The organism is Rhodococcus sp. NPDC060086 (assembly GCF_042730275.1).
Classification (GTDB): Bacteria; Actinomycetota; Actinomycetes; order Mycobacteriales; family Mycobacteriaceae; genus Rhodococcus.
In genome coordinates this window covers 56,238-156,564 of record NZ_JBHWWZ010000006.1, presented here as the reverse complement: position 1 = coordinate 156,564, position 100,327 = coordinate 56,238, and the positions used below count along the sequence as shown (strand labels likewise).

Annotated in this window: 75 protein-coding genes, 1 tRNA gene and 5 pseudogenes (1 of these 81 running past the window's edge); 44 read left to right on the top strand and 37 right to left on the bottom strand. The window is 62.5% G+C overall.

What is annotated here, in order from left to right:
• Window positions 1–319, bottom strand: a pseudogene (locus tag ACFWB0_RS06340) (transposase family protein); the annotation flags it as partial.
• A 465-nt stretch (window positions 320–784) separates the two neighbouring features.
• On the opposite strand from ACFWB0_RS06340, the gene ACFWB0_RS06335 reads away from it, so the two are divergent.
• Together ACFWB0_RS06335 and ACFWB0_RS06330 are read left to right on the top strand one after the other, a co-directional pair.
• A complete protein-coding gene (locus ACFWB0_RS06335) occupies window positions 785–2,611 on the top strand; it encodes a TerD family protein (protein WP_378489584.1) in 1,827 nt (608 codons plus the stop codon).
• Between the two features lie 229 nt (window positions 2,612–2,840).
• Entirely contained in the window at window positions 2,841–5,570 is a 2,730-nt protein-coding gene (locus ACFWB0_RS06330; protein ID WP_378489583.1) for a hypothetical protein, read from the top strand.
• A 388-nt stretch (window positions 5,571–5,958) separates the two neighbouring features.
• On the opposite strand, the gene ACFWB0_RS06325 is transcribed toward ACFWB0_RS06330, so the two are convergent.
• The 12 genes from ACFWB0_RS06325 to ACFWB0_RS06270 form a co-directional block, all read right to left on the bottom strand.
• Window positions 5,959–7,530 carry an ABC transporter substrate-binding protein gene (locus tag ACFWB0_RS06325; protein WP_378489582.1) on the bottom strand — a complete coding sequence of 524 codons (1,572 nt, stop codon included), beginning with the start codon at window positions 7,528–7,530 and terminating at the stop codon, window positions 5,959–5,961.
• Between the two features lie 62 nt (window positions 7,531–7,592).
• The gene (locus ACFWB0_RS06320) at window positions 7,593–9,041 is read right to left on the bottom strand and encodes an aldehyde dehydrogenase (RefSeq protein ID WP_378489581.1); all 1,449 of its coding nucleotides are present in this window, start codon (window positions 9,039–9,041) and stop codon (window positions 7,593–7,595) included.
• 48 nt (window positions 9,042–9,089) lie between these two features.
• Window positions 9,090–9,410, bottom strand: coding sequence for a hypothetical protein (locus ACFWB0_RS06315; RefSeq protein ID WP_378489580.1), 321 nt, complete (start codon window positions 9,408–9,410; stop codon window positions 9,090–9,092).
• A 28-nt stretch (window positions 9,411–9,438) separates the two neighbouring features.
• Entirely contained in the window at window positions 9,439–10,725 is a 1,287-nt protein-coding gene (locus ACFWB0_RS06310; RefSeq protein ID WP_378489591.1) for an amidohydrolase family protein, read from the bottom strand.
• Window positions 10,722–11,057, bottom strand: coding sequence for a hypothetical protein (locus ACFWB0_RS06305; RefSeq protein WP_378489579.1), 336 nt, complete (start codon window positions 11,055–11,057; stop codon window positions 10,722–10,724). Before ACFWB0_RS06305 ends, ACFWB0_RS06310 begins: the two co-directional genes overlap by 4 nt.
• Window positions 11,054–12,334 (bottom strand): aromatic ring-hydroxylating dioxygenase subunit alpha, encoded by a 1,281-nt coding sequence (locus tag ACFWB0_RS06300; RefSeq protein WP_378489578.1) that lies wholly within the window; start codon window positions 12,332–12,334, stop codon window positions 11,054–11,056. The genes ACFWB0_RS06305 and ACFWB0_RS06300 overlap by 4 nt, the downstream gene beginning before the upstream one ends.
• A gap of 61 nt (window positions 12,335–12,395) precedes the next feature.
• Window positions 12,396–13,238, bottom strand: coding sequence for a TauD/TfdA dioxygenase family protein (locus ACFWB0_RS06295; protein ID WP_378489577.1), 843 nt, complete (start codon window positions 13,236–13,238; stop codon window positions 12,396–12,398).
• Window positions 13,239–13,309: 71 nt separating this feature from the next.
• Window positions 13,310–13,648 carry a hypothetical protein gene (locus ACFWB0_RS06290; RefSeq protein WP_378489576.1) on the bottom strand — a complete coding sequence of 113 codons (339 nt, stop codon included), beginning with the start codon at window positions 13,646–13,648 and terminating at the stop codon, window positions 13,310–13,312.
• Window positions 13,645–14,919, bottom strand: coding sequence for an aromatic ring-hydroxylating dioxygenase subunit alpha (locus tag ACFWB0_RS06285; RefSeq protein ID WP_378489575.1), 1,275 nt, complete (start codon window positions 14,917–14,919; stop codon window positions 13,645–13,647). Before ACFWB0_RS06285 ends, ACFWB0_RS06290 begins: the two co-directional genes overlap by 4 nt.
• Window positions 14,916–15,536 (bottom strand): carboxymuconolactone decarboxylase family protein, encoded by a 621-nt coding sequence (locus ACFWB0_RS06280; RefSeq protein ID WP_378489574.1) that lies wholly within the window; start codon window positions 15,534–15,536, stop codon window positions 14,916–14,918. The genes ACFWB0_RS06285 and ACFWB0_RS06280 overlap by 4 nt, the downstream gene beginning before the upstream one ends.
• Window positions 15,533–16,336 (bottom strand): SDR family NAD(P)-dependent oxidoreductase, encoded by an 804-nt coding sequence (locus ACFWB0_RS06275; RefSeq protein ID WP_378489573.1) that lies wholly within the window; start codon window positions 16,334–16,336, stop codon window positions 15,533–15,535. Before ACFWB0_RS06275 ends, ACFWB0_RS06280 begins: the two co-directional genes overlap by 4 nt.
• A gap of 11 nt (window positions 16,337–16,347) precedes the next feature.
• Window positions 16,348–17,415, bottom strand: coding sequence for a 2Fe-2S iron-sulfur cluster-binding protein (locus ACFWB0_RS06270; protein WP_378489572.1), 1,068 nt, complete (start codon window positions 17,413–17,415; stop codon window positions 16,348–16,350).
• Between the two features lie 241 nt (window positions 17,416–17,656).
• On the opposite strand from ACFWB0_RS06270, the gene ACFWB0_RS06265 reads away from it, so the two are divergent.
• Both ACFWB0_RS06265 and ACFWB0_RS06260 read left to right on the top strand, forming a co-directional pair.
• The gene (locus tag ACFWB0_RS06265; protein WP_378489571.1) at window positions 17,657–18,319 is read left to right on the top strand and encodes a TetR/AcrR family transcriptional regulator; all 663 of its coding nucleotides are present in this window, start codon (window positions 17,657–17,659) and stop codon (window positions 18,317–18,319) included.
• A 98-nt stretch (window positions 18,320–18,417) separates the two neighbouring features.
• Window positions 18,418–18,489, top strand: a tRNA-Cys gene (locus ACFWB0_RS06260).
• 26 nt (window positions 18,490–18,515) lie between these two features.
• On the opposite strand, the gene ACFWB0_RS06255 is transcribed toward ACFWB0_RS06260, so the two are convergent.
• On the bottom strand, window positions 18,516–20,225 hold the full coding sequence (locus ACFWB0_RS06255; protein ID WP_378489570.1) for an alpha/beta hydrolase: 1,710 nt from the start codon (window positions 20,223–20,225) through the stop codon (window positions 18,516–18,518).
• A 241-nt stretch (window positions 20,226–20,466) separates the two neighbouring features.
• On the opposite strand from ACFWB0_RS06255, the gene ACFWB0_RS06250 reads away from it, so the two are divergent.
• From ACFWB0_RS06250 to ACFWB0_RS06240, 3 genes and pseudogenes are all read left to right on the top strand, one after another.
• On the top strand, window positions 20,467–25,173 hold the full coding sequence (locus ACFWB0_RS06250; protein ID WP_378489590.1) for an AAA domain-containing protein: 4,707 nt from the start codon (window positions 20,467–20,469) through the stop codon (window positions 25,171–25,173).
• Between the two features lie 776 nt (window positions 25,174–25,949).
• Window positions 25,950–27,956 (top strand): annotated as a pseudogene (locus ACFWB0_RS06245) (AAA domain-containing protein); the annotation flags it as partial.
• Window positions 27,957–28,021: 65 nt separating this feature from the next.
• Window positions 28,022–28,441 (top strand): cupin domain-containing protein, encoded by a 420-nt coding sequence (locus ACFWB0_RS06240; RefSeq protein ID WP_378489569.1) that lies wholly within the window; start codon window positions 28,022–28,024, stop codon window positions 28,439–28,441.
• Window positions 28,442–28,453: 12 nt separating this feature from the next.
• On the opposite strand, the gene ACFWB0_RS06235 is transcribed toward ACFWB0_RS06240, so the two are convergent.
• Entirely contained in the window at window positions 28,454–29,287 is an 834-nt protein-coding gene (locus tag ACFWB0_RS06235) for a helix-turn-helix domain-containing protein (RefSeq protein ID WP_378489568.1), read from the bottom strand.
• Window positions 29,288–29,337: 50 nt separating this feature from the next.
• Between ACFWB0_RS06235 and ACFWB0_RS06230 the strand changes: the two genes are divergently transcribed.
• Entirely contained in the window at window positions 29,338–30,048 is a 711-nt protein-coding gene (locus ACFWB0_RS06230; RefSeq protein WP_378489567.1) for an SGNH/GDSL hydrolase family protein, read from the top strand.
• Between the two features lie 583 nt (window positions 30,049–30,631).
• On the opposite strand, the gene ACFWB0_RS06225 is transcribed toward ACFWB0_RS06230, so the two are convergent.
• Window positions 30,632–31,579, bottom strand: coding sequence for a hypothetical protein (locus tag ACFWB0_RS06225; RefSeq protein WP_378489566.1), 948 nt, complete (start codon window positions 31,577–31,579; stop codon window positions 30,632–30,634).
• Between the two features lie 575 nt (window positions 31,580–32,154).
• On the opposite strand from ACFWB0_RS06225, the gene ACFWB0_RS06220 reads away from it, so the two are divergent.
• From ACFWB0_RS06220 to pglX, 17 genes and pseudogenes are all read left to right on the top strand, one after another.
• Window positions 32,155–37,782 carry an AAA domain-containing protein gene (locus tag ACFWB0_RS06220; protein ID WP_378489565.1) on the top strand — a complete coding sequence of 1,876 codons (5,628 nt, stop codon included), beginning with the start codon at window positions 32,155–32,157 and terminating at the stop codon, window positions 37,780–37,782.
• Window positions 37,779–39,542 carry a DEAD/DEAH box helicase family protein gene (locus tag ACFWB0_RS06215; RefSeq protein ID WP_378489564.1) on the top strand — a complete coding sequence of 588 codons (1,764 nt, stop codon included), beginning with the start codon at window positions 37,779–37,781 and terminating at the stop codon, window positions 39,540–39,542. Before ACFWB0_RS06220 ends, ACFWB0_RS06215 begins: the two co-directional genes overlap by 4 nt.
• The gene (locus tag ACFWB0_RS06210) at window positions 39,542–40,738 is read left to right on the top strand and encodes a hypothetical protein (protein ID WP_378489563.1); all 1,197 of its coding nucleotides are present in this window, start codon (window positions 39,542–39,544) and stop codon (window positions 40,736–40,738) included. Before ACFWB0_RS06215 ends, ACFWB0_RS06210 begins: the two co-directional genes overlap by 1 nt.
• A 261-nt stretch (window positions 40,739–40,999) precedes the next feature.
• Window positions 41,000–42,190, top strand: coding sequence for a hypothetical protein (locus ACFWB0_RS06205; protein WP_378489562.1), 1,191 nt, complete (start codon window positions 41,000–41,002; stop codon window positions 42,188–42,190).
• A 46-nt stretch (window positions 42,191–42,236) separates the two neighbouring features.
• Window positions 42,237–42,677, top strand: coding sequence for a hypothetical protein (locus ACFWB0_RS06200; RefSeq protein ID WP_378489561.1), 441 nt, complete (start codon window positions 42,237–42,239; stop codon window positions 42,675–42,677).
• Between the two features lie 20 nt (window positions 42,678–42,697).
• Complete coding sequence (locus tag ACFWB0_RS06195; RefSeq protein WP_378489560.1) at window positions 42,698–43,366, top strand: VWA domain-containing protein; 669 nt, start codon at window positions 42,698–42,700, stop codon at window positions 43,364–43,366.
• Between the two features lie 337 nt (window positions 43,367–43,703).
• Entirely contained in the window at window positions 43,704–44,597 is an 894-nt protein-coding gene (locus tag ACFWB0_RS06190) for a protein phosphatase 2C domain-containing protein (protein WP_378489559.1), read from the top strand.
• Window positions 44,594–45,544 carry a hypothetical protein gene (locus ACFWB0_RS06185; RefSeq protein ID WP_378489558.1) on the top strand — a complete coding sequence of 317 codons (951 nt, stop codon included), beginning with the start codon at window positions 44,594–44,596 and terminating at the stop codon, window positions 45,542–45,544. Before ACFWB0_RS06190 ends, ACFWB0_RS06185 begins: the two co-directional genes overlap by 4 nt.
• Before the next feature lie 145 nt (window positions 45,545–45,689).
• Window positions 45,690–46,820, top strand: coding sequence for a hypothetical protein (locus ACFWB0_RS06180; RefSeq protein ID WP_378489557.1), 1,131 nt, complete (start codon window positions 45,690–45,692; stop codon window positions 46,818–46,820).
• A 275-nt stretch (window positions 46,821–47,095) separates the two neighbouring features.
• Window positions 47,096–48,784, top strand: a complete 1,689-nt coding sequence (locus ACFWB0_RS06175; RefSeq protein WP_378489556.1) for a DUF262 domain-containing protein — start codon at window positions 47,096–47,098, stop codon at window positions 48,782–48,784.
• A 550-nt stretch (window positions 48,785–49,334) separates the two neighbouring features.
• Window positions 49,335–50,966, top strand: a pseudogene (locus ACFWB0_RS06170) (IS1634 family transposase).
• Between the two features lie 281 nt (window positions 50,967–51,247).
• A complete protein-coding gene (locus tag ACFWB0_RS06165) occupies window positions 51,248–51,667 on the top strand; it encodes a hypothetical protein (protein WP_378489555.1) in 420 nt (139 codons plus the stop codon).
• 101 nt (window positions 51,668–51,768) lie between these two features.
• Complete coding sequence (locus ACFWB0_RS06160) at window positions 51,769–52,173, top strand: HNH endonuclease (protein ID WP_378489554.1); 405 nt, start codon at window positions 51,769–51,771, stop codon at window positions 52,171–52,173.
• A gap of 250 nt (window positions 52,174–52,423) precedes the next feature.
• Entirely contained in the window at window positions 52,424–53,065 is a 642-nt protein-coding gene (locus tag ACFWB0_RS06155) for a DUF1819 family protein (protein WP_378489553.1), read from the top strand.
• Window positions 53,062–53,685, top strand: a complete 624-nt coding sequence (locus ACFWB0_RS06150; RefSeq protein ID WP_378489552.1) for a DUF1788 domain-containing protein — start codon at window positions 53,062–53,064, stop codon at window positions 53,683–53,685. Before ACFWB0_RS06155 ends, ACFWB0_RS06150 begins: the two co-directional genes overlap by 4 nt.
• Window positions 53,686–53,687: 2 nt before the next feature.
• Window positions 53,688–57,209 (top strand): BREX system P-loop protein BrxC, encoded by a 3,522-nt coding sequence (gene brxC / locus ACFWB0_RS06145; RefSeq protein WP_378489551.1) that lies wholly within the window; start codon window positions 53,688–53,690, stop codon window positions 57,207–57,209.
• Between the two features lie 41 nt (window positions 57,210–57,250).
• A complete protein-coding gene (gene pglX, locus ACFWB0_RS06140) occupies window positions 57,251–59,794 on the top strand; it encodes a BREX-1 system adenine-specific DNA-methyltransferase PglX (protein ID WP_378489550.1) in 2,544 nt (847 codons plus the stop codon).
• On the opposite strand, the gene ACFWB0_RS06135 is transcribed toward pglX, so the two are convergent.
• On the bottom strand, window positions 59,791–60,885 hold the full coding sequence (locus ACFWB0_RS06135; protein ID WP_378489549.1) for a hypothetical protein: 1,095 nt from the start codon (window positions 60,883–60,885) through the stop codon (window positions 59,791–59,793). The genes pglX and ACFWB0_RS06135 overlap by 4 nt on opposite strands.
• A 145-nt stretch (window positions 60,886–61,030) precedes the next feature.
• Here ACFWB0_RS06135 and ACFWB0_RS06130 point away from each other — a divergent pair, with 145 nt between their 5' ends.
• The 5 genes from ACFWB0_RS06130 to brxL all read left to right on the top strand — a co-directional run bounded on the left by ACFWB0_RS06130 (window position 61,031) and on the right by brxL (window position 69,073).
• Window positions 61,031–62,248 (top strand): tyrosine-type recombinase/integrase, encoded by a 1,218-nt coding sequence (locus tag ACFWB0_RS06130; protein WP_378489548.1) that lies wholly within the window; start codon window positions 61,031–61,033, stop codon window positions 62,246–62,248.
• A gap of 93 nt (window positions 62,249–62,341) precedes the next feature.
• A complete protein-coding gene (locus tag ACFWB0_RS06125; RefSeq protein WP_378489547.1) occupies window positions 62,342–63,304 on the top strand; it encodes a hypothetical protein in 963 nt (320 codons plus the stop codon).
• Window positions 63,305–63,384: 80 nt separating this feature from the next.
• Entirely contained in the window at window positions 63,385–64,425 is a 1,041-nt protein-coding gene (locus ACFWB0_RS06120; protein ID WP_378489546.1) for a YhcG family protein, read from the top strand.
• Window positions 64,422–66,926, top strand: a complete 2,505-nt coding sequence (gene pglZ, locus ACFWB0_RS06115; protein ID WP_378489545.1) for a BREX-1 system phosphatase PglZ type A — start codon at window positions 64,422–64,424, stop codon at window positions 66,924–66,926. The genes ACFWB0_RS06120 and pglZ overlap by 4 nt, the downstream gene beginning before the upstream one ends.
• A complete protein-coding gene (gene brxL, locus ACFWB0_RS06110) occupies window positions 66,926–69,073 on the top strand; it encodes a BREX system Lon protease-like protein BrxL (RefSeq protein ID WP_378489544.1) in 2,148 nt (715 codons plus the stop codon). Before pglZ ends, brxL begins: the two co-directional genes overlap by 1 nt.
• 92 nt (window positions 69,074–69,165) lie before the next feature.
• Here brxL and ACFWB0_RS06105 read toward each other — a convergent pair whose 3' ends face one another.
• Both ACFWB0_RS06105 and ACFWB0_RS06100 read right to left on the bottom strand, forming a co-directional pair.
• The gene (locus ACFWB0_RS06105; protein ID WP_378489543.1) at window positions 69,166–70,401 is read right to left on the bottom strand and encodes a hypothetical protein; all 1,236 of its coding nucleotides are present in this window, start codon (window positions 70,399–70,401) and stop codon (window positions 69,166–69,168) included.
• 1,382 nt (window positions 70,402–71,783) lie between these two features.
• Window positions 71,784–73,199, bottom strand: coding sequence for a hypothetical protein (locus tag ACFWB0_RS06100; RefSeq protein ID WP_378489542.1), 1,416 nt, complete (start codon window positions 73,197–73,199; stop codon window positions 71,784–71,786).
• A 119-nt stretch (window positions 73,200–73,318) separates the two neighbouring features.
• Between ACFWB0_RS06100 and ACFWB0_RS06095 the strand changes: the two are divergent.
• From ACFWB0_RS06095 to ACFWB0_RS06070, 6 genes and pseudogenes are all read left to right on the top strand, one after another.
• Window positions 73,319–73,429 (top strand): annotated as a pseudogene (locus ACFWB0_RS06095) (MarR family transcriptional regulator); the annotation flags it as partial.
• A 600-nt stretch (window positions 73,430–74,029) separates the two neighbouring features.
• On the top strand, window positions 74,030–74,341 hold the full coding sequence (locus tag ACFWB0_RS06090) for a hypothetical protein (RefSeq protein ID WP_378489541.1): 312 nt from the start codon (window positions 74,030–74,032) through the stop codon (window positions 74,339–74,341).
• Window positions 74,338–74,922, top strand: a complete 585-nt coding sequence (locus ACFWB0_RS06085) for a hypothetical protein (RefSeq protein WP_378489540.1) — start codon at window positions 74,338–74,340, stop codon at window positions 74,920–74,922. Before ACFWB0_RS06090 ends, ACFWB0_RS06085 begins: the two co-directional genes overlap by 4 nt.
• Window positions 74,919–75,353 (top strand): IS30 family transposase, encoded by a 435-nt coding sequence (locus tag ACFWB0_RS06080; protein ID WP_378489539.1) that lies wholly within the window; start codon window positions 74,919–74,921, stop codon window positions 75,351–75,353. Before ACFWB0_RS06085 ends, ACFWB0_RS06080 begins: the two co-directional genes overlap by 4 nt.
• A 380-nt stretch (window positions 75,354–75,733) precedes the next feature.
• Window positions 75,734–76,870 carry a DUF262 domain-containing protein gene (locus ACFWB0_RS06075; RefSeq protein WP_378489538.1) on the top strand — a complete coding sequence of 379 codons (1,137 nt, stop codon included), beginning with the start codon at window positions 75,734–75,736 and terminating at the stop codon, window positions 76,868–76,870.
• Window positions 76,867–77,574 (top strand): MAE_28990/MAE_18760 family HEPN-like nuclease, encoded by a 708-nt coding sequence (locus ACFWB0_RS06070; RefSeq protein WP_378489537.1) that lies wholly within the window; start codon window positions 76,867–76,869, stop codon window positions 77,572–77,574. Before ACFWB0_RS06075 ends, ACFWB0_RS06070 begins: the two co-directional genes overlap by 4 nt.
• Here the strand turns inward: ACFWB0_RS06070 and ACFWB0_RS06065 are convergent.
• Complete coding sequence (locus ACFWB0_RS06065) at window positions 77,561–78,598, bottom strand: DNA cytosine methyltransferase (RefSeq protein WP_378489536.1); 1,038 nt, start codon at window positions 78,596–78,598, stop codon at window positions 77,561–77,563. The genes ACFWB0_RS06070 and ACFWB0_RS06065 overlap by 14 nt on opposite strands.
• A gap of 490 nt (window positions 78,599–79,088) precedes the next feature.
• Here ACFWB0_RS06065 and ACFWB0_RS06060 point away from each other — a divergent pair, with 490 nt between their 5' ends.
• Complete coding sequence (locus tag ACFWB0_RS06060) at window positions 79,089–79,274, top strand: hypothetical protein (RefSeq protein ID WP_378489535.1); 186 nt, start codon at window positions 79,089–79,091, stop codon at window positions 79,272–79,274.
• A gap of 448 nt (window positions 79,275–79,722) precedes the next feature.
• Here the strand turns inward: ACFWB0_RS06060 and ACFWB0_RS06055 are convergent, their stop codons facing one another.
• From ACFWB0_RS06055 to ACFWB0_RS06025, 7 genes are all read right to left on the bottom strand, one after another.
• Entirely contained in the window at window positions 79,723–80,493 is a 771-nt protein-coding gene (locus ACFWB0_RS06055) for a helix-turn-helix domain-containing protein (protein WP_378489534.1), read from the bottom strand.
• 227 nt (window positions 80,494–80,720) lie between these two features.
• Window positions 80,721–81,128, bottom strand: a complete 408-nt coding sequence (locus tag ACFWB0_RS06050) for a YybH family protein (RefSeq protein WP_378489533.1) — start codon at window positions 81,126–81,128, stop codon at window positions 80,721–80,723.
• Window positions 81,129–81,256: 128 nt separating this feature from the next.
• A complete protein-coding gene (locus tag ACFWB0_RS06045; protein ID WP_378489532.1) occupies window positions 81,257–82,366 on the bottom strand; it encodes an ABC transporter ATP-binding protein in 1,110 nt (369 codons plus the stop codon).
• The gene (locus tag ACFWB0_RS06040; protein ID WP_378489531.1) at window positions 82,363–83,691 is read right to left on the bottom strand and encodes an ABC transporter substrate-binding protein; all 1,329 of its coding nucleotides are present in this window, start codon (window positions 83,689–83,691) and stop codon (window positions 82,363–82,365) included. The genes ACFWB0_RS06045 and ACFWB0_RS06040 overlap by 4 nt, the downstream gene beginning before the upstream one ends.
• 30 nt (window positions 83,692–83,721) lie before the next feature.
• Complete coding sequence (locus tag ACFWB0_RS06035) at window positions 83,722–84,234, bottom strand: carbohydrate ABC transporter permease (protein ID WP_378489530.1); 513 nt, start codon at window positions 84,232–84,234, stop codon at window positions 83,722–83,724.
• Between the two features lie 15 nt (window positions 84,235–84,249).
• Window positions 84,250–84,543: a hypothetical protein gene (locus tag ACFWB0_RS06030; RefSeq protein ID WP_378489529.1), complete on the bottom strand. Its 294-nt coding sequence runs from the start codon at window positions 84,541–84,543 to the stop codon at window positions 84,250–84,252.
• The gene (locus ACFWB0_RS06025) at window positions 84,540–84,671 is read right to left on the bottom strand and encodes a hypothetical protein (RefSeq protein ID WP_378489528.1); all 132 of its coding nucleotides are present in this window, start codon (window positions 84,669–84,671) and stop codon (window positions 84,540–84,542) included. The genes ACFWB0_RS06030 and ACFWB0_RS06025 overlap by 4 nt, the downstream gene beginning before the upstream one ends.
• 184 nt (window positions 84,672–84,855) lie before the next feature.
• On the opposite strand from ACFWB0_RS06025, the gene ACFWB0_RS06020 reads away from it, so the two are divergent.
• The 3 genes from ACFWB0_RS06020 to ACFWB0_RS06010 all read left to right on the top strand — a co-directional run bounded on the left by ACFWB0_RS06020 (window position 84,856) and on the right by ACFWB0_RS06010 (window position 87,108).
• Window positions 84,856–85,782, top strand: coding sequence for a hypothetical protein (locus ACFWB0_RS06020; RefSeq protein ID WP_378489527.1), 927 nt, complete (start codon window positions 84,856–84,858; stop codon window positions 85,780–85,782).
• A 262-nt stretch (window positions 85,783–86,044) separates the two neighbouring features.
• Entirely contained in the window at window positions 86,045–86,437 is a 393-nt protein-coding gene (locus ACFWB0_RS06015; RefSeq protein ID WP_378489526.1) for an ester cyclase, read from the top strand.
• A 284-nt stretch (window positions 86,438–86,721) separates the two neighbouring features.
• Window positions 86,722–87,108 (top strand): nitroreductase/quinone reductase family protein, encoded by a 387-nt coding sequence (locus ACFWB0_RS06010; RefSeq protein WP_378489525.1) that lies wholly within the window; start codon window positions 86,722–86,724, stop codon window positions 87,106–87,108.
• Window positions 87,109–87,133: 25 nt separating this feature from the next.
• Here the strand turns inward: ACFWB0_RS06010 and ACFWB0_RS06005 are convergent.
• Together ACFWB0_RS06005 and ACFWB0_RS06000 are read right to left on the bottom strand one after the other, a co-directional pair.
• Window positions 87,134–87,799 (bottom strand): annotated as a pseudogene (locus ACFWB0_RS06005) (replication protein); the annotation flags it as partial.
• On the bottom strand, window positions 87,784–88,020 hold the full coding sequence (locus tag ACFWB0_RS06000; protein WP_378489524.1) for a hypothetical protein: 237 nt from the start codon (window positions 88,018–88,020) through the stop codon (window positions 87,784–87,786). The gene ACFWB0_RS06000 and the pseudogene ACFWB0_RS06005, both read right to left, overlap by 16 nt.
• A gap of 389 nt (window positions 88,021–88,409) precedes the next feature.
• On the opposite strand from ACFWB0_RS06000, the gene ACFWB0_RS05995 reads away from it, so the two are divergent.
• Both ACFWB0_RS05995 and ACFWB0_RS05990 read left to right on the top strand, forming a co-directional pair.
• Window positions 88,410–89,816 carry a carotenoid oxygenase family protein gene (locus ACFWB0_RS05995; protein ID WP_378489523.1) on the top strand — a complete coding sequence of 469 codons (1,407 nt, stop codon included), beginning with the start codon at window positions 88,410–88,412 and terminating at the stop codon, window positions 89,814–89,816.
• A gap of 233 nt (window positions 89,817–90,049) precedes the next feature.
• Window positions 90,050–91,354 carry a lipase family protein gene (locus tag ACFWB0_RS05990; protein ID WP_378489522.1) on the top strand — a complete coding sequence of 435 codons (1,305 nt, stop codon included), beginning with the start codon at window positions 90,050–90,052 and terminating at the stop codon, window positions 91,352–91,354.
• A gap of 302 nt (window positions 91,355–91,656) precedes the next feature.
• Here ACFWB0_RS05990 and ACFWB0_RS05985 read toward each other — a convergent pair whose 3' ends face one another.
• The 6 genes from ACFWB0_RS05985 to ACFWB0_RS05960 are packed head-to-tail and all read right to left on the bottom strand — an operon-like array spanning window position 91,657 to window position 97,309.
• Window positions 91,657–92,439, bottom strand: coding sequence for a hypothetical protein (locus tag ACFWB0_RS05985; protein WP_378489521.1), 783 nt, complete (start codon window positions 92,437–92,439; stop codon window positions 91,657–91,659).
• The gene (locus ACFWB0_RS05980) at window positions 92,429–93,178 is read right to left on the bottom strand and encodes a hypothetical protein (RefSeq protein WP_378489520.1); all 750 of its coding nucleotides are present in this window, start codon (window positions 93,176–93,178) and stop codon (window positions 92,429–92,431) included. The genes ACFWB0_RS05985 and ACFWB0_RS05980 overlap by 11 nt, the downstream gene beginning before the upstream one ends.
• A 19-nt stretch (window positions 93,179–93,197) precedes the next feature.
• Window positions 93,198–93,941, bottom strand: a complete 744-nt coding sequence (locus tag ACFWB0_RS05975; protein ID WP_378489519.1) for a hypothetical protein — start codon at window positions 93,939–93,941, stop codon at window positions 93,198–93,200.
• Window positions 93,942–93,972: 31 nt separating this feature from the next.
• The gene (locus ACFWB0_RS05970; RefSeq protein WP_378489518.1) at window positions 93,973–94,719 is read right to left on the bottom strand and encodes a hypothetical protein; all 747 of its coding nucleotides are present in this window, start codon (window positions 94,717–94,719) and stop codon (window positions 93,973–93,975) included.
• Window positions 94,716–96,950: a hypothetical protein gene (locus tag ACFWB0_RS05965; RefSeq protein WP_378489517.1), complete on the bottom strand. Its 2,235-nt coding sequence runs from the start codon at window positions 96,948–96,950 to the stop codon at window positions 94,716–94,718. Before ACFWB0_RS05965 ends, ACFWB0_RS05970 begins: the two co-directional genes overlap by 4 nt.
• 53 nt (window positions 96,951–97,003) lie before the next feature.
• A complete protein-coding gene (locus tag ACFWB0_RS05960) occupies window positions 97,004–97,309 on the bottom strand; it encodes a hypothetical protein (protein ID WP_378489516.1) in 306 nt (101 codons plus the stop codon).
• Between the two features lie 151 nt (window positions 97,310–97,460).
• On the opposite strand from ACFWB0_RS05960, the gene ACFWB0_RS05955 reads away from it, so the two are divergent.
• Window positions 97,461–97,640 (top strand): hypothetical protein, encoded by a 180-nt coding sequence (locus ACFWB0_RS05955; RefSeq protein WP_378489515.1) that lies wholly within the window; start codon window positions 97,461–97,463, stop codon window positions 97,638–97,640.
• 44 nt (window positions 97,641–97,684) lie between these two features.
• On the opposite strand, the gene ACFWB0_RS05950 is transcribed toward ACFWB0_RS05955, so the two are convergent.
• Window positions 97,685–99,232, bottom strand: coding sequence for an HD domain-containing phosphohydrolase (locus ACFWB0_RS05950; protein WP_378489514.1), 1,548 nt, complete (start codon window positions 99,230–99,232; stop codon window positions 97,685–97,687).
• A 126-nt stretch (window positions 99,233–99,358) separates the two neighbouring features.
• Here ACFWB0_RS05950 and ACFWB0_RS05945 point away from each other — a divergent pair, with 126 nt between their 5' ends.
• Window positions 99,359–100,096, top strand: a complete 738-nt coding sequence (locus tag ACFWB0_RS05945) for a hypothetical protein (protein ID WP_378489513.1) — start codon at window positions 99,359–99,361, stop codon at window positions 100,094–100,096.
• An 89-nt stretch (window positions 100,097–100,185) separates the two neighbouring features.
• On the opposite strand, the gene ACFWB0_RS05940 is transcribed toward ACFWB0_RS05945, so the two are convergent.
• On the bottom strand, window positions 100,186–100,327 hold the 3' portion of the coding sequence (locus ACFWB0_RS05940) for an alpha/beta hydrolase (RefSeq protein WP_378489512.1). 1,349 nt of this gene lie beyond the right edge of the window; the window shows 142 of its 1,491 coding nt (coding positions 1,350–1,491); its start codon lies off the right edge, out of view; its stop codon occupies window positions 100,186–100,188.

Here is a 100,327-nt window from a genome sequence, read left to right as displayed (position 1 = left end):
GGTGAATGACTTTCTATCACAGGAGGTGTTGTTGCATAGCCATTTCCGTTTGCGCCACAACATCTTCGGTCGATCGGGTCCGATCTTGATGTCGCGGGGCCGGGTGGTCACCCATCCCTTCGACCGTGTCGAGACGGTGGTGCACGCCGGGCACGTACCGACCCACTGTGGGTCGGTTGTCACACCGACGGTGCGGGTGCCGTCGGCGCCGATGGACACGGTCTCGACGACGATGCCGTCGAGACCGAACAGCACTGAACTACTCTGGGTCATGCTCGCGCCTTTGTTGCTGCTGGATGCGTAGGAACACCCAGTTCACAAGGGCGCGAGCCCTCGATCAATCACCGACACGATCCGGATCGGTCACACCAGACCCCCAACAAGTCGGAAGAGCCGGAAAAGCCGGTTCCCGACACGAACTGTCACTGGGAGTTCGTGTACACGGGTATCGGAATCTGTTCCTGCTCCCTCTGCCACGGCGGGGAGTGGCATGTGCGCGACCTTCGCCGTGAACGTCGGCGTGCGGCGCGTGCGATCGGGATGATGAGCCGCCGGTGGAACGCAGGCGATGACGCTGCATTCGACGACGTTGCGGCCCCGCGTCGCAAGCAGGATCGGTAGGTGTAGCCCGAGGCAACGAAAAGCCCTGGATATCGCCGGGTCCGAGCGTGGTGTTACACAATTGATTCGGCTCCGACCTGCGTTGGAACCTGTCGGTGACGTCCGGTAAGAATGTCGGTCATGTCGGTTTTCATCCCGACGTGGAAGACATCAGGAGGTCGACGTGATCGATACGCGCGTACATGCGAACGGGCCCGTGACGCTGCCCCGCGGTCACCGCTGGGTCGTGGTCGACGTCGAGACATCCGGTTTGCGCTCGAACGCGCACCGAGTGCTCAGCGTCGCGGCCTTGGCGCTGCGTGAAGACGGTTCCGTCGAACGCGAGTTCTCCACCCTCGTCAACGCCGACTGCGACCCCGGCCCGGTGCACATCCACAACCTGACGCGCGAGCGGCTCGCCGATGCGCCCCGGTTCACGGACATCGCCGGCGAACTCGCCGACATCCTCGACGGCGGCACCCTCGTCGCACACAACGCGTCGTTCGACTACGGATTCCTCGACGCCGAGTTCCGGCGGGCGGGCAGGTCGATCCCGGCCGGCCAGCGGCTTTGCACCCTGGCGCTGTCGCGGCGCCTGGAACTCGACGTACCCAACTATCAGCTGTCGACGCTCGCCCAGCACTGGCAGGTCCAGCAGTTGCAAGCACACGACGCGTACGACGACGCGCGCGTGCTCTCCGAGGTGTTCGTGCGCAGCGCCACCATGGCCGAGAGCCTGCAGCTGCCCCTGCCCGTGGTGAACTGCCGCAGCAGGAAGTCGGTGTACCCGGATTCGGTGCAGCGGGTGCCGTGCCAGTGGAAGAACCCGGGCCGTCTCACCGAAGCGGGACTCGTGCAGGGCATGAAGGTCGTGATCAGCGGGTCCACCGACACGCCGCGGCTGACGTTGGCGGGGCGCATGACGGAAGCCGGGCTCGACGTCCTCAACAGCGCGAGTCGCCAGACCAGCGTCGTCGTCTGCAACGACGCCGGCGTGCAGACCGCCAAGGTGCGCAAGGCCATGGCCGAGGGCATTCCCGTCATCACCGAACAGCAGCTCGAAGCGCTGCTGGAAGGAGTGGCGCCGGGGGAGCCCAAGGTGGCGACGGTGATCGACATCGTCCCGCAGCAGGAAACGCCGGTGACGACGGCGACGACGCCCGCGCCGGAACCGCAGTCCTGGACGCTCCAGGGCAAGAAGCCCAAGTTGTGGGCGGGGCGTCGCGTCCTCCTGTTGGGTGGTACCCACCTCGAAGCGGTCATGATGCGCTCACGTATCGCGCAGCTCGGTGCCCGGCCGTCCCTCAATTTCACGGCCGCCGTCACCGACGCGCTTCTTCTCGAAGGTGCCGACGCCGACAAGCGGATGTCGCGGGTCAACGATCGCCGGCTGCCGTTGCTCACCTCGGACGACGTGAATGCCGCGATCGAGAACGGCGTCGTCCCGCCGCACATGCGCACCGAATCCCGTCTGACGGCGCCGGTGCTCTCACAAGGCGAAGTGATCGACCTTCCGGCGAAGACCACGCAGTGGTCGGTGAACATCGCATGGAAGGCCGAGGCGGTCGGCGACGAGTTCGACGTCGACGTTGTCACCTTCTTACTCGACAGTAATGAAAGAGTCGACACCGACGACGATTTCGTCTTCTACAACAACCCGATCTATGACGACGGCGTGGTCGAACTGACCATGGACGGCAGCAGTGAGCAGTCCATACGCGTCGACCTGGCATCGATTCCGAATGAGTGTGAGCGGATTGCGATTGCGGCGGCGATCGATGGAGATCGCACGTTCGGCGACCTCGGGGCGGTCTCCATCAGCGTCGACAGCGAAACGGGCACCGCTGCCACCGCGGTCCTCGATGCCGGAACCACCGAGCGCACCATGGTCCTCGCCGAAATCTACCGACGATCCGGGAAGTGGCGGTTGCGGGCGGTGGGTCAGGGATACGACGACGACCTCGCCGCACTCGCGGTGCGGTACGGGGTGGACGTGGAGGATAGCGACTGACCGGTCTCGCTGTGGTGGCAATCGCACTGACATAGGATCAGTGGTCATGGATCCCACCGTAACCGCACCCGAGCAGGTCGCGATCGGGCGCTACTGGAAGCACGCCCTCCCGGCATGGCCCGTGGTGTCTCAGAATCGGTGCAGGTCATGGTGTCACCGTCTGTCGTGATCCACAACCCCTTGCAGCTGTCGCTCGATCGGACTCGGATCGACGAACCGGCGGAGTGACATGACCTCTGTTGCCGACCACCCGAGGTTCGGTCAGCTCACCTACACCTCGTTCGACCGTCCCGGCTCCGCCGGCGGCGGTGGTTGGCAGATCAAACAGACCTCCGGCGACATCGATCCGGACGAAGAGGAAACCCTGCTCGCGGGCATAGTGACGCGGTTCGAATCCGTCCGGCAGGTCCCTCGGATCCCGACCACCGAGGAAGTGGAGAACCGGCCCCGCCGATTGATGTACACACCGGGCACCGGAAACACTGGTCTGTACTGGCACACCGTTCCGGCCGGGGCCGAACCGTCCGGACGGCTCGGAAATGTCTTTGCTCACGCATTTCTCGATCGTCGAACCGATGCGGCAGGCACCTTGCGGCCGATCGAACGATGGCGCTCGGCCGAGTGGCTCACGCCGTACGGGCCCACCCAGGTTGCCGGCGCAATCCTTTCGTCCCCGGAACCAAGGCCGAGCGATGACGCTTCGCGCGCATCCACCCTGGACTTTCTCCTCGAACCCGGCACATCGCGGATCGGTATCTTCAGTGTCCTCCTCGACGCGGTTGCTCAGGCATTCCGTGGTGGTTCCCCCGTGGTGCTCGGCTGCACGGATACCGATAGCGCCGCCGGGTGGATCGCTGCCGTCTCACACTTCATGTCGCCGGGAACGAGCCGATGCTTCGGATGGTCCACCTTCGACCGATTGCACACGGTCGACGACACCGTCGCGCGCGGCGCGCACCTCGTCGCGGTCCCCCTCGAAGATCTCCCTGGTGACACCCCCGGATGCGTCGTGTTCGGCGAGAACGAAACACCGGCCCTCGGCGTGCTCGACGGAGAACCACACTGCGTCGACAACGGCGACATGGTGCCGGTGACCCCGTGGTCGGGGCTGGCGCAGATCGTCCTGGTCGACGAATCGATTGCCGCCCGCACCCTTGCCCATCAGGACGAGATCGCGACGAAAGTGGGAGACGACGACCTGTCGCCGATGTGGCCGCTGGCGATGGCGGTGGTAGCGGACAGCGACCTGCACGACTCGTTGGGCGAAGCGACGACGGTCCTGCTGGAACAGAGCCCTGACACGGCGATGGAGTCGGAGTTCGTGTCGCTGATCGTCGACGTGGTGGACAGCAGTTTCGGCGACACCGCGGGGCAGGCTGCCCGAGTATTCGGCGGGTGGCACGCCGACGACCGGCTGGCTCCGGTGGTGCGTACCCTCGCCGGACGCGTTTTCGCCTACCGCGTGTTCCACGATCGTGCATGGTTCAGCAACGCCGACCCTTCGCATCGCGCCCTACTCGAGTACTGCGATCGGACTCCCGAGCTCGTGACGGAGGCCGACCGCTTTCTCGGTGCACTGCGAAACCGTCTGTACTTCGCACATGAGATCGAAGACCTGGCGGTCGCGGCACTCCAGGCGCTCGATGCGATCATCCGAGCCGATCTCATGAGCGATCGCGGCAATGAGCTGACCCTCGACATCCTCGAGCTCGTGGTGGTGCCCGTACTGTGCGACGAAACCCAGGGTCCGCAACTCGTAGCGGAGGTCGGCCCCGTCGGCCGATCCACGTGCATCGACTATCTGCAGCCTGCCGTCATCACGCACTTCGACTTCATCGGCAGGCCGCTCGGGTCTCGACTCGAACCGTCCGTGTTGGCGTTCGTTGCGAGCAGCGTGACCACGACACCCACGTTCGACGACTTCGCGGCGGATCCGAGCCTGGTGAGTACCACTCAGAGCGTCATCATCGCCGAAGGGGTCTTCGCCCTCTCAGAACGGGGGGTGGGGGCGCGGGTGCGAAGCGAACTGGCGGTTGTCGCGCTATGGCGCGCGTTCTACGAACTCAACGAAGGTTCGGGGGCGATCCCGGGGCTCGACAACGTCGTCGCCGCTCAGCAGTGGACCGCTGCCGAATGGCGCCAGATGGTCCAGACCTATCCGAGTGTGGTCGCCCCGCGCTTCCTTCAGGACGCCGTGGTGTGTGAACCGTGGAGCACAGACGTCGAATTGCTTGCCCGGCACATCCTGAACCTGCTGGACCATGCGGGTTCCGCGCCATGGCAAGAAGATCCGCATCATGACGCGCTTGCCGGGGCGTGGGCATTGATCCGTTTGAGGAACAGCTGGGACGGGATATCAGAACAGGAACTGGACCGCGACCTCGGTCGGTACGGTCTGCCGACGATCACCGACTATGCCCGGCACTACGAAGCCGACCTACCGGATGACGTGCTCGCCGGGTTGGCGGTATTCATCATCGCTGCGAAGGCCCGCTCTGCGGTGCTTCCAGTGCTCCCTCCGAGACACGTTGCTGCACTTGCCGATGCGATCGAGCTCAACGACCGGTTCGTCGTCGACTCGATCGTCGAGCTCGCGCAAGCCGGCGCCTTGGACGAGAATTGGCTGATCGCCTACGCGGTATTGAGTTCGCCCGGCTCACCTGATGTGGTGCTGGTGTCCGAAACAGTCGGTGTACTGGCACATTTCATTGTGGGGTCCGACTCCGAACGGCGCGGGATTCTCGACGAGGTTGCTGCGGAGATCCTGCCGGAGCCATGGAACCTCGGACCACGAGACCGTCGCGGGGTTCAGGCGGCAGTGAGTGCCGAACTGATGGAGTTCCGCGACCGCACCGTCGACATGGCCCGCGAAGCGTATGCCGCGTTCGTCGAGGGGTGGTACGAGCAGCGGGTGGCCGACGCGCAGCGTGCAATATCCAGACTGCGGGGGCCGTTCTGACATCCTTTCCTGCCATGCGTCGGTGAGATGCTTCCAATGTGCACGCGCCCGCCATCGCGCACTTGGTTTGCGGCAGCCGTGCGGGCGGTGCTCATCGAGGACAACAGCAACCACCTATGGCATGACTTCGGGAAGCTCCGGGACCGACCCCTCTGGTCGGTTGACGAGGGCGGCATGATCGAGGAAAACTTCTGGAGTGTCGAGGGATCCGGCTGATTCAATGGCGGCCTGGAGCGCATACAACTTGAACGCGCGTGCCGCCCGGCTCACGTGATACTGCTCGACCGGGCCACACGTTCCGCCGAGGATACGAACAGGACAACTGTTCCAAGGGTCCGAGACGACGACGGTGAGATCCCAGCCGGCCATCGTTCGGTACCCATCGGCCCTACCCGGCGATCCAGAGTTCTTCGGGCATGATCGAACCGAGCGTGTACACATCCACGCCGTGTACGGTCTCGTCCCACACCACAGACGGTGTCGCTCGTGCGTACCAGATTCCCGGGTTGAGGGCGAGCAACCGTTCCTGCACATTCGCGTACGCCGCCTTGCGGTCTTCGACGGAGGTGGCAATACGACCGGCGTCCAGGGCAGCATCGAGTTCAGGGTCGTTGACGCCGGCAACATTGCCGACCTCTGACGCGGAATGAAACGAGGTCCACAACGCGAAATCGGGGTCTTGGGCGACCGCGGACGTTACGGCCATGCCGAAGTCTCGGGTGGTGACCCGCTGCGCAGCTTGGACGAACTCCAGTGCATCCACTTTCACGTCGACATTGTCGAACGCGCTGAGCTGTGCCTGAATAGCTTCGGCGACGCCTTTGAGCTCGACTGTCGAGTAGGCGAGGATTGTGAACTCCACCGGTTTACCTTCTGCTGCAAGTTCATCGAACAGTTGCTGAGCAGTCTCCGGGTCGGGTTCCGGGAATGGGAGGTCCTCGTAGTACGGAGATTCCTCGGGGTACAGGGTCACAGGAACCAGGCCTTCGCCCTTGTAGACAGCGTTGTTGACCGCTTCGGCATCCACGGCAAGCGCCACTGCGCGACGAGCACGCTCGTCATCGAAAGGCGCTTGGCGGAAGTTCATCCCCATGAACAGTCCACCACCGGTGGGCACGATCTCGGTCGATAGCCCAGCTTCGTCCGCCTTCAGGATGTTGCCTCGATTGGTCTCCGACGAGAGATCGGCGCCTCCGGCCAGCATTGTGTTTGCGCGCTGATTGACGTCGGCGACCGTGCGCACCTCAATCGCATCCAGATACGGTTTCGGCGCGTCGTAGTAGTCGGGGTTCTTCTCGAGCTTGATCACATCACCGCGTCTCCACTCGGTGAACGTGAACGGTCCTGCCCCAACTGGATCGACGTCGAATGCCTCACGTCCCTTCTCCAGCGCAGTAGGCGAGGCGATCCAGTTCATGCTGCTTGCCATCGCTGCTTCGGGATAGTGAGGATTCGGCGCCACCATGGTGATCTCGAGGGTTGTGGGGCTCACTACCTCGCTCGTCGCAATCTGCGAGGCCTGCCGGATGGCCTCGGAGCCGACGGCCGGGTCGAGCAACCTGTCCCAGTTGTATTTCACTGCTGCGGCGTCCAGCGGGGTGCCGTCTGTGAAGGTGAGACCGGGACGGAGTTCCAGGGTGAACGTCGCACCGCCGTCCGCGGTCGAGAAATCAGCGGCCAGATCGAATGTCGTTTCCAGGGTTTCGGTGTCGTTGGTGATCAACGCCCCGTACAGCGCGTTGCCGACGAGACTCTGATGCACCCAGGTGTTGTTCAGCTTCGCAGGATCGAGAGACCGGGGTTCGGTGAGTTGGATTGCCTCGAGGGTGCCTCCCGCGACCGGCTCACCGGACACGTGTGTCGCGTTGTCGGGATCCGATGCGCCGCACGCCGCGGTGAACAGTACGACGCTGCAGGCAGCGGCAAGCGCTGCAAGATGGGGGCGTAGTTTTCGGGACATTCGTTGCCTCTCATATCGAATGCGGCACGTGCGGGCCGACGATGCGTTCGGGTCGTGGAGAGTCAGTGCGCGACGACGGAGAGCGACTGGGTTTCGAGGTACTCATCGAGACCTTCGGGCCCGAATTCGCGTCCGTGGCCACTCATTTTCACGCCCCCGAAGGGCGCGGCGGGATCCATACTGTAGGCCTCGTTCACACCGAAGGTGCCGGTACGTACGCTCCGCGCGACACCGATGCCCCGGTCGAGATCGGGTGTCCACACCGACCCGGACAACCCGTACTCGCTGTCGTCGGCTATGCGAACGGCATCGGTGTCGTCGGTGTAGGGGATGACGGTCAGCACGGGTCCGAAGATCTCTTCCCGCGCTATTCGCATCGAGTTGTCGACATCGGCGAACAGTGTCGGCCGGATGTACCAACCGCGGTCCATACCTGTCGGCATGCTGCTGCCGCCTACCACCCGCCGCGCGCCCTCCTTGTCGCCCAACTCGATGTAGTTGCGGATCCGGTGTTGTTGTCGGCGGCTCACCATCGGGCCGACTTGTGTGGCGGGGGCGAAGGGGTCGCCTACGTGCAGCGCTTGCAGCATCGTCGCGAGTGCGTCGACGTGGTCGTCGTACCGGGATTCCGGTACCAGGACGCGTGTTTGCGCGACGCATGCCTGGCCGCCGTTCATCAGACCGGCCACTGTGATGCCGGCGGCAACCCGTTCGGGATCGGCATCGTCGAGGACGATCGCGGCCGACTTACCACCCAGTTCCAGACTCACCCGTTTGAGACCGGCCGCACACGCTGTGGCCACCTGTTTGCCGGACTCCGTCGACCCGGTGAACGACACTGTGTCGATACCCGGATGGGCGACGAGGTACTCGCCGATCTCCCGTCCGCCGGGAAGGACGCTGACAACACCGCTGGGCACGCCGGCGTGCTCGAGAAGCTCGGCGAGGAAATACGCATTCAACGGGGTTTCCGGCGACGGTTTGAGCACGACGGAGCAGCCGGCCAGCAACGGCGGGATCAGTTTGATCACCGTGAGGAACATCGGCATGTTCCACGGGATGATCCCGGCTGCCACACCGACCGGGCGCTTGCGGACCACGACATCGTTCCCGAGGAATCCTCGTCGAGCTTCTTCCCACGGGTGTTTCTCGGCGAGGTCGGCGAAGCTGGACATCAACACGCCGGGAAGTCGCGCATGCGCCGACGCCGAGAATGTGATCGGCGCACCCATCTCGGAAGTGACGAGTTCCGCGAGCTCGTCGCGACGCGGTTCGTACAGCCCGAGTAGCTTCCGGACGACGCCAACCCGTTCCTCGGGGCTGGTGTGCGGCCACGGCCCTTCGTCGAATGCGTGGCGAGCGGCGCTCACGGCCCGGTCGATGTCGGCTGTCGCGGGGGCCGCCACGCGTGCGATGGTCTCTTCGCTGTGTGGTGAGACGACGTCGATCACGTCGGTGCTACTGGGGACGACCCAGTCGCCGCCGATGTAGAGGCGGGTGTGCTCGTGCATGTGATCTCCTGCGTCGGCGGGTGCGGCCGCCGTTGGTCGCATTGCCGGTCAGGGGACGTACGAGACGATCTCGCGGTAGTAGAGAGTGGTCGGTGGAGGGGACAATTGAACACCGACCGGAGGAGACATCTCTCCAGATCGGAGGCTTTCCGTCAGCCTGCTCCGTACGGCATCGAGATCGTGTGCGTCGAGCTCGTAGATGGCGATGTACGGGCCGGTGTTGTCAAGGGGTGCGTATCGGCGCGCCGCCACAACACCGTCGATAGCGGAAATTTCGCTGAGGTGACGCTCGTTGTACCACTCGTGGTACGCGGCCTCGTCCTCTGGCGACTTCGGTCGTGATTCGACGTACATGATTCCCTTGGGCATGTGCCACCTCCTCGTAACGGGTGAATGTTCAGCGCTGCGTGACAGGTTCGAGGTTGACGAGTTCGGCAACCCGAGTGTTCTTGTGGACGTGCCCGTCCTTCATCACGAACTGCACGTCCTGTAGCGCCGTGATGTCTTCGGTGGGATCACCCGGCACGGCGATGATGTCTGCGAGCAGGCCGGCCTCGAGGCGTCCGCGGTCTTCGACGCCGATGAGGTCCGCGCTGGTGAGCGTCGCGGCCCGGATCGCCTGGAGCGGGGTCATGCCGCGATCGACCAAAGCCCACAATTCCATGGCGTTCTGGCCATGCGGGATCGCGGGCGCATCCGTCCCACACGCGATCCTGACACCGGCGTGGATGGCCTTGGTGAGAGTGCGACGCGCTTGCGGGAATACCTCGGCAGCCTTCTTCTGCAGCGCGGGCGCTGCTTTCGACACGTCGAGCCCCTCGGACAGATAGCTCGTGGGGACGAGAAATGTACCGTGCTCGACCATCATGGCGATGGTGTCGTCGGATGCGAGGGAACCGTGCTCGATGCAGTCGACTCCCGCGCGGATGCACGCCCGGATTCCGGCATCACCGTGGGCATGCGCGGCGACCTTCACACCCGCCCGATGTGCCTCGTCGACGATCGCCTCGAGTTCTTCGTCGGAATACTGCTGTGCACCCGCGGCCGTGCTGTGGGACATCACGCCGCCCGACGCCGAGATCTTGATGACTTCGGCACCGTACTGGATCTGGTAACGCACGGCCCGGCGGACTTCGGGGACTCCGTTCGCCATGCCCTCGTCGGGCGAGAGCGGCATGATGTGTGGTGCGAGGCGCTGGAACATCCGCGGATCGAGATGCCCACCCGTGGGGGTGATGGCGTGGCCTGCACCCACGATGCGCGGCCCCTGCACCCAGCCTTGCTCGACGGCTCTGCCCAGGTCGACGTCCAGGAGATACCCGCCGGTCTTGACCATGAGTCCGAGGTTGCGGACCGTCGTGAAGCCGGCCGCGAGCGTGGTTCGGGCGTTCTCGGTGGCGCGTAGCGTGCGGTAGACGGGATCGTCCTGGACGCCGTGCATCGGATTGGGCAGCCCGGTGGGGGTGTCGGGCCCGCCGATGAGCAGGTTCACCTCCATGTCCATGAGCCCCGGAAGCAGGGTGACGTCGCCGAGGTCGACTACGGTGCCGGCAGCAGGTTCTTCGGTCGGGTTCACTGCGGCGATGAGGTTGCCTTCGACCACCACCGTGGCCCCGTGGTGCATTACCCCGGTGGTGACATCGAGCAGACGGGCGGCGCGGACGATCGTCGGCAGGCCGGTCATGGCGTCGGCTCGATCACGCATTCGAGCATGGCCGCGCCGGAATCGGGCACCCGGGGCTGGCTCCACACCTCCACCGGGAACGACACCATGATCATCGAATACAGCAGGTAGATGAGGTTCTGCACGTCGGAGGGTAGGTCGTCGAGCGAGAACTTGTCGCAGTACGCGATCGCGGCCTCTGCGCGCGGCGAGATCGCGTCGTAGAACGCCTGCATCTCCTCCATGGAGCCGGCGAGCCGTGCGGCATATCGTTCCGGCTCGGAGCCGAGGCACCATGTGCTCGCGTACGGCTCGAGATCGTGGAACTCGTCGGGCAGCATGGCAGTGGTCATCGGGTGAGCTCCTCTGCTTTGTCGTTCCGGTAGTCGTCCACCCACTGCGCTGCCACATGGTGTAGGTGGCGCAGCAGGATCTCCTGGTCGTTGAGGGGAAACGCGGAGACGACGCCGGATTCGAGCATCGACTGTGTCGCCTCGAGGGTGTTGCTGTCTTGGAGTGCATATTCCTTGAACGTCACTGCGGCCATCTCGTGGGCTACCCGCTCCCTCGCTGTCCGGGCGGGAACGAAGTACGCGTTGCCTTCGAAGATGTGGGTGTTGTGGGACGTCGGCCAGTACTGGTAGGTGACGTACCAGCCACTCGACCACACCAGGATGGTGAAGTTGGGCCACAACTGGAAGGAGTCGAGGCCCCACGGGTCGCACTTGGCGGGGTTGAGTCCCGGCGGCATTTCGGCGACACCCAGGTCCGGAACGTCCCACGGACCGAACAGTCCACTGCGCGTGATGTCTTCCATCGGTTTGCGCATGTCCGAATCGAGCTCCCACGTCACCACACCCGAGGTGCTCACGAGGCGATGTGGTCCGTCCAATTGGTAGTGGGGTGCTTCGAATCCCGCCTGGGCGGCCGCGGCCGAGAACTTGGCGGGAGACTGCCTGCCGTGCAGGATCGGCGCGTGATAGAACTCTTGGAAGGCGTCCATGTAGAGTTTCCAATTCGCCTTGATTTCAGCACGATACGAGAATCGTTCGGTGAGGTTGCCGAACGGGTAGCCATCAAGTGCGGTCACCATCGGACCGAGGAAATCGGTCAGTGATTGCTCCGGTTGCTTCGCGAGGTTGACGAAGATGAAGCCGGCCCACACGTCGCAGTGCACGGAAACCAGGCCGTAGGCGTCCTTGTCGAGGTCGAAGAACTCCTCCTCCTGTTGCACGAAGGACAGCGCGCCGTCCAGGCCGTAACGCCATCCGTGGTATTTGCAGGTGAACTGGCGGCACGTCCCTGAGGTTTCCTCGTTGGGGAAGTCGTTCCACACCAGCTTGTTTCCTCTGTGCCGGCAGATGTTGTGGAAGGCGCGTACCTCCCCGTCGGAGCCACGCACGATGATGATGGAGGTCTTGGCGGCGTTGATCTCCTTCGTGAAGTAGCTACCTGTGCGGGGGACCTGCTCGATGCGGCCCACGTTCAGCCACGCGCGCTTGAAGATCGCTTCGCGTTCGAGCTCGTAGAATTCGGGACTGGTGGAGTCGTCGTACGACATCGGTGCAGTGCCGAGCTGCGAATAGTGCTCGGTCCAGCTTCCTTCGGCGGGCTTCGGCCAGCGGGACATGCGGTACTCCTCTGGTGGGCGGTGGGCTGTCGAATCGAGGTGCACTAACGAATTGGGAGGGTCATTGGATCGGTTCGTCTCCGAGCACGGTGGTCCTGAGCATTTCGCGCTCGGAGTCGGGTTCGTAGGGGGCAGCCCGGTGGATTACACCGCGGTTGTCCCAGATGACGGTGTCGCCGACAGACCAGGTGTGCCGATACACCCGGTCGGGGAGGGTGCAGCGTCGGAGGAGGTCGTCGAGCAGTGCGCGACTCTCGTCGATGTCTTGTCCGACGACGTGGTCTGTGGAGGCACCGAGGACCAGTGAGCGGCGGCCCGTTCGGTGGGTCCACACCAGGGGATGCACCTTGGGTGGCCGCGCGCGCCACACCGCCAGCTGCTCGGGTGTCGGGTCGGGGGTGACCAGTCGTTGTGAGGCCTCGAGCGAATGGATGACGCGCAGGCCGAGCAGGTCCGTCTTCTCGTCGTCGCCGAGGGCATCGTATGCGTCGTAGGTGCTGGCGAACTCCGTCTCTCCGCCGCGCGCGGCGACGGCATGGGCACTGAGGATGGTTGCGTGTTGAGGGTGGATATCGCCGTCTGCTGTGCAGCCGTCGATGTGCCAGTCGAAGGTTGCGCGCAGATAACTCGCCGAGGTGTTCTTTGCGGTATCGAGGCTGACCCGGTAGATGCCTTCGACGGCATGGTGTCCTGGGGACGTGTCGATGTCGCCGAGTGTGCGGGCGAACGCGACCTGGGTCTGCGCGTCCAGATGTAGGTCACGGAAGACCAGGACGCCGTGTTCCTCGAGGAGCTCGAGGATGTGGTCGGGGAGCGTCTCGTCGTCGAGGAGCGTGTCTCGGTCGACGCCGATGATTTCTGCACCGACTCGTTTGCTGAGACGTCGGATGGTGAGTGTGTTCATGAATACCCGCTTTCGCGAAGCTCGTCATGTGCGCGTGTCGGTGTCGCGCGGTGGCAGTTGTTTCCGGAAGGTCATGGGAACGGTTCCTTCACCCGGTCGATGCGGGCGGCAGCACTGTCCACGACCTTGGGCTGATGGAAGATCTCGACCGACATCGACACGGTGACCAACGAGTACACGAGGTGCAGGAGGTTCACCGCGTCGTCGGGCATGTCGTCGAGTGGGAACTTGTCGCAGTAGGCGACGGCCTCTTCGAGTTGCGGGAAGAATGCGTTGTAGAAGGGCAGCATCTCGCTCATCGAACTGCTCATCCGCTGGGCATACCGTTCGCGTTCGGTTGCGAGGCACCAGGTCTGGGCGTAGTTCTCGAACTCCGCGAACTCGGGGGGAAGCAACCTGGGTGCGGTCATGCCGGGACCTCCGTATTCGCTTGCTGATATGCGCGCACCCAGTCGCCGACGACCTTGTGGAAATGCCGGACGAGGATTTCCTGATCGTTGACGACGAATTCGTGGACACCGGCCGAGTAGTACGCAGCTTCGAGCGCGGTCTGGGTGCCGTCGAGCATGCCGGCGTCCTGCAGCGCGAACTCCTTGAAGACCACCGACGCGACCTCGTGTTCGACGCGCTCGCGGGCCGAGGTGGCGGGTTGGAAGCAGAGCACGCCTTCGAATCGGTGGGTGTTGTGGGACGTCGGCCAGTACTGGTAGAGCAGGTACCAGCCTCGGTAGATGAGGATCTCCACGTTCGGGAAGATCTGGAAGTTGTCGATTCCCCACGGGTCGATCCCGCCCGGATTGAGCCCCGGTGGTGTGTGGCCGAGATCGGGGGATTCCCAGGGGCCGACCAGGCCGCTGCGGGTGACGCGTTCGATGGGATACATGAACTCGGGCGGCAGTGTCCAGCGTCGGGGTCCTCCGGTGCTGGTCATCCGATGCGGGCCGTCGAGCTGGAAGTGCGCGCACTCGAAGCCCTTCTTCGGGTTCCTCACCGCGGTCGGCACCTGCTGGGAATGGAGGCCGGGCACGTGGTAGTACTCCTGGAAGGCATCGGCGAAGAGCTTCCAGTTGCTGCCGTTGCGCGCGGTGAACTCGTACCGCTCGGTGATTTTTTCGAAGGGGTAGCCGTCGAGGGCTGTGATCATCGGGCCGAGGAACTCGGTCAACGACTGCTCGGGTTGTTCGGCCAGGTTGATGAAGATGAATCCGGCCCACACGTCGCAGTGCACGGGAACCAGGCCGTAGGCGTCCTTGTCGAGGTCGAAGAACTCGTCTTCTTGCTGTACGAATGCCAGCGAGCCGTCGAGGCCGTAGCGCCAACCGTGGTACTTGCAGGTGAACTGACGGCAGGTGCCGTCTACCTCGTCGTTCGGGAAGTCGTTCCATACCAGCTTGTTTCCCCGGTGACGGCATACATTGTGGAATGCACGGACGACTCCTCCACCGTCCCGGACGACGAGGATGGATGTGCCGGCAACCTCGATTTCTCTGGTGAAGTAGCTTCCGGTGCGAGGAATCTGCTCGACGCGGCCCAGGTGGAGCCAGGCGCGTTTGAATATCGCTTCCCGTTCGAGTTCATAGAACTCGGGCGACACCGAGTCCTCGAACGAGATGGGGCCGGTGCCCAGATCCGGATAGTGCTGCGTCCACGTACCTTCGGGTGGTCTCGGCCACTGGGTCATGACTGGTCCTCCAATTCCGGAAGTTCGGGTATCGCGGTGAGATCGATGCTCGGATCGAGTGGGAGCGCCACGCTGTTGAAGACCATGGCGAGGCACACATACGTGCCGGCGACGAACAGTGCTTCGAGAAGTTGCCTGGGCTCGAGCGAGTCTTCGAGCAGCGCCCAGGTGCTGTCATCGACCTGATGGTGGTCGATGAGCTGATCGATAGCGGCGAGCAGCGACGATTCCAGTGGGGTCCAGACTCCGGCGTCTGCGCCGAGTCCGATTCGGGTGATCTCGTCGTCGGTGATGCCGTGTGCTCGTGCCGCCACGACATGCTGGGCCCACTCGTAGGCCGCGCGAGTCCGCCAGGAAATGCGCAGGATCATGAGTTCGCGAAGCCGCGGATCGAGAGTGGGATTGTCGAGGAGCACCCCGTTGTAGGCCAGCCAGGCGCCGCCCAGTTCGGGGTGATGGCCCAGGAGCCCCAGAACATTGGGAAGCGGAGAGCACTCGGGTGTGTCGGACAGGTAGCGGTCCGCGGCCTTCACATGTCCGCACAAGATCTCACGGGATCCGGGGGCCCAGTGAGCCAGCGGGAGCGGCGCCAAGCGCCCGGTGGGTGTTGCCCTCATATGACGGTTCCGCCGTTCACGCCGAGGACCTGGCCGGTGATGAACCCGGCGGCGTCGCTGCACAGGAAACAGCATGCTGCGGCGATGTCCTCGCCGGTTCCCATCCGGCCGACCGGCACCGACTTGGCGAGCGTGTCGTTGTCGGCGTAATGCCCGGAGGCTTGAGAACTGCGCGACATGGGTGTGTCGATCGCCGACGGCGGAATGTTGTTGACGGTGATCCCGAACGGCGCGTACTCGCGTGCCAGCCCTTTCGTCATCGCGATGACGCCGCCCTTGGAAGCGGTGTAGTGAATCATCCGTGGGGATCCGCGTTGCGCGCTCGACGACGAGATTGTGACGATGCGACCCCAATGCTGCTCGACCATGTCAGGGACCGCCGCCTGAACACAATTGAATGTCCCTGTCAGATTCACTGCGAGGACCTTGTTCCACGAGTCTTCGGAGATGTCGGTGAAGGTGTCGAATGCGACGACCCCCGCGCTGGTCACCAGGATGTCGATCGACCCGAATGCGGCACGGACCTTGCCCAGGGCGTCATCCACCACCGGCCGGTCGGCGACGTCGACGTCGTATCCGCTCGCGGTAGCACCGTCGGCGGCCAACTCGTCGGCGACGCGGTGTGCGGCCTCGCCGTCGAGGTCGAGGACGGCGACCTTGTGTCCCGTGGCGGCGAACTGTCGGCAGATGGACAGACCCATTCCGGATGCGCCGCCGGTGACCACCGCGACGCGTCCGCGTGTATACGGTGAACGTGTGCTCGTTGGCGCGGTGTCGCCGAGTATGTGCGGGCTGGTCATGCCTTGCTCCTCTATTCGTAGACGACGTGGACGCGCGTGCTGGTTGCGACGGCCTGGCAGGTCAGCACCAGCCCCTCTGTCACCTCGTCTTCGGTCAATGCCTCGTTGTTGCGCATCGTGGCGGACCCCTCGACGACCTGGGCGATGCAGGTGCCGCAGGTGCCGGCCTCGCAGGTGGACGGTGGTCTCAGGCCCATGGCGCGTGCGGCTTGGAGGACCGTCGCATCGCCTCTGATCTCTCGGGTTTCGATGCGACGTCCGAGTTCGACGGTCATCGCCACCTGCCGAGGGCTGTCCGGCGCTGCGAAGGCGTCGTGTTCTGTTCGCGGAGTGAAGCGTTCGATGTGGATTCGGGACGCCGGGCAATCGGTGTTACGGAAGGTGTGCTCGACGAGATCCATGAACGCGGTGGGGCCGCAGATGTAGATCTCGGCGTCGTCGGCCCGGTTTCGAATGCGATGCACGTCGTGTGCGCCGATGATTCCGGATTCGTCGTCGCGGTGATGGGCCACGTTCAGCCGACTCGGGTGACGAGCAGCGAGATGGTCGAGCTCGGTGGCGAACAAAGCGGATTCGCGTGTTCGATGCGCGTCGAGGACGTGGATTCGCCGGTCTGTTGTTGCCAACGCGGTTTTGACGATCGAGATGATCGGCGTGATTCCGCTTCCACCGGCATAGGCGACGATGTCCCGACAGGAGTCGTCGAGGACGAAATCGCCGGCGGGCAGTGTCGCGTCCAGCTCGTCGCCGGGTCGTACCGTGTCGTTGATCCAGTTCGAGACCGCGCCACCGTGCACTCGCTTCACTGTGACGGTCATGCGGTGGTCGACCGCAGGTGACGACGACAGCGAGTAGGACCGGAGGTGGGTCTCGCCGTCGATTGTGAATCGGAAGGTCAGGAATTGTCCGGCACGGTAGCGGTACTGCGGCGCGATCTCACTCGATGGTTCCAGGGTGAACGATTTGGCATCGCGGGTTTCCTGCACCACATCGAGAACGCTCACGCGGTGGCCGGCGCGGGATGGGCGGCCTGCGCGCGACGCGGACACGTTCGAGGACGCGGTTGCGCGAACTGACACCGAAGTCTCCAATCTGCTTCTGGCCGTGCACCTTGAGTAAGTGACGCGGGGGAAATCTGCAGTGGAACCGTCGAGCTGAAGCTCTTAATCAGGTGATTAACTTAATCGGGTGATTAAGAGATATACCGGGGTAAGCGTGTTGCCGTCAAGGGAAGAGGGAAAGTTGTTTCAGAGCCCGAGCATCGGCGTGCCCTCACATGGCTACACTTGGCCCCGGCATTGCAGGTGAGGTGGAGGGCGAATGGTGAAGCCGGATCGTGGCGTCGGCGGGGACAACTCCACCACGCGACAGGCACTCCTTGACGCTGCGCAGCAGATCATGCTCGATGAGGGCTACGCTGCGGTCAGCACACGCCGAGTCGCCGGGATGGTCGGGGTGAACTCGGCGCTTGTCTCGTACTATTTCGGGACGATGGAAGGCCTGTTCATCGAGTTGTTCCGGCGCGGAGCCGAGCGAAGCTACGAACTGCAGGTGGAGGCCCTCGCCTCCGAGCAGCCACTGTGGGCTCTCTGGGAGGCCATCCACGACCAATCGTCGACGGCGCTGACGCTCGAATTCGTCGCGCTCGCGAACCATCGGAAGGCGATCCGCGACGAAATCTCGCGGTCGTCGCAACGGTTCCGTGAACTCCAGCTCGATGCGGTGTCGGCAACCCTCGAGAAGCACGGCGTCGACACCGACGAGTACCCACCGCTCGCGGTGATCGTCCTCATGTCCGGTGTCTCGCGATTCCTCCGAATGGAGGAGGCCTTCGACACCGACATGGGGCACGCGTCGACCATCGCGCTGGTCGAGCGATTCCTGACCAATCTCGAAGGTGAGCGACAAACCCCTGCGGCCGCGGGGGCGAAGAAGCGTGCAGCTGCTGGAAGAAAGCAGGCACGCGCGCGCCGCGGGGCGTAGGTAAACATTCGCGAGCTGACCCTCCACTAGGTCGACCCTGGATTCACGCCGATTTTAAATCGTGAACTCATCAGCTCGGCATGAAAGTTTATTCACATGCGGGTGTGGCCGAGGTGGCAAGGCAGCGGTCTGCAAAACCGTCTACGCGGGTTCGACTCCCGCCATCCGCTCTGAATGGAGGGCTACAGGATGAGCGTCACGATTCGTCGTGCAGGTTTGCGACGGCCTCGGCGACACGCTGTGTATCGGCGAACGTCCACCCCTCCGGTGCGGTGACGGCAGCCCACCCGTACGGAATGAGATCTTCGTAGTTGTGTCCGTGCCCGACCGGCGGTGATGTGCCGACCATGATGTCCGCGGCGACCTGCCAGAACGTGACGATCGGGTACCACCGCATCGAAGGTGCACGATCCTTGCCGGGCGCCTCGGCGAGCCATGCCGGTCGTTCGAACAACAGGCCTGGCCCCCACCAGACGACCGGATCGGATGCGTGCTGCAGATACAGCACCCGAGGGTCGATCCACGGACCTCGCTGCGACTCGAGGGACTGCAGATCGGAGGCGAACCGCACCTCGGTCCCGCCCTTGTAGACGGGCAGAACTTCAGGGGAGTCGGCATCACGATGGTCGACGATGCTGCGCCACAGCTGGTTCGAGTTCGGTGGGCCGACGAACAATGCGCCGTCGATGTCGTTGCGTAGGTCGGTGAGGTCGCTGAATGCGGCTTCGGCGGATTGCGAGCCGAGGCTTTCGCCGTAGACCACCAGTTTCGGTCGTTGGTCTTCGGGCAGCTGTAACCATCGTTCGTGGACGCCGTTGACCAACTCGTGCCCCGCCGCTTTCGCTGCGGACCCGTCGACGAGGAACGAGATCCAGCTCGGCAAGAACGAGTACTGAATGGCGGCGATCGCCGAGTTGCCGTTGTAAATCATTTCGATGGAATCGGCGGCGACCGGGTTGACCCACCCGGTGCCGGTGGTGCCGGACACCACGAGGATCTCGCGGTCCCATGCCTTGGTGCGGTCGAGTTCGTCGAGAACCAACTGCACCTGATCCTCAGTGGTGCCGTCCGCTTCGAGGCCGGCGTATACCCGTACGGGTTCGAGTGCGGGTGCGCCGTTGAGTTCGGTCAGCTCGTCGGCGCGCATACCGCCGTCGGTGAACGTGCGGCCTTGGCGGCCGAGACTGTCCCACGACGACGTCGACGCGGAACTGCCGGACCGCTCGGGTTCCTGAGGCTGAGTCACCCCGGGGTCGGTGCTGTTGTTGTCGTCGGAGAACACGATCCGCGCCGCGGTGGAACTGCTCGCGAGCAGAACCTCATCGACGAACACGATGGCCGCCACCACAAGGATCACCGGTGCGAGGACACCCGCTGCAGCAACCGGAACGCGCAGTCGCGTCGCCAGAAACCCCGCGAACCTGCGGCCCACCCAGTGCACACCGCGCGAGATGAACAGGATCGTGAGAAAGATCGCGACACTCACCAGACCGGTGCGCAGGTACGCGAAGCCCGTCGTCTCCTCGATACCCATGAGAGCGCGAACCTCGTTCTGCCAATCCGCTGCGACGAGCAGGCTCCCGACCAGTGTCAGCACCGCCGCAATGGCCACCAAGACCTGCGCGATGATCCGAGCAGTGTGGCGACGCCGCCACCATAAGAGATGCGGGGCGATCCACCGTCGGGCAGGGAAGGCGAGGAGGACACCGATGCCGTAGCCGATGATGCTGGTGATGCCGCTGACGAATCCTTGGAAGTACCACTCGCGTGCGATCAGCGAGGGGCTCAGGCTCCATGCGAAGAAGAACAGGGCGACGACAAGGCCGACGAAATCCAGGCCGAAGACCGCGAAGTATGGCGGGGTCGGTGTTTCTGTTGTGTCGTCGTGCGCCGTGTGGGTGCTCACGGGGGCGACACTATCCGGAGCGATACTTCGCGGAACTCAGAATCGTGCGGTTGTCACCTGACCGCTTCGAGTCGCCCGTCTCCTCGGACGCGGGCATGACCGAGTCGATGCACGATCGACGCGATTGTCGAGCTGGTTCGTCGACGTGAAGTGGGACCGGACATCGACATGTCGGTGGCGGTTCTTAGAGTGGACTTGCCCGCTCCGTCGACGGGCGGAAGAGGTGACGGCAGATGAGGGAGTGGGCGTGGAGTCGAGGGAGAACGATCCCGAGCTGAGGGATCGCGTGCAGCGTCTGCTCAGTTTCCTGTCCGAGCTGGTCAAAACCCGCAGCACGCCCGTCCGCGTCCTCGACAAACACCGTGCCGTGATGTCTCTCGCCGAGGGAAATCTCGATCTCGGCCTCAGTGCCGATGCCGCAGCCGGCGACGTCGTCCTTCGCGCACGGCGGGTTCAGCTCGAAGACCCACCGCAGCCTCCCGCCCTAGTCGCGAAGCATCTGCAGGGGTCGATCGGCGACTCCGCCGTCGAACCCACGCTCGGCCCGCAGGCCCCCGAGGGCGTCGACGGCTTCGAGACCTGGCTCGGTGAATGGCGGGCGTGGGCGGCAGCCGACCGCGAGCGACGCCCCGCAGCGCACCTCTACACGTTCCTGCAGCGCGCCATGCTCGACCTGGAGGCTCAACCGGAATCGCTCGAGTTCGTCCTCGCGTCGGGGCTGCTGCAGCTCTCCGAGGATGTGGCGGGCGAGAAGGTACGCACGCACCTGATCACACAGTCCACTCTCATCGAGCGCCACGGGGAGTCCGGCGATCTGCTGGTCCGGTTGAATCCCGACGCCGTCCCGTCGCTCGAAGATCTCCAACTCCTCACCGGGCTGGAGGTGTTCGACCCGTCCAGTACCCGCGCCCTGCACGAATCTCTCGTCACCCAGGTTGCGTCGCCCGTCGATCCCGCCGCGAGGGTGTTCCTCAAGGAGTGGGCCGATCGCGCCCTCACCGTGCGCGTCGACGTGGTCGACCACAAGGACGAAGCATCGTCACCGCACACATTCCTGACGCCGTCGCCGGCGTTGGTGCTCCGTAAACGCGGCGCCTACGCACTCGTCGAGTACTACAACCGCATGGTCGAGGCGGTCGCCGACGAGTCGAACCCGATACCGCTCGGCCTGGCGCAGCTCGTCGAAGCGATCGAACCGGCCGACCGTGTCGCGTGGCTCGACCGCACCGGTATGCCGTCGGCCCTGTTCGCCGACGATCCGCTGTTCCCGCTGCCCGCGAACGGGGAGCAGCGCGACATCATCGACCGGCTCACCGGCGACAGCGGCGTTGTGGTGGAAGGTCCGCCGGGTACCGGCAAGACCCACACCATCGCCAATCTCGTGGCCGCCCTGCTTGCGCGTGGCCAGCGCGTGCTGGTCACGAGTGAGAAGGCGCAGGCGCTGCGCGTCCTCCGCGACAAACTTCCGCCCGAACTACAGGAACTGTGCGTGTCGGTCACCGACGCGTCACGTGGAGGGTCGGAGGAACTCAATCGCAGTGTCAGCGAGATAGCCACCCGTAAAGCGCAATTCAACCACCGACGCGCAGCACAACGTATCGACGACATCGCAGCACAGCGTAGCGACGCACTGAATCGTCGAGCACTGCTGACCGAACAGATCCGGCAAGCCCGCGCGGAGGAGACGATCGTCCACTCCGAGGTCGTCGCCGGTTATGAGGGGACGGTCGCGTCGATCGTCCGCCAGGTCCGCGCACAAGAATCCCGATACGAGTGGCTGCCGGTGCCGCTCCTCACCGCCACGTCACCGCTGACCGCAGAAGAACTCGTCACCCTTCACTCGCTTCACCAGAAGACGAGTGTCGACCGCGCCCGACGCCGACACCAGACCTTCCCCGAGCTGTCTCTGCCCGCCCAGAGGGACGTGCAATACGCGTGTGATGCGATCGCGCAAGCACCGCCCGAGATGACGGGCACTGAGACTCAGGCCTTGCTGGGAATTCTCGAGGGTGCGCCACTCGAGACCCTCGCCCGCATCCGCGACCTCTGCGAACAATTGCAGGGCGCTCTGCACGACGCGGAGAGACTCGACCCGCGATTCCAACGCGTGGCCGACGACGTTCTCTCGGGGAAAGCGCACCACCTGTGGGGAAAGACTGCCGAGTTCGCCGGCCTCGTGCAGGCCGCGCAGGACGCCGACCGCGTCGTCGGTGCCAGCTCAGTCGAGACGCCGGTGACAGGGCCGACTGCGTTCGCAGCGTACGACGCACTGGCCCGCAAGCTGGACGCGGGGGAAACCTGGCGCAGTGGCTTCTCCCGGTTCCGGAGGAGCGACGAACAATCGTCGGTCGAGGCGCTCGGCGAACCCGCGACCGTCGACGGTGTCGCGGCCACCTCCGCCCACACAGTGCGCATCGTGGCCGAGCACCTCCGTGCCCTCGACGCAGTCCGGGTAGTGGGGATCGTCCTCCGCGATCTCGGCATCGACATCGCACTCGATGAATCGCGCAGCCGTGCCGTCGGCACCCTGGCTTCTATCAACAGGGACTGCGGCATCGTCGACGGTCTCATTACACGGGTGCGGGACGTCGAGGCGGCGCTGCGGGAGGTCAACCCGGGTGCACCCCGGATCGCGAACGTCGAGCAAGCGAGTGCGGTCGCAAAGTCGGCGCGGGTGATCGCCGCGACCGGCACCGCGGACGCAAGCAAGACCTGGCTCGAATCCATCGGCATGTACATACGAGGCGAGATCGCCGGGGGAGCTTCGCCCGAAGGTCGCGCGCTGGCACGGGCCTTCCACGACGCAGATTTCGACGGCATCAACGCAGCCTTGGACGCGTGGGATCGTGCGGTCGGCGAACAGCGTGACGAGCTGGAACTCGTATCCCTGCACGCACGATTGACGGAGGCTGCACCGGCGCTCGCGCTGGCCATCGCGGACTATCCGGGGAGCCCGGAATGGCCGGCCCGTCTCGCCCAGATCGAGAACGCGTGGGCGTGGCGTCGCGCAGATGAGTGGGTGCGGCGCTACCACGAGGGCCGTGAACACACACAGCTCGACCACGAGCTCGACGCCGTGGAAACCGACGTCGCGCGGCTCACCGCGCAGCTTGCTGCGGAGAAGGCGTGGAGCGCGTGTCTCGCCCGCGCGACCGCCGAGCAGGTCCAAGCCCTCCACTCCTACCGCGACCATGTCGCGAGTATCGGCAAGGGCACCGGCCGGTACGCGGAGCGTTATCGTGCTGCGGCCCGTGAGGCCATGCAGATCGCACAGGGTGCGGTGCCGGCGTGGGTGATGCCTCTGCAGCAGGTGTTGGCTTCGATTCCGCCGGAACAGAATTCGTTCGACGTCGTCATCGTCGACGAAGCAAGCCAGGCCGACATCAGCAGCCTGTTCCTGATGTGGCTGGCTCCGCGGGTGATCGTGGTGGGCGACGACAATCAGTGTGCACCGAGCGCGGTGTCTCTGGGTGCGCTGGACGGGGTCTTCAGTCGCCTCGACTCGTACCTGCCCGACATCCCGAAGTATCTGCGCGACAGCTTCACTCCGCGTTCGAGTATGTTCTCGTTGCTGCGGTCGAGGTTCGGCAGTGTCGTCCGGTTGCGGGAGCACTTCCGGTCGATGCCGGAGATCATCGAGTGGTCCAGCAGCCAGTTCTATGCTGATGCACCGCTGTTTCCGGTGCGGCAGTATGGGGCCGACAGGTTGCCGCCGCTGCGCACCACCTTCGTCGAGGGCGGTGCCGTCACGGGACAGAACTCGACGCTGACGAACCATGCCGAGGCCCATGCTCTCGTCGACACTCTCGTCGAGTGTCTCGGCGACGAGCGCTACGACGGGAAGACCTTCGGTGTGGTGGTTCTGCAGGGGCAGTCGCAGGTCGACGCCATCCAGAACGAACTCCTCGACAGGTTGACCCCGGAGCAGTGGGAAGAACGCAGGCTCCGCGTCGGCACCCCTCCGGATTTCCAGGGCGACGAACGACATGTGGTGTTTCTGTCGATGGTCGTCGCGCCCGAACAGAACATTGCGGCGATGACGAGGACCGAATACCAGCGCAGGTTCAACGTCGCAGCGTCACGAGCGCAGGACCAGCTGTGGTTGTTCCATTCGCGGACTGCCGACACGTTACGGCCGTCGGACCTGCGGCATTCCCTGCTCACATATATGCAGTCGACGTCCGTGATGCCCGCAGCACCTATGCCCGAGAGGGTGACGCGTTTCGAGCGACATGAGGCGTTCGGAAATCCCTTCGAGCAGCGCGTGTTCCTCGATATCGTTGCTCGCGGGTATCACGTGAACCCGCAGGTCGAGGTGAACGGTTACTTCATCGACCTGGTGGTGACGGGCGCGGCAGGCAAGCTGGCTGTGGCGTGCGACGGCGATCAATGGCACACCAGGCCCGAGCAACAGCGTGCAGATCTCGAACGGGAACGTGAACTGACGCGAAGCGGGTGGAAGTTCTGGCGGGTTCGCGAATCGGAGTACTACTTCGATCCGGTTGCGGCGATGGCGGGGCTGTGGGGTGAGCTGGAACGGCGTGGCATCGCACCCAGTGTTGCTGTGTCCGGTGCTGTTTCAGGGAATTATGTCGGATCTGCGATCGCCGAGCGTATTTCGGTGTTCCAGTTGCCGGTCGTCGAGAAGGCCGGGTCCGCTGAAGCGTCGGTGCCGTCGCGGCTCGCGGTTGCGATCGTGGAGGTGCTCGGAAACGAGTCGTATCCGGTGGTTGAGATCGCCGGCCGGTTAGGCATGGACTGGACGGTCGTGCTCCCTGCGCTGGAAGGGCTCGTCGCGGCAGGGATCGTCGCCGCGGTCGCTGAGGCGGGGGAGCGGACGGAGTATCGCGTCGCGGCTGTTGTGGAGCGGCCTGCCGATGATGTTGGCAGGGTGACGCCTGCGTCACGAGGTGCATCGGACGGTAGTGCAGCGGGCCACCATCGTTGAAGTCGCGATGCTGCTCGTCGGGCATGCATGTCAGTATTGGCCGTATGTACGTGACGGGCAGGCGAGCGCGGGACGCAGTGGAGCAATTGCGGCCCCGGTTCGTCCCCACTCGGGGATAGCGGGCCGGGGCGCATGAGCGAAAGGCTCTGCCTTGTCCCGTACCGATGCGCATGCTCCCCTGTGGGTTCGTCTCCACCGCGACGAGCTTGCTGTTGAACCGTGCCATGACCACCGTGGTGGCGTGTGCGATCTCCCTGACCATGCCCCGGCAGCGCCGCTTCACGCGACGAACTGTCATTGGGCGTTCCTGTACACGGGTATCGGAGTGTGCTCATGCTCCCTCTGCCACGGTGGTGAGTGGCATATCCGAAGTCTTCGTCGTGAGCGCCGGCGTGCGGCGCGCGCGGTCGAGGAGATGAGTCGCCGGTGGAATGCGGGCGATGCTGCTGCATTCGACGACCTTGCGGTCCCGCGTCGCAAGCAGGATTGGTGGGTGTAGCCGGATGGATCGCCGCAGTCTCACCTTCATGCCGGCCGCCCGGGAACAAGCCGACGCTTCGGATGGCCGACCTACGGCAGGTTCCACACCGTCGACCACACTGTCACGCGCGGCACGCATTTCGTCGCGGTTCCGATCTAGGGCCCTCCAACTGTTCGGTGTTCGGTCAATACCGAACGGCGGACACGCGGGTGACTGATTCGGATGGCGATGAGCGGACGGTTCCTCCGGTTCGTGAGACGACGTGGAACACGACGACGAGAGCAGCGACAACGCACAGCTCGATCGTGATCTCGAGGCTGCCGGGACCTCTATCGCGCGGCTGATCGCACAGCTAGCCGCCGAGAAGACGTGGAGCGCGTGTCTCGACCGCACCCGCCGAGCAGGTCCAAGCCCTCCACTCCTACCGCGACCACGTCGCGAGTATCGGCAAGGGCACCGGCCGGTACGCGGAGCGCTATCGTGCAGCGGCCCGAGGGTCATGCAGGCCGCGCAGGGTGCGGTGCCGGCGTGGGTGATGCCGCTGCAGCAGGTGTTGGCTTCGATTCCGCCGGAACAGAATTCGTTCGACGTCGTCATCGTCGACGAAGCAAGCCAGGCCGACATCAGCAGCCTGTTCCTGATGTGGCTGGCTCCGCGGGTGATCGTGGTGGGCGACGACAATCAGTGTGCACCGAGCGCGGTGTCTCTGGGTGCGCTGGACGGGGTCTTCAGTCGCCTCGACTCGTACCTGCCCGACATCCCGAAGTATCTGCGCGACAGCTTCACTCCGCGTTCGAGTATGTTCTCGTTGCTGCGGTCGAGGTTCGGCAGTGTCGTCCGGTTGCGGGAGCACTTCCGGTCGATGCCGGAGATCATCGAGTGGTCCAGCAGCCAGTTCTATGCTGATGCACCGCTGTTTCCGGTGCGGCAGTATGGGGCCGACAGGTTGCCGCCGCTGCGCACCACCTTCGTCGAGGGCGGTGCCGTCACGGGACAGAACTCGACGCTGACGAACCATGCCGAGGCCCATGCTCTCGTCGACACTCTCGTCGAGTGTCTCGGCGACGAGCGCTACGACGGGAAGACCTTCGGTGTGGTGGTTCTGCAGGGGCAGTCGCAGGTCGACGCCATCCAGAACGAACTCCTCGACAGGTTGACCCCGGAGCAGTGGGAAGAACGCAGGCTCCGCGTCGGCACCCCTCCGGATTTCCAGGGCGACGAACGACATGTGGTGTTTCTGTCGATGGTCGTCGCGCCCGAACAGAACATTGCGGCGATGACGAGGACCGAATACCAGCGGCGGTTCAACGTTGCGGCGTCGCGGGCGCAGGACCAGCTGTGGTTGTTCCATTCGCGGACGGCCGACACACTGCGGCCGTCGGACCTGCGTCATTCACTCCTCACCTACATGCAGTCGACGTCGCCGACACCTGCCGATCCGATGCCCGACGGCGCGACGCGCGACGAGCGGCACGGAGCGTTCGGCAGTCTCTTCGAACAGCAGGTGTTCCTCGATATCGTTGCTCGCGGGTATCACGTGAACCCACAGGTGGAGGTGAACGGTTACTTCATCGACCTGGTGGTGACGGGTGCGGCAGGCAAGCTGGCGGTCGCCTGCGACGGCGACCACTGGCACACCACTCCCGACCAGCAGCGAGCCGACCTCGAACGTGGGCGTGAACTGCAGCGGAGCGGGTGGAAATTCTGGCGGGTCCGCGAATCCGAGTACTACCTCGACCCGACCGCTGCGATGGCCGGGCTGTGGGGCGAGCTCGAGCGGCGGGGTATCACCCGCGACGCCGCGGATGCTGCAGTCGTGGTCGATGCGGGTTGGACGCCGGTCGAGTTGGTGGATGACGGCCCGCCGGCCGGCGACGTTGTCGACATTGCGGAGCCGCCGGTGGCGCAGCCGGTTGTTGCAGAGGTCGTTGAGGCTGTGCCCGTGGAGGTTCCGGAGCCGGACCTCGAATCTGCGATCACCGAGATGATTCCGGTGATCACGGTGCCGGTCGCAGAGCCTGCCGGGGCCGTCGATTCGTCTGCGACTGTGTCGGCGCCGGTGAGCCTCGAGGACATGATCGTGAATGCGCTCGGGAACGGGACATATCCGGTGGTGGAGCTCGCAGGCCGGCTCGACATGGACTGGAAGGATGTGCTCGCGGCGCTGGAAGAACTCGTCGTCGCGGGGGTGGTGGACGAGATCTCGGTGCTGGGGGAGCGGAGGCAGTATCGCGTGGCGGGTGTTGTCGATCCGTATGCCGATGATGTTCGAGAGCAGAGCGGAATGCCGAGGCTTCGTTAGGGACAGGTTGCGAAGGTCTCATTTCTTCAAGACCGCGCAGGGATCTTCTTGACAACCTGTTGTGCATGAACCTTCAGTTGACAGACTCCCGCGTTGCCATAGACCTGCAGTCCACCCCTTTGCACCTCGGTCTCGGATGTCGATCCCGACCGGTCGAGGGGTTCACGTTCGAACCTGCGACTCTCGATGCTTACGCGGCGGCGGTCGCCGACGACGGTAATGAAGGCCGACTCGTCGTCCTCATCGACGAGCAGGGCCGCGGGAACCACTGGGAGCGGCACCCGGCGGGTGAGGAGGTGATCGTGTGTGTCAGCGGCACGATCACCGTCATACGTGAGATCGGGGACGAGACCGAGCAGGTGATTCTCGGTCCGGGTGAGGCCACCGTCAACCCTGCCGGCGTATGGCATGCGGTCGACGCGGACGGCGACGCGCGGATCCTCACGATCACTCCAGGGCTCGGCACCGAGCACCGGGGTCGATGACCGTTGACGGCGCTAATGAACGAGCAACTCGCTGCCGCGCCAGGCGGTTGGGGTGAGGCCTGTGAAGTCGCGCCAGTCCCGGACGAGGTGGGCTTGATCGGCGAATCCGGTCGCTGCAGCGATTGTGGACCATGAGGGTGGGGTCCCTGCCGTGGCGAGGACATAGGCGTGCTCGAAACGCAGAACACGTGCAGCTTCTTTGGGTGTCAGGCCGATCTCGCCGTGGAACTTCCTGGTCAGGTGGCGTCGACTCCATCCGAGTTCGGCTGCCAACGATCCGATCTGAACTGTGCCGCGGGAGTTCAACAGCCGCCGCCATGCCTCGCGGACCTCAGGCTGAATGTCAGCACGCGCCGCCGGACTCATGTCGTGACCGCGGACGGCCGCCAGGAGGACGTCATCGAGGGCAGCGAACCGCTCACGCCACGAATGAGCTTCGCGGCTCCGCTCGCTGAGTTCACGACCGAGTCCGCCGAGGATCTGGCCGACGTCGACCACGTCGTTCGCGAGGGCGGCCGCGGGCATCCCGTAGACGGCTCGGGCTCCCATCGGAGTCAGCGACACCTTGACGCCGTGCTGACGGCCGTCGTGCCTGATCGCGACAGCTTTCGAAGTCAGGCCACCTACAACGGCATCGAACCGCCCGTCGCGAACCGTGCATCCCTCGACCGGAACGACTCGGATCGGCTCCGACAGGGAGACGATCAGCGTGAGGTGGCGCCCCGGTGCGCCCCGGTGAACGCCAGGTGGAAACCCGTGCTGCTCGAAACCGTCATACGACATGACATACCCGCGCAACGCCGGGGAGGGCTGCGCTGTCACCCGTGTCGCTGAACCCACAGTCACCCCATCAATCTACGCACGAGCGCCACGAGCGCTCACCGGAAGGACCAATCATGATCCGCCTGTCGGCAATTGGTGACAGCCTGACCCGAGCGCAGCTCAGCGCCGACTATCTCGCCCCGCTCTCCGCGCTGATGCCCGGACGTGTGAGCACGAGCCGATTGGCGGCCAACGGCGACTTCGCGTGGAATCTGCTGCAGCGGCTCGACGAGGTGGTGTCGACCCCGGCCGACCTGGTCACGGTCATGATCGGGACCAACGACGCAAGAGCGAGCCTGCCCGGATTCGCCCTCGATCGCTGGAAGAAGCGCAAGCAGCTGCCGACCGAGCCTTCGCCGGGCTGGTTCGAGGACTGTCTCGGCCGCGTGGTCGACAGGCTCCGGTCCGAGACCGATGCGGAGATCGGCCTGGCCTCCATTCCTGTACTCGGACAGGACCTGAAAGCATCGCCTGCAGAGGCGTCGGCGCGGTACAGCGCGATAATCGCCGACCTGGCCGCCAGCAACGGGGTCGTCTACCTACCCGTCCATGAGCGGCAGGTCGCGGAGCTCGCGGCCGAGCAGCCCGCCGCCGTCCCATACGAGGAGATGACCGTGCCAGGGTTCCTCGCCATGCTCGCTGAGCGTCGGATCCTAGGCCGCAGCCTCGACACGATCTCCGATCGGAGAGGACTCCTCCTCACCGTCGATCACGTCCACCAGAACAGCAAGGGCGCGGCCCTGATCGCCGAGACACTCGAAGCCGGGCTGCTGCGCAGGCATTGACCCTCAGCCGACTCCATGACGCCTCACAGTTGCCGAACACTTTCCGTGGATCTTCGTCGAGTCCGAGAGTCTCGAGCGCTTACCCAATGCCCGCGCAGCCAGGTTGCGACCCTGCCGGGATGCGGGCCTTCCACGACGCGGACTTCGACGGCATCAACGCGGCGTTGGATGCATGGGACCGTGTGCAGGCGAGCAGCTGAGGAGTTGGACCTCGTATCCCTGCACGCGCGATTGACCGATGCTGCACCGGCGCTCGTGCAGGCGATCGCAGAGGATCCGTCGAGACCGGAATGGCCGGCCCGCCTCGCCCGTATCGAGAGCGTATGGGCGTGGCGACGCGCAGATGAGTGGGTACGGCGCTACCACGAGCACCGCGACGACGGACAGTTCGAATGCGACCTCGACGCCATCGAAGTGGACCGTGGCGCGTTGTTCGTCGTTGCCGCCGATGGTGTGCATGTCGATGAGTCCGCGAGCATGGACAGTATCCCTTTTGTTTCATATGGCGGCACCCCACCACGCAGGTGTGGTGGGGTGCCGCCATATGAGGGTGTAAGCGCCGCGGTGCACGTCGCAGTTCGTACTATTTCGTGCGGACGGATGCACGCGTGGTGTGTTCGACACCGTTGGTGTCTTCCCAATTCACCACACATATCGCGGAGGGAGTAGATCCGAAGGTGACGAAGACAGGAAATCGTTCTTCGCCACGGGGAGCAAGGATCTCGATTGGATCATTCCTACCGGCCATGATGTCGAAGTCTTTGACTAGATTCCCCTCTGAATCTTGATACTCGAAACGAACGTTTCTGGCTGCGTACGGCAGGTCGCTTTGAAGTACCAGATACCAGTTCTTCTTGTTCTTCAGTCGACCCTTGGAATCAGTTTCCTGGTAGCTCTGCACCTCAATTCGAGGCCAGATGCCAGATGCCTCCGATTCCGGTAGTGGCGCTGTCAGATCACCTGCCTGACTGCCGGATTGAACGGACCTCTCAGGCTCGGGTTCAGAATCGTGCTTGTACTTCAGGGCCAGTCGCGGAAGCATGAGGGCGAGGACATCGCGCAGTCCTTCCAGTGAGTCATAGGAAGAAACGAAGGCCCTCTTGAAGATTTCCTCTTCCAGGTACTGCTCAAGACGCAGTTTCTCCTGCAGAGCTTCAGTGCCAGACAGTGCCTGACGGTTGCAGTTGTTCTTGAGCACTGCAACTTCCTTTCCTTGATCAAGTAGGCGCTTGATTTCTTCGTCGGTGCCGGACTGATGATCTGGAGTCGGAGTTCCCAATCGATCGGTGAATATGACCAGGCCGATATCTGAATCGTCGACGATCTGTTCGTTTAAAACGCTCTGGCCGTATTCTCCGAAGGCGGGAGAGCCGCCCACCTTCCAGTCTGTGGTCACAAAATTTATGCTGTACATCTTTCCGTAGGTGATGTTCCAAGCCTTGATTGACTTCTCGATTGCGGTGCGATGCTCAGGCGGGAGGTCGCTGGGACTGGAGACCAATATCTGAAGGACGAGCGCGCTGTACGACATTCAACCTCGTTGAAATCGGGGGACTGTGTCGTGCCCTACGTCGCGACGAAGGCGCTGCGCATTACAGATTGACAGCGCGTCCCTCGATGTCTCAAACCGGTTCGTGTGGCCGATCGACGCACCGACTTGATGGCACGCTGGACGATCCACACCAAGGGCGACCTCGAGCACGGCCCGCTGATCGACCACGTTGCGTCGGACCTCGAGTGCACCGCAGTGCGCACGTGGTCGGGTAGCGACGAAGTCGGGCGACTGAGTGATCATTCAGGAGTCGTGTGCTCAATGCGCACGGCAACCGTGGGTTGAGGGAGCGACGGCTGGACCGCCGGATCGCCGTGTAACGGAATCCACTGCATTCCAGGATGTACACACTGATGGTTGTTTGGGCAGGTCAGAGTCGAGGCGGGCGGTGTGGCGACTGAGCCGTCGAGGTCGTTCTGGCATGACCAGGTCCTTGTCGCAGGTAGACCTTATGGTGTGTATGTCCGTTCCGTACTCGTGGTGGAACGGATTTGTGCGGGACGAGCGGAGTAGTTGTGGATTCAAGGGAGAACGATCCTGAACTCAAGGATCGCGTGCAACGCCTGCTAACCTTCTTGTCCGAACTCGTCAAAGCCCGCAGTGCTCCAGTCCGCACCCTCGACAAACACCGTGCCGTGATGGCGCTCGACGAGGGGAACCTCGCCGTCGCGCTGAGTACCGATGCGTCTGCCGGCGACGTAGTGCTCCGCGCACGGCGTGTGCACCTCGAAGATCCGCCACGGCCGCCGGCCGACATCACCGAATGGATTCGCGGGTCGATCGGTGACTCATCGACCGAGCCCACGCTGGACGCCCAGGCTCCGCAACATGTCGACGGATTCGAGCGCTGGCTCGATCAGTGGCGAGGATGGGCGTCGGTGGACCGGGAACGTCGTCCGGTCTGGCAGCTCTACACGTTCCTCCAGCGCGCGATGCTCGATCTCGAGGCCCAACCCGAATCTCTCGAACTGGTGGTTGCGTCGGGGCTCCTGCAGGTGTCCGCCGACGTCGCGGGGGAACCGATCCGCACCCACCTCATCACTCAGTCGACGCTGGTGGAGCGGGACACTGCATCCGGTGACCTGCTAGTTCGGCTCAACCCCGAATCGGGACCTTCGCTCGACGACACCCAGCTGCTGACGGGGCTGTCGGTATTCGACTCGTCGGGCACTCGTACCCTGCACGAATCGCTCGCAGCTCGGGTGACCTCACCCGTCGATCCGGCCGCGAAAGTGTTCCTCAAGGACTGGTCCGACCGCGCGCTCACCGTACGCGTAGACATCGTCGATCGACCCGACGAAGCCCCCACAACGGATCGACTCCTCACACCGTCGCCGTCGTTGGTGCTCCGCAAACGTGGGGCGTATGCCTTGATCGAGTACTACGACCGCATGACCGAGGCGGCTGCCGATGACTCGACGCCTGTGCCGCTCGGTCTCGCGCAGCTGGTCGAGGCAATCGAGCCCGCCGACCGCGTCGCATGGCTCGACCGCACCCGTACCGCATCGTCTGCACTTCTGGCCGAAGACCCACTTTTTCCGCTGCCCGCAAACCAGGAGCAGCGCGACATCATCGATAGGCTGGCCGGCGACAGCGGCGTGGTGGTCGAGGGGCCACCCGGTACCGGCAAGACCCATACGATCGCGAATCTCGTGTCTGCGCTCCTCGCACGCGGTCAACGCGTGCTCGTGACGAGCGAGAAGGCGCAGGCGCTGCGTGTCCTTCGCGACAAGTTGCCACCTGAGCTCCAGGAGCTGTGCGTATCGGTGACCGACGCCGGGCGTGGAGGTTCGGCGGAACTTAATCGCAGTGTCAGTGAGATCGCTACCCGGAAAGCACAGTTCGATCCGCGACGGACCGCTCGGGGCATCGAGAACCTGACGACGCAGCGCAACGATGCTTTGAGTCGGCGTTCGACGTTGACGGAGAAGATCCGACAGAGTCGCGAAGCCGAAACATACGTCCACCCGGAGATTGCCCCGGGATACTCCGGAACGATCGCTTCGATCGTGCGCGCGGTCACGGCACAGGAAGCGAATCACCACTGGTTGGCAGGCCCGCTGCCAACCGCGCAGCCGCCGCTCACCGTCGAGGAGTTCCGGACCCTCGTCGCACTCACTGAGCGTTCCGGGACGGAGCGCGCCCGACGTCGAAGGCAGGCGTTCCCGGACCTTCAGCTCCCCGCACCAGGCGATCTTCAACGCGCATGCGAAGCCGTTCACGCTGGGCAGGCCCCGTCCGGCGGAGCGGCGTCGGGACTTCTCGCGATGCTCGAGGGTGCGGAACCCGAGAAGCTCGGTCGCATTCGTGAACTGTGCGAGGAACTCCAAGGTGCGCTCACAAATCTCGACCGCATGAACCCGATGTTCAGGCAGGTTGTCGACGGGGTGCTGTCGGGTCAGGTACACCACCTGTGGGGCAAGACGTCGCACATCCCCGACCTTGTGCGCACCGCGGTTGCCGCCGATCATTTTGTCGGCACCAGCGTGGTGCAGTCGCCTGCGGGTCGCGCCTCGTTCGAGGCGTACGACGCCCTCGCGCGGGCCATGGAGTCCGGTGAGACGTGGCGGAGCGGAATCAGCCGATTCCGCCGAAGCTCCGAGCAGTCTGCGGTGGAGGCGCTCGGTGAGCTCGCTACCGTCGATGGGGTCGCAGCGACGACCGCGCCCGCGGTGCGGAAGGTCGCCGAGCACCTCCGAGCGCTCGACGCCGTCTACTCCGTCGGGTTCATACTTCGGGATCTCGGCATCGAGATCCCCACCGACGGCCCGCGTAGCTACCTCGTCGGAACGCTCACGCAGGTCGACTCCGACCGTGGAGCTGTCGACAGTCTCGCTGCCCGTGCCCGCGACGTGGAGTTCGCGCTGCAGGAGATCAGTCCGGGTGCGCCGCGTATCGCGAGCGTCGAGCAGGCCCGCTCGGTCGCCTCGTCAGCACAGGCAATCGCTGCGGCGAGCTTCGCGGAGGCGAACAAGAGCTGGCTCGAAACGGTGGCTGCTCACGTCGACCAGTCGACGGCTTCGGGTTCATCCCCTGAGGCGCAGGCGCTGGCACAAGCCATCCGCATCGCAGATTTCGAGGGGGTGCGCTCGAGCCTCGATGCATGGGATGGCGCAGTCCGCGAACACCATGAAGAACTTCACCTCGAGTCTCTGCAGATTCGTCTCTCTGAGGCGGCGCCTGCACTCGGGCAGGCGATCGCGAAGAATCCATCCGATCCCGAGTGGTCGGCCCGCCTCGCCTACATCGACCAGGCCTGGGCATGGCGGCGTGCCCACAGCTGGGTGCAGGAATACCACGAGCGCAGTGACGATCGGCAGCTCGAACGCGATCTCGACGCCGCTGAGAAGGACATCGCGGGTCTGACTGCGCAGCTGGCGGCGGAACGGGCGTGGAGTGCATGCCTCGATCGCACCACCGCCACGCAGGTTCAGGCATTGCAGACGTACCGCGATCATGTGGCCAGCATCGGCAAAGGCACCGGCAAATACGCAGAGCGCTACCGTGCCGGAGCCCGCGACGCGATGCAGGTGGCTCAGGGTGCCGTGCCGGCATGGGTCATGCCGCTGCAACAGGTGTTGGCATCCATTCCCGCTGAACAGAACTCGTTCGACGTTGTTATCGTCGACGAGGCGAGTCAAGCCGATATCAGTAGCCTGTTCCTGCTGTGGTTGGCGCCGCGTGTGATCGTGGTCGGCGACGATAAGCAGTGTGCACCGAGCGACGTGGCATCGGGGGCGCTCGACGGGGTGTTCAGCCGCCTCGACTCTTACCTGTCGGACATTCCGAAGTATCTGCGCGACAGCTTCACTCCGCGATCCAGCGTGTTCTCGTTGTTGCGGTCGAGGTTCGGGAGTGTCATCCGGCTGCGCGAGCATTTCCGTTGTATGCCGGAGATCATCAACTGGTCCAGTGGTCAGTTCTATTCGGACGCGCCGCTGGTTCCGGTGCGTCAGTTCGGCGCCGACCGTCTGCCACCGCTGCGGACGACCTTCGTCGAAGGGGGCGTGGTAACCGGACGGAACGCGTCGCTCGCGAACCGCGTCGAAGCTCGCGCGATAGCAGACACGCTGGCACGGTGCCTCACCGACAAGGCATACGACGGCAAGACCTTCGGGGTGGTCGTGCTGCAGGGGCAGTCGCAGGTCGACGTCATTCAGAATGAATTGCTCGACAGGCTCACACCCGATCAGTGGGAGGATCGTCGGCTCCGCGTCGGTACACCACCCGACTTCCAGGGCGATGAACGGCACGTCGTGTTCGTATCGATGGTCGTCGCGCCCGAGCAGCACATCGCGGCCATGACGAAGACGGACTATCAGAGACGGTTCAACGTGGCGGCGTCGCGGGCGCAAGACCAGATGTGGCTGTTCCATTCACGCACGGTCGACTCGTTGCGTGCCACGGACCTGCGGCATTCGCTGCTCACGTACATGCAGTCGACGTCGCCTGCCCCGGCCGAGCCGATACCGGAAGACGTCACGCGCGACGAACGGCACGAAGCGTTCGACAGCCTATTCGAGCAGCGAGTGTTCTTGGATATCGTCGCTCGCGGCTATCACGTCAACTCGCAGGTCGAAGCCAATGGCCGACGCATCGATCTCGTTGTGACCGGTGCAGCGGGAAAGCTAGCCGTCGAGTGCGACGGCGATCATTGGCATACCAGCCCCGAACAGCAGCGCGCCGATCTCGAACGAGAACGCGAACTGCAGCGGTGTGGGTGGAAGTTCTGGCGCATCCGGGAATCGGAATACTACCTCGATCATGTCGGATCGCTGGCAGGCCTGTGGGTCGAGCTCGAGCGGCGGGGTATCACGCCTCATGTCGTGGGTGTCGCGGACATTGCCGCCTCACCCGAGGAAGACTGGGCGCCTGTCGAGCTGTTTGATGACGACTCACCGGCAGACGACATTGTGGTTCCGACCGCAACTCAGCAGTTTGACGCACGGTCAGCCGAGCCCGAGCTGGCACTCGCATTCGCGCCCGACATTGCCGTTGTGCCCGAGCCCGCGCCCGAATCATTTCCTGCGGTATCGGATATGGAACCAGTTGTTGCACTAGATAATCCGAGCCTGTTCGCTGTCGCGATCGTAGATGTCCTCGCGGCCGGACCAATGCCGGTCAGCAAGCTCGCTGCGCGGTTAGGTGAAGACTGGAAGATCGTCCAGGCTGCGCTTGACCAACTCGTGGGTGCCGGGCGGGTCAGCGAAGAGTCGGCCTTCGGGAAGCTGACCCAATACCATCTTGTAGACGCGCTGTCCGAGTCTGCTGTTCCTGAACCAGGGCGTCCAGGGCAGACCACACCAGAGCAGACCACAGCAGCCCCGGAACCGATCGAACCCGATGCGGAAAAGGCAAGTTCCGAAAGCGGACCAAGCGCGCTCGAGGCTTCGATCTTGGAAGTGCTCGCTGTCGAACCACTACCCGTGACCAAGCTCGCGACGCGGCTAGGTGAGGAGTGGAGAGTCGTCCAGTCAGAACTGGATCGGCTGCTCTCCGAGTCCAGAGTCGAAGAGGTCACCGCGTTCGGGAAGTTGACGGAGTACCACCTCGCCGGCGAATCGTGCGATACCGCGGTAGTCGAGCCCCCACCGGTCGAGGTAATCACACCGGCAGAACCGGACTCGGCGCCGGTGGCGCCTGAGCCTGTGACGCAGGTACAAACCCCGGTGGTGAGTGGATGGGAGACGATGCCTGTCTCCGCGCTCGATGTGCTGCCACCGAGCCTCGCCTCCCAGATCGTCGACCACTTGTCGTTCGGACCGGTGTCGCTCGCCGACCTCGAGTTCCGGTTGAGCGAGCCGCGAGGGCGCATCGAAGCAGTCGTCGAAGAGATGATCGCGCAGCGACGGGTGGTATGGCTGCCCGACCGCGGACCTCGAGTGTATGGCCTTGCGGAGCAAGTACCTACAGAAAGCAGTGAAGGGAAGCCATCACCGCCGCCCCTATCGATTCCCAGAGGTGCCACAGTCGCTGATCTTCCCCCTGCACACCATAACTCGCTTATCGAGGTTCTCGTCACAGCAGCTGGAATCGCAGACCTTTCGGTGGAGCGTGCGAGGAGGTTGACTCGGCTCGATGACGAGGGCGTTCTGCGGGTAATTACAGACTTGGAGTCACAGGGTCGACTCGTGCGCCGGACCGGCGGCTCAGCTCTCACGTGGGGACGGGCAGACCGATGACGGCAGTCTCCCTTGCCGGACCGCCGCTGCGCGCCTGGCAACGCGAAGCATTCGATGCGTGGACGAAAGCGGATCGCAGTGCAGTCGTAGAGGCCGTGACCGGCACCGGAAAGACGACGCTCGGTATTGCCGCGGTCGCCGACGGTATTACCCGCGGCAGGGACGTACTGGTGGTTGTGCCAGGTATCGAATTGCTCGAGCAGTGGCACGGCGCCATCCGCCGCACGCTCCCTGACATTCCGGTCGGCCGTCGTGGTGGCGGTCATGCGGACAGCTTTGACGGCAAGCGCATTCTTGTGAGTACTGTGCATTCCGCGATCAGTACATCGGCTCCGCAGCCATCTACGCCGGCACTACTTGTGGCGGACGAGGTCCACCGGTACGGCGCTCTGACGTTCTCGCAACTGCTTTCCGACACGTTTCAGGAAAGAATCGGCCTCACCGCAACGTTCGAGAGATCCGACGACGGCGTCGAACGATTCTTGCTCCCCTACTTCCGCACCCTCATCGAGGGTTGCAGCTATGAACGTGGCCACGCGGACGGCATCCTTGCGCCAGTGAGCGTCATGCTCGTCGCGGTGCCGTTCGATGCGACCGAAGCGGCCGAGTACCAGGAATATGACGAGCTGGCCCGCAAACTCCGCGGCGATCTGATCGACAAGTTCGGTTGTACAGGAGAACCATTCGGTGAGTTTATGCGTGACGTCCAGTTGCTCGGTGGGGGAGAAGGTGCGGTTCCCTCGACGTGGGTAGCGCGGAAGTACTTGTACGCGTTCTCGAAACGCCGATCATTGCTCGCCGAATGCCGCGGAAAGCGTGAGGCCTTGCGTGGACTGGGTTCGGTGCTCAAGGAAGCCGGTCGCGCACTTGCATTTTCCGAGACACGCGAGTCTTCACGTGCGTCCGCGGAGGTGCTGCTGGAGGAAGGCGTGCTGGCAGCTCCGTTCACCAGCGATCTGAGCCGACCCGACCGCGCACGACTGCTGACCGAGTTCAGGAACGGTACGCTGACAGCCTTGGTGGCGCCGAAGGTGCTCGATGAAGGTGTCGATGTTCCCGAGGCCGATGTCGGGATCATTTTGGCGAGCAGTAAGAGCCGTCGGCAGATGATCCAGCGGATGGGGCGCATCATCCGTCCGAAGTCCGACGGGCGACCGGCCTCGTTCCTTGTGATGTACGCGGAGAACAGTTCGGAAGATCCGCGCAATGGCGCGCACGGCACGTTTCTCGAGCAGCTCACTGGTATTGCATCCCAGGTGGTCACAGTGTCCGCCGAGGAAGCTCCTGCGCTGTTGAGCGAATGGATGAGTTCGGTGCCGCAAGCACCGGAGTACGAAACGGACACGACTCCGGCTTCCGAGAGCACTGTGTCGGTTACACCTTCGGCCAGGGTCGAGGACGTGGCGGCGATCGCGCATCGATTGGTCGACGATGATGTTCCCGAAGAAGTGATAGATGCGCGAGTCGAGAACGCGGAGATTTCACAGGTTCTGCTGACAGTGGGGGTCAAGGGTACTGTGGATGACTTCGACATGGCGCTGGCGTGCCTGTCGATTCTCGAGCCTCGACAGATATCCGTCCTGATCATGCGATACGGACTCGGGGGAGAACCGCCGAAACGACAGGCCGAGATCGGCGCACGGATCGGTGTTTCGTCGAGTCAGGTGAGCCGCATCGAGCGAACTGCGATCGAGCATCTGGGAGATACAGTTGCGGGTCAACTGCTGTCGGATGTGATGGCACGATTGGAGAGCGTGTAGTGGCGCAGTGGTTCGAAGGGCTCGACGGTCAGGTCGTTCTCGACGACGACTACGTGTGGATATTGCGCGAAGGAGTTTGCGCCGAGCTCACACATGATGTGGCGATGCCGCCTGTACGAGCTCTTCGCGGGGCTGTGACCGGGACGGACTTTCGGCGTGCGACCATCATCGACCTCGGCATGATGAGGATCAGGGTTTCCGAGAGCCCGGACGCTGGTCGGCCGGTGTCGGGTTCGGATACGGTCCGGTTCTCGTTGATCAGCAATGACCGGTTCTCGACCCTCGATCTCCTACTGGCTGTGAGTGCCGAGGATGCCACCGAACCGGTGACGAATGGTGACCAACTCTGCTCTGCCCTCGACGGTTTCGGAGGTATCGCCACGCAAGCTGAACTCGCCGATGTGCTCGGCGAAAGCCCTGACGTGATGCATCCCGTCGAAGGCGTGATGTGGAACTCGGTCGGATCCTTGTGGGTTGCTGCGGGCGGAACCGTTGATGTTGATACAGAGAGGCTGCTTCAGCGGATCCTTGCGCTCAAGGACCTGCTTCGCCGTCTGCCGGCGAACTCGGGGATCAAGACGTTGCAGGCCGCAGTGGAGATGACGCCGCTGAACCACCTGGGTGCGCAGCGCATTGGTGGTTTGTGGGAGGCGGTGATGTCGGAGGCTCTACCCGGACGCGTCGATTCGGTGCCGGTCCAACCGCGACAGGCTCCTGCACGTGCAACACCTGTGCGACGCACGCCGTCGCCTAACCGGACGGCTCGCCCGCGTACCCGCGTGTGGACGAAGTGGGACGACGCGGACAGTCGCGTCCTCCCTGTGGACGAAGCCGCGCACATCTCCGAACCGGAGTCTTCATCGCAGGTTCGGGCTGAACTACCCGACACCACGACTGCGCCGGCTTCCGAAGTTCACCCCGCGCGCCGACGGAGCGCTTTCAGCGGAGGGAAGATCCGCATCTACCTCGATTGTGACGGGCATCGAGTGAAGGCCGTGTTCGATCCTGAAACTGGGGAAACGGAGATCACCGTCGCTCCGGTTCGAGCTCTGCTCGGCTCGGTCCACTCCGACCCGGACGCTGCAGCGGAGGCCGTGACGACTGTGTTCCGGCTCGGTGACGACGGCCCGTTCGATGGTTGGCAGTTGTGGAAGGTCGACGACAGCTCAGGAAGGTCGCTTGCGGAAACGACGTAAGGAGGCAGGGGCTGATCCAGGTGAGCGGGCCGTCGCTTGATCGGGCATTCACTCGGAATCGACAAGGACTTTGCTCGTGATTGACTCGTGCTTTGGGGAAACCTGTAACGCCCACGACCTCTGGCTGTATCAATAGATCGTGAAGGGTGACATCTCGGCCGCGAGCAGCGGTTTTGGCGATTTCGGCGCGATGCGGACCGCGATTCGATTCGATTGTGGTCTGACTGGCGCTGTTCGCGTTCCGAACGGAAGGTGCACCGCATGACCACTGCTCAATCGTGCGCCAAAGATCTGCGTGAACTTGCCGCCGACAAGCGATGCGTCCACCGGGCCGACGACCTGAAGGAACTGGCCGACGCGCTCACCACGGGTGATTCCGATACGTGGGCGGGCGTCGACTTGTTGGCAGCGTTCCCGGAGTCGACCACCGCAAGCACCCGAAAATTTGGACTTACCGAAATGCTCCTCGGTGCAGGCGCGGCCGTCTTCGTGTTCGCGCCGGTGGCGTGGACTTGGTTCAGTCTCCGCGCTGCCTCGCAGGCATACCTGGATATGACCGCAGATGGCGTCAAGCCTGACGACACGTTCCTCGGATTGTGGATCTCTGGGTTCGAAGGCCATCTGGGTTCGGCGCACCGACTCGTGCCAATGGCGGTCGTCTCGATCCTGTTGATTGTTCTGGCGGCAGTGCTGGTCATCCTGCAGCGAATCGTGGGGCACGCCGCGGATCGCAAGGACGAGTCCGAAGCTCTCATGTTCGAATCGCGACGGGTGAGTATTCTTTGCGCAGTTCAGCGAGAGATCGGCGGGCTGCATGCAGCCGACCCGAGCGCCATCGAAGCGATCGTACGCAGTTCCATCCGGAAGCTCTCCGAGGCACACGACGCGACGAAGGAAGGCCTCGATCGCCTCAACGCCACGTCCGTCTCACTCGAAACAGCGACTGCCACGATGTCGGCTGCGGCCGACGCGGCGAGGGTTTCCTCACAGGGGGCAGAGCAGGCCGCGGTAGCGCTCCAAAGTGCCACGAACGAGAGTCACCACCGAATCTCGGAGACACTCGACAACTTCAGTGACGGTCTCAAGAACAGGCTCGCCTCAGCGCAGGTCGAGACGAGCACCGTTATTGCGCGATCATCAGACACGATCAAGTCTGCAATCGACGACTTAGTCGCCGGTGTCGAGCTAACGGAGCAGTCGCAGCGTGCCGTTGCGAACAGCATCGACACGATGGATCGGCGCAGCGTCGACAGCAGTCGCGAGTTGCATTCTGTTGTCGTCGATCTCCGGTCTGCGGTCGAGGAAGTCGAACGGTCACTTCATCACCACGAAAGTGCTATGCAAGCACAGGCGTCTGAACTCACCGCCGCTCGTGATGCCGTCGAGATGATGCTTCGCCGGCTGGAGCTGATGGGGAATGACGCGGGCGCCAATCATGTCGACGCGCTCTAAGCGTCGCGGACGTGGGTTCCTCCGTCCAGAGGCGCTCGCAGGGTGGGTGTTCGCCGACCTACTGATCGTGTTGTTTATCGTCGGCTTGGGCTCCGCGACTGCTCCTGAGATTCCAGACCCTGCTGCCGCCGAAGAACCGCTGCCGAAGATCGTGGGTATGCGGCAGGATCCGGAAGTGCTCACCATCGAATACGATGTGGGTGCCTTGATAGGGTCGGGCGCACGGTCTGAGGATGAGTCGCGGCTGGTGTGCGAGCGGATCGCCGACGTGGCGCGTCCGTTGCAGGGCCAGCAAGCTGCGCTGGCACTGATTTTCGGTGGCGGGCAAGACATCGGAGTTGCGCAGGAATCCGCGGTTCGGATCGCCGGCCAGTTGCCCTGTGCCGACGTAGCATTGTTCGACGGAACGACAACTCGCGATTTCTGGGATGGTGCTCTCCCAAGAGGGTCTGCGCGGCTAGAGATCTTCCTTTTCACTACAGATTGATCCAAGAGAAGTGAGCTGAAATGGGACAGAATATCCTTCCGTTCTACCTCGTGTGCGACGAGTCCGCGTCGATGGATGGCGAACCGATCGACGCCATGAATTCGGCATTGCCGGAACTGCATGCCGAAATAGGAATGAACCCGGTGGTATCAGACAAGACTCAGTTCGGCATCATAGGGTTCAGCAACGAGGCTGAAGTCCTTCTCGAGCTGTCGGATCTGAGCCAGGTCGCTAGTCTTCCCGTACTGAGCGCCAAGGGTGCGACGAACTATGCCGCCGCGATGCGTTGTCTGAAGTCCCAGATACAACTCGATCTCGATCGTCTCAAGTCGCAGGGGCACAAGGTCTTCCGTCCTGTGGTGTTCTTCCTGACAGACGGTCAGCCCACCTCGCACTGGGAGCACGAGTACAACGAGCTTACCTCCCAGAGTTTCAAATACCGCCCGAACATCGTGTCGTTTGGAATCGGCCAAGCCGACCGCCGGGTCATTTCAGCGATCGCGACGTTCCGTGCGTTCATTCAGGAGGATGCCTCGATGTCCCCTGCGATGGCGTTGCAGGAATTTGCCACCGCATTGACAAAGTCGATCGTGAAGTCCGGCGTCAGTATGACCAAGGAAGGTGGCCTGCAATTGCAGACCCCGACCGAGGTCGAAGGATTCACGAGCCTTGCAGTGGACACGGTGTAGCGCCATGACCGAGTACTGGGCGCGAGGCGGAGACGAAGACTCCCAGTGGGGATTACGCAACCCCGAATCCTACGGAGGTCGGGTTTCGCCGCACGAACCGGATACCGCAGCGGACACTTACGCACCTGCTGAAGCAGATGGCCCTGCATATCCGGAGAACCAGGAGTCGTACTTGCACCCGGACTCGCGGTCTACTGCAGAAGCAGTAGTGCCAGTACCGGATCAGTTCGCGTCGCCACCACCGACGTATTCGTCGGAGGAATCTGCCCTTCCGGCCCCGCCAAGGTGGGATACCTTTGAGTCCGCGCCCGTCGAACGGGTTGCGACACCTGTGGACATGAACCCCGCGGTCCTATCTCCACCAAAGACGGCGGAGGCATACCTGACATTCGGTATGCCGGCGCGCCTCAAGCCGATACCGATCAAACCGGTCGAGCAACAGTTGCGTAGCTATGAGACGGTCCGGGACACCGCGATCGACTGGTTGGATGACCAGCTCGGACTACTCCGGGCCGTCTCTGCCCGAGGTCATATCCACCGCTACCTGGCGGAGGTGCGACAGGACAACTTCGCTTTCATTCGAAGATCGAACTACCTCGCAGTTGCCGTTTCCGACGGTGTTGGAAACGCGAAGGCGTCGCACCTCGGTTCGGCGTTCGCGTCGAGGGCGATCGTCGAGAACGACGCGCTTCTCCGAGAAGTGGTTGCCGCGGGAAGTGCGGGTGAGGTATCGCTCCGGGACATTGCCACGCTCCTGCGATCTGTTGCGACAGACAAGGGGGTTGATGCAGCGGAAGTATCGACGACCTTGACCGTGGCGGTCGTCCTTGACACTTCACCGTCGACGGGCGAGACGTCCGTGGTGCTCGCACAGATCGGTGACTCGCCGGCCTTCAAATTGTCGCATGGTGAGTGGATCGAGCTTGTCTGTCCTGCACTGAAGGCCAGACGCGGGGACCTGATAGACAACTCTGTAGAACCCCTGCCCGGGCACCATACTGCTTCGGTGTGGGTCGAGACCTTTCAGCCGGGGGAGTCGCTCATGCTTGTTTCCGACGGTGTGGGTGATCCGGTCAAGTCCAACGGAGCGTATGCAATTGCGTTGGGGGAGCTCTGGCGTCACGCGGCGCCGTCGCCAGCGGACCTGCTGAAGGTTCTCGATGCAACGGTGAAGTCGTTCGACGACGATCGAACTCTTGTTGGAATCCGTTTCGAAAACCCACAGTCATGACTGACACGAAACTCGTGAATCTTAAGCTTGGTGCGAAACTCGGCGATGGTGGTCAAGGCAAGGTCTTCGAGCTGGCCGGCGACCGCAGTCGGGTTCTCAAGCAGTACCACAACGCGGCTGACCCCTCCTTGTCGGTAGCGTCTCTCGAAGCGCTGATTGCAATGCGTGGGAAGCTGACGTTCACAGGGCGGCCGGTCGACCGTTGGGCTGCATGGCCAAGTGCGGTAGTCCGTTCGGACAGTTACGTCGTTGGCTTCCTCATGCCGAGAGTGCCCGTCGATTTCACCTTCGAGGCCCACGGACGGCGACGTCTTTCCGAACTCGGGGTCTTGTTGGCAAAGACGTCCAACCCGTTGTTCGCGGGAATCTCTCTTCCGAACATCGACGAACGCATTGCGATCCTCCGCAACCTGGCTGGAGCAGTCAGCGTCCTACATGAGCACCGAATCGTTTTCGGCGATTTATCCTTCGCCAATATTCTGTGGGCCCGGACACCTGAACCACGGATCATGCTGATCGATTGCGACGGGATGAGGTTGGAGGGAATGCCCGCCGTTCTTCCTCAGGCCGAAACTGGGGACTGGGAGGATCCACTCGCCGCGCCGGGAATTTTGCCGACCTTCGATCGCGACTGCTACAAGCTCGCACTCGCGGTCATGCGGATTCTTGGACGGCAGACTGACTGCCGGCCGACCGAGCTCGCCGACATTGCATTCGAGGGCGTGGAGAAGACGATAGAACAGCGCGTACGTGTGCTGCTCGAACAGGCCGCTGGGCCCGAAGGCACTCGACCCTCTGCACGGGCCTGGGAGGCGGCACTCAGTGACCGCGTCACCGTTCCGGTGCAGGTCGGAGCACGCAGGACGATCGCTGCACCCGGCCCGAAACCACAACTACTCGGCAACAGCGAACGGAAGTTCCGGCCGGTGACTCCTCCGAAGAGGTAATCGCTCCATGATTCTCATCGTTTCGATCTGCGTTGTCGTCGTATTACTGGTTGCGGTGGGGGGCGTGCTCCTTCTACGGAAGCGAAGGTTCAGTCGTGGATCTGTACTTGCCGAGGACCTTCAGCACGGTGACCATGCTCGCTCCGTGGGGTGGGAAGAACTGCAGGACGAGGAACCCGCGCAGGGCGACCGACGTGCGATTCGTCGTCTTCGGTTCGAGAATTCGCCCGGCCCCTACGAACGCGATCTTCGCGAGCATCTCCAGCAGGCTCACGGCGAATCGCGACCAGACCAGCAGGACTCGGTGACAGTTGTCGATGTTGAGATGGCCGCTGCTCATGAACGCGCGCAGGAGCGTAGCCGGCGTGGGGAAGCGCGCCGTCGGAAGCTGCAGGCACGGGAAGAGATCAGGTACAAGGACGACGAGGATCTGGATCGGGGAAAGCAGCTCGGAGCCGGTGGCCAGGGTGCGGTCTACGAACTGATCGAAGACAGCAGTCAGGTGGCGAAATACTGGGCCGAGCCGCTGGATCGAGGGTTTCGTGAATTTGAGGAGCTAGTCCATAGGAAGGTGGACGTAGAGGTGGCGATCTCGGGCTATCCGATCCAGCTCTGCTGGCCGGACAGCCCAATTCGTAAAGACGGCAAGCTGTGGGGCTACACGATGCCCATGATCAGCGAACAGTTCTATTTCAACATGACACTGGGGTCGGTGACGAAGCAGAAGTTGCGGGAGCTGCAGCATGCAATTCCGCGGCATGCCGAGGCCATCCCATTTCCGTTCGATGTGGACGATCACGACCGACTCGAACTGGTCCGTCTGGTCGCGGTGTTCCTCGACGGCATGCATCGAAACGACATCGCCTACGGCGATTTCTCGTGGATGAACTTCACGTTTTCTCTGAATCCCGTTGAGCTTTGCGTGCTCGACTTCGACTCCTCCCGGGTGCAGGGCAGCCTCCCGTTCACACGCAGCCTCCCGATTGACAGTCCGGACTGGGAGGATCCACAGTCGCAGGGGGCAGTTGTTGCGCGCTTGGATTCCGATCGGTACAAGTTTGCGTTGTTCGCGTATCGGATGCTTGTTGCGAAGAGCTTGCACGCTGAGATCGATAGTGACCGGTTGGCTGATTGGTCGAGCGATCCATGCTCCAAACTCGTAGGCAAACTGTGGACTCGTTCGATTGGCACCGCGGGCTCTAGACCCCAGCTTTCGCAGTGGGTTGAAGTGCTGGACCGTGCTCGAACAAGCGATTTCCTGTCTCGCGCACACTGATCCAGGACCGCGTAAGTCCGGTGCGCTTCACCTACCATGACCGTGCGGTCGAGCTAGCTCTGAACGCAGGAAACTGCAGTTCGCAGCTCTGGAAGTCAACAGCTACGGCACCCCGGGGGCCGTCAAGTAATACACCAAGTGCTGCCTTAATCGCATGGCGTGGCTATACCGGTTGGCTTCGGATCGGTCAAGGATTCTGACCGGATCGGCGCATTCTTTAGCTCATTGGGGAGCTGCATGATCGAGGTCCGCGTTCATGTTGCATGATGGACCTTATGCAACAGCTCGAAGCCCGTGAAGTGCCGCTGAACAAAGTATTCTGTGGCGACTACGATTTCCATATTCCCGAGTATCAGCGCCCGTATGCGTGGCAAGTGGAGCAGGCTGGTCAGCTGCTGGAGGATCTCGTGGAATCCATGGATCGCGGCGACGAGGAGCCGTACTTTCTCGGGTCAATCGTTCTAGTCAAGTCACCCAATGCGACGCGCGCGGAAGTTATTGACGGGCAGCAACGTCTGACCACCTTGACGATCCTGCTCGCGGTGCTTCGTGATTCGACAATCAATTCGGAACTCGCGAAGCAGATCGATGTGATGCTTCAAGAGCAAGGAAGCTTGATGCTCGATCTCGAAAGTAAGCCTCGCTTGGCGCTGCGCGCGCGGGATCGTAAGTTCTTCGCCGATCATATCCAGTCGCCGGGTGGAATCAAGCTTCTTCGCGACATCAGACCAGAAAATTTGAGAACAGACGCGCAACGCGCTATTCGTGGCAATGGTCACGCATTGTTCGAAACCGTATCCGAGTGGGCGGAGGAACGTCGGCTCCAGCTCACCAAAATGCTTGCGGCCCGAACTTTCCTTGTGGTGGTCACTACCCCGGATCTTGCGAGCGCACACCGGATCTTCAGTGTCATGAACTCGCGTGGTTTGGACCTCTCTGCGGCAGATATCTTCAAGGCACGGGTCGTGGGCGATGTGGTGGAGAGTCGACGAGACGAGTATGCGGACAGGTGGGACGACGCTGAAGAGGCCTTGGGTACAGACGACTTCGCTGAACTGTTCCTGCACATCAGGACGATTGTCGTCAAAGAGCGTCCCAAGAAGGAGCTGCTCAAGGAATTCGAGGAGTTGGTCCTTTCCTCTTACATTCCTGGTAAGGGAGCGGACTTCGTCGACACTGTCGTGGTTCCCTACGCCGAGGCATATGGCGTTCTGCGGGACCAGAATTACACCTCCTCATCGGGCGCGGAAAACGTCAACCGCTGGTTGAAGCGCTTGAACCAGTTGGACAACGGCGACTGGCGTGCACCTGCCCTGTGGGCGTTGAGGAACAAGGGTGATGACCCGGAGTTTCTCAATAGTTTTTTCTGCTCACTCGAGCGACTTGCCGCAAGTATGCTGGTGCGCCGGGTGTACGCAACTCCGCGCGCTTCTCGTTATATTCAATTGCTGAAAGACCTCGCTGCCGGGCACGGTCTCGATTCTCCCGCGTTCAATTTGAATGACGAGGAGATCAAGGAGGCCGGCGATCGCTTGCAGGGCGAGATCTACAAGGTCGCCCCGGTGCGGAAGTATGTGCTCTTGCGTCTCGACGAGTTGTTGTCGAATGCATCCGGTGTGTCGTACGACCACCCCCGTATCTCTGTCGAGCACGTCCTTCCCCAGAACCCGAAGGCGGGGTCAGATTGGTTGAAGTGGTTCACACCTGCACAGCGTGATTTCTGGACACACCGGCTCGGCAACTTGGTGCTGCTGAATCGAACGAAGAATGCGTCGGCGGGGAACTACGATTTCGATCGTAAGAAGACTCAATACTTCACGGCGAAGTACGGCGTTGCGTCGTTTGCGATCACCACTCAGGTCTTGCAACAGAAGAAGTGGACTGTCGACGTTCTCGAGGAACGCCAGGAGGAATTGGTGGGCCTGTTGACAAAGGAATGGAGGCTCGAAGGCGGGCTGTGGTAATCCGCCCGGTGCCGCTGGCAGGCGCTCCGAGCCTGAAAGTCCGTTCGTTTGGCGGTACGTCGGGACTCTCGGGCTCCCGACGTGCGGCACCTCGAACGAATCTACGTCGTCGAGAGGTGCGAATGGCCGGTTATTTGCTATCAGGCTGGGAAAGTCGATAGCACTTCTATGCAGTCGCTACGGGAGTCTGTATGCAAATCGTTCGAGTGGCTAATAGTTGGATGAGGACCGTTTCGACCGACACGTCAGGATGTCGTCGGAGCGCGGTCGCCAGTGGGGTAATCAGGAGGATTCTTGAGTGACGGCGCATGGAGCAGTGACCATTTCGACTCTTGTCTCCGCCGCGAGGCAATGGCATGGTTGACCATTCGCACGAATGATGGGCTCGATCCGATCAGTCGCCAGGACCTCGTGGACTTCACTATCGATGGGAAGATGTTCCGCCTGAGTTAGGACATTACTGACCGGTAGAAAACCAGGCACGGTCACTACCTGCGCGTTCGTGATCCCGGCGGACTCGATCGGGACACTAACCAGGTACGTTCCTCCGGTGGCATTCGTACGGAAAGTGCGCACCGCATCCGGCGCAGTCGCGGTGCAAGTCGTGCGCAAACACCGAGGCCGACACGAGATCATCGCGCACGTCGGCTCCGCGCACACCGACGTCGAACTCGGCATGCTCCTCGAACGCGCCCGCCACCTGCTGCACGGTGACCAGGGCATGCTCGAGCTGGATGTCCCCACACCGATCGAGCAGATCGCCGACATCGCAGACTGGCGCACCGGGCAACTACCGACTCCACCGACCGCTGCGAACAACGAGGTCGCCGGCCCGGGCCGAACCGTGCGCACCACCGCCCGGCTGCTCTACGACGTCCTCTCCTCCGTCTACGACCGGATCGGCTTCGACGTGCAGGGCGACGCCGTGTTCAAGGACCTGGTCATCGCCCGGATCGTCGAACCGACCTCGAAGATCGATGCCCTGCGCGTCCTCGACGACCTCGGCGCCGACACGGTCTCGTACAAAACCGTGCAACGCCACCTCACACAGGTCATCACCGGCGGATACCGCGATCTCATCGCCCGTCGATGCTTCGAATACTCTGCTGCCACAGGAGGACTCGGTCTTCTTCTGTTCGACGTCACTACGTTGTATTTTGAAGCGGAGAAAGAGGACGACCTCCGCAAGGTCGGGTACAGCAAGGAGCGACGGGTCGATCCGCAGATCGTCGTCGGTCTCCTCGTCGACCGCACCGGATTTCCTTTGGAGATCGGCTGTTTCGAAGGAAACAAGGCCGAGACCCACACCCTGGTGCCGATCGTGCGTCAGTTCCAGCAGCGGCACGACATCGACGGGGTGGAGATGGTCATCGCCGCCGACGCCGGCATGCTGTCCGCTTCGAATCTGGCCGCGCTGGACGAAGCGGGGTTGAAGTTCATCGTCGGATCCCGTGTCACCAAGGCCCCGGCCGATCTCGAATCGCACTTCCATTGGCACGGTGATGTGTTCACCGACGGGCAGATCATCGACACAGTCACACCGCGGCATGCACGCAGCGTCGTCAACACCGTGAAACGACGTGTCGAACCGGTGTGGGACCCGAAGGCGCATCCCACCTCGTGGCGGGCGATCTGGCAGTACACCCGTAAACGCGCGGTGCGCGACAACCAAACGCTCAATGCTCAGGAAGCGCGGGCGCGGTCCGTGGTCGAGGGCACGAAAAAAGCCAAGGCCACCCGATTCGTCAAGACCACCGCAGGTGGTCAGCACCTCGATGACGCCGCGTTGACCAGGGCGCGGTCCCTCGTGGGACTGAAGGGCTACGTGTGCAACATCCCGATCACGTTGATGGAACCGGGTGAGGTGATCGGTAAGTACCATGACCTGTGGCATGTCGAGCAGTCGTTTCGGATGTCGAAGACCGACCTGCGGGCGCGGCCGATGTTCCACCGGACCCGCGACGCGATCGAGGCGCATCTGACCATCGTGTTCGCGGCGTTGGCCGTCGCTCGTTGTGTTTAGGACGAGACAGGTGTCGCGATCGCGAGAGTGGTCAAGCGACTGCGGCCGTTGCGGACCTCGACGATCGCGATCAACGGTGCTGTCCAGGACTTTCCACCGCAGATTCCTGCTGCTGAGCAGGAAATTTTGTCTCGTTTGGGATTCGAAACGGGGTACTAAGCCAAATGTCCCAACTCAGGTGAAAGTCCGTTCGTTTGGCGGTACGTCGGGACTCTCGGGCTCCCGACGTGCGGCACCTCGAACGAATCTACGTCGTCGAGAGGTGCGAATGGCCGGTTATTTGCTATCAGGCTGGGAAAGTCGATAGCACTTCTATGCAGTCGCTACGGGAGTCTGTATGCAAATCGTTCGAGTGGCTAATAGTTGGATGAGGACCGTTTCGACCGACACGTCAGGATGTCGTCGGAGCGCGGTCGCCAGTGGGGTAATCAGGAGGATTCTTGAGTGACGGCGCATGGAGCAGTGACCATTTCGACTCTTGTCTCCGCCGCGAGGCAATGGCATGGTTGACCATTCGCACGAATGATGGGCTCGATCCGATCAGTCGCCAGGACCTCGTGGACTTCACTATCGATGGGAAGATGTTCCGGCTCATGGACCCGACGCGCGGGATCCGAAAGCCCAAAGAGCTTTCGTCTGCTTTGTCCATCAGCACGACGTATCGTGCGCCCGGTGCGAAGCGTCCGTATGAGGATAAGGTCGGCTCGGATGGGCTTCTGCGTTACAAGTGGTCGACGACCGATCCGAACAACATGGACAACCGCGGTTTGCGTGCTGCCATGAACGAAGGCGTTCCGCTCATCTGGTTCTACGGCGTAGGCCCGAGCTTGTTCCAGCCCATCTACCCGGTGTTCATCTAGGAGAGGAACCCGAGGAGCACCAGTTCGTCATCGCAACAGAAGTTGCCCGCGATCTCCATCGCCCGGATTCGCGAGCAGAGGAGCAACTTCGGCGCTACGTGGTGGCCGAGACGAAGCGACGCCTCCATCAGCCCGTATTTCGTGCAACGGTCATGCGTGCGTACGAGACACGATGCACGGTCTGCGCTCTCGGCCATGGCGAACTGCTGGACGCTGCGCATATTGTGCCCGACTCGAATGAGGCGGGCATTGCGTCGGTGAACAATGGTCTTGCACTGTGCAAGATTCACCACGCCGCATACGACGTGAACATTCTTGGTATTACGCCAGAGTTGATCGTGGAGATCCGGAAGGACCTTCTGGACGAGATCGACGGGCCGATGCTCCAGCACGGATTGAAAGAGCGGCACGGACAGAAACTGATGGTGCTTCCGCCGACTCGTAGTGAGCGGCCCGACCGAGACCTTCTGGCGATCAGCTACGAACGCTTTCTCAGCGGGGGGTAGGAGCTGGATAGTGGTGGTAAGACTTGGGGCGGCCGTGTGTCGTAATTTCAGGCATCTGTGGCCGCCTCAGCCAATGTCAAGTCCGTGGGAACCGGGGACTCGTGAGTGCCGCGCGAAGAGCCATTGCTGCCAGCCACACTCCCCAATGGGCGCGCAGTGGGGAGTGCAGGACCTCAGCCAACGGGACCACTGCCAGGGAATCCGTAGGTCCCGATAGTCTTAGTGCGGTCCAAACAAAGGAAGGGAGGCCATGCACCACGTGACTGACGAAGCGCAACCGCACTATGCATTGTCGTTCACAAGTGGCGGCCTCCTGGCTCGTGAGGGTGAGGCCGTCGCAGCGCTATACCTCGACTCTCGCGACTGGAAGGCGACCCGTGCCCGAGTTGTCGACGACAACCTCCTGCAGGCCCGCACTACCTCATCGCTCATCCGGATCTCACGCGAGACCGTCCAGCGACTCGCGGCGCTCGACGATGACGAGATCGAACTGCTTGTCGAGAGCAGTCCAACAGAGCAGCACCACCTGATGTGGGCCGCGGCCTGCCGCCGCTACGCGTTGATCGGCGACTTCGCTGAAGAGGTGCTGCGCGAGCGATTCCTCCTGATGACGCCGACGCTTGGCGTTGACGATTTCGACCGGTTCATCACCGGTAAGAGCTTGTGGCATCCCGAGCTCGACGAAGCGAAGCCGTCGACGCGACAGAGGCTCCGGCAGGCGCTGTTCCAGATGCTCCGTGAGGCAGGTCTGCGTACCGACGGGGGCAACATCATCCCCGCCGTGATTTCCGAGCGCGTCGCCGAGATGCTAGGTCGACACACACCTAGCGACCTCCGATTCTTCCCGACAACCACACCATTCACACTTTCAGGCGACCAGGTGCAGCGATGAAAACAGCCCAGCGAAACCTCACCGACGAAGAGAAGCACGTGTATGACGTGTTGCGTAGCGACCGGTTCTTGAGGATGGAGGGCCTCTCCAAGGAAGTTCCCTTCTTCATCTACCACTTTCCGCCCGCCTGGGCCCTCGACGTCGACGGAATGCGCGACAGGGTCACCACGAAGCTCCAGAGCGACGACGGCATCAGCGTGGTCGAGATCAACCTCTACGATCTTGCCGTCGAGCTCCTCACCGACCGCGGAGTCTGGGACCGTGTTCTCCGAGCGGAGCCGACGATGGACAAGGCGGACTTTCGCGAGATGCTTCAGGGCATGCTCGACCCGCACGATCACCTCGCCCCGGCGATCCGCGCCCGGCTCGACGCCGGGCCGGGAACCGAGCCCAACACAACCGTGGTCTTCCTCACCGGCATCGGTGAGGTGTTTCCGTTCATCCGCACGCATACGGTGCTGGAGAACTTGCAGAGTGTGGTGGTAGGTCGCCCGATGTTGGTGTGGTTCCCGGGGACGTACGAGTTCACTCAGTCGGCCGGACACCAGCTCCGCGCATTGAACCTTGGCGCGAGCGATAGCTATTACCGGGCCAAGGACATTCTGGAGCAGGAGGCATGAGCATGACCGCGATCAATGAGATCTTCGCCAAACCGATCGACCGCTCGATCGAGGGTGTCATCAAGGCCGACGACACCTCCCAACTCGCGACCGAGGTGGAGGAGTACGTCCTCACCAACGAGGCCGCCAAGGGTGTCGAGCAGGTGTTGGAGGCGTACACGAACTACACGAATGCCAACGGCGTGTGGATCTCCGGCTTCTTCGGCTCCGGTAAGTCGCACCTGTTGAAGATGCTGGCCCACCTGCTCGGCGACATCGACGGCCACGACTACCCGCGCGCCGAGGTCTGCACCCAGTTCCGGGCGAAAACCGACGATGCGTTCCTGCCGGCGTTGATCGACAAGGCCGAGCGAATCGAAGCGAAGAGCCTGCTGTTCAACATCGATCAGAAGGCCACCCTGATCTCGAAGGACCAGAACGACGCCCTGCTGAAGGTGTTCGTGAAGATCTTCGACGAGTCCCGTGGCTACTACGGCAACCAGGGCCACATCGCCCGCTTCGAGCGCGACCTAGACTCCCGTGGCCAGTACGCCGCCTTCCGGGAATCCTTCGAGAGGATCGCGGGAATCCCGTGGACCCAGGGACGCGAACAGGCGGCGCTCGAAGCAGGCAACATCGATAAGGCCTTCGTCGAGGTCAACGGCTCCGACAGCCCCGGCATCATCCGCCAGTACAGCGCGAACTACTCGGTCTCGATCGAAGACTTCGCCGAGGAGGTCGCTGCCTGGCTCGGCCGACAGCCCGACGGCTACCGGTTGAACTTCCTCGTCGACGAGGTTGGCCAATTCATCGGCACCAACACCCACCTCATGCTGAACCTCCAGACCATCGCCGAATCACTTGCCACCAGGTGCCAGGGGCGGGCGTGGATCTTCGTGACCTCCCAGGAGGACATGGAGAAGGTCGGTGGCGACCGCACCAAACAGCAGGCCAACGACTTCTCCAAGATCCAGGCACGCTTCAAGAACCGCCTCAAACTCACCAGCCAGGACGTCGAGGAGGTCATCCGCAAGCGCCTCCTGGCCAAGACCGATAGCGCGAGCACCGAGGTCGAGGCGATCTACAACGCGGAGCATGCGAACTTCAAGACCCTGTTCGATTTCGTCGAAGGCCGCCATTATCCGAACTACCGCGACGAGAGGCACTTCGTCGGCACGTACCCGTTCGTGAGCTACCAGTTTCCGTTGTTCCAGGCCGCGATCGAGTCGATCAGCGACCACAACCTCTTCGAGGGCCGCAACAGCTCGGTCGGTGAACGCTCCATGCTCGGCGTCGTCCAGGAAGTCGCCACCGGTCTCGCCGACCAACCGCTCGACACCCTCGCGTCCTTCGACCAGATGTTCGAGGGCATCCGGGCATCGCTGAAGTCCGCGAATCAGCGCGCGATCATCAACGCCGAGAACGCCCGCGACAGCGGCAAGCTCAGCCCGCTCGCGGTCCGGCTGCTCAAAGCGCTGTTCCTCGTGAAGTACGTCGACAGCTTCAAAGCCACGCCCCGCAACCTCACTGTGCTGGTCTACGACCGCTTCGGCACCGACCTGACCCAGCTCGGGAAGGACGTCATCGAGGCGCTGAACACGCTCGAGGCGCAGACCTACATTCAGCGCAATGGCGACCTGTACGACTACCTGACCAACGAAGAACAGAAGATCGAGCAGGAGATCAAGGACGTCGACATCGACAGCTCCGAGGTCGCTTCGAAACTGAACAAGCTGCTCGCCGAGTCGGTTGTGAAGACAACGAAGGCTGTAGGCAAGAACGGCCAGAACTTCCCGTTCGGTTACAAACTCGACGGTGTCCCCTACGGCAAGCAGTACGAGCTGTCGCTGCACTTCATCAGCCCCGAGACGGATTTCAATCTGGAGCAGATCAAGATGCAGAGCTCCGGGTTCGACGAACTCCGCGTGGCGCTCCCGGCGGAAGCGAACCGAATCCTCGCCGATCTGCGCCTGCTCCTGAAGACGGAGAAATACGTGAAGCATGCTCAGGGGTCCAGCCGCACGGCGGTCGAGACCCGGATCCTCAGCGAGAAGGGCTCCCAGAATGCCGAGCGTGAGAAGGAGATCGTCGAACGTCTCCGGACAGCCGTCGGGGCGTCGATCCTGATTCACAATGCCGGAGTTCTCGACGTGACCGCGACGGAAGCACAGTCTCGCATCAACGACGGCTTCGGCAGGGTCGTCGCCGCGACCTACACCAACCTCAGCATGCTCGGCGGCAGAACGTTCGGCGAGCAGAGCCTGAGCGGGCTGGTGAACCCGACCGATGGCATCTTCGAGGAGGCCGGCAGCATCCTCGATGTCCCCGCAGGAGATCTGCTCGGGCATCTGGAGATGCGGGGTAAGCGGCACGAGATGGTCACGATGAAGCATCTCATCGAGCGTTACACCACCAAGCCGTACGGCTGGGACCAGTGGTCCATCGCTGCCGTGGTTGCCTATCTCGCAGGACAGACGAAGATCGAGATCCAGGTCGACGGCAAGACTCTTGCTCGGACGGAAATCACCGGCGCGCTCCGCAACACTCAGCGCTACCCCAAACTGGTCGTCGCCCCGCAGCGCGTCTATGACCAGAAACTCGTGAACCTGTTCCGCAAGTTCATCATCGACTTCACCGACGACGGTGGCGTCACGAAGGATGCCACCGAACTCGGTCGCATCGGCAAGGAACATCTCGAAGCCAAACTCGCCGAGCTGAAGGCACTGCGCTCGGGTGCCGCCGCTTACCCGTTCATCGACCAGCTCGACGAACCGATTAGGCTGCTCGGAGAGCTGAGCAGTAAGCCGGCGGCCTGGTTCGTCGAGCATTTCTCCGGTGCCGACGATCTCCTCGATGCCAAGGACAACGTGATCGATCCGATCAAGGCCTTTCTCAACGGAAATCAGCGCAGCATCTACGACGACGCCCGCTCGTTCATACAAGAGAACAGCACCAACATCTCCTATCTACCAGCCGGAGTCGCCGACGGGATCGAGACCGCACTCGAAGATGCCCAGATATTCCGTGGCAACAAGACCACGAAGCTCGGCAGTGCGGTCACGGCTGTGCGAGAGCAACTTGAGGGCGTGATCGCTGCTGAGCGGGCCACAGCAACGGCCAAGATCGACGACTACTGGAAGCAGGTTCCGGTAAGCGCGGCGTATGCGGCCGCGACGGAGGCGGCTCGTCAGTCGGTGACCCGCCAAGCCGAGCAGATGCTGGCGCGCGTCCAGCAGGAGATACAGATCCCCGCGATCCGCCACCTTGCTGCGCAATTCGACGACACGCTCTACCCCGCGATCCTCGACGAGCTCGAAGCCGCGAAAGCCACGCCGGTTACGTGCCTGGACGACTCCGACGACGGTGAAACGCAGGTTCCGGTCAAGCCGACGACTCCGGTGAAGCAAAGCATTTCGATCAAGAAACTCTCCCTGCCGGGAGCCGGCGGGGTGCTCGAAACCGAGGCGCAGGTCGACGACTATCTGGATCAGCTTCGCGAGGCTTTGCTCGCGACGATCAACGACAACAAGCGCATCACCCTCTAACAGGCCCGGGCCTCTTCGAAGACGCAGGTTAAGGACGCAGCATGAACACCAAACCACTGGAGAGTTTCGCAAAGGCTGCCCGGCGCGAACTGATCGTCGCCGTCGAGGCGCGGGTATCTGCGGTGCTCGCCGCCGGGTCTGTCGCGCGTAGCGAGCGCGCCAAGACGGTGCGCCTTCTTGAATCGGAGATCGCGAACCACGGTCGTGAGCACGTGATCGACAGGGTTGCCTACACCTGGTTCAACCGTCTCGTCGCGCTGCGCTTCATGGACGCCCGCGGCTACACCGACGCCGGGGTCGTCTCGCTAGCATCGGGCCAAGCCTACGGCCAGCCGGAGATCCTGGCCGACGCGAAACGCGGGGACATCGACACGGAAGTCGTCACCAATGCCTTCGCTAAGGATGCGATTATCGGTCTACTGGACGGTTCCCGTCGCAGCACCGACGCCGAGGGTGAGGCGTATGCACTGCTGCTCACCGAGTACTGCCGGCATTGGCACAAGACGATGCCATTCATGTTCGAGGCCGAGGGTGCTTACACCGAGCTGCTCGTGCCCGCAGGTCTGCTCGCCGAGGGAGCGGTCCTGTCCCGGGCTCGCACAGTACTCACCGAGGATGTCTGCGATGACGTCGAGGTGATCGGCTGGCTGTACCAGTTCTACATTTCCGAGCGGAAGGCCGAGGTTTTCGCCGGGTTCAAGAAGAACAAGAAGGCAGGAGCTGACGAGATTCCTGCCGCCACCCAGCTTTTCACCCCGCACTGGATTGTTCGTTACCTTCTGGAAAACTCGCTTGGGCGCTTGTGGATGCTCAATCGACCGGCCTCCCGCCTGGTGGACCAGATGGACTACTACATCGCACCGGTCGATGAAGAGACCGACTTCCTCAGGGTTTCGGGGCCTGAAGAGTTGACGGTGATCGACCCGGCCTGCGGCTCGGGCCACATGCTCACCTATGCCTTCGACCTGCTGTATGCGATTTATGAGGAGGAGGGCTATGCGCCGTCGGAGATTCCGAGCCTGATCCTCACCCACAACCTCCACGGCACCGAGATCGACCCTCGTGCCGGGGCGCTCGCGGCATTCGCGCTCACCATGAAGGCGCGCTCGAAGGATCGACGATTTTTCAACCGCTCGGAAGCTCACCCGAAGATCTGCGTGATCGAGCCGGTCTCTTTCGTCTCCGATGAGCTGGACTTGCTCATCACGAAGGACGGGGACCGCGATGCCGAAGGAGCGTTCTGGAATCAGTTCCGCGATGCCGATACATTCGGTTCACTGATCCAGCCGGACGCGGGTGCGGCCGCACAGGCTGCTGTGGTCTTGGAAGGACTCCAGGATCAGGAAGGGACTTTCTACTACGACACGCTCCTTCGCGCGCGTCGAGCTGTTGCACAGGCCGAGATGTTGAGTCGCCAGTACTCGGTGGTCACGGCGAACCCGCCGTACATGGGTGCGAAGCAGATGAGTGCGCTCCTTTCACAGTTCATGAAGGACGAGTACCCGGACGTGAAGCAGGACCTCTACAGCGCATTCTGTGTCCGGGGCATTGAACTCGCGCACGACGCCGGACTGCTCGCCATAGTTGTCGGCGACACATGGATGTCGCTCAAGTCCTTCGAGGCACTACGGCTCCGTTTGCTGAACGGCCACGCATTCGACTCCTTCGTCCACATGCGTGACATCGCATATCATCCGGACATCTTTGGTGCCAACGCCGCCTTTGTCCTGTCGATGGCAGGTAGACGCAACCGACATGCCCCCTTCATCCGCCTGACGCCGCTCGGCTCCGACCGCAAGGAGCAAGATCTGCGAGTCGCCCTTGCACAGCGAACCCAGGATGCAGGATTTCACCTCGCGTCGGGGGCTGACTTCGCGTCCATCCCCGGCTCCCCGATCGTCTACTGGCTCAGTGAAAAGATGCGTTATGCGTTCAGGTTCGGTAAGCCGCTTGGCGACGTCGCTAAGCCTCGTCAGGGCATGGCAACGGCCGACAACGCCAGGTTCGTTCGCCAGTGGTGGGAGGTGTCGGCCAGCCGCACAGCGTTCGCTTGTACGTCGCGCAAAGAAGCCGCCGCGAGCCGAGCACGTTGGTTCCCCTACACCGACGGCGGTGAGTTTCGTCGGTGGTACGGGAACCGTCACGCGGTCGTGAATTGGGAGGACGATGGTCATGAACTGCGCGCATTTGAGCGAGCTGTTGTAAGGAATCCGCAGCACTATTTCTGCGAGTCAGTGTCATGGTCTGCGGTCGGCTCAGGAGTCCCCGCATTCCGCTCAGTGCCTGTGGGATCGCTGTTCTCCAACGCTGGAATGTCAGTGTTTGCCAATCCGGCGGAACTGGCCGAGATAGTTGCAATCTGCAATTCGACCACAGCGGAGTCGCTCTTCGCTGCCGTGGCACCGACCCTGAATCTCGGCGTTGGTGAGATCGGGAAGTTGCCAGTTCTTCAGTCACTGAAGGCTCCATCGCAGATGCTTAATAAAATTGTCGCTCGGTCGAAACGCGATTGGGACGACTTCGAGACGTCCTGGGATTTCGCCGAAAATCCACTCGTGGCCCTCGGCAAACTCGACAACGACTAATCGATCTTCTCAATAATTCCGACTAAAGGGTTCTGGCCAAAATTCCATGACGTTTCGGCAGAGTCCCAGTCGTCGGCGGAGTTCGCCTTCAACTGAGTGACAATAGGAGCTACCGCCCCCTCATCGACCTCATCGACCAACCAAGGAAGCGATCGGATTTGCCCAACCTCGAAGTTCAAGGTTGGAGCCAAAGCCGTCATCATGTGGTTCGCTGTCGAAGAGTTGACAAATCCTAGGATGGAGTCGAGCCAGCCTTCGCTGGTTACTGCGACAGCGGCGTCTAGGAATACGAATCCGCAATCATGCGCCCTGAATGAGATCCCCCCGGAGGAGATCTTCGTGCAGGCTATTGACGGCCTGAAGCGGGTATGGACATTTCGTGGCGTCGAGCCAGAGAAATTGATGACGTCGCGGCCATCGGCTGGCCAGAAAATGACCCAGTCATTGTTTCCGAACCAGCGACGGAAGTCTCCTCCTTTGTCTGCCGCTTGCCAAGTCTGAGTCGGCTCTGCAGAATCGTGATCGCGGTTGAACTCTGATTCGCTGTGGCTAACCTCCCACCACAAGCGAAGGAAACGCCCGTTGTCTCCTGTAGTGATTCCCTGGGCGATGCCGCAAGCGTCGCCCAGGGACTCGCCCTTGCCTGCTCTGGCGAACGCATAACGCATCTTTTCACTGAGCCAGTAGACGACTGGAGACCCCGGGATTGCGGCCAAGTCCGCCTGCGCCACCTCATAGCGGTTGTACGCGGAGTCGCGGAACAACGCCTCGATCGCAGACACTGACCTGACGTCTACGTGCTGCTCGAAGACCCGTCGATACACGCCGCGAGCTGACTTGGCCGGAGCGTTGTCGATCACGAATGCGACGGAGCCGAAGTCTGACCCGAAGATTCCGCGCCCGAGGTGGACCATAGACACGATTCGTTGGCTTTGAAGCAGGTCGTGCCGCAGGTCTTCGAACGACTTCAACGACATCCACGACGGGAGGTTGATCATCGCCCAAGTGCCTCGCCGAACCGTGAGCTCCCGAGCACGGACCATAAACGCCGTCATGAGGTCGGCCTTGCCGGTCGGGTACTCGTCCTTCATGAACTGTGTTGCGGCGAGCTCCGCAAGCTCACCTGGGCGGGGGCGCAGACGCGCTATCACGTCGCCGCGCTTCGGTGACCGCCCTCGATGGCTACCCCGATGGCTACCCCGACCACGAGCGCGGTCACGCCCCTACCGTTGATTCATGTTCAGACTCAAACAGCGCAGCAAGGGGACGGGGTCGGTCTACCAGAACTCGCGGGGGCAGTGGGTCGCCTCGATCGAAGCCGGGTGGACGGCGAGTGGTAGGCGGCGTCGCATCACACTGAAAGCACGCACGGAGGCCTTAGTTCGTAAGCGACTTGCGGGAGCACAACAGCGGATTGCAGCCGAGGGGCCTACCGCTCAGAAGTGCGGCAGCATCACGGTCAAGCGGTGGGCCGACCGGTGGCTCGAACAACGGCAGCGCATCGTGCGACCGGGCACCTATGTCTCGGACCGATCTGGGGTGAACCGCTGGGTTGTGCCGACTATCGGGCACCTACGCCTCGATGCGCTCGTGCCCGCAGACATCCGGAAGGTAGCTTCGGCCCAGGAAGACGCCGGCCTTGCACTCGCGACCATGCAGCGCACACACGCGGTCCTTGGCAAGATTCTCTCTGACGCGGTCGCCGAGGGGTACCGGGTCCCGCAGAATGTCCGGGAGGCTGGCAGCCCGGGTGCCGGGCATTCCCCAAGGCAGTCGCTGAGCGCCGCCGCGGCGGCGAGAATCCTCGCTGTGGCCATTACTCGCCCTGATGCCTCACGATGGGTCGCCGCGCTCGTGGAAGGACTACGTCCCGCCGAGGCGCTGGGACTGACGTGGGACATGGTGGACCTCGACGCCGAGACAATGACGCTTGCCTGGCAACTCAAGGCGCTGCCATATGTTGAGTTCAGGCAACCCGAGAGCGGGTTCCGGGTTCCCCGCGGGTTCGAGTCCCGACAAATCCACGGCGCCTACCATCTGGTCCGACCGAAGACCCGCGCCGGGAGCCGCGTCATCCCGCTCGTGCCGTGGCTCGCCGAAGCACTTACGTCCTGGGCAGACTGCGCACCGCCGTCTCCATGCGGGCTCGTCTGGCCCCGCAGTGACGGCAACCCCCAGTCCGCGGAACTGGACCGCCGACAGTGGTACGAGATCGCGGAGGAGGCAAAGGTAACGGTCACTCTCCCGGATGGCAACAGCCGGAGACCGCTCCTGTATGAGGCGCGTCATACAGCAGCCACGCTGCTATTGGCCAACGGGATCGACGAGACCACGATCAAAGCAGTGCTCGGGCATTCGTCTGTGCTGAGTACCCAGTCGTACCTGCACACCGATGACGAGAGAACTCGAGCGGCGCTTGCCGTGTCTGCGAAGATGGTCGGACTCTGCCGGTAGCATAGGGACTCGCTTCGGCTACCCCCATGGCTACCCTTCGCGCCTGATGACGGGGCGAACCGATGCCCTGGTCAACTCTCGTAAGGAATCCTGTTGAAGACGCTTGAACAGACTGTTGCGCAGCATCGGGAAGAGTGGGCGGCGCGCTCGCGCGCTCAGCAGCGGTTGGAGATCGAGAACAACGAGGCCGTCGCGCGACTCTACGGGCTCGAGGACGAAGTGCCTTCGCACGTTCCGCTCGAACGAGTCTCCCTCACCAACAACGCCGCATTCCGGTGGCCGAACAAGACGCCCGAGGAGCGCGACGCTCTGTTCACAGAGTCCGCGATCGTGGACCTCGTCTCGTATGCCGTCGGCTGTATGTTCGGTCGCTACAGTCTCGACGCGCCGGGGCTGATCCTTGCCGACCAAGGCGGGACGCTGAAGGACTACCTCATGAGGATTCCCTCTCCCAAATTCGTGCCGGACGCCGACAACGTGATCCCGTTCGTCGACGACGGTTGGTTCGAGGATGACGTCGTCGAACGCTTCCGTCAGTTTCTGAAGGTTGCGTTCGGCGGGGATCATTTCGAGGAGAACTTGCGGTTCGTGGAGGAGTCGCTGAGTGTGAGGACGCTGCGCGACTACTTCATCACCAAGTCGGGCAAGTCGAAGTTCTACGACGATCATGTGAAGCGCTACAAGAAGCGCCCCATCTACTGGATGTTCTCCAGCCCCAAGGGCTCGTTCAACGCATTGATCTACTTGCACAGGTACACGCCGTCGACGGTGTCGACGGTGCTCAACGAGTACCTGCGCGAGTACGAGAACAAGCTGCAGAAGGCATTCGAACGAGCCGAAGTAGCAGCAGCCGGCGGCATATCGGCGAAGGACCAGAAGGAAGCCGACCGGCTGCGCAAGGTGCTCGCCGAACTACGTGACTACGAGCACGACGTGCTCTATCCGCTCGCCACCCAGCAGGTCGAGATCGACCTCGACGACGGTGTCAAGATGAACTACCCGAAGTTCTACCCGGCGGTGAAGAAGATCGCCGGCCTGGAGGCAAGCGATGAGTGACGGTGAGACCATCGTCCACCAGTCCTGCGACGGCGCGCAGATCCATCTGCGCGAATCCAGCGGCACGGTGTGGCAGTCGCATGGCTGAAGTGGAGAGAACGGGCAAGACAGGTGACCTGTTCGGTCAGGTCTCGGCGCTGATCGAGCAGACCCGCGCGGCCGTTGCCACGCAGGCGAATGCGGCGCTCACGCTGATGAACTGGCAGATCGGGCATCTCATCGACACCGAGGTCCTCGCGGAGCAGCGTGCCGAGTATGCCCAGGAGATTGTCGTGACGCTGTCACGACGATTGACGAAGCGCTACGGGCGAGGTTTCGACCGGGCCAACCTATACCGGATGCGTCAGTTTGCCCAGGTTTTCCCCGACCGTGACATTGTCGCCACGCTGTCACGACAATTGAGCTGGAGCCATTTCATCGTACTCGTCGCGGTGGACCATGACGCCGCGCGAGCTTTCTACATCCAGCAGACGCTCGATGCTCGGCTCAGCGTCCGTGCACTGCGCGACCTGATCGGGCGGCAAGGCTTCGAACGTCGCGAGATCGCCAACGCGCAGACCCCCGGTGGATCCACGGTGCCGCTGGACACCTTCAGCGATCCGTACTTCCTCGATTTCCTCGGGCTCAAGGACGCCTATGCAGAGCGCGACCTCGAAGACGCGCTCATACGCGAGATGGAAACGTTCCTCCTCGAAGTCGGCAATGGATGGGCTTTCGTTGCTCGCCAGAAGCGAATGACGATCGACAACGACGACTACTTCCTCGACCTGCTGTTCTACTCACGCCCACTGCACCGTCTGATCGCGGTGGAACTGAAGATCGGCAAGTTCAAAGCTGCGCACGAAGGGCAGATGAAGCTCTACCTGAAGTGGCTCGACCGCTACGAACGTCGCAGCGACGAAGAAGCACCGCTGGGTCTGATCCTGTGCACCGAGACTTCTCGGGAACAGATCGAACTACTGGAGATGCACAAGGACGGCATCGTCGTCGCCGAGTATTGGACTGCGCTGCCACCGAAAGAAGAGCTGCAGCAGCGGATCACGCAAATCTATCGCGCTGCGAAAGAACGAGTCGCGCGCCGCGCACTCGGTCCGGCCCGCGACGACGAGGACGACGAATGAGTAAGCCTCCCACGATCGCCGGCCACCTCGCGGATCGCTTCGACTCGAAGCGCATCGTAGTGTGGCACGACCCCGACGGTGGTTATGCGACTGAACTCGACGCACAGGCGCCGGCCGACGTGACGGTGCTGCGGGTCGCCGACGACGAGTTCGCGATCAAGCATCGGGTATTGCGCGATCAACCGGCGGCGAAGTTCTTGATCTACCGATCCGGCAGTGTGCCCGAGGGCGTCGGAAACTGGCTGCTCGACATCGAGTTGGCCTACGGCCCGGTGTTCACCGCCGACCGTGGCGAATTGATGCGGGCCGACCTCGGGCTGAGCGCCCCGGGCTCCGACGAGTTGATCGCCCGGTATCCATCGTTCTTCGACGACGCAAAGCTGGTGACGAAACTCAAAGCGCTACCGCTGGTCGGCGGTGACTTGACGGTGGTGCAGGCGCAGATGTGCGCTGTGCTTCTGAACCAGAAGGAGCACAGTTTCTCCGAACTGACCCGCACGCTGCTGATGCAGCACGCAGGTGGCGATACCACTGGATTCGATGCGCTCACTTCCCACGGTCTCGCAGACTTCTACTGGGCCGGAGCTTCCGGCATCTACGGGTTCACGTCGCAGGCGCCGACGGTGGCGGGGTTCGTTCTGTGGATGTTCCAGCGCGCCGTCGACGGATTCGACGTGACCGAGTCGAACAAGGCGCGGAACCTGGCGCTCGACTTCCGCGGCTTCCGCGACTCCAAGCGCAGTAGCGCAGCGATGAAGTCGCTGGCCCGCACCGTCGAGGGCAACCTCGACTACGTCGATCACGTCGGTGAGATCAGTTGGGAAACGCTGAAAGACACCGATGTGTTCGATGCCGGTGAGCGTGAGGTGATCAGGCGTCTGGTGGAAGGGATCAGCGCGAAGACGTTGCCGTATCGCGACATTGCCGATGCGATCAGCGCCAGACGTCGCGACAGCTTCTGGTTCGACGACTACGAGACGCTATACGAAGGGCTGAGCGCCGCAGCCGAACTGATTCCGGCAATCCGAAATACCGCGTTTCACATCAGCGGCTTCGGCGAGGGACTGACGCGGTATCGCGACGAGTGGTTCCGCATCGACCAGCGCTATCGACAGTTCACCCAGGCATATCTGACGGCGGAGTTCAAGCAGCCGATCGAGGCACTGGCAGACCTCGTCGAGAACTCCTATATCACCGATTTTCTCGCTCCGCTCGGGGTGGCGTGGCAGCAGCAGGTCGATACAGTCGCGCAGTGGAGCACCATCGGCATGACCTCGCAAACATCGTTCTACGACCACTACGTCGCCCCGACACTCACAGGCCGCAAAAAGGCCGTGGTGATTGTCTCCGATGCACTCCGCTATGAGATCGCCGACGAGCTGAGCACGAAGATCCGCGGTGAGAACAAATTCTCCGCTTCCATCGACGCCATGCTCGGGGTGCTGCCGTCGTACACGCAACTCGGGATGGCGGCACTGCTCCCGCACACCACGCTGGCGCATTCGCCGGAAGGCGATCCGGTGCTGGTGGACGGGCAGAAGTCCGACGACACTGCGAAACGCAGCAAGATTCTCGGCGCAGTCGGCGGCACAGCGATCCAGGCGGCCGACTTCATCGAGATGAAGCCGGCCGATCGCCGCGACCTGTACTCGTCGAATCAGGTGCTGTACGTCTACCATGACACGATCGACGCGACCGGCGACAAAGCCGTCTCCGAGCGCCGAACCTTCACGGCAGCAGCGGACGCGGTCCGCGAGCTGATCGACATCGTCAAGAAACTCGCGAGCGCGAACGCGACGAACATCATCGTCACCGCGGATCACGGCTTCCTCTATCAGCGTTCCAAGCTGGCCGAGCAGTTCACCCTCACGGTGAAACCGCAGGGCGAGCAGATCGTGACGTCGAAGCGCCGCTACGTGCTGGGGCGAGGCTTGAAGAGGGACGCAGCGTTCACGACGTTCAAGCCCGAGCAAGTGGGACTGTCGAGTGACCTGGAAGTGCAGATCCCGAACTCGATCCAACGGATCGTGCAGCCCGGAGCCGGATACCAGTTCGTGCACGGCGGCGCCTCACTGCAGGAGATCGTGGTACCGGTGATCCAGATCAACAAGAGCCGCAGCGACACAGTCGAGCCGGTGAACGTCGACATCCACCCCGAGTCGGATCGGATCACGACCGGGCAGATCGTCGTCAAGCTGTATCAATCGGCCAAGGTGGAACCGCACAAACCCGCACGGCGACTGCGTGCTGGCCTCTACTTCGGAGATACGCTGATCTCCGACGAGCAGGAGATGACCTTCGACTCGAGTAGTGATGTGGGACGCGACCGATTCCAAGGCGTGACACTGCTTCTCAGTAAGGACGCGGACGAGGCCAACAACCACAGTGTCGAGTTCAGGCTCTCCGAGCCGATTGAGGGCACCGACCAGTGGAAGAAGTACAAGAGCGCGCCGTACACGATCAAACGTGCCTTCGCTAGTGACGACGGATGGGATTTCTGATGAGCGACCACATCGACCTGACTGAAGCGGCTCTCATCGAACAGGCGCCCGACGAGAGCCCTGCGAACGTCGTGTCCGAGCCGACGGCGTTGGATCGCAAGATCAACACGCACTTCCCGGGGGCGGTGGTGCGCAAGGATCTCGTCAAGGCCGTCAAAGGCAACGCGATCGTGCCGTCCTACGTCCTGGAGTACTTGCTCGGCCAGTTCGCCGCGACCGACGACGAGGCGACGATCCAGGAGGGCATCGAGAAGGTGCGCCGGATCCTCGCCGAGCACTACGTGCATCGCAACGAGTCGGAGCTGGTGAAGTCGAAGATCCGGGAAAAGGGCCGCTTCCGGATCATCGACCGGGTCAGCGTGATGCTGAACGAGAAGGACGACGTCTATCAGGCGTCGTTCGCGAGCCTCGGCATCAACGGGGTGCTTGTGGAGCCGAACACCGTGACCGCGAACCAGAAACTACTGGTGGGCGGGGTGTGGTGCCTGTGCGACATCGAGTACTTCCACAGCGACGACGCCCGCGTGGTGCCCTGGATTCTGGGTCGATTGCAGCCGATCCAGATGTCGAGTTTCGACTACGCCGGTTACCTCAATGCCCGGGCCGAGTTCACCGTCGATGAGTGGATTGACCTGCTGATCCAGTCGATCGGATTCAACCCCGAGCTGTTCGGGCGACGCGCGAAGCTGCTTCAGCTGACCCGACTGATCCCATTTGTGGAACGCAATTACAACCTCGTCGAACTGGGTCCGAAGGGCACCGGCAAGTCGCACATCTACTCGGAATTCTCGCCCCACGGGATGTTGATCTCGGGCGGTGAGATAACTGTGCCGAAGCTGTTCGTGAACAATGCCAATGGGAAACTCGGACTCGTCGGCTATTGGGACGTCGTTGCATTCGACGAATTCGCGGGCAAGAAGAAGCGCACCGACAAGGCCCTGGTCGACATCATGAAGAACTACATGGCGAACAAGTCGTTCTCTCGCGGTGTCGAAACGCTTGGCGCAGAGGCATCGATGGTGTTCGTCGGCAACACCTCGCACACCGTGCCGTACATGCTCAAGCACTCCGATCTCTTCGACGAACTCCCCGAGAGCTACCACGACTCGGCCTACCTCGACCGGCTGCACTTTTACATTCCCGGCTGGGAGGTCGACACGATCCGCGGCGAGATGTTCTCCAGCGGCTACGGTTTCGTTGTCGACTACATCGCCGAAGTCCTCAAGTCGATGCGAAATCTCGACTACTCCGACCGCTACCAGCGGTATTTCACGCTCGGCTCGGACATCTCCACCCGCGACCGCGATGGCATCCACAAGACCTTCTCCGGCCTGATGAAGTTGCTCTACCCGCACGAGCAGGCCACCGCTGAGGAGATCGAGGAGATCCTGAGGTTCGCGATCGAGGGCCGCAAGCGCGTCAAGGACCAGATTCTGCGCATGGACGACACCATGGCTGCGGTGAAGTTTGGGTACCAGTCGCTCGCGGGTGAGTGGGCGGCCGTCACCACGCTGGAGGAGGACGAGTACCCCGGGCATTACCATCGGGGCCGCCCCGGCGTTGCGGGCGATGCTGAGGAGCCCGCTGATCCGTTTGGATCCACGCTGGGTGCGGCCGGCTCGGAGGCAGCGGTTGTTCCGGTCCCGGCCAAGGAAGAGTTGTTCCAGGGGCAGCGGGACTTCGTCGAGAATCAACGCGGCATCTCCTACGAGACCCTCCTCATGCCGTACCTGCGAGGCGCGACTGAAATCGAGTTGCACGACCCGTACATCCGGATGAGTCACCAGGGGCGGAACCTCGTCGAGTTGCTGGCCCTGATCGCCTCAGCTAAAGACCCTGCCGACGAGGTGACGTTCAAACTGTTCACCGTGCTCGAATCCGATCCGGAATACCAGAAGAAGCAATTGCAGATGCTCGGTCAGATCATTCAGGGAGCTGAGCAACAGGGTATCAAGGTTGAGGTGGCCAAAGACCCTGGCGGTCACGATCGCTGGATCCGCACGGACAACGGATGGCGCATCAACCTTGGCCGCGGTCTCGACATCTTTCAGAAGCAGGAAGGTGGCTGGTTCGATTTCGGTAGTACCCGCCAGGAATTCCGCCAGGTCAGGGCATTCGGCGTGACGTACATCCGAGAAGCGAAGTGACGATGGACGTCGACGTGCGTGAGCCCGTCGACGTCGTGTGACTGAAGGGTGGCGAAGGGCTTCGTCTCGAGGGGTGGCGAGGGTCCAGCCCCTCAGCTGAGACGCCAATGGCGAATGGCTTGGGCGACGTGGGTGAGATCGAAGCCGAGTTTCTCAGCAACCGCGATGATCTCCTGGGTAGGTGAGTCAAGATCGACCACCTTCCGGTTGGGCGGTAACCCGTCTGAACTGGCGAGGAGAGAAGTAGGAGTGCTGACCGACGATGGGAGAGTCATCACGTGCCACTTGGCGGGTTTGGGTTCGGCCATGACCAGCGTGCGGTCGGCGCGTAATACGGCGCATGTTCTTCCAGCACCGACGACGATGACTGCGCACGGATCGCCGACTTTCGTGGCGATCTGGGCTGCGATCTTGCGCGGTGCTCCGGACGGCACCTCGAGGATCCACATGCCTTCGCGAAGTTCGGCGGGCAGGCCCGCAGATTCCAAGGCTGCTCGCGTTTCCGCATTAGGGTCGTTCGCAGTGCTTCTCGCCAATTCGATCAATGAGTCGACGGATTCACGATCGGCAACCCGCGCGTAACTTTGTGTCGGAACGTACAGGTACTCGTCGACGATCTCGGTGAGTGCTTGAGGTACCCACCCGCGCAATCCCTTCCATGTCGACTGCCACAAAACATCTTCCGGGCGTCCACCGTCCAGTTTCGTGCCTTGTCCGAGTACGGCCAGACCCACGGCGATCATCGAGCCCAGGTAGTTCAATGGAGTCTCTGAGACTTCGTCGTCCTCCTCCCGGGGAGGAAGAATTGTCAACACATCCGCGAAGGAGCTTCGCCATGTCACTTCGTCGGTTTCCCATACCCCAGCGGCCAGCAGATCGATGAAGATCCGGGCCACGCTCATACGCAATTCGAACGGTGGGCGCGGGTTTTCCGAAGTCACTGCGCGGCGTAGGCGTTCTGACCGAGTTCGCCAAGCCGCACGCTGATGTGACGCGATAGAGGGTGGTTGGCGATCGGTGAGGGAATCGGCGATCGGGTCGATGTCGTCGTCGGTTTCGTCATCGGTTATGTCCGTGATCGGTTCGTCGTCGTCGACGGTCCATTGGACTGTCGGGTCCGTATCGGCTCGGACCGTCTTGGTTGAACTGGGGAAGACGAGGCCGGCGAAGGTCGGCCCGAGACTACGTTGGACCTTGTCGAGCCAGGAACCCCACCGGTCTTCCTCATGAGTAGCGGCTGAAGGGCGCGTCGTCGGAGATTCCCGTGGCGTGTTCGCGGCGCGGTATTGGCCGGCGGTCCTCATCAGTCGAATCAGGTCGTTGCTCATCCGTTCGGCCAGGACCGAATCGGTGACGAAATCATCGAGGCTGTAGTCGCGTGAGATGCGCGTCCCGTCGTCGGCGGTATCGCGCGGCCGACACCGGGTTACATCGGTCAGGAAGACGACAGAGCTGACGTCGTTCTCGTGCCCGCCAACCCGTGCACGTACCGCTCCGCCGGTACCTTCGTCAGCGACGAAGGATGTCTCAACGACTCCCGGTTGCGCGACATCGACCCTATGAACGGCTCGCCAAGACCCGGGTGCGCCGCTCGGTGATGTCTCGATTGTGATCGAGGCTGCGGTCCGGACCAGCATCTCGACAACGATCGCCTCGTTTCTCCATCTGGCCCCCAGGAGAACGAGGGCGTTCTTGCGGTGGGCTTCGGGGCTTGCCGGGATTGTCAACCGCGCACGCATCTCGTCCACGGTGGCCGGGGTGTTGCAACCCTCAGGGATGAGGGATTGCTCGACCGGGTGGATAGCGACGAGTTCGCAGTTCCCGCCGCTCGTTGTCGAGGTGAGGAGTGCCACACGAGTGAGATTGGCGCTTCCGACCATCGCGGTCGTACCCGATTCGTCGTCCCACTCGACGAGTTTGCCGTGGCTGGTGCGGGCGTCGTCGAGAAATCGGAACTCGACGTCCGAGACGCCGCTGGCGGCTTCGACGAGACTTGCCCCGTCGTACCATGCGATTCGTTCTTGCAGTGCCACAACGAGTCGCTCTGGAGTCGTGCGTGCAATCAACGTGGCGACTGCGGCCGAGGCGCGATCGAAAAACGGCGCAGAGACACGCAAGGAGTGCACCGGTGCACGGGGTATCCGATCGATCAACGGCCGATCCAGATTGCCTGCAATTCGTAGATCAGGGAGCGAACCGTCGACCTCGGTCGGAGATACCGCATCGGCAACATCGTGAACGGTTTCGGCAATCCACGAGGGGATCGACACGGTTGCGGGGAGTGCATACAACCATTCGGCGAGTTCGCGCAGGGCAGCCGGCCCCGATCCTCTGGGAGCTCGGATCACTAGCCAAAGTTCGTCGTTGTGCCCCCATCCCGATGTGGTGGGGTTCCCGGACCCGATGGCTATCCAGACGTCGTCATCACCGACGAGCACCGCGAGCTTGGGGTGAAATGCGCCGCGGCACCCGGCGTGGCCATGCTGGTAGGTGCGACCGGCATAGCGGACGTCGGCAGCGTCGTGGACAGATTGGTGGGCATCCGACAGGACGGTAACGCGGGCGCCGTGCGACCGTGCCAGCGGAACGCAATGCCGCTCGAAGAACACCAGATCAAGGGTGTACCCCGTGATCAGGACCTCACGGAGAGGTCCGCGATCCCACTCCCTGAGCAAGGTCAACGGTGATTGCAGGTCGAACCGGGCGCGAGTCATTGCGGCAGCCCCAGGGTTTCTACTCCAAGCTCGGTGACGACCATGCGATCGTCGTCGAACCTGAACAGGCCCAGTTGTCGGCCCAGTTCCCCGAGTTGTTCGGTACGCAGCCCCACATTCCCGGGCCCTTCGCGACCTGTGGCGAAATACAGTCCGTTGCGTTCGTGTAGTTTGGTCGGCAACTTCATACGCCCCTCGTTGTCGACGTACATCTTCGCCAGCGCAACGCGATGAGACTGGTCGAGCATGTCGTCGACGACCGCACAGGCGAAGTCGGTCAGCGGACGGTGCATGTACTCTCGACGCCGGTGCGCGACCCATTGCGGATCGAGATAGTGGTTGCGGCCCGAGTTCCCGCGGAAGGCGTCCAGGGTCACGCCAGCTAACTCGTCGCCCCGGACAGATCCGATTAGGAGCACACCGATGTCAGTCTCGATGTCATTGCGGTTCCCGGAAAGCAGCACCTCGGCCGGTGCCGGATTGCCTCGTGCATCGAAGGGCGCGGTACAGCTCCGCAGGAAACCTTCCACGGTGTCGTTGGTTGTGCAGCCTCGAACCCATTCGTGCAAGTCGCTTCGCGACGCCTGACCGTCGGAGTGCCAGACCTGATCGACGAGTCTCGACCACAGATGACGCCACGCGCCGACAAACCGATGACGAAGCAGGAGGCCTCGCCAGCTCTTGGCTCGGGACCCCTCCGCTATGAACACAGGATCCCCGTCGAGCGCTGGCCCGTAAGCCAACACGTCGACGAGCGCGCTCGTCCACGAGCTGGTGTCGGGGGCCAGCTGGACTGCCCGGGCAAGGATGCGGTAAGTCGATCTTCTCGTGGAATCGTTTGCATTCCAATTGATCCCGTCTCCTGTAGCCGTCAGGACGGCACGCAGCGGTGCAAGGTCGGCCGAGCCCGGTTGAAATCCGGTCAGGTCGATGAAATCTTTGGCGTCCTCTTGCGAGAGGTTCCTGCTCGCGGCTAACTCAAGGAGGGGACGGAACATGTCTCGCACCAGAACCGGCGTTTCGCGCGGACCTTTGCGGAAGGCGCCTTGGTCCGTGGTCGCCAGGCCCAATGTCACGATGGGGCCCTTGTACTGAGACCAGTAACCCCATGCACGAGGAGAATACGATCTTTCGCCGACGTCGACGAGGCGATCGACAGACCCCTTCGCCAACTGTGAGCGGACGGTGTCGGCGCCGTGCATCTCACCGAGCCCGTCGAGACTACCGGTGTGGGGATTGATCACAGACGCCATGGCCAGTGCAACTTCTGCCCGCCGTAGCACGGTGCGGCAGGTGAGGGTGTCGAAGTCTCGGTCGTGGGCATAGCTGGCCAGCGCCCAGTACAGACCGAAGTATCGGCTGTTGCTCGTCATCGTCGACACTCCGGGGACGAGGACGTCGACGAGATTCATGACCGGCGCTTCGACACGGAGCGGGAAGCGGCTTCCCTTGGTGTCGAGACCAGATGCACACCAGGCTGGTCCCTCCAGAATCGCACTACCCGTCATGGCCACGATCCTCTCAGAAGTTCTGGGAACGCGACACACGCGGTGTGCACGATCTGTGCGACGCGCTCGATCTGGATACCGGCACGCTGTCGACGCTGCGCAAACGGCTCGACACCGCCGGGTTCGTCGAACGCTGACGGCAACACGCCGACGAACGCCGAGTCGTCGTTCACCTCACCGGTGCCGGAAACGCATCCGAACGGCCCGCTTCATGCCCCCGACCGTTACTCTCGGTGGCGGCCGCTACTCGTCGACCACTGAACGGGAGCTGAATACTGCAGTATTCACATCTGACCGGGATCAACAAGGCCAGTTGATATTTGGCTCGATTGAGCGGATCACGGGACGGGAGCCGGTTGGCACTCATTCCTGGGCGTTCGATCTCGACCTGCGTGCTGTGCATGCACTCGTCAGCTCCAGCACCCACGCGTCGCATTGGTAGCAGCGGAAGTCGCGCGACCATTCGGGCTCTCGGAATTTCGGCAGACGCGTTTGGAAATGGTCGTCAAGACCGCTTGCCTCAGATTCGTTGACGACGGAGAGCACCTGTCGGTGCTCCTTGATTCCGGCGTACCCGTTTGTGCCCAGACACCTCGACGACGCGGTCGAAAATTTGCAGGCTTTCCTCAAGAGTCTGGACAGTCAGTGCACGAGTCCAGAGAAGGTACCGGGCGAACTACCACGAGGAGAAAGCTGGAGTCGGCGAAATTGCCGAGGAAACGGAGGGCGAACCGTTGCCGCGCGCCGTGCAGACGTTGCTCCATCTCGACGAGGACGGGACCGCCGCGCTCGATGCACGCCGTGTTGCCCACATCTGTGGACACGACCGCAATGCCATCCTCGGATATTTGCGCATTTCTAAGGAGCAAGAGCTCGAATGGCGAGTCAGTGCCGACGAGGCCACTGCCGACGGAGACTCGGAAGAGGCCGATGCCTGTAATCACGAAGCCGAGGGATGGCTGACGACATACGGGCAATTGAGGGGAGCTCTAGGAGATGCGGTGCCGTCCGGGAACGGTGTATGCCGATACTGTGACGCGGAGTGATGAAACCGCTGAGCCGCGTCGCGGGCTGGTGCGGTGCTTGCGCACACACCAACTGTCAGTTCGCCATACGTACAACGCCATACGTACAAGGGGAAGCGTTGAACCTCAACGACAGTCTGTTGGCCTCGATTATCCACTACGACATTCTCGAGCGATGTAAGGCGGGCGAAGACTACCGTGCTCGGACGCTGTGTCTGTGCAGAACCCTACCGCTCAATGAGCATCAGGTACCAGAACCGTGGACGGGACACCTCGACAGGGCGCGCCTGGTAGTCATCAGCAGCAATCTATCGATCGATCCGGTGGAGGTGTATCCGCGGTGGGGTGAGGACCTCACCGAGTCGATCCGTGACGGCATCTACAGTCCACTTCCTGACGGAGGGTGGTCCGGCGCGGTGCGTTTCCGGGCGGCAGCACGACAACGGGCATTCGAGCTGATTCCCGACGCGACGCCAGGGATCGATTATGCGCTGACAGAGGTAGTGCACTGCAAGTGCGAGCGGGAGTTCGGCGTCGCTCAGGCACGTCACACCTGTGCGACCCGATACCTACCGAAGGTCCTCGAGGCGGCGGAAGAGTGATCGGCACCCTGGTCGAACGACGCACTCGCACGGTCCGCTCGTTGCACCTGCCGCGGCGCGACGGGGTAAGTGTGCGTCGAGCGTTGACCGAGCGGTTGCAGGGCCTGCCACCGGAGTTGCTGCGGTCGATCACCTGGGACCAGGGCACCGAGATGGCGCGCCACAGCGAGGTGACCGCAGCATTGGGTGTGCCGGTGTATTTCTGCGATGCACGCTCCCCGTGGCAGCGGGGTTCGAACGAGAACCTGAACGGAGTGCTGCGGGACTATTTCCCGAAGGGCACCGACTTGAGTGTGCACTCACGAGAGCATTTGCTGGTCGTCGAGAACGAACTCGTCCACCGACGACGCCGGGGTCTCCAAGACCGCACCCCGGCAACACTGTTCGGCGTACTGCTAGCTTCTGAACCACCCCGGGTGTTGCAACGATGACTAGAACCCGCCTCGGACTACCTGCTCAGACTTCAACCGGAGCAGATACCCAGGCCAGTGCCAATCGGCCTGTCCCTGCACCGACATGGGTCACCGGTAACGGTGGGGTGTGAAGCTCGGGGGAAATACTCAAGGGTTCCTGTCTGCCGTTTGCTTGACATGCTGTCCATTGAGGGAAGCATCGACCGGCGTCCGGATCGGCATCGGATGTCCACGTCCTCATGGCCGGGCTGGAGCGGCACACAGCGTTGCCTGCACCTGCGTGACTTGCATGTATCTGTTCCATCCCTCGTATATCCCGAGGTCGCAGGGTTACACGGTGGCCTATCCGGAACCCTGCGTCGGTATGCGTGAGTGGGTTTGAGTCCGCACCCCATATAGTGACTGAACTTGCATTGTTGCGGGACTGGAAGGGTGACACGGTGGTTCAGAGGGGTCAGAAGGTCGTCAGAGAACAGCCGCGACCTTCGGCGAATGACGCTGATGCTGCGGAAGCTCAGATTGTGGAAGAGTCACGGAAGATTGGCTACAACACCGTAGAATATACTGTCGAGTATTTGGCCGATAAGCTGCGATCTGATGACTTCTATATCCCCGACTATCAGAGAGAATACGTGTGGGAGGAAGATCGCAAGCACCGATTCATTGAATCATTGCTAATGGGCCTGCCAATCCCCTTCCTCTTCTTCTGGGAAAATGATGAAGATGGGCGTCTAGAAATTGTAGATGGGTCGCAAAGGATAAGAACTATCCTGGAGTTCATTGATGGTAATCTCCGTCTTGGCGAGCTAGAGACGCTCACCAAGGTGAGTGGATTCCAATTTGATGACTTGAAGGACTCCCGTCGGCGAAAATTCAAGAATCGAACAATTCGTGGTGTTGTGTTGGATGAGCAGGCTGACGATCAAGCCAGGGCGGAGCTATTTGATCGGATCAACACGGGGAGTAAGAGTGCGAACCCAGCCGAGATAAGACGCGGCGCCCTGCCTGGACCGTTTGCCGATCTCGTTACAGAACTTGCCGAATCACCGACTTTCATGACGCTGACCCCTATGTCGCAGATGCAGGAGAATTCTAGGACTCGAGAAGAGTTGGTAACGAGATTTTTTGCCCTGTCTGGAGGGCTCGAAGAATATCGTGATCGTGTAGCAGACTACTTGTTTGGATACGCGAAAAGGAAGAGTGTCGAGATCGATCAGAATCCTGATATTGCGGAAATGATGAAGCGTGAATTCACTCGAACGATGGAATTTATTTCCGAGAATTCACCGTACGGATTCAAGAAAAATCAGAAGGGTACGGCAACCCCGAAGACGAGATACGAGGCTATTGCCCTGGGAACTAAGCAGGCCCTTGAGCGGGATCCGAATCTTCGGGTCGATGTTGAGGAGTTCAGGAAGCTAATTGAAAGTAGCGAGTTCGCTGCGATAGTCCGTGCGGATGGGGCGAACGTGAGAGCGCGGTTGGTTCAGAGAATTTCGTATATTCGGGATGGGTTACTGGAGTCGAAGTCGTGAGCGCAGCACGAGACGTATTTGAGGAAAGGCGGGAGGAGGTTGAAAACCTTGTCTCTTACCTAGAGGAAGTCGAAGGGGGAAATTCTGTTTCAAGTGGTGATGCACCGAGAGGTGAAACCCTCCGAATATTGAGAGCTTCGTGCTATGTAATGATTTACAATATGATTGAGTCCACCATGTCGGTTTGCCTTAAGGACCTGTCGTCCGCAGTTAGAGACACGGCAACATCAATCAGGGACTTGAAGCAGGAAATATTCGACCTGTACCTCGTGTCACGGTATGGAAATAGAATTATGCCCGCGTCGCGTGAGAAGGCGGCGGATTTCGCCCGAGACCTGCTTAATGATGCTAGCAGTTCAGTTATTCCGGAGTTTGTATTTGCGGCGCCGTCCGGTAATTGCACGGATTCAAACGTTGAGAGATCCCTCCGAAATGTGGGTATCGAGTTCGCGTTGCTACCTCCCCTGAAGACGAGGGTTAAGCGGAAAGTGGTAAACAATAGGACATTGCTTGAGTCGCTTGTCATGGTTCGTAATGATCTGGCCCACGGAAACCGAGCCTTCTCGGAAGTTGGACAGGATAGTTCGGCGACTGATCTAAGAGAAATATTTACACTTGCGGCTGAATATATGGATGTTGTGGTCGATCATTTCGAAGATTACATAAGTAATTCGGGGTACTTAGGTTCCATTATGCAGCCATAATGGCCTGGCCGATCACTTTTCCGAGGACGGGTGGGACTGCGTTTCCGATTAGTCGACCAATTTTGTCGATTGCGACTCGCTCTCCATCCGGATAAAATCGGTAGTTAAGTGGGAATCCCTGAAGCATCGATCCTTCTCGTAGAGAGATGGCTCGGTCCTGTTCTGGGTGGCCAAACCTCCCTGTTCCATAGTTGTAGAATTGGGTCGTGATAGTAGGGCTCGGGGAGTTCCAATCCATGCGCCCATAAACGCTGGAATAGTATTTCCCGGACTCCTTCTTGTGGCAGGCAAGCTGGAGTTCGACGGGCCACTCTCTCCATGTGCCGCCAGGGGTGGAGCAACGAATCCGCAGCATGTTCCTTTCGCTCAGTGACTGTGCTCTGTGCATGGGGTCTGTTAAGCTCTGCTCGCCATGTATTAGGGGCTCGATGGAACCAATAGTATCCTTTACTGTGGCATATTGATTAGAGTCATGAGTTCCGGTGGGCACATTGATCGTGCCAGCCCGTGAAGCAATAAGAACTAGTCGTTTCCGATGTTGCGGAAGTCCATAGTCGGGAAGAAAGACAATGCGATGATCAACCAGATAACCGTTTGATATCAACTTGGCCAGAAAATCGACAAATATATCTGTGCGCGCCAATCCTGGAACATTTTCCATGGTGACGATTTGAGGTTCAGCCTCGTCGACGAGTCTGCCGAATTCTCGCAAGAGATTCCACTTGTCGTCTTTAGAATTTTTACCGGACTGACGTAGTTTCGAAAATGGCTGGCACGGTGCGCAGCCTGCCAAGAGTTTCAGTGAATCGTCGGGTCCCCACATTTCTTTGAGCTCATTTCCGGTAACCGTTCGTATGTCCCTCAGATGAAATTCAGCAGAGTTGTTGGTTGAAAACGGAAACTGGCAGTCGGGGTCGACGTCGATCCCCGCGACGACCTTCACACCGGCCTGTTGTAACCCGCAAGCGAGTCCACCGGCCCCGCAGAAGAGGTCGATGGCGCTCACAGGACTGGATTTGGTCAAGTCGCTGCTCCGTCTCACTAGTCATCTGTGTGCAACCCCGGCACTTCCCGTAGATCATCTCATTCGAGCGGTGGGGCCTTGATAGTCGGCCCGGGTGGTGCGAGCCTCAAGACGCTCATGTCTTGAAGACTGGCTGCATCACAGATCGGCACCGCTGTTCTAAAGGTACCGCGGAGAACCTGCCGATGACGCCCGATGTACCGCTGTTGACGATGCGGGACACGGTGCTGCGGCCGGACGGCAGCTCACGCAGCGACGGTATTCGACCTCGACGCACATGGCGGTGAAATCGTGTCGATACGAGGAGAATTCGGAAGCAGTAAGTCCACGTTGCTGCGGGCCGTGGCGGGACTGATCCCGGTGAGCGAGGACCGTTCTCGCTATGTGCCGAACGGGTCAGCATGATGTTCGAGGAACCTCGACTACTGCCGTGGCGGAGTGTGCTCGACAACGCCCTCTTCGCGCTCGGCGAGCAACCGGAGGTGGTTAGGTGAGGCGAGCTGTGGCGTCGCTCGATTGTCTGGGTCTCTGGCCGATGTCCGGCATCACGCGCCCGCGTCGCTGTCTGGGGATGCTGCGCCACCGAGTGGGAATTGCCTGCGTGCTGATGGTCGACGTCGACCTACTGCTCGCCGACGAACCGCGCGCCCACCTCGACGAAGGGCTGGTCCGATAGTGTCGCGCAGCTACTCACCGAGCGTGCGGCAGCGGGCACGGCGGTACTCCTCACAGCACACAAACCGAGATCGTCGACAGGATCGCAGACCGCGTGTACTAGGACCTCGCCGTTCTCTTCGAGGCGTTGGCCACTGGGTGGGACTGAGTGCGACGGGTAGGCGCGACCTGCGAATCGGGCCCGTCACCGTTTCCCGCAGACGTCAGCCGAATGAGCCGCCACGGAGACACTCATCAATGCACTGACGCTGCCGTACCACCGCACCCTGGCCTTCGCGGGCCTGGTCCTGAACGTCGATCCGGCGGGGTGGCAGGTTCATCAGGGCATGTGCGATGCGATCGCAGCTCGCGACAGTCAATGGTCCGAGGCGATAACACGCAATGACCTCAGAAAACTAGTGTGAGGTCTACTGAATCTCATGGTGGTGGCAGGCCGAGCCAAGGCTCGGTCACGCCACCATCACCGTCCGACATGCACACTTCACTGCTCTTCCACGCTCATCGTCGGGCAGCCACCCGTACTCGTCGCACCTCCCGCACTTGTCCGGCACCGACCGCGGCGCCGCCAACCCCTGCCAGAGCGGTATCCAGGCCTGTGCGAATCGCATGGGATCTGTAGATCGGTGCACCGATCGCGCCGCCGCAACGAGCGGCGCAACACCATGCACCGCGATCAACTCGTCGATCGCCGCAGCCGCGTCGGGTTTGAGATATGCGAAAGCTGCAGTCAATCCAGCATGCCGACACGCCGCAGCAAGGCCGGCGATGTCGGGGCTGAGAGGCACGTTCAAAGCCCTTGACGGGCGGTTGGTTTCAGTCCTTGGTATATCAGTATTTATAAGAGCGCCTGGCTCACCGTCGTCCGCGTCGCCGCCGGTCGGTTTTTCAGGCCCCGGGTTGATGACAGGCTCTTCGTAGATGGTCTGAACGGTGCACCACTGGCCGAGCTCGTTCTGAAACCTTTCACGTACGAGGTAGCCGAGTTCGGCGAGCTCGCGCAGCGCGGAGCGGATGGCGTCGCGGCCTTCCTTCGGCGACTGCGCGGCGATCGAGTCCGATCGGGTGCGCCAATCGTCTGGCTTCGACAGGAGCCAGATCAAGACGCCGCGCGCACGGAAGGAGAGGCGGTCGTCTGTGATGACGGCATTACTCAGTATCGAAAAATTGCTGGCCAGGCGCGGTCCACGACGCACCCCACCAGCCAAGGTATTCTTGGCCACGTTCGACTCCAGTCAGTCGGACAACCGGCCCGTCGGGAGCGGCAACTCCTGGCGGGCCTTCTTCACTTGTGACGCCGCTCGGAGTGGCGGCGATCTTGGAATCTTGGCACCGTTCGTACAGCGAACGCAATACCTTGGGCGAAAATCGCGTGGGTGCAGGAGATTACGGGAGCCATTCGTGTATTAGCTGTCGACAGTGGCAGCTCTCGCTGTACGCGCCTTCAGGCCTAACCAGACACGATGGTGTTCTGCCGCCTCCAGATGAGCCAGCGACCATCCCTCTTCACGAAGACGTACAGGGCGTTCATCTCCGGCGGATTGCCGTCGTCGGCGTCCTGCTTCGTCGACCACGCATTCTTCCGGGCGGTGATGACGTCGGGGGAGGGGGCTGAGACGTCGCTCAGTTCGTAGTAGGCCGTCGAGTCGTTCAGGTAGCCGGCGGCGAGTGCGTCCTCCGAGACCTTCTGGATGGCGGCGCGCCCGGAGAGCACCGCACCTCGCGCATTCACGACGATCGCGTCGTCGGCGAGATGGGCGTTCATCAGTGATGCGTCGTTGGTGTTGAAGCCCTCCTGCACGTCGCGGACGATCGCGTGGATCTGCTCGAGGTCGTGGGGGTCTGGAGTAGTTGTCATGTAGGTGACGGTAGAACCTCGAGCGAGCTCGAGGTCAAGGGTTGGGCAGGAAGCCGTGGGTGTGCGCGGACGACGAACCCGCACACCCACGGCGCCGTCAGTAACAGCGAGTACTCGGCGGTCGGGACTCAACCCGCAATGAGCGCCGGTTCGTGAAGGCCGATGCCGCACTCTTGTGCGTTGCCGAGCCGCTGTTCGGTGAGGTTCGAGTACACGTGAACGTGACTGCGCTCGCACCATGCGGTCACATGCTCACCGATCGAGGGCACGTTCTCACTGCTCACCAGGATGGCGAAGGACTCGACCGAGTCTCCGCACTGCACGTGCACGATCCGTTCGCGTCCGGTCGGTTCGATGAGCACGACCCTGCCCTCGACCCTCCAGATCTCGGACGAGTGGAGCGCACCTTCGCCCAAGTAGAACCGTTCGGGCCGCACACCGAGTGTGACGCTGTCGTCGCTGCCGGTGTGGGTACCGAACCGCGACGTGTGGGTATCTGCGTCGACCGGAAACCGGTTCATCGGAGGTGTTCCCACGAAACCTGCCACGAAGAGGGTCTTCGGCTGTCGGTACAGCTCGTCGGGGGTGCCGAGTTGTTCGATGCGCCCCTTGTTGATGACGGCGATACGGGACGCCATTGCCATCGCGTCGGCCTGGTCGTGGGTGACGTTGATGCCGGTGGCGCCTACCGACTGCAACAGTCCCGCGATCTCCACGCGGAGGGAGGCGTGAAGCTGGGCGTCGAGGCCGGAGAGCGGTTCGTCGAGCAACACGATGTTGCTGCGCCGGGCGAGTGCTCTGGCCAGGGCGATGCGCTGACGTTGTCCACCGGACATCTGCCGAGGTTTGCGATCGAGGAGGTGCTCGACCTGCATGCGGGTGGCGATGTCGGTGGCGCGGGAGTCTGCTTCCGCGCGGCTGAGTTTCTTTCCGTGCCGCAGGCCCAACGTGATGTTCTCGCGACTGCTCAGATGCGGATAGAGGGCGTAGCTCTGGAAAACAATTGCCACATCACGTTTCTCGGGTGGGATCCCGTTCTGCGGTTCACCTCCGAACCGGATCTCACCGGTGTCGACCGCTTCGAGGCCGGCGATGATCCGCAAGAGAGTGGATTTGCCGGAACCGGACGGTCCGAGGATGGCGATGTTCTCACCGGACTCGACGTCGAGGTCGATGTCTGCGAGTGCCGTGACGTCGCCGAAAGTCTTGGTGACACCCGAGATCTGGACGGCGGTCACGCCACGGCTCCGACGATTGCGTTGATGGACTCGACTGCGTCCAGAACGGTGGTGTCGGCGTCGGCGCCGGTCTGGAGCTGCTGGTTCATCACTTCGATGATGTCGTAGATCTCGGCGGTGTGTGCGCCCGGGAACCCGCCCCACTGGGTGAGTTCGTTGTCGAAGGTCCACGCGAAGGTCATCTGCGGGGTTGCCTGATCGGTCGCCAGCAGTTCGTCGCGAGCAGTGGTGTCCACGGGAATGTAGCTGCGCTGGGTGCCCGACGCCTGCAGCACACTCTCCGGTGTGAGGATCTGACCGATGAGTTCGTTGCCGAACGCTGCGCGGCACGGATCCTCCGAGAGGACCATGTAGCCGTTGCCGCCCGCGGGCAGGGCGCGGCTCTGATCGCCGTCGACGGTCGGCAGTTTGATGGGCATCCAGTCGAACTTGTCGCCGATACCTTGGCTGATCGCAGCGATGTTGGAGGTGGTGACCATCGAGATGGGCAAGGTGCCCGAGGTGAAGATGTCCTTGGCCTGGGTGGCGTCGGGGATGCCGGCCTCCCATCCGTTGCTGCCGAGGTCGGACGAGATGCGCAGTGCGTCGATACCGGCAGCGTCACCGAATGCTGCTGCGCCGTCGGAATCGACAAATGTGCCGCCGGAAGCCTGAATGAGTCCTTGCGCAAACCATTCGGGTAGGCCCGTGGGTGCGATAGAGACGGAGGGCGACCCGGTGTGAGCGGTGACCTTCTCCGCGACGCGCAGAAGATCGTCGTAGGTCTTGATGTCTTCGCCGGTCCCCGCGTCGGCTTCGTCGAGCAAGTCCTGGTTGACGACCATGACCGGTGCGGAGATCTGCGCGGGCGCCACGTAGGTGACACCGTCGCGGGCGGTACCGGCGCCGAGGAACTGCTTCTGGTAGGTGTCGGCCAGAACCGAGGAGTCGAAGGGGACGGGGTTGTAGGTATCGACCCAGAACTGCATCTGTCCGAGTCCGGTCATGATGACGTCGGGGCGGTTGCCGACGGCGATGTCCGCGACGATCTGCTGGGTGAGGTCGTCGTACGACGTGGATGCTGCCGGCTCCGCGTCGAACGTCAGGCCCGGGTATTTCGCTTCCATCGCCTGCACGGCGGCAGCCATGGATTCGGTTGCCACCGAGTTGAACGCGACATCGATGACGGTTCCTTCAGTGGTGCACTGGGCGACATCGACGGCGGCGGCCACCGACGCTCCGTCCGCGGGTTGGTTCGTGGTGGTGCCTGCGCCGCCGCATGCGGCGAGGCCGAAGGTGAGTACGGTGGCGGTGGTGCCGACGAGGACACGTGTGTGAGAACGCATGCGTCTGTTGCTCCTGTAGTGAGGGGGAATTCAGCCGGTGATTTCGGTGCCGCTCATGCCCCGGACGAAATGCTTCTGGGCGAAGAGGAATACGGCGACGATGGGTACGGTGACGATCGCAGCACCTGCCGCGAGCGCCGGATAGTCGAATCCGGTTCCGGCATCCTGAAATATTGCCAGCGCCAGTGGGGGAGTCTGGATCTCGGGGCTCCGTGCCACGAGAAGGGGCCACATGTAGTCGTTCCAGTGAACGAAGATCGAGCACCCGCTGAAGGCTGCGATGCCGGGCAACGCAATCGGTGTGACAACGCTGACCATGGTGCGGATCGGTCCGAGACCGTCCATCTCGCACGCCTCGAACAGCGCATCCGGAATGGACATCATCTGATTGCGGATCATGAAGGTGCCGAGCACCGATGTCGCGAACGGCAGTATCAATGCGGCCAGGGTGTCACCGAGCCCGACCTGATTGAGGCCGATGAACAGCGGAATCATCGTCACCTGTGCCGGAATGAGCAGGCAGAGCATGACGAAACCGAACACTCGGCCTGTCCACCGCTATCGGTGCATCGTCAGCACATATGCGGCGGGGATGCAGGTGAGCAGTTGCAGAGCGAGAATGCCGAAGGTGACGGCCAGGCCGACCAGCATGGCATTGCCCAGGGACGCATCGTTCCAGGCGCGCGCGTAACCGTCGAACGTGAGGGTGTCGGGAAGCAGGGAGAACCCGGAGCCGAACACCTGGTCGTGGTCTGCAACCGAGGTGCGGATCATCCAGTAGAAGGGAAAGAGGGAGACGAGCAGCGCACCGGCGAGGAAGATCCACCTGCCGGCCCGTAGAGCGGCGTTCATCGTTCGTCCTTTCCGGAGAGCACTTTCCGCTGCCAGAGGCCGACGGCCAGCAACGCCACGACCATCAGGAACGACAACGCCGACGCAGCATCCAGATCGAAGTACTGGAAGCCCATCCGCCACGCCATGGTCAGGATCAGCTCGGACGAATGCTGCAGGCAGCGAGCCAGCTACACCGATCTCGATTGGTGGGTGCTACCGGATCCGAGCATTCTCGCGGCGGCAGGGAGCGGCGATCACCTCGAGGATCTCGTAGACCTGTCGAGTCCTTTCGGCCTGCTTGTAGTCGGAGGCAGATGATCTACTGGATCCATGACGGTGTGGAATTCCTCGGCGAGTACGGCAGACGCATTGTTGACAGGCCCCCGTGGCCGCAGGTTGTTGTTGGAATTTGCGCGGGCAGCCGACAGCGCCGTCCAAGAGAACTACACCGAAAGCTCTTTCAGCTCCGTCATCTTCTACGCCGCACACGCCCTGGACCCCAACCCGGGTGTCCTCTTCGGACCCGGCGCCGGCGAACCGCTGCCCAAGATCTCACCGGACGAGGTCGCCCGCCGGCTCGCGACGGTGCCGCTTCCCGAGGCGACCGAAGCTGCCTTGCGGTCGGCGCTCGGGATGGCGGTGGACATGGCCCGCTACTGGCAGGAACCCGACGGTGAGGATGTCCTCGCCGCCACAGCTCCCATGCGACGAGAATTGCGACGCGTCGCCGACCACATCGCACAGTCTGCTCACGTCGACTGGTGGTCGACCGAGGTCGCTCGCGACGACCAATGGTTGGTGGGCTGGGCCGACACTGCTGAAACCACGCCGCAGGAGCCCCGCGAACAAGCGCCGCTCACCGAGCGCTTGGCGAAGTGGCGCGACCGCGTCGTCGAGCAGGAAGCCAAAGCCGAACGTGATCGCCCGCGAGACCCGAAGGCGAACTACTCGGGTGAGTGGTGGTCCTTTCCGTGGGAGGCGCGCTGTTCGGTGCGGTCGCTCGACGATGGATTGCCGTCGGGCGTCCTGTTCGTCGAAGACAGTATGGGCTGGAAGCAGGCCTTCGCTCGGCGTATGCCAGTGCCCGCGTCCATTGAGGTGTTCGAGATCGACGGCGCCGACGCCTGGGCTGATCTGTGCCGTCGATACCCGCTCGAGATGACGGCGCAGAAACGTCACGACTGGTACCAGACCACCGGTCGAGACGGACGCTGGGTGATGCCGGACTGGAGTGGCGTCGCCGAAGCATACGAGTGAACCAGGGTGTTGTCGAGGTCGACGTAGAGGATCTTTCGGCGATCAGTCACATCGTGACATACCTGCGGCATCGTAAAGCGGTGTGTGGTGCGCTGATGTTCTGCGTGTCAGCATGAGTTGAGCGCACTGGTTCACAGCAACCCCACCCGAAAGAGGAGATAGGGCTCAGCCCAACGATGGACACTCCTGCACCCTGCACTTCGCCTCCACCTCCGGACCCTATAGGTGCGCTGCCGCGCAACTGAACCTGAGAAGGGAACCTATGAGTACGCATTCACTGGCCGAGATCTATCACCGCTACCTCGAATGCCTCAACGAGCGGCGATGGGAGTCTCTTGGTGAGTTCGTGTCCGACGACGCGACACGCAACGGCAAGCCGATGGGGCTCAGCGGATACCGCGAAATGTTGGAGGCAGACATCGCGGCACTACCTGATCTGGAATGCGTCGCCGAAATGGTGGTGATCCAGGATGACCTCGTGGCCAGTCGGCTGAAGTTCCGGTGCACCCCGCGGCGGACTTTCCTGGGCTTCGAACCGATCGGAACACCGATCTCCTTCGCCGAGCACGTCTTCTACCGGTTCCGTGACAAGAAGATCGCCCAAGTGTGGTCGGTAATCGACACCGAAGCCATCGCTGCACGGATGGCGCGCTGAACGCGCAGTGGAGCGAAGTGGTCTGGTCCGGTGGGCGGTTGCCGGCGACCTCACCCGAGCTGTGATCGCAGCGGTGTTGTCGACCGAGAGCGGGCACGTGTCGATACCGCAGCGAAATTTAGGACCGTAACTCTCCTACATCCGCGACACACTCGAGTCATGAGCGAAACCACTCGACCGCCGAACAGCAAGAGCAGACCGACATCACCGACTATAACGACCCGGACGCGCCGTGGAACCAGGCCTGGGACGAGCAGGGCAGCATCGCCAACTGGAACGACGATGTGATCAAGGAGTTCCGGGAGAACTCGGGCACGGTGGGCGGCGCGTACGCGGGCGGCGACCTCATCCTCCTCACCACCACGGGAGCCAAGAGCGGCGAACAGCACACGACTCCGCTGGGGCCTCTGTACCGCGACGACACCTTGTACGTGAGCTCGTTCATCGAAGACAAGTACCCGGCCTGGTGGTACAACATCAAGGCGAATCCGCAGGTCACTGTCGAGCTCCGGGACAAGACCTACCGGGCGACCGGCGAGGTGCTCGAGGGTGCGGATTACGACGAGTTCGCGACGTGGGTCCTGGCCAACAATCCTCTGCTGGCGGATTTCCAGTCCAAGATAGATCGGCCCATGCCGCTGGTCGTGCTGACCCTCAACGGCGAGGTCTGAGCGCTCGAATGCGCCGTTCGAACGGCTACGCGGCGACGGGTACGCGACAGCTGCACCTCACAGCCCGCCCGTGGTCGTCATCAGGCAACCACCCGTACTCGTCGCACTTCCCGCACTTGTCCGGCGGGATCCGGGGTGCAGCGAGGCCCTGCCAGAGCGGGATCCACGCCTGCGCGAACCGCATTGGGTCGCTGGCGCGATGCACCGACTTCGCCGTCGCGGCCAACTTCGACACTCCATGAGTTTCGATCAGTTCGTGGATCGCGGCTGCCGCCTCCGGTTTGAGATACGCGAAAGTTGCTGTCAATCCAGCATGGCTACATGCTGCCGCGAGTCCTGCGATGTCCGGGCTGAGAGGAACGTTCAAAGCCCGTGACGTGCGGTTGGTTTCAGTCCTTGGTATATCAGTACTTGTAAGAGCGCCTGGCTCGCCGTCGTCCGCGTCGCCGCGGGTCGGTTTATCAGGCCCCGGGCACGCGACGACCGGCTCTTCGTAGATCGTCTGCACTGTCATCCACTGGCCGAGCTCGTTCTGGAACTTCTCGCGCACGAGGTAGCCGAGGTCGGCGAGCTCGCACAGTGCGGAGCGGATGGCGTCGCGACCTTCTTTCGGAGATTGCCCGGCTATCGACTCCGATCGGGTGCGTCAGTCGTCGGGCTTCGACAGGAGCCAGATCAGCACGCCGCGCGCCCCTCGGTCGGGGTGACGACGGCGACGATCGTCCCACCGAACGTCTCGTCGAGCCGGCTGACGATTGCCACGTCGAGGACGTCGGGATGACCGGCGAGCGCGTTCTCCACCTCGACGGAGTGGTGCCCGCGGCCATCGAGGTGTTCGAGATCGACGGCGTCGACGCCTGGGCTGATCTGTGCCGTCGATACCCGCTCGAGGTGACGGCGCAGAAACGTCATGACTGGTACCAGACCACCGGTCGCGACGGACGCTGGGTGATGCCCGACTGGAGTCGCGTCGCCGACGCGTACGGGGGAGTGCACCTCACGGTGGCGGGATATCTCGCCCCGACGGAGACGTCGTCGAGTGGATACTCGACGACAACCGGGAACACTGGCTTCGGAAGGTCGCTCCTACCTCCTGATTCCGTCGAATCGTCCCAACGGTAGGGAATCCATATGCAGTCACTCGGAGCGATTTCGTCATTCGGTCGGATCGATGGCAATGAAATCTCTGCCGTCAACCAGAGGTAATGAACCGCCGGTGAGGCGCACACTCGTCTTATTGCCACGACACTCGACCGAAGGCAACATTTCGAAAATCAGCCCACTTCCGCAAGGACGAAGCTATGACCGCAATCAGCGACCCCCACAGCCCCGCTCCGGTATCACTCGCCGACCACCCCTTTCTGACCGGTGTCTACGCACCTCAACGCTCCGAAGTCGACGTCGATGATCTCCACGTCACCGGTGAACTGCCGTCGGATCTCAGCGGCAGCTATCTGCGCAACGGCCCGAACCCTCGATTCGACCCGATCGGCTCGTTCGTCTACCCACTCGACGGCGATGGCATGGTGCACCGCATCAGCTTCGACCACGGGCACGCGTCCTACAGCAACCGGTTCGTCCGCACACCCATGGTCGTGGCGGAGGAGGCAGCGGGACGCGCCCTGTGGTCGGGGATCACCGACGGGTACACGCCGCCGGCCGAGGTCGTCGGCGACGACCTGGCAGGTACCGTCCGTCAGCTACCCGACATCAACATCGTTCACCATGCGGGCCGTCTCATGGCCATGGCCGAAGGGGACAAGCCGTACCGCCTCGACCCGGCCGATCTGCGCACACTGGGCGAGGAGGACTGCTCCGGCGCAATGCGCGTGGGAAGCACGGCCCACCCGAAGGTCGACCCGCATACGGGGGAGATGGTGTTGTTCAACTACGCCCTCGAAGCGCCGTATCTCACCTGGTCGGTGGTGGGCGTAGAAGGGCAGGCCGTGCGTGAACCGACGGCGGTAGACGGGCTCGACGAGCCGGTGATGATCCACGACATGGCGCTCACCGAACGCTACGTCGTCCTGTTCATATGCCCCTTGATCTTCGACCTCGCCGCAGCGATGACCGGTGGGTCGCTGCTGTCCTGGCGTCCCGATAACGGCACCCGTATAGCGTTCATCCCCCGCGACGGCGGGACGGTCCGATGGATCGACACCGACGCGTTCTGGGTGTGGCATTTCGCCAACGCATTCGACAATCCCGACGGCACCGTCACGGTCGACTACGTCGAATGGACCTACCCGAACGGATTCGCCGACATTACGTCCCCCAGCACCTCTGGACTGATACGAGCGCAATGTAATCCCGCCACCGGCGCCTTCGGCCGCACATCTGTCAGCGCTCGTGCAAACCTCGAATTCCCCCGGGTCGACGATCGGCTGCTCACCCTCGACCACCGCCGGGTCGCGACCGTGGGCAAATCCGACACCGATCGGGGCGACCTCGACAGTCTCTGGTTTCACGATCTCGAATCCGGAACCGAGGTGTGCTGGACTCCGTCTGTCGCGATCGGTGAACCGATCTACATTCCCGGCCCGCACCACGACTACTGGGGCGCAATCGGCACCGATCCCGACGACATGCACTCACGCTTCTATCTGCTCGACGCGGACAGCCCGGCAGACGGGCCCCTGGCCACGATCGAGCTGCCTATTCGCGTACCGGCCGGGCTCCACGGCTTCTGGGATCCGACGGCACGCTGATCACCGTCACGCATCGGCTTGCGACGCGATCATGCTCGGTGTGCGGCTGCTTCCGCCAATGAGCATCGGTGATCTTGTTCCGCATCGCATCATTGCTTAGCGGAGTCTCGGGCTGGGAATTTGTCCGCACGTCGGGGCAGCACCCGGCCCGGTCCTTCGTCACCTCTCCCGACGATGGACGGCACTCCACCCGATCCCCGGGCGGGAGTCGTGTCCGAGACAGGCTTCTCGCCATGCACCCAGTCAGCTTCTCCGCCAAGCCGATACGACCGTTCGCCGCAGCCGCATTCGCCGCGTTCCTACTCTGCGCCGGAACGGTAGTGGGTGTGGGTACCGCGACCGCACAGCCCACGGCCCCGATGGTGGTTCCGTTGCCGTCGGCCGACCCCTTCTACACGTGGGACGGCCCCCTCGACGACGTCGCACCGGGCGCGGTGCTGAACACCCGGACGATGCCCTTCGGATTCCACGATCAGGCCACACCCATCACGAGCACACAGGTGCTGTACCGGACCACCGACCAGTTCGACCGCCCGACCACGACGGTCGCGACCATCCTGCGTCCGTTCGTACCCGGCCCGGCCAAAATGATCTCGTATCACATGGCGTACGACGCGCTCGGCTCCGAATGCGATCCGTCGTACACGCTCACCGGGAACGGCACCTACAGTCAGGCGGGCACGTTCGAGCAGGGCGTGATCACCGGCTACCTGGCTTCGGGATTCACCGTCGTCGTTCCGGACTACGAGGGCCCCGACCTCGAGTGGACCATCGGACGCCAGTCGGCCTACGCAGCGCTGGACGGGGTTCGTGCCGCGGAGTCGGTGCTGGGACTTCCCGCGTCGACACCGGTGGGGTTGGCCGGCTACTCCGGCGGCTCGGTGCCCACTCAGTGGGGTGCGGAGGTCGCGCCGGCGTACGCACCCGAACTGAACATCGTCGGCGCTGCGGCGGGTGGCCTGCCCGTGAACCTGGCTCACAATCTGCCCTACGTCCGCGGCAGCACGGACTGGGCCGGTGTCATCCCGGCGCTGATCGTCGCCTACCAGCGCACGTACGGTCTCGACACCGCCGCCTTCCTCAACCCTCACGGGCGGCAGATCGTGGACACGGTCAGCTCCCAGTGCATCAATGCGTTCGCCTCCCACTACCCGGGGCTGACCGACACCGAGATGCTCCGAGCCCCCTACACGTCGCTGCTCGAGATCCCCGGCGTCATCCGCGCCATCAACGACAACATCATGGGTACGGCGGGTACTCCGCGGGTGCCGATGCTGTTGGCGGTCGGAGACGTCGACGGTACGGGTGATTCGGTGATGATCACCGGCGACGTCGAAGGGTTGGCGCACGACTACTGCGAGCGTGGTGTTGCCGTCACCTATGCGCAGTACGACCGCCTTTCACACAGCGAGGCGTTCCTGCCGTTCCAGGCGCAGGCGGCGCAGTTCTTCACCGACCGCTTCGCCGGCGCGGCCCCCGCAGACAACTGCGCCGTGGTCGGGCTCGGAAATGACCTCGCGGCCACCCCGGTTCCCTGACCGCCGCGTGGATGTTCGGCGGTCGACACCCCGCGAGTACTGGGACATACACACGCGCCACGGGTGCCACTTGTAGTTCTGGTGAGTCGAGGTCGATTCCGTCTGGTGCGGTCCAGCGGTGCGACATGATCCTTGCGTCGGATTCGAGTGCGGCGAAGCGATCGGGCTCCGGCGGGGGTGGTGGAGTCGCGGCCGGTGAGCACGCTGAGATGACGGCGGCGAGTGTCGCGGTGGTGAGGAGTCGGATGGGAAGTCGGCTCGAATGCTCCACCGCGCGGGCCATTTCGGATGTGTCCGCGCTCTTATTCATCGTCGCCGACGAGGATCGGCCAGCCGGGGTAGAACGGTTCGACGACGGGAGCTGCGGTGAGCTGTTCCGTTAATGGGGTGTCTCGGTTGTATCCGGGCATGCCTGATGCGCAGATGCGCCAGGGGGCGTCATCGTCCATTCGCTTGTCGGTGAAGCGTTCGACTTCCCATCCGTCGAAGATGTTCCAGGTGGGATATGGCAGTCGATGCTCATGATCGAGGGTGGGCAGCGGTCCGCGGACGTCCTCAGCCTGTATCCGAAGGGAGACGGCGAGCCGCCGCTCCAGACGTGTCCAGCCAGTATCGGTGGGCATGGCGGTCTGCATATAGACATCACAGACATGGATTTCGGTGGCAGGTCGGCCTAGGTGGCTAGTGGATTCTATTTGAAGGATGTGGTGGTCGATTGTGCCGGTTCGTGTTGTGGGTGGTGACTTTTGGACCTGGGCGACGTCGTTGTATCCGGGGTAGAGGGTGTCGGTGTTGGCGGTGCGGTCGTAGTTGTTCTCGCTCTCGATATATCCGCGGGCCACCTGCACTTCCGGTGAGCCGAAGTCGGTGCCGTCTGGTGCGGTCCAGCGGTGCGACATGATCTTCGCGTCGGATTCGAGTGCGGCGAAGCGGTCGGGCTCAGGCGTGGGTGGTGGAGTCGCTGCCGGTGCGCACGCCGAGATGCCGGCGGCGAGCGTTGCGGTAGCGAGAATCCGGACATACGTGTGGGTCGAAAGAGTTTCTGCGGGAGTCGTTCCGGAGGTGATCATGCTTCTACTCGCCATCGTCGACGACAGTAGGCCACCCGGGATAGAACGGTTCGACGACGGGAGCTGCGGCGAGTTGCTCTGTTATAGGGGTGTCGCGGTTGTATCCCGGCATCCTTGTTCTGCAGATGCGCCACGGATCGCTCTCGCCTATCCGTTTGTCTGTGAATCGTTCGACTTCCCAGCCGTCGAAGATGTTCCAGGTGGGATACGGCAGGCGATGCTCGTAGTCGAGAATAGGGTGAGTTTCAGTCGCCTGATCAGTCTGCTGGATCCGGAGGGATGAGGAGAAACGCGTTTCCATGCGTATCCAGGCGGTGGCGGTCGGCATGGCGGTTCGCATGTAGACGTCGCAGACGTGAATTTCTGTGGCGGGTCGGCCTAAGTGGCTAGTGGATTCTATTTGAAGGATGTGGTGGTCGATAGTGCCGATTCGTGGTGTCGGTGGTGATTTCTGGACATGATCGACGTCGTTAAAGCCTGGGTAGAGGGTGTCTGGGTCGGCGGTGCGGTCGTAGTTGTTTTCGCTCTCGATGTAGCCGCGGGCCACTTGTAGTTCTGGTGAGTCGAGGTCGATGCCGTCTGGTGCGGTCCAGCGGTGCGACATGACTTGTGCGTCGGATTCGAGTGCGGCGAAACGGTCGGGCTCCGGCGGTGGAGCCGCTGCCGGTGCGCACGCCGAGATGACGGCGGCGAGTGTCGCGGTGGCGAGGAGTCGGATGGGAAGTTGGCTCGAATGCTTCACCGCGCGAGCCATTCCGGATGTGTCCTCGCTCCTATTCATCGTCGCCGACGAGTGTGGGCCAGCCGGGGTAGAACGGTTCGACGATGGGAGCTGCGGCGAGCTGCTCTGTTCTAGGGGTGTCGCGGTTGTATCCCGGCATACGCGATGTGCATATGCGCCACGGGGCGTCCTCGACCATCCGTTTGTCGGTGAAGCGTTCGACTTCCCAGCCGTCAAAGGCGTTCCAGGTGGGGTACGGCAGTCGATCCTCGTAGTCGAGAGCGACTGCGGTGCCTGCTGCCGAATCGGTTTGTTGTATTCGAAGCGATGTGTCGAAGGATGTCTCCAGGCGGGTCCAGCCTGTTGTAGTGGGCTTGGCGGTCTGCATGTGGACGCTGCAGACGTGGATTTCGGTGGCGGGTCGTCCCAGATGGGTGGTGGGCTCGACTTGGAGGATATGGTGGTTGATCGTGCCGGTTCGGGGTGTAGGTGGTGACTTGTACGCGTGGGCGACGTTCTTGTAGCCGGGATAGAGAGTGGCAGGATCGGCGGTGCGGTCGTAGTTGTTTTCACTTTCGACATAGCCTCGGGCCACTTGTATTTCTGGTGAGTCGAGGTCGATTCCGTCTGGTGCGGTCCAGCGGTGCGACATGATTCTTGCGTCGGATTCGAGTGCGGCGAAGCGATCGGGCTCCGGCGGGGGTGGTGGAGTCGCTGTCGGTGCGCACGCCGAGATGACGGCGGCGAGTGTCGCGGTGATGATGAGTCGGATTGGTGTTCGCGTCGCATGTTTCACCGTAGTGGCTGTTTCGGGTGTGCCTCTCCTCCTACCCATTGTCGTCGACGAGGATCGGCCAGCCGGGGTAGAACGGTTCGACGACGGGTGCTGCAGGGAGACGTTCCTTCACCGGGGTGTCCGGGGTGATCCCCGGTATTCGCGACATACAGACTCGCCACGGGTCGTTCTCGCCCATACGCTTGTCGGTGAAGAGCTCGATCTCCCAGCCGTCGAAGACGTTCCAGGTGGGATACGGCAGCCGATGCTCGTAGTCGAGCGTGGGTGGGTCTCCTGCGGCCCGCTCGATCTGTTGGAGTCGGAGGGACATGTAGAACCGTCTTTCCAGACGGGTCCACCCGTCAGCGGTGGGCATGGCGGTCTGTGTGTGGACGTCGCAGACATGAAGTTCAGTAGTGGGTCGTCCTAGGTGGGTGGTGGGTTCGACTTGGAGGATGTGGTGGTTGATCGTCCCGGTTCGTGGCGTAGGTGGTGATTTCGGGACGTGGGTGACGTCGGTGTATCCGGGGTAGAGGGTGGACGGGTCTGAGGTGCGGTCGTAGTTGTTTTCGCTCTCGATGTAGCCTCTAGCCACTTGTATCTCTGCTGAGTCGAGATCGACGCCGTCTGGTGCGGTCCAGCGGTGCGACATGATCTTCGAGTCGGCTTCGAGCGCCGCGAAGCGGTCTGGTTCCGGCGGGGGAGGGGGAGCGGCCTGCGGTGTGCACGCTGAGATGACGGCGCCAAGTGTTGCAATGAGGATGAGCCGGACGATTGCGTGGTTATGCTGAAGCTTCATCGTGGGATAGCTGTCTCCCTGTTCGTGGGTGCGACACTTCCGTACGCGTCGATGTAGTACTCGCGGAACGTTGAGAAGTCGATCCCGTACGTCTCTAAGGCTCTGTCTGCAGCGCCGGTAATGGCGTCCAGCGGCGGATTGCCGCTCGGGTAGGTGAGGGTGCCGTCGGATCCGAGGAGATTCAGATCGCCAAGGTTCGTGACGATTTCAGGATCCCGCGGCAAGCCGTACCGTCCGACTGCATTCTCCAGCAGGTTGTACGCGTTCGGCGCGCTGTATCGACTGAAGTCTCCGGTGAACGGGGTTGCTTCGGGGTCTTCGAATGCGGGCACGAACGTGTCTCGGATGGAGGTGCTGTTGACGTCCATCATCAATCCGACTGTGCCGCTGAGGCGAGGATCGAGTGCGACAAGATTCCGGATGACCGTGTAGTTCGTATTGAACGTGTCTTCCCGGCGTTGCTGCACGAACTCGTCGATCTGAGCTCGATCGTCGAACATTTCTCTTCCGGCGTTGTAGATCCCGGTGTCGAGCAGCGCTTGGAGACGACCCGCGTTGGACGCACCGAGGTACGAGGGGCCTTCGACGAAATCGTCTGCGTAGTACCGACCGAATGCAGTAGCTGCGCTTCCGAATGTGGCACTGGATTCCTGGTCCGTCGCCATGAGGGTGAAGATGCGTCGCGCGGCTTCGTTGAAATTGGGCGATTCGAGGCTGTCTTGTTTCCAATCACCCACGTTATCCGCCCTGACAAGCTCGGGGATGTACCCGTGCAACCCATCGGCGAATGCTCGCACCAGTCCGGGATTCACCTCACCGATGTTGGAGGTGTTCTCGCCGTGGACGTCCATCAAACGGTCGAAGTTCTCTTCGTGCGCAAGATACTGAGACAGATCGAGTGCAGCACGCTCCGCCCGGTCGACACGTGCGGGGTCGCCGGCAGCGTGGGCGTCGCCCATCTCGGGGGTCATCCAATTGGTGAGGCGTCCTGCAGATTCGCCGCCGTCGTCCCAGTCATGAGTGAACAGTGGTGTGAGGATGTCGTCGCGTTGAATGTCGGGGCGGCCGTCTCCGTCCAGGTCTCCTGCAAGCACGCGGGCACTGACGTCGTGGTTGCTGGCAGCGACGTCGAGCATCGATTCGCCGGCATGACCGACCGTGATGGGGATGGTGTCGTACGGCCCGGTGCCGGATCCGGTCGAATCGATCACGGATACTTGCGATGCGGCAGATTCGACGAGCTTCGTGCCGAGTTCGGCGCCGGGAGTGCCGCTCCCGGTTCCGACGAACTCCCAGAATTCGCGTCCGCGGATCACCGAGTCGATGTACGCGGCGTCCCCCGGATTGGCGAGTGCGTTGCGGTGCGCCGTGGCTGCGGCCCCCGGCTCGGACTCGAGCTCGCTCCGGACGTCGGGCGGCAGGGTGTCCATGAATGCGGACAAGGTGGGCGGGACCTGGTAGCCGTCGAGCTGGGCCGAGCCCGGACGCGCTTCGACGAGGTCGCGGGCGTCGAGTGCTGAGGTGCTGCCGTCGGCAAGGAGTTGCTGCTGCAACTCCATGACGCCATCCGCTCCGGCTTCGCCGTACAGGTTCTCGAGGTAGCCGAACGCGCCCGCTGGGAGAGCCGTGACGACCTTGCCGTTCGCAAGCTCCTCGAGAGACTGCGGGTCAAGACCTGCTGCGGCAAGGTTCGTGGTGAACCGTGCCAGATCTTCGGACGTGACCGTGCCATCGGTGAGCATGGCCCAGTCGTGGGCGGCTTCGTCGGGGGAGAAGGCTGCTGGTGCTGGTGTGACGTCGACGAGGTTCGAGATGATGCCGGTGATGCGGCGGGCATGGTCGTCGTCCACCTCGCCGACCACCCGCAGTGCGTCCTGAATCATGCCCCAGTGCGCGGCGGCGTCGGGTTCTCCCTCATAGACCCCGGTGAAGTCAGGCCCGGCGGTGACGCCTCCGTCACTGACGGTGAAGCCGGCTCGTTCGGCGGCGGCGATTCTGTCGAGAGCCACGCGTGCTGCGTGTGCGAGATCTTCGTCGGCTCTTCTGGTAGCGGAGGCGATTTCGCGTAATTCGTAGGAGATGGTGGTGTCGGACTTGCGTTCGCGGTCGAGGTGACCTGCTGCGGCGTCGGCAGCGATACCTGTCCACGCGGACCAGAGGTCGTTGGTGGATGCGTGGATCGAGTCGCGGGCGTCCTCGAGTCGGGTGGCGACCGACTCGGTCGAGGTCACCTGCTCGGACAGTGAAGACCAATTCCATTGACGTACATCGGATACCGAGGGAATCATGCGGACACTGCCCTCGCGAGCTCATCCCTGAAGTATTCCTCGGTGTGCGAGTAGTCCTCGCACACGCGGTTCATGGTGTCGTGCAGTGCCCATGCTCGATCGGCGAGGATCAACAGGGCGCGGCGCGTTGCTGCCTCGGCGTCGCCGAGCGCGGCGGCGACGGACGACGCCTGCAGGAATCCGCTTGTCGAATGAGTCTTCATCTGTGAGGTGTCGATCTCGCAGAGCTCTTCGGCGTGCAGATCGAAGTGGCGTGACACCGACCGGATTTGTGGCAGGTCGGCTTCGAGCGTGTTGGTCATCCCCATGATCCCCCATCGATCGGTCCCCTTGTCCGATCCGCCACAGACTAGCGTCTCGGGTGGTGTCCGCCAATTCCGCGGTGAGTGGTCGCCGTGTCGGCACCCTTCGCTAGGGTTCGCAACCGACTTGACTGTGCAGTGAGGGGGAGCGGTGGACACGGAATATCGTCGGCAGGGCGACGTCATCGAGTTCTGGCGAGCGGTGGAGTTGTTCAGCCCCCAGCAGGTACCGAAGGTCGACAAATTCGACACTCTGTCGCGTGTGGAGAAGGCGACGCTTCACGATCGGGCCTGCCCGGAAAGCAATCGTCCCGCGGGCATCCTCAGGTGAGGCAACAGGCCAAGAATGCGAGATCGGAACGACGGAGGGCTCCACTATCGAGAAATGCCGAGATCGATGGCGGTAAGTCCGGCTTGGGTGCGGCTGTGCACGCCGAGCTTGGTGTAGAGATGTTCGACGTGGTTGCGAGTTGTTTTCAGCGTGATGGTCAGCTCGGTCGCGATCTGACGGTTCGAGCGTCCCAGGGCGAGGAGCCTCAACACCTCCACCTCGCGACCGGTCAACCCTGCGGGCCAGGGAGCCCGCCGCTTGGTGCGGTGTCCGGCCGCGGCCAGTACTGCCTCGACTGCTTCTGTGTCGAACCGTCCGGCCTCAGCGTCGCGTCGCATCCGAGCGGCTGCCTCCTCGGCGGTGAGTGCGTGCCGATGGGGACGTGGTTCGCGTAGTCGCTGATACGTCTCCGCCGCCGCGAGTATCCGTGCAGTCGTGTTCAGATCGGCAGCCCGGATTCCGGCGGGATACCCGGAGCCGTCGAGCCGTTCACGATGTGTCGTGGCAAGCGCCACCACGGATTCCAGCCCGCTGACGCGGCTGAGTATCCGCCCTGTCAGGTACGGATACAACCGGACTCTCTCCCATTCCGCTGTGGTGAGGGGGCTGGGCTTTTCCCAGATCTGGTTGGGCACACCCATTCTTCCCAGACCGTGCACCAGCCCGGCGCGGTAGAGGAGTTCGGACTCCGCGGCCGGCAGGCCTTGTCGCAGCCCAGCGGCTGCCGCCAGATCCGCAACGCTCCGCGAATGTCCCAGCATGAAAGGGCATTTGAGGTCGACGAAATCCGCCATCGCCCGCAGCAGCTCGTCGAGTTCACGGCGGTCCAGAGTGCGGGCGCGATCCGGTGCCTGGGACAGAGCAGCCGACCACGCATCCTGCTCGAGCACACCCGCGGTGATCTCGGCTGCGGCCTCGTCGAACGCCTGCACCACGCGCGGACAAAATTGAGTGCCACTTCGTGTATGCGCCACCGCGACAGCACGTGCTGGTCCGCCGGTGCGCAGGTGAACCTCGGCGATGTCGGCCAGATGCACGATGTGCATCTCCACCGGGATTGCGTCCCCGCGCACACCGGCCGGCAGACCTGCGCCATCCCACCGCTCGAACGTGAAGGCCAGCATCGCGCTGACCTTGGGATCCAGGCCGACGCGGTCGGAGAGGACACTCGCGGACGCGCAATGCGATCGGATGAGCTCGGACATCTGACGGCGCGCTGTGAACAAGAATGCGGCGGCACGGAGGCTGCGTTCGGCGTGGGGCAGTCCGCGTCCGACGTGGTTCATCAGTAGACGCAGGAACGGTAGTCCCGTCATGTCCACTGTGTAGGTGTCGGCGCGGAAGGCGATGTCGTCGCCGAAGAGCCTCGTCAACTCGTGTGAGTCCGCATGGCATCCGATCCACGAGACCAGATTCGCGTAGAACACGACTGCCCGCTGCTCGGCGCTCAGTCCCATCCGCTCCGCGATGCGGGTAGCGATCAGGGCGGAACGCAGCATGTGCTCCATCGGCTGGCCGAGACCGAGATCGATCGCGAGTGACAAGGCAGCAATCAGTTCGGCTCGACGTGGACCGTCACCCTCGGAGGCCATGCGATCAGTGTCCTCCGCGGGTTGCGGGTTGCGAAAGATGAGGCAGTCGCCCCATGACGATGCGGCGCTCGCGGAGCACGATCGAAGTACTCGAACTCGAAGTAATCGAACTCTGGAAGGACGATCATGACTATCACTCCGTGTGCAGCCGCAGAGCGGCCCTGTGAATTGCCGAGTGTCTCCGGTGAGCGATTCGCCGGCTACGCGGTGATGGGTGCTCCGTTCACGAGCGGCCATTACCTCGCACTGCGCAAATTCCCCACCAACTCGGTCGGCGCCGGATATACGGCCGTATGGCACCGCGACCCTGCCGGGGCGTGGACCGTGTACAGCGATGTCCCACCCGAAGTGAGTTGCGCCCGGTATCTCGGCCGCGCACTGAGCAGGACCGAGGAGACCGACGTCCGTACCGAGTGGAGCGGTCCAGCGGAGCTGCATGTCGCAGTTGGCTGCGAGCTCGAGTGGGATCTTCGGATGACCACCTCACCGACGACGACGGCAATGAACGTGGCAGGCAAGCTCATGCCGGATCCTCTGTGGCACAGCCCCGCGGTACTGAAGGCGATGGGACGTGTCGCGGGACCGGTGCTGGGCGCCGGTCGTGTTCGGCTCGATGGACATGTTCCGAACGGCCAATGGTTCCGAGCCAACCCGCGACTGTTGTGGGCGGTGCACACCGTGCGAGCTGTGGTCGGTGGGGTCGAGCTCGGCCCCGATGGTGCGTTTTCCGAACAGGCTCGGTTCGGCGACTTCTGGCTGCCGCAGCGGGCATTGTTTGCCACAGTTCAGGCGTGGTTCGAACCGTTCGACGCACAACGCCATTCCTCGGCACGCCCATCCGCGGCGCATGCACAGCACGAATGATTCATGGCGAGCATGAGTTCTTGGTCGTGTCCGTGCCCTAGACGTGAGGCTCTGCCCTCCCGCTCGAAATGTCCTGGTCTGCAGCATGATCACCCCGCGCGACACGTGGTGTCCTGTTCGGGCATCACGCCCTCGACGAGGTAATCGGTGATGGTTTCCTGGGCGCAAGGGTTGTTGCCGAGGGCGTAGACACCGTGTCCGCTTCCGTCGACGGTCAGCAGCCGGGAGCGT

What these genes read in the sequence shown, in the direction of transcription:
- ACFWB0_RS06330 (WP_378489583.1), top strand. Translation starts at nt 2,841, where the DNA reads ATGACCTCTGTTGCCGACCACCCGAGGTTCGGTCAGCTCACCTACACC.
- ACFWB0_RS06325 (WP_378489582.1), bottom strand. Translation starts at nt 7,530, where the DNA reads ATGTCCCGAAAACTACGCCCCCATCTTGCAGCGCTTGCCGCTGCCTGC.
- ACFWB0_RS06320 (WP_378489581.1), bottom strand. Translation starts at nt 9,041, where the DNA reads ATGCACGAGCACACCCGCCTCTACATCGGCGGCGACTGGGTCGTCCCC.
- ACFWB0_RS06315 (WP_378489580.1), bottom strand. Translation starts at nt 9,410, where the DNA reads ATGCCCAAGGGAATCATGTACGTCGAATCACGACCGAAGTCGCCAGAG.
- ACFWB0_RS06310 (WP_378489591.1), bottom strand. Translation starts at nt 10,725, where the DNA reads ATGACCGGCCTGCCGACGATCGTCCGCGCCGCCCGTCTGCTCGATGTC.
- ACFWB0_RS06305 (WP_378489579.1), bottom strand. Translation starts at nt 11,057, where the DNA reads ATGACCACTGCCATGCTGCCCGACGAGTTCCACGATCTCGAGCCGTAC.
- ACFWB0_RS06300 (WP_378489578.1), bottom strand. Translation starts at nt 12,334, where the DNA reads ATGTCCCGCTGGCCGAAGCCCGCCGAAGGAAGCTGGACCGAGCACTAT.
- ACFWB0_RS06295 (WP_378489577.1), bottom strand. Translation starts at nt 13,238, where the DNA reads ATGAACACACTCACCATCCGACGTCTCAGCAAACGAGTCGGTGCAGAA.
- ACFWB0_RS06290 (WP_378489576.1), bottom strand. Translation starts at nt 13,648, where the DNA reads ATGACCGCACCCAGGTTGCTTCCCCCCGAGTTCGCGGAGTTCGAGAAC.
- ACFWB0_RS06285 (WP_378489575.1), bottom strand. Translation starts at nt 14,919, where the DNA reads ATGACCCAGTGGCCGAGACCACCCGAAGGTACGTGGACGCAGCACTAT.
- ACFWB0_RS06280 (WP_378489574.1), bottom strand. Translation starts at nt 15,536, where the DNA reads ATGAGGGCAACACCCACCGGGCGCTTGGCGCCGCTCCCGCTGGCTCAC.
- ACFWB0_RS06275 (WP_378489573.1), bottom strand. Translation starts at nt 16,336, where the DNA reads ATGACCAGCCCGCACATACTCGGCGACACCGCGCCAACGAGCACACGT.
- ACFWB0_RS06265 (WP_378489571.1), top strand. Translation starts at nt 17,657, where the DNA reads ATGGTGAAGCCGGATCGTGGCGTCGGCGGGGACAACTCCACCACGCGA.
- ACFWB0_RS06240 (WP_378489569.1), top strand. Translation starts at nt 28,022, where the DNA reads ATGAACCTTCAGTTGACAGACTCCCGCGTTGCCATAGACCTGCAGTCC.
- ACFWB0_RS06230 (WP_378489567.1), top strand. Translation starts at nt 29,338, where the DNA reads ATGATCCGCCTGTCGGCAATTGGTGACAGCCTGACCCGAGCGCAGCTC.
- ACFWB0_RS06225 (WP_378489566.1), bottom strand. Translation starts at nt 31,579, where the DNA reads ATGTCGTACAGCGCGCTCGTCCTTCAGATATTGGTCTCCAGTCCCAGC.
- ACFWB0_RS06215 (WP_378489564.1), top strand. Translation starts at nt 37,779, where the DNA reads ATGACGGCAGTCTCCCTTGCCGGACCGCCGCTGCGCGCCTGGCAACGC.
- ACFWB0_RS06205 (WP_378489562.1), top strand. Translation starts at nt 41,000, where the DNA reads ATGACCACTGCTCAATCGTGCGCCAAAGATCTGCGTGAACTTGCCGCC.
- ACFWB0_RS06195 (WP_378489560.1), top strand. Translation starts at nt 42,698, where the DNA reads ATGGGACAGAATATCCTTCCGTTCTACCTCGTGTGCGACGAGTCCGCG.
- ACFWB0_RS06190 (WP_378489559.1), top strand. Translation starts at nt 43,704, where the DNA reads ATGAACCCCGCGGTCCTATCTCCACCAAAGACGGCGGAGGCATACCTG.
- ACFWB0_RS06185 (WP_378489558.1), top strand. Translation starts at nt 44,594, where the DNA reads ATGACTGACACGAAACTCGTGAATCTTAAGCTTGGTGCGAAACTCGGC.
- ACFWB0_RS06175 (WP_378489556.1), top strand. Translation starts at nt 47,096, where the DNA reads ATGCAACAGCTCGAAGCCCGTGAAGTGCCGCTGAACAAAGTATTCTGT.
- ACFWB0_RS06155 (WP_378489553.1), top strand. Translation starts at nt 52,424, where the DNA reads ATGCACCACGTGACTGACGAAGCGCAACCGCACTATGCATTGTCGTTC.
- ACFWB0_RS06150 (WP_378489552.1), top strand. Translation starts at nt 53,062, where the DNA reads ATGAAAACAGCCCAGCGAAACCTCACCGACGAAGAGAAGCACGTGTAT.
- brxC (WP_378489551.1), top strand. Translation starts at nt 53,688, where the DNA reads ATGACCGCGATCAATGAGATCTTCGCCAAACCGATCGACCGCTCGATC.
- pglX (WP_378489550.1), top strand. Translation starts at nt 57,251, where the DNA reads ATGAACACCAAACCACTGGAGAGTTTCGCAAAGGCTGCCCGGCGCGAA.
- ACFWB0_RS06135 (WP_378489549.1), bottom strand. Translation starts at nt 60,885, where the DNA reads ATGAAGGACGAGTACCCGACCGGCAAGGCCGACCTCATGACGGCGTTT.
- ACFWB0_RS06130 (WP_378489548.1), top strand. Translation starts at nt 61,031, where the DNA reads ATGTTCAGACTCAAACAGCGCAGCAAGGGGACGGGGTCGGTCTACCAG.
- ACFWB0_RS06120 (WP_378489546.1), top strand. Translation starts at nt 63,385, where the DNA reads ATGGCTGAAGTGGAGAGAACGGGCAAGACAGGTGACCTGTTCGGTCAG.
- pglZ (WP_378489545.1), top strand. Translation starts at nt 64,422, where the DNA reads ATGAGTAAGCCTCCCACGATCGCCGGCCACCTCGCGGATCGCTTCGAC.
- brxL (WP_378489544.1), top strand. Translation starts at nt 66,926, where the DNA reads ATGAGCGACCACATCGACCTGACTGAAGCGGCTCTCATCGAACAGGCG.
- ACFWB0_RS06105 (WP_378489543.1), bottom strand. Translation starts at nt 70,401, where the DNA reads ATGAGCAACGACCTGATTCGACTGATGAGGACCGCCGGCCAATACCGC.
- ACFWB0_RS06100 (WP_378489542.1), bottom strand. Translation starts at nt 73,199, where the DNA reads ATGAATCTCGTCGACGTCCTCGTCCCCGGAGTGTCGACGATGACGAGC.
- ACFWB0_RS06050 (WP_378489533.1), bottom strand. Translation starts at nt 81,128, where the DNA reads ATGACAACTACTCCAGACCCCCACGACCTCGAGCAGATCCACGCGATC.
- ACFWB0_RS06040 (WP_378489531.1), bottom strand. Translation starts at nt 83,691, where the DNA reads ATGCGTTCTCACACACGTGTCCTCGTCGGCACCACCGCCACCGTACTC.
- ACFWB0_RS06030 (WP_378489529.1), bottom strand. Translation starts at nt 84,543, where the DNA reads ATGAACGCCGCTCTACGGGCCGGCAGGTGGATCTTCCTCGCCGGTGCG.
- ACFWB0_RS06025 (WP_378489528.1), bottom strand. Translation starts at nt 84,671, where the DNA reads ATGGCGTGGCGGATGGGCTTCCAGTACTTCGATCTGGATGCTGCGTCG.
- ACFWB0_RS06020 (WP_378489527.1), top strand. Translation starts at nt 84,856, where the DNA reads ATGACGGTGTGGAATTCCTCGGCGAGTACGGCAGACGCATTGTTGACA.
- ACFWB0_RS06015 (WP_378489526.1), top strand. Translation starts at nt 86,045, where the DNA reads ATGAGTACGCATTCACTGGCCGAGATCTATCACCGCTACCTCGAATGC.
- ACFWB0_RS06000 (WP_378489524.1), bottom strand. Translation starts at nt 88,020, where the DNA reads ATGACGTTTCTGCGCCGTCACCTCGAGCGGGTATCGACGGCACAGATC.
- ACFWB0_RS05995 (WP_378489523.1), top strand. Translation starts at nt 88,410, where the DNA reads ATGACCGCAATCAGCGACCCCCACAGCCCCGCTCCGGTATCACTCGCC.
- ACFWB0_RS05990 (WP_378489522.1), top strand. Translation starts at nt 90,050, where the DNA reads ATGCACCCAGTCAGCTTCTCCGCCAAGCCGATACGACCGTTCGCCGCA.
- ACFWB0_RS05985 (WP_378489521.1), bottom strand. Translation starts at nt 92,439, where the DNA reads ATGGCGAGTAGAAGCATGATCACCTCCGGAACGACTCCCGCAGAAACT.
- ACFWB0_RS05980 (WP_378489520.1), bottom strand. Translation starts at nt 93,178, where the DNA reads ATGGCTCGCGCGGTGAAGCATTCGAGCCAACTTCCCATCCGACTCCTC.
- ACFWB0_RS05970 (WP_378489518.1), bottom strand. Translation starts at nt 94,719, where the DNA reads ATGAAGCTTCAGCATAACCACGCAATCGTCCGGCTCATCCTCATTGCA.
- ACFWB0_RS05960 (WP_378489516.1), bottom strand. Translation starts at nt 97,309, where the DNA reads ATGACCAACACGCTCGAAGCCGACCTGCCACAAATCCGGTCGGTGTCA.
- ACFWB0_RS05950 (WP_378489514.1), bottom strand. Translation starts at nt 99,232, where the DNA reads ATGGCCTCCGAGGGTGACGGTCCACGTCGAGCCGAACTGATTGCTGCC.
- ACFWB0_RS05945 (WP_378489513.1), top strand. Translation starts at nt 99,359, where the DNA reads ATGACTATCACTCCGTGTGCAGCCGCAGAGCGGCCCTGTGAATTGCCG.